Consider the following 115,343-nt stretch of genomic DNA (forward strand, 5'->3'; position numbering starts at 1 on the left):
TGCTTTTATGGCAGGTGCCATTATGCCTGAAAATGCAAAATTCCGTACGCTCTTTATTGACAAAGTAGAAGATGTGGCATTGGTACTTCTTCTTCCCCTGTTCTTTGTCTTTACAGGGCTTCGAACCCAGATCGGGCTGCTGAATGACAGCCATCTGTGGATGACAGCAGGGTTTATTATCCTGACTGCCGTTCTTGGAAAATTTGCTGGAAGTGCACTTACGGCCAAATTTGTTGGAATCAGCTGGAAAGAGAGCTTAACAATAGGAGCTCTGATGAATACGAGAGGCCTTATGGAGCTTATCGTCCTGAATATTGGATATGATCTCGGGGTCTTAAGTCCTGAAATTTTTGCCATGCTTGTGATTATGGCCCTTTTTACCACTTTTATGACCGGACCTGCCCTAGACTTTATTAATTTTATTTTTAAATCTAAAAAAAATCATGATGAAGCCGTTCAGGAAAACGATTCCAAATATCGTGTTCTTCTATCTTTCGATAAACCGGAATCAGGAAGCACTTTATTGAGACTTGCTCACAATTTTACCCATAAAATGAACGGCAATAAAAGCATCACTGCTATGAATATTGCTCCGGTGGATGAAATGCATGCCTATGATATCAATGAGTACGAAAATTCCCAGTTCCAGAATGTGATTGAAACGTCGCAAGATCTTAATCTGGAGGTGACCACCTTTTTCAAAGCATCAACGGATATTGAAAGTGATCTCACCAGCATTACCAATAAAGGGCATTATGACCTCCTGCTCATTATGCTTGGAAAATCAATGTATGAAGGCAGTCTGCTGGGCCGTTTGCTGGGTTTTACAACAAAAATTATCAATCCCGAAAAACTTCTGAATACAGTAAAAGGTAAAGGAAATATTTTCAACACTTCTCCTTTTGACGATTTTACTCTTCAGATTCTGGACAAAACCAATATTCCTGTAGGAATTTTGGTGGAAAAAGATTTCAGAACAGCAGATAAAGTGTTTGTTCCTATTTTTAATCTGAGTGATTTTTATCTTCTTGAATATGCGAAAAGACTCATTAATAACAATAATTCTCAGATTATCATTCTGGATGCTGCCGGGCAGATCAGAAATAATATTGAAGTGAAAGAACTGATCAGAAGTATTGAGCAGGTGGCTCCTAACCATATCACTTTATACAATGAGAAAAAGATTGAAAAAGAATTCCTGAATTCTCAGGATCTGATGCTGGTCAGCAGTAAAAGCTGGAAAAACCTGATTGACACAAAGAGTCTCTGGCTTTCTGACATTCCCTCTACCTTAATAATTTCAAACCCATAACCCAAATAACACACCGATATTTCTATTTCTATTGAAAGCTATAAATATTATTCGTTGTCTGTAAAGAAAAAACGGGTATATTTATGGCTTCAATTTTTGGGACATGCTGATTAACAGTGAAAATGGAGTTATCTTTCTGGAAGCCTTCAATACAAGGCTGTACCGGGGAATGACATTTGATCTGCTGAAGCACACTGATTTCTATAAAGAAAAATATCATCAGATGCGGGATGTGAAAACCGGATATTTTTGGTATTATTTTACCCATTTAGAAATAACAGGCTATCAGCTATCCTTCAGTTTGTGCTTTTTCAAAGATGAGCTGGAGATCATCCATATGAATACATGGCAGGAAACTGATGCAAAAGACTGGAATGAATGGACAGAGGAAAAAGAAATGAATATTTTCCACCGGAACAACACATTTCTCTCAAAAATTCTCGAAATGCCGCCCACCCAAAAAAAGAAAACGCCATACCCAAGCTGTACCTTCCTCTTTCCCTGGGGAAATGTGTGGTCAGTATATGATCCGCGAAGTGCCGGCAGCTTTATGGGAATCAGTTTTAATGAAGAGGATCCAACAAATAAAAATAACTTATAACCAAAGAACAAGAAAATATTATGTGCCGATATGCCATGATGGTTTACAAAGGTCATTATGCCTGTTTCAACTGCCAGAAAACATTCAAACGCCGCCACCTGAAAGATGTGGACAGGGATGCCCAGACTTCAGTAGAAGCCAAATGCCCCGAATGTGGAAATCTTATGGCCAATATGGGACTGGACTTTAAATCACCGGCTAAAAATGATGACAAACAATGGGCTCATATCCGTGATCTGTATACTGTAGGGATTACTTTTCATTCTTGTGGATGCTCTGGCCCCGGATACATCCCTCAGGACAGGAAAGCGATTATAGATTATCTGGAAAAAATCCGTTCAGAATATATGCATGCACTGGTGTTCTGGAGATACCGCACAGAACCCGAAAACAAAAAAGAGCGCGAGCTAGATTATCAAAAAAACAGAGGCCATCTGTGGACGGTCAACCGTAATGCTTTTAAGGAAACTGTGACGAATCAGGAAGGTATCAATTATTGGCTGAAAAGAATTAATGAAGTTGAAGAAAGACTTCATATTATTAAAGCTGATCAACAGAAATAATTACCAGTACGCCGCTATTCAAATTTTTTACCCTCTGCCTGAGACGAACGCTCATCTGATGGAAACGTATATTCCTTTGGAATGATATCCTTGCTGAAAATTTCAATTCTAAAACCGAAAATTCTCATCCTATGGAGCGATTTTATGCGCAGCACCGCTGATGTCGTAATTCTACTACAATTTTCAAAATTCAAGCCTAAAAATTAATTTCAAATAAAGTTTTTTAATAGCTTTATCCAATAATTCACATGGGATGGAAATTGATTTCTTACAATATCAGGTACGAAACGGAGACACGCTGACCTCTATAGCTTCCCGGCTGGGAATGACCGGTGAGGAGCTCAAGGTGTTTCACAATTCCCATTGTCAAAGAATGGATAAAATTTGGTTCGAAAACTTAAATGGGGTTAAAAACATTTTCGTTCCTACAGATTTCAAAACTCAGGCACAAAAAGAACAGGAGCGAAAAAAGAAGCTTCCCCACCAGCTCTCCGATTCGTTCTTCGCTAAAACATATATTGCCCATGAAACCTTTGAAAGTCGTTTTACGCCTCCGGTTACTATAAGTTATACTATTGAGCTTAACCTTGGAAAGGATAATAACACCAATCAGCACACAATAAATTACCGCCAGAAAGATTTTAAATCCAACGGAACTCCGCCGGATGATAAATTGAGCAGCCTTTCCATAGCCTGTATGCAAAGTATTATGCCTGTTGAATTTGTGATCAATGAAAAAGGTAAAATCATTGGATTTGCAGACCATAAGAAAATTGTCGGCACTTTTTCCGGACAACGCAAAGAACTTGAGGAGTTTTACGTAGGAGAAGTCTCTCAGCGTTATATGGATGTCTTTGAAACAAATATAATGAATGAGCCGTTTTTATTGCGGCAGTTTCAGAGTACGCTCCTTTTTCAGGCCTTATTCCCAAGGATGGAATGGTTTCAAAAGAAGACATACGGACAAGAATCTTTTTATTGGTTACAGAACTCATTTCCGGTACAGTGTGACATCAATATTGAACATGAAAATGAAGACGAAGACTCTATTTCGACCATTTTAAGTGGTAAAATTGTTGAATTATGCACTTCTCAGGAAATCATGCGGGGCATTAAGCATCCGGAGCCGGCTTCTGAACCAGCAACAGGAAATATCGTATTAGAATACACCACACACATCAAAAATAAAACGCTGCTTCAGGCAAAAGCATCTGTTTTGCTCAGTCATGAAGATGAATCTATTCACCAACATCACATCAATATAACACAAGGATAATATGAAAAATTATGTCATACAAAAAGGCGATACATTCAGTTCATTAGCCCGGCAGTTTAAGCTGAAAAATGAAGGCATTTTGAAAACGTATCATAATCTTCACTGCCCGCCGGAAGATAGTATGCAGGAGCCCGTTGCCGGAAAAACCATTCTAATTCCGGCAGATCCGCAGTTTATGACTGATGACACAGAACCCCAAACGATTGCCACATCGCAGGATGGAATTGTAGAGGAGGTCCATCCCACAGAATTTGAATCTGAAGATAAAAAACAATCTGATAAAGAGGAACCAGAAGATAACAATGAAGACAGTGATTCCAGTTCTCATGAGGGAAAATATTTCATTGTTCAGAAAGGAACATTGCAGTGTAATCAAGGCTTTCAATTTCCAAAATGTAAAGTAACCAGCCACCAGAAACAGTACTGGAATGACGAAGAGGGAAATGCTGATTATCTGGCCGTAACAGAGGATGATCTTCAACTTGATCCGGCTGCACAACCATTCGGACAGTGTAAACTTAAGCCCTCCTCCGGAGGATATCTTCCCTGTGCTTATGCTCCCGCCGGAAAATGGCAGAAAACGTATGAAAAAGTAAAAGTTATGGGAAAAAGCTGCCTTACGGAAATCTCAGAGCTGATGTGCAGTACCGGAGGAAAAATAACCATTCTGAAACATGGCCAGCAGAGCGAAGTAGGCAAAAGCCACGTTGAAAAGGCAAATACGCAGGAACAGCAGGTTTACAATCCGGTGGTGGATTTTGATGAATTCAAGGAAGATACAAGAGGTACAGATGAAATTTATTACAGCTAAGCCATGACAGGAACTATTATCGGGAATCAGAATCCTATGGTAGGAACCACTTACTCCTACGAAGTAAAGCCTTCTCTCCTATCATTCGGATTGAAAGGTGAATATGAATGGTATCTTTACAAGAAACAAAAAAACGGCAGTTGGAAAGACATCACCGGAAAGCCGAAAACCGGTGAGAAAGTAACCTACAAATTTGGAGAAATAGCACTGGGAATAGAATTTCAAATGAAAGTCTATGAAACTAAAAAAGGGATTTTACCCGGCCTTCCTGCTACCAAAGAACTGGTGGCCAATCTTATATTAATTCCTGCCAGTGACAAAGTTTCAAAAATAGATAAAGTAATTCTCTTCAACAGAGGAGCAAAAGATGTCAATAAAGCCAGTTACCGGGATACGCTAATTGCTCAGGCTCACTGTATTGCGATGTTTAATAAAGAGATTGAGTTTCACCTTTGGGAAGATGACGCTCCTGGAAAAGGGCACGATGCCAGTATTAACAAAAACAACCGTCACACCCGCAGCTATAAGGCTCGCGTCAATGAAAAAGGGATTGCAGAAGTGTCAATACCCCTGATGTCTGATGAAAAAATCCTTCGTCAGATGGCCAATCAGTTTCTGATGAAAGGTGACAGGAATGAAGGTGCGAATCATGAATACTATGTTACAGCCACTTATTCAGGGAAAATTCAGGGAGCCAGCCAGGTGAATGTAGATGTGGCCAATCCGGATTATAAAAGCCAGTCTCAAAATCAGCCAAAACCTAAACCTCAGCCCCAGAAAGACACGCCTAAATTCCCAGCCGGACAAGGAAGTGCACCCAAACAACCCGATCCTAAAGGAAATATCATAGAAGCGGTTTTCATTGATGATACCGGAAAAGAACTTTCCAAAGTTGCTGTAGGTGATAAAGTAAGGGTAAGAATCCACTCTAAAAATATGGTAGAGAAGCATATTCAGTATGTCATCTGGGAATATGACACGGCTTCCAATGATGAAGTATTCAGAAGTGGGAATATTAAAATTTCAGCTGATATACATGAAACTTCAGGATTTGTCATTTCCAAAGATATTTTTGAAAAAGGAATAGACTCCCCTATCGGCGATCCGGATTCCGATACACAAAATTATTTCATCGAAATTATCTCCAAGGACCTTTCTGCAGAATCTCAGAAATTTGGGGTAAATTCGGAAGGCCTGATGCAGGTGGAGAAGGTGAAGAGTGCGGCTGGGGTGCAGAAGCAACCGAAAACAGACAAAGGATGTGGAGGCAAATATTGTGTTGATAAAAGCACCCCTCCTAGCGAGCTAATTAGAGAAATTAATATTCGCTTAGCTGGTTTTGGAGGAAATGTACCCACAGGTAAATTTACAGACAGAACTGAAAAAATGGTTAAACAGTTTCAGAGAGATTACATGAAGGTGACAGAAACGGGAAAAGTTTGTGGTAATGTTTTGAGAGCTATTGATGAATTCTCTAAAAATTTTGAAATTAGTACAATATTATGGAATCAATTAAAATGTTCGTGTAGTACAAAAGGTAAAAAAGTAACAAGTACATTAAGAGGAATTCTAGAAATTAATAATTGCAAAGGTTTTGGAGATGGTACAGGAAAAAACACATATAAAGGTACTGCAAAAACTGAAGCCAATAACAAGTATGAGTATCCAGGTATTCATCGATCTTTATTATTTGGATTTAAGGCATTGCAATTCTATTTTAGCAAACAAACGACTTATAAAATTGATCAATTTACATCGGGATATAGATGCCGCTTCAAAAACTATACAACCACCAACCACCAAGGAAAAGCAATTGACATACAATTCAGTAAAGGTAATTGGCAAATAAGAGGTGAAAACAAAAAAAACCTTGTGGAATTAAGATCAATGAGAGATTCTATTTTTGTTAACTATTTAGGAGCTCAAAAAGAATGGCCTAACACAAATTTGTTCTCAATTGAACCAATTGATTTACTTTATAATAATAAGGGAAAGGTAAGATATGATCACACTTTTAGCTGGATTCATATGGATGTAAGGCAATTTGATTCGCAATATTTAGAAGATAAATACTTTTGCACAAGTTTAGCAACACTGAATGGGAAAAGTATTGTTCAACTAGCAATTGAGTTAGGCTATAATAATACTTGCAATTGTTATGAGACTTATCAGTCTCAACAAAACAAGCCAAGCAATTCTCGCCTTGACACTTGTGAAGATAAATTCAAAAAAATAGCTCCAATAATTTTGGAACACGAAGGAGGGTATAAAAATGAACCTTCTAAAGATAAAGGAGACCCAACTAATAAAGGGATATCATGGCCAGTTTGGCAAAAATATGCAAAAGAAGATGTAGGAGTTGAGCCAACTGAAGAAAATCAAAAAAAAATTACTGAAGAACAAGCTACCATTATTTATAGGAAAAGATATTGGGAACCTAAAGGTTATTGTGAAGTAAAGAATTTAAAAGTAGCACTTATGGTATATGATTGGAGTATTACTTCGGGAGGTGCAATTAAAGAAGTTCAGAAATTACTTGTTAGTGAATTCAATCAAACCATCACTATTGATGGAGGAATGGGCAAAGAAACTGCAAATGCCTTAAATCAACCCTCTGATCAAGAAAAATTGCTTACTAGAATAAGTGAAATTAGAAAAGCATATTATGATTATGGAGCTTCTCAAAATTGGTTCTCAGAAGATTATTTAAAAGGTCTTAAAATAAGAGTTGATAAATGCTTAAATTACACATTATAGATTTTAAATTATGATATATAGATTTTTAGTATTAGTTTCCCTTCTGGGCAGTATAATTTCGTGCAAAGGCCACGAGTCCAAAGAAAACAAAGTCGGTAGTAATGCTAATGTAAGTAACGAAAGAAAACTCCCTGAAGTGTGGCGCTGGAAGTCAGAAGACAAAAGTCAAGAGTTCACGTTGAAAATTCTGAAAATGACCCAAGACTCATTATTCGCGCAATATTGTGCTGTATACAACAATGGGCAAAAACTTGACTGTGATTTTGAAGAAAACATTAACATAAAAGCAGCTTTTAATAAGAGCCAAGAAGCATATATTGGTAATTTTCAGAGTTTTTTCAATTCGGGAAAGGGAACATGCTTTATAAAAATAAATGACAACGCTTTAATTTGGACTATTCTTAAAATACCAAATGGTGAATATTATGCCCCAAATAAGTGCATTCTAAAAAAAGAAGATAGTTTACCAATAAAAAAAGAGAAAGAATTAGTTGATAATAGGATTAATCTGCCATTTGATTATGAAAAATATAAACAAGTTTGCATACAATCAAATACTACTGATTGTCAAAAAAAATATCCTTCTTTGAACAAGACAGAATATAATAAAGTAATAAAAATTATAGATATTAAAGAGGGCGCTCCAGAATCTATATTTTCTATAAAGCCGATCTCTCAAGGCAATATTAGTATATATCTTTTAAATTTTGAAGGAGATTCCAGTTCACAAGAAATTGTTACAATTAATAATAATAAAATTATCAGTCGGCAATCAATAGGTTATGCAATGCCTGAAGAAGATACTTATGACTCTTTTGTCATTAACCCAGATATGACTATTGATATCTACAAAATTAGTTTTGACAACTTAAATAAGAAAAAAAGTGAAAAATATAAAATACTAGCCAATGGTACTATTTCGAAAATTTAAAATAAGAATAATGAATTTTAAGTAAACTAAAAACCAATGATGAAATGGTATTGAACATTCTTCAATAGAAAAGGCTATTGCTTATCTTTTACAACTTGGTTTTACAGGTAAGGGAAATGTTGATATCCAATCTGATAAATCATACTTATTATTAAATAATGTCTATGTTTCTCACCCAGAACTAAAGACGTCTTTTCAAAAAAACAAATATTATGGTTATCCATCTCTTGAAAAATATTCTAACGATTATGGACTTTTACAAGATGATAATCAAGAAAAAACATATTCAATAATAGTAGATCCAGACGGTTTTACTAATCTAAGAAAAGATAAAAATACAACAGCACAAATTCTTCAAAAGATTAAAACCGGAGAACAAGTTGAAGTGTTAGATCAAAACGGAGATTGGTGGTTAGTGGTTTCTAAGGAAGGTAAAAAGGGATATGTTCATAAAAGCAGGATAAAATCTGAATAAATAACTTAATCAAATGATGAAACTCTTTTCAATTCTATTGTTAACAATATTCTTTTCATGTAATCTTAAACAGGAGAATTCAAATAAACTTGGAAATTTTCCTATTGATTTTAAACAGGAACAATTAAACTGTACTGGTCAAAAATACAACTCAAATCAATGTTCTGATAGAGACAATAATTTATCAATTTCATTTAATAGAAATGCAATCTTATTTACCAGTAATAATAAAAATTACAATGATAAATCAAATAGTTCAAGTGATCTAGGATATGAAACTTTCTTATTTAAAAACAATGATGAAAAAGTAATTTTAATAGACAGTTTTTTAGAAAATGGTCACCTATTTCTTATTTATTATGTTAACAATAATAATATAAAATTCTTAGGAAAGAAAGAAATTACAAACACTACAGATCAAAATCCAAATTATAGTTTTAGAATTGAAAAAAGGGATAATATAATAGATATATTTTTAAATACAAAACTTAAAAATATATCGTTTGATATAAAAAAAGCAATTGATCTTAATATTAATGAAACTAAAAAAATTACAGATCCTAAAAAACATCATCAAAAAAACAATTCACCCCATCTCTATATAATTTAGAAAAGAAATTTCGTTTCATTTAAAAAATATTTTTACCTTTGCTACGTGAATTTTAACAACGGAACATATTATTATAGAATTTTTACCTCAGCTCTGGGATAGGGATTCTTATGAATATAATTTAAAACCTCGTCCTAGGGACGGGGTTTTTTCATTTAAAAAAATGTAAAAAAGATGAAAATAAGTATTATTGGAGTAGGATTAATCGGAGGGTCGATGGCTTTGAAATTAAGAGAAAAAAACATCGCCAGCTTCATCTACGGAATCGATAAAAATACACAGCATATCAGTGACGCATTAAACCTTAAAATCATTGATGCCGGAGTAGATCTTGAGCACGGAATTAAAAATTCGGATCTGATTATTCTTGCCATTCCTGTAGATGCTGCCAGAAAACTGCTGCCTTCTGTTCTTGACTTGGTAACTGATCAGCAGACGGTAATGGATGCTGGTTCTACAAAAGCAGGAATTGTAAATGCGGTAAAAGACCACCCGAAACGTTCTAGATTTGTGGCTTTCCACCCGATGTGGGGAACAGAAAATAACGGTCCAAAATCCGCTATTGCAGAAAGTTTCTCAGGAAAAGCAGGGGTAATCTGTAATAAAGAAGAATCTGCAGAAGATGCGCTGAATATTGTTGAACAGGTAGTCAATGCTCTTGATATGCACATGATTTACATGAATGCAAAAGATCACGATGTTCATACTGCATATATTTCTCATATTTCCCATATCACATCCTATGCACTTGCCAATACGGTATTGGAAAAAGAACGTGAGGAGGAAACTATCTTTCAGCTTGCCAGTTCCGGTTTCTCAAGTACAGTACGTCTTGCGAAATCGCATCCTGAAATGTGGGTTCCTATCTTTAAACAAAACAAAGAAAATGTGCTGGATGTTCTGAACGAACATATCTCTCAGCTCAGAAAATTCAAATCTGCCCTGGAAAAAGAGAATTATGAATACCTTGAAGAACTGATAACCAATGCCAACAGAATCAGAGGAATTTTAAGATAAATTCTTTGTACAATACTAAAAGCCCAACGGTTTTTACTTTTATTTTATTAAGAAACCCTTAGACATTACTGACTAAGGGTTTTATTTTTAAAACGATGTTATTTCTATTAACACTCCGGAACGTTAACCGCGATGGCCAGTCCGCCTTCGGAAGTTTCTTTAAAACGGTCACTCATTGACTGAGCGGTTTCCCACATCGTAAGAATCACCTCATCTAATGTTACTTTTGCTTTGGTAGGATCGCTTTCCAACGCAATGTTGGCTGCAGTAATTGCTTTCATAGCGCCCATTGTATTTCTTTCGATGCATGGGATCTGTACCAGCCCTTTGATTGGGTCGCACGTTAACCCGAGATGATGTTCCATTGCAATTTCAGCCGCCATCAAAACCTGTCCTACACTTCCTCCCAGAATTTCAGTAAGTCCGGCTGCTGCCATTGCAGAAGACACCCCGATCTCAGCCTGGCATCCTCCCATCGCTGCAGAGATAGTCGCATTTTTCTTAAATAAGGTTCCAATCTCTCCTGCTACGAGAAGAAACCGTATGATGTCATCCTCGCTTGTAAATGGCGTAAAAGCCTGCGAATACATCAATACCGCCGGAATTACCCCGCTTGCTCCATTAGTAGGTGCAGTAATAATTCTGCCGAAACTTGCATTCTCTTCATTTACTGCCAGCGCAAAGCAGGCAATCCATTTGTTGATATTGGTAAAGTTCTCTTCAGCATCTACAACCTGCTGGAACCACTCATCTTTATTCTTATAGATTTTGTCCCCTAAAAGCTTTCTGTTGATTCCTGCCGCTCTTCGTGACACATTGAGTCCACCCGGAAGAACTCCTTCCTTATTGACCCCTTTGTAAATACATTCTTTGATCTGCTGCCAGATATAGAGCGCCTCCTGCCTTGTTTCTTCCTGAGTTCTCCAGCTTTCTTCATTCATGAAAATAAGATCCGACATTTTATCAAGTCCCAACTTTTCGCAATATTTTGCAATATCCGAAGCCTTATGACAAGGGTATAATGTACGTACACACTGCTTTTGAATTGAGTTTTTTTCCTGGCTGGCAATGAAACCGCCTCCTACAGAATAAAAATCCTGAACAAGTTCAGTTCCGTCTTCGAAAACAGCTCTGAAGATCATTCCGTTCGGATGAAAATCAAGGCTTTTTTTCATATTTAAAATCAAATGATGTCCATAAACAAATGGAATAACTTTCTCTCCTCCAAGATTAATGGTTTGAGTACTTTTGATGTATTCTATTTTTTCATCAATTTTCGAAGTATTGATGGTCTTAAAATCTTCTCCGTTCAACCCCAGCATACCTGCAATATCAGTTCCGTGTCCGATCCCCGTTTTGGCGAGTGAGCCGAAGAATTCAAGAAAAACTTCTTTAACTTCTTCTATTGATCTTTCTCTTTTAATAATCCTGATAAATGCAGCAGCTGCATTCCAAGGTCCCATCGTATGCGAACTGGACGGGCCTATCCCTACTTTAATAATCTCAAAAACCGATATTGATTCCATAAATGATTCGTCATTTTCCTCAAAAACAAAGATACATGATAAATCCTAATTAAAGCATAGCAAAATCCCAGTTTTATTTGGTTTTGGCAGTCTATAAAACCAGTATCTTTGTGATGGGCTGATCCTATAAGCCCGTTCTTTTTAATTGTTTTAAATGGAAACACTCATCAAAAGTATTCTGCAGCATGTCCCGCTAAGTCCCGAAGAAATAGCAGCCTGTAAAAGTTTCTGGACAGAAAAAATACTGGAAAAAGGTGATTTTCTGCTGAGAAACGGGGAAGTATGCCGCTATGACAGTTATATTATATCAGGAGTTGTAAAAGCCTTTTGCATCAACGAAGAAAATGGAAATGAAGAAATTCTTTTTTTAGCCATTGATCATTGGTGGGCAACTGATATTGCCAGTTTTTCAAAACAAAAACCTTCCATTTACAATATACAGGCTGTAGAGAAAACAAAGCTCCTGCAGATCAGTCATCAGTCTTTTCAAAAAATGCTGCGGGAAAAATTGATCTGGTTCAATAGGATTTATTTTTTTTCCTGATCCGGCTGATGAATTCTGCTGAGACTCCCAGGTAAGAAGCAATCAGATATTGAGGTACTCTGGAAGAAATGTCGGGGTAAGTTTCCAGGAAGTCGTAATATTTCTGTTCCGCTTTGAGCATATGATTGAACACGACTCTTTTTTCAAGGGTTCCCAGATAGCCTTCCAGAATGATTCTGAAATATTTTTCTAAAGAGGGAATGCCCTGTTTGATCAGCTGAAACTTTCCTCGTGCTGAGAAAGATCAAGACCTTTATTTTCAGATTCCTCGGAAACTCTGAGGGTGATAACAGAATTGGTAATTTTATACAACAGCAGTGATCCGAAAAATGTAAAAACAGAAACCAGAACCAATGCAGCCATATGATGAAGGAAAACATCCATTCCTCCATGAAGCAGACTTGCATTTTCACCATGTGCAAAGATAGCGGTGAGAATCATTCCCATAATTCCCCCTACTCCATGGCAGGCAAAAACATCCAGGGTATCATCTATTTTCTTTAAAACTTTCCAGTTGACCATCAGATTAGACACAATAGCTGTAATAAATCCTATAAAAAGACTTTCCTGAATGCTTACGAAACCACATCCCGGAGTAATTGCCACCAGCCCCACTACAGCTCCTATGCAGGCGCCCAAAGCAGAAACGCTCCTCCCATTGATTCTGTCAAAAAAGATCCATGTCATCATCGCTGAAGCAGAGGCAATGGTGGTTGTTCCGAAAGCAGTAGCAGCAGATGCAGAAGCGCTCAGTGCAGATCCTGCGTTGAAACCAAACCATCCAAACCACAACATTCCCGTCCCCAGAAGCACATAAGGGATATTGGAAGGTTCATGATGAGGATTTTTTCTGTTTCCAACCACCATAGCTCCGGCCAATGCTGCAAACCCGGCACTCATATGCACTACCGTTCCCCCCGCGAAGTCTTTGACTCCAAAATATTTGTTCAAAAGACCGTCAGGATGCCACACCATATGACAAAGCGGCGTATAAATAACAATGCTGAAAAGCACAATGAATAATAAATAAGAAATAAAACGAACCCTTTCTGCAAATGACCCTGTAATGATAGCGGGAGTAATAACGGCAAATTTCATCTGAAAAAGGGCAAACAGAATAAAAGGAATCGTAGGGGCCATCATTTTATGAGGGAGATTTCCGACACCGCTAAAGAAAGGATAACTTAGCGGATTCCCAATAATACCATAATGCTTTCCACCAATGGTAATGCCTAAAGATTCACCGAAAGATAATGAAAAACCTATGACCACCCAGACCATAGAGATAACTCCTAAAGCGATAAAACTCTGCAGCATGGTAGAGATTACATTTTTTCTGCCAACCATTCCCCCGTAAAAAAAAGAAAGTCCCGGTGTCATGAGCAGAACAAGTCCTGCCGCAGCCAAAATCCAGGCTACGTCAGCACCTACAATTTTATCTTCACTTAAAAATTCTCCATTATTTGGAAGATCTCCAGCCGGATTCCAGAATAAACCACCGATTGCCACCAATGTAATAATAGAAAATGAAACGATCCATTTTAATCCTACTTTCATGAAATTTATATTTAACCCCTTCAAATTTAAACATAAATTTCATAAAAAATACATTTTAAAACACAACACCCCTATAAAAAAAGAACTATTTAAATAATTACACTATTTCTCAGGGAAAATTTCACTTAAAATTTTTGAGACTTCTTTATATTTCGTCGCCGGAAATAGGTGCGTTCCTCCCTTGATTACATAGTCAGGTTTTGAATTTCTGATGGGAAAGACAATGTCCTTATCGCCTAAAATCTGAATAACATCGGGATTTTCTTCAGATTTCCACTCTGAAACCTTTTCAACAGACCATTTTAGGTAATAGGGATCTCTCACTTTAAAATATTGCAGGATCTTTGGATTTTTAGGATCGAAAAGTTTTCTGATACCGGCATAAACATTGGTAGCCTTATCATTGAAAAGTCTTACCGGCAGCAGTCTTGGTATTTTTGTAAGCCCGCCGGTTTTTATAAAATTGGATTTCTCCCTGTCGGATTTTATGCTTCCCAGAATGACTACTTTTTCTGCAGGTTTCAATTTGTTGATCTCCTGTACCATAATTCCTCCAAAAGAATAGCCCAGGAGACAAAATGGTTCGGAATCATCTACTTTTTCCGCCATTCTTTTAACGTAGGCGTCAAAGGGCTCCTTTTTTTCAGGGATGAGCCAGTCTATAAAAATCAATTCACAATGTTTGGGAAACTCTATTCTTTCAAGAACTTTAAAGTCTGCTCCCAGACCGCTTACGATATAAATCTTCATCCCACTAATTTATAAAAAATACAGAGAAATAGGATGACTGTCCACCAATTTCCATGGAATAAATTCATAAAAAATGAGCCATTCTGAGGAACGGCTCATTTTATATTGATCTTACAGATTGTCTTATTTTTTCTTTTTAGGAACTCTGTTTTCGTTATCCAGCATTTCCGTAGAAACTTTGAACTGAATATCCATTTCGTTCTTAATGAAATAATCTTTCAGTGAAGATTGATAGAATACTTTAAAGTCTCTCCTGTTCAGAGAGAATTTCGCAGACTCAATAGAGGTAGTGAATTGGGTAACATATACATTCGCAGGGAAAGAAATCGTTTTTCTTACCCCTTTAAGGGTAAGGTCTCCGTACACTGTAGAATTGTATTCACTGTTTGCTAAAGGAATAATTTTAGTCAAATGGAATTTTGCAACAGGGAATTTCTTTACTTCAAAGAAATTTGTACTTTTCAGGTCATTGGTCAGCTTGATCTGATCTTCATCAGACACATCTCCTGCCATCAAACTTCTCATATCTATTACAAACTCTCCATCTACCAGAACCGTATGGTCAAAGTTGAATTTTCCGCTTTTCAGCTTTACTGTTCCTGAGTGGGAAGAAGCCTCGGTTTTCACCACTTTATACCCCCACCATCTGATCTCTGATGAAGTCACTTTTGCAACCTTATCAAATTTCTTTTGAGCAGAAACAAATGATATACTTGCGCACACCATAGCAAACAATAGTAATCTTTTCATTCTTTTTTATTTACAATTCAACAAAAATAAAAAAAAGTGTAGAACTTCTACACTTTTAATAATCTTTTTTTGATTAATTTATTGAGCAGTTACCTTTACAAGCATATCAATATCATCTTTCACAAAAACATCCTGCATAGTAGACTTGTATGCTACATCAAATTTTTGTCTGTCGAAAGAGAATTTGTTGGATACTAAGCTTACTACTCCTTTGCTGTAAGAAATTTTGGCAGGGAAAGAGATTGGGCTGGTTTTTCCTTTTACAGTAAGGTTTCCTGTTACAAGAGTATTGTAAATTTTGTCATTGTTTTTCTTTACTCCTGTAATTTTGAAGCTTGCAGTAGGATATTTTTCAACTTCGAAGAAGTCACCATTCTTAAGGTGCCCGTTCAGTTTTTGCTGATATTCTCCTGTAAGATCAGTAGAAGTAATGGAAGTCATATCCAACACAAAGCTTCCGCCTACCAATTGGTTTCCTTTCATTACCATATCTCCGGACTTTACTTTTACAGTACCGTCGTGAGAGCTGGCCTCAGATTTTGCTACTTTGTATCCCCACCAGTGCACATCAGACGCTACTACTTTTTTTGACTGCCCGAATGCTAATCCACCAGCTAAAACTGCTAATAAAAATATTTTTTTCATTGAATAGAGTTGTTTACTTATTTAACATTGCAAATGTAAGTATCTTGCTCAATAGATTTCATTGATGTATATCAATAAAATTTATTATTTTCATGAATAATATCATTTAAAATAAAAACTCCGGAAATTTCCGGAGTTTTATTTTATAGCTGGTAGTAAGCTGTGTAAAGGGCTATACCATTTAGTGCAGTGTGGTTTTGCTTGACCAGATAAATTGGAGTACTTCTCAGCAACTCCTCCATTTTATCACTGATTTTGAACTTCTCATAGAATTTATCCTTGTCAATATATTCTCTCACAATCTGTGGAATATCTCCGGCAATCAGCAGTCCTCCTGTAGCTTTAAGCTTTAGAGTAAGGTTATTGGCTTCTCTTGCCAGAAACTCAAGGAAAGTATCTAAAGCAATTCTGCAGATCAGAACATTTTCTTCAACAGCAGCTTTATATAACTCTTCTACGAAATTCCCCTGTGCAAGACGCTCACCCAGCCATTCCGGCTCCGGATGTCTTTTTACATCTCTCAAGAATCTGTAGATATTAAATAATCCGGACTTGGAAAGTACATTTTCCCAGCTTACAATACCATAGATATTATTTAAGAACTGGTAAAATTCAACCTCTACATTGGTTCTTGGTGAGAACTCAGAGTGTCCCCCTTCTGTAGCAAAAGGTCTCAGATATTTTCCGTCAAAGAAATATCCTGCTTCACCTAATCCGTTTCCTGGAGCAAGTACCGCTACATTTCCTTTTTCAAGATGTCCGCCTGTATAGATGGGTTCAAGATCGTTATCTTCAAGAAGGGCCATCCCGTATGCTGAAGCTTCAAGGTCATTCAGCATTTCTACTTTTTCAAACCCGAAATCCCGGGCATATTCAGCAACATCTAAATGCCAACCCAGTCTTGCAGGGCTGCTCTTCCCGTCCAATACAGGGCCTGGCACCGCCATCCCAAGACGTTTTACGTTTTGCAGCTGATTATCCTGAATAAACTTCTTCAGTATTTCTGAAAAAGAAGCATACTCTTTCGTTGCATATGTATTTTGTACTTGTATCTCAAGACCTCCGTTCCCGGAAACAAAATAGCCTAAGATGGTTGTATCTTCGCGAAGACTAGCTCCAATGATAGAAACATTATCATTATTACTGTTCTCTACTCCTGGTAAATAAAGTGGAAATTTTGGATTCAGAATCATAACCTCAAATTTTACCAAATATAATAATTGTTTTTGTAAAACATGCACAGAACGAAAAAACCTTTCCACTTTCGTGAAAAGGTTTTGGTTAATAATTGTTTATATATTAAATCTAACTACTTTCCTAATGGAATATTATAACCGAATCCTACACCGATATTCCCCACATTATAGTCCTGACCTGGTAAATCTCCTTTAGTTCCTACAAAAACCTTCTGGTACTGTACGAAGAAATTCCAGTCTCTGTTGTGGTATCCGATCTCCGGTTTAAGGTAAAAACCTCCGCTTGCTCTTTCAACATTCGTATTGGAAGCCACTGCTTTGTCTCCCACAAGGAAACCATATCCTAAATCAGTTCCGAAATAGAAACCGGTTTGTTTTGGATAAATTCTGATTAATGCAGCTACAGGAACTACTCCTACGTCATTATTTTTATATCCGTTGTTTTCTTTTCCAAAATAGTGAGTATATCCAGATGCGATACCCAGTCCAAATCCTGGTGTGATCAGGTTCTGGTAAGCAACATCCACTCCTACTGCAGCGGAAAGATTATCTGCGGGAACTGCTAAACCAACATTTGCGCCTACTTTGATCATATTGTTCATCTGAGCACTTTGAGCGCTTGCTATACCTGCTGTTAAAATACCAGCGAGTACTATTGCCTGTTTAAACATTTTCATAACTCTAATTTTTAAATTTTACTAAACAAGAGGATGTAAAAATCATGCCAAGCAAGGCTGATTCTCTGATTTTAACATTGAAACAATCCATAAAACAATGAATATCAACGTATTATTTTTAACAAAATTTAAATGTTTGTTTAACAAAAATTATCAAAAAATGATGCCGAATAGTGAATTAAAGGATGGAAGAAAGGATGCTGGAAGAAATATACTTTTATAAAATCAATTCTCTTTCTATGTTACAAGACTTTCTGCATCTTTCATTTAACCTCAAACTTCCCGCTTACAGCCTCTGGCCCTCTCAACAATATTAACAAACCTTAACCCGTTACTATTTTAACCTTTATCTTGGAAGTACATCAAAAAAATAAATCTCTCATAATGGCTGATTCATTATTAAAAAACAAGCATCTTCTTTGGCGGGCAGGTTTCGGTGTTGGAGTTAATCAAATTGATGATTTGAAAAATAAGAACATCAAAACGCTGATGAATGAATTATTTAAAGAAGACAGCTTCCGGGAAATTACTTATGACACACCGGATCCGGTTTTGGCAGCTGACTACATGAACAGTACAGCCCCTGCAGAAATGAAAAAAGAAATGCAGAGAATCAACAGGGAGCAAAATAACGAACTGAACCTTAATTTTTTGAATTCTATAGTAAACAGTAAGGAGCAGATGAGAGAAAAAATGGCATTCTTCTGGCATGGGCATTTTGCATCAAGAGTACAAAATCCAAGGTTCAACAAACAGCTTTTAAATACGATCAGGAAAAATGCGCTTGGAAATTTCAAAGATCTGCTTTTTGAGATCAGTCAGTCACCAGCGATGCTTAACTTTCTAAACAATCAGCAGAACAAAAAAGATCATCCTAATGAAAATTTCGCCCGTGAAGTCATGGAATTATTTACCATGGGCAGAGGAAATTACACGGAAAAAGATGTAAGAGAAGGGGCCAGAGCCTTTACCGGATGGAGCTATGATAAAGAAGGAAATTTTAAAGAGAGAAAAAACCTTCATGACGAAGGCAGCAAAACCTTTTTAGGAAAAACAGGCAGCTTCGACGGAAGTGATGTTCTCAATATAATTCTCGAACAGAAAGCAACGGCACAATTCATTACCACAAAGATTTATAAATTCTTCGTCAATGAAAAACCAGATCAGGAGATTATTAATCAACTCAGTACCAACTTCTACAATTCAGGATATGACATCAAGAAACTGATGACTGAGATATTCTCAAGTTCATGGTTTTACGATCAAAAGAATATAGGAAACCGTATAAAATCTCCCGTGGAGCTTATAGCAGGAATCATGAGAATTCTTCCTATGCAAATCCAGAATCCTGAAAACCTCATCGTCTACCAGAAATTGTTAGGACAAATGCTTCTTTATCCCCCCAATGTTTCAGGATGGCCTAATGGGAAGTCGTGGATTGACAGCTCCACTCTGATGTTGAGGCTCCAGGTACCGCAGATCTGGTCTGGACTTCGCCCTTTGGAATACAGTCCGCGACAGGATGATGATATAGATATGGGTATGAAATCCCGCGAAACAGCTTTAAATAAAAGTTTTAAAAATCCCAATATTACGATCGACTGGGGCCGTATTGAAAAGCTTTTTGAGAATAAAAACTGTGAAGACTATCTTTTGCAGAACCCACGTAGTCTGGACATGAATTCTGTGAAGAATTTTTCCGACAAAAGTATCAAAATGAATATCATCAATCTGATGTCAACGCCAGAATACCAGTTAATGTAGCCACCTTTCCTTAAAAACAAAATTATGTTAATCAAAAGAAGAGAATTTCTCAAAATAAGTTCACTGGCTACCGCTTCTATGCTGATGCCTAACTTTTTGAAAGCGATGACGCTGGATGAAGCTTTGAGCCCTGATCAGAATATTCTGGTAGTTCTTCAGTTTACTGGCGGAAATGATGGGTTGAATACGATTATTCCGGCAAGAAATGACATTTACTTCAGAGAAAGAAAAACACTGGCTATTCAGAATTCCATACCGCTTACAGATGAGGCCGGAATTAATCCGTCCCTCTCCTATTTTAAAGAGCTTTTTGATAACGGTGAGCTGTCTGTAATGAACAATGTTGGCTATCCCAATCCGGATAAATCCCATTTTAGAAGTATGGATATCTGGCAGTCGGCAAGCAGAAGTGATCAGTTTCTGGAAACAGGCTGGCTTGGGCGTTTCCTGGATGAAGAATGTTACCGGTGCGACCACCCTACCCAGGCACTGGAAGTAGACGATATGCTAAGTCTTGCCTTAAAAGGAGAAAATAATAAAGCTTTTGCCTTTAAAGATCCTAAAAGACTTTATCAAACCAGTCAGGAAAAGTATTTTAAATCACTGTACGACCACCATCACGATGATGAAACCGTATCTTACCTTTATCAGACTCTAGGCTCTACCATTAATAATGCTGATTATATCTTTGAAAAAAGCAAAGCTAAAAAGACGGAACAGGCTTATCCTAATTCCCAGTTAGGAAAAGATTTTAAAACGGTTGCTTCTTTGATAAAATCAGACATCAATACTCAGGTGTATTATCTTTCTGTAGGAAGTTTTGATACGCACGTCAATCAGAATGACAGGCAGAAAAAATTGTTTGATGATATCAATGAATCGGTAAAATCATTTGTAGCCGATATGAAAAGCAATGGACTCTTCAAAAATATCCTGTTGATGACATTTTCTGAGTTCGGCCGCCGCGTAGCACAGAATGCCAGTAACGGAACAGATCACGGAACCGCTAATCAAATGTTTTTTATCAGTGGAAATCTTAAGAAAAAAGGACTGCTGAATACACTTCCCGATCTTCAGAACCTGAATGAAGGCGACCTGATCTACCAAGAAGACTTCAGAAAAGTATATGCCACCATTTTAAAAAACTGGCTTAAAGCAAATTCCTCTAAGGTATTGGGATGGAAAGACGGGATTTATGATTTCGTATAGGGAAACCACAAAAGTCAAAAGATTTTTTTAGAAGTTTTTAATCTGGATAATGAATAGTAAAAAGCTTAGATTCCTGTGGAATGACAAACTGTGCAGATAGACTGTCATTGAAACTGTGTCATTCGGTAGGAGGCGAAAATTCAAAGAATTTTTGACGGGGTTGTAACAATGATCCTCTTCAACACTCATCAACAAAAAAAGAGACTGTACATACTAATGACAGTCTCTTTTTAAATAATTTTAAATTTTAACTACTTTTACGTTTAAGCCGTAATCTGCTTTGGTTCTTTTTCTTTCTGATCTTCTTTTTTGTCAAGTTTCTCAGATATTTTTTTAACAATATATTCTATTGCTATGGGTGCTAAGATGGCAATTAATGCTTTAAATATTCTTGATTTCATAATTAATTTGGTATTGTTACGTTATTAATACAATTTCTAAGCCAAGATAAAATTCATCCATACAATATCTGCTGTAATCGTTTATTGATGGGACTTCTCAAATAGATCAGATTTCATCAGGAACAATCAGATTTTCATAATTTTTATTTCCTGCTTTAAATTTCTCTTCCATTTTCAGCCTCAATTTCCGGGGCTTATGAACAATTAAACTGTCACCAAACCCAAGCAGCAATCTTTCTAACTCAAAATTGATCTGAACACAAATTTTAAAGAGCGTCCCTTCATAATCTTCCTTTATAATTTCCTGGCTTTTATGCAGCGGTTTGGTTTTTACATAAGGAGCATTGCCTGCATCTACCCAGAACACTACATTTCTCGGCTCCATAGATTCTGAAACCGTTACCCCTACAATATCTTTAAAATATTCATCTCCATCCAGCTCCCTGTCAATATACTGAAGACTTTCATCTGCTTCAATACTTTCCATCCTGTCCAGCGCCAGATTATACATTTTCTGCTTGTAGAGGCAGATCAGGAACCAACGGTTATTGAACTCCTTCAAAAGCTGGGGATGTACGGTAAAAATATTGGATTCTCTTGCAGTAAAGCTTTTGTAAAGAATCTTCAGTACTTTTTTATTGGCAATACTTTCATACAAAATATCAATATGCTCCAATCCTTTTAACTGTTCATTTTTATCCAAGTGAATAATCGACTTCTGACTGGTTGCATGAATGGAGTCCTCCAGCTTCTGAATAACTCCATTCATCTCCTTGAACATAGAAAAGTCTTTAAACTGCTTCAGAATCTGAACAGCATTGTTCATTGCCTTCAGATCACTTTCATTCACGGAGATATTGTGAATGCTGTATTCCGGATCACTGTAACGGTAGTATTTTCTTTCGTAAACTTCAATAGGAGCCTCATATCCGAATTTTTCACTCCGCATATTCTGAAGATCAAGCTGAACCGTACGCTTGCTGACAAAGGATTCTTTTCCTTCGAATTCAAATAATGCTTCCGAACATTCATCTATAAGATCATCCAGCGTATATTTTCTGTATTTGTTTTTAAGACATTTATCTAACGTTTTATACCTGATCAGGGCATTTTTATTGGATGACATTCTTTAATATTTAATGATTGGGTGTTTTTTATAAGTAAATCTGCTTTTTACAATTATTTATCTTTCAAAGCATTTTGATCAAAAGTAATCCCATCCCAGCCGGATTTCATAAAGTTTCGGATATTCTGATGATCAGTTCCTTCCGGGTTTTTCAAAACATCTTCTCTGTAGAATTCACCAAAAAGCCAAAGAGTTTCCTCTTTCGTCAGATCATGAATACTTGCAAAGCTGAAAACTTTGCACGAACCATTATTCTGCCCTGCCTGATTGGTAGTATCACCATTTTGAAAAGCAGTGGGTGTGAAATCATAATGTTCATCAATATAACTGATTACCTCATTAAACTGGATTGTTTCCGGAAAATGTTTTAATTGTTCTAATAATACCATGGACCTTGTTTTTTTAGATTATATATTGTTTTTACGAATCGGCCGACGGGCTTTATCGTTTCTTTTTTTAATTTTTTTGTAAAAATAATTAAATTTTCTTTATCTACGCAAAACTATTGCGCAATAAGCATATTACTTTGCATCATCAAAATGAAACAAAATGGAATTTAATGGAAATCATTTAATCGAATTAGGATATAGACCGGCAAAATGGTTTAAAGATGCCATTAGCTATATCAACGAGAATAACCTGGATGAACATCAGATTGCAGAATATCTGGTACAGTTCAAACAGCCGGATCTTATTCCACTCCACGAAACGGCTAAAGATTTTATGATCAACATTCGTGCAGAACACGAAAGTGAGAATGATAATGTGGAAAAAGTAATCAAAACCATGAACGTTCTGATGAAAACGCCTACTCTGATTGGCGGAGCTTTAATGCCGGATGCCTGTCCTACAGGTCCTGAAGGCCAGATTCCCGTAGGAGGTGTGGTCGTGGCAAAAAATGCTATTCACCCGGGATTCCATAGTGCTGATATCTGTTGTTCTGTAATGTTGACGGATTTTGGAAAAACCAATCCTAAGGATGTTTTGGATGCTGCGCATTCTGTCACTCATTTCGGATATGGTGGAAGACCAAGAGGGGAACAGATGCCGATGTCTCAGGAACTGATGGATGCTTTCAGAGAAAATGAATTCTTAAATGATGAAAAACTGATCAGCATTGCCCGTTCTCATATGGGAACTCAGGGAGACGGAAACCATTTCCTTTTCGTTGGTATTTCAAAAAACACAGGAAACACCATGATGGTTACGCACCACGGTTCCAGAGCTCCTGGAGCGGCTTTATATGATAAAGGAATGAAAGTAGCCAACCGTTTCAGACAGGAAATCTCTCCTGAAACACTGAGAGAAAATGCCTGGATCCCTTATGATACTGAAGAAGGTACATCTTATTGGGAAGCACTGCAGCTGATAAGACAATGGACAAAAGAAAACCATACTTCTCTTCACGATGCCGTGCTGAATAAGCTGGAAATGGAGAAAGAAAACAGATATTGGAACGAACATAATTTCGTTTTTAAAGATGGAGATTTGTTTTATCATGCAAAAGGGGCTACTCCGCTGGATGATAAATTCATGCCGGATATTACGGGACCAAGACTGATTCCGTTGAATATGGCAGAACCGGTACTGATTGTTCAGGGAAAAACCAATGAAAGAAACTTAGGTTTTGCACCGCATGGAGCAGGAAGAAATTTCAGCAGAAGCCAGCATAAAAGGTCTTTAGCACATAAGACAACTGAAGAAATTTTCAATGAGGAAACAGCAGGATTGGATATCCGTTTCTACTCCAATGAGATTGATATTTCTGAACTTCCGAGCGCCTATAAAAGTGCAAAGAACGTAAGAGCACAGATAGAAGAGTACGGACTTTGTGAAGTTCTGGATGAAGTGATGCCTTACGGATGTATTATGGCCGGGGACGTACAGAAAAATGCTCCATGGAAGAAAAAGAAGAAATTCAGAAAAGCATAATGGTATATCTGATATGATTATAGTTAAACCTTATAGTTTTTTGAAACCTATAAGGTTTATAAAAACTAATAACCAGCCTCACGGGTATAAAAGCCTGTAAGGTTCATGAAAACTAAATTATATAAAGGCAGGGGCAGTAGCTCAGATGGTTAGAGCAACAAAATTACTTTCCGCTGCAGGCAGATAAGGTTCCTATTAATCGCCAAGATTGTGGGTCACAGGTTCGAGTCCTGTCTGCTCCTCAACATAATGAAAATGCTTATTTTAACCTCATCATTTTAATTAGGTAAAAAATTTAAGGCAAAGAAAGTTCCTATAATTTAGAATTACTTTCCGCCTTTTTACAAATTATAAGGCAAAGGGAGTTCCTATATTTTTTTGGAAAAATACTCCCCGCTTTTTATAAACTATAGGTAAAAGGAGTTCCTATACCCTTCACTTTTAATGAATCTACTCCTCACTTATTTTTTAAACTTAAAACAATGAAAACACTACAATTATTCAATGCGGTACTGGCCAGAAAATCTGATGAAACGCCATTTATTTCTAAGGATGGTTTCATCATTGAACCGGATGCTTTATGGGCAAAAAAAGAGATCGTCTCTTATTATGCAAAGGAGAAACTGAATGGAAATGATTTGAATAAAACCTTTCATAAGTCCTGGGAGAAAATAAAGAGTACTTCGAGAATTGATTTATTTTTTGAACAGATCAGCCATTATATTTCAACCTATGGAAGTAATTTCCAAAGTGAAATTTATATTCCTGATGAAGTATTGAATGTTCCTGATATGAAAATGGTTTTTAAAGTCATCAAAGCCTACTCTGTGGAAGAAATGCAGGAAAAATGTCTTGCTCTTTTAAGATCAGGAATCGCTTTAAAAGAAGAAACCATTGATGATTTGCTTTCTATTTTACATACAGAGCTTGATTATGATTTTACGGGAAAAGAAAATATCAGAAACAAAGAAGCGATTATAAAAATAGCTGACCTGTACGAGATTTATCCTGAAAATCCTGTCGAATTTTTCCGTTATGTAATTTATAAAACAACCATTACAACGCTTTTAATTAAAAATGATGATCTGATTAATTTAATCAAACAAAGTAAATTTAATCCGACTTATCTGTTTGAAAGCTTTGGATTGGAAAAAATGGCGGAAATTTTTAACAGATTTAAGCCTTTATTTCTTGCTTATAAAAACAGAGCTCCGAAGGTCATCAATAAAATATCAAAATTATCCAAAGTTTATCATAAGCCGTTGATCTCAAATCCATTGAATAATGCTACCAATACATTGCTGGAAAGCAGTGACTGGCATTGGCTGGAAAATGCGACACCGTTTGCGTTATTCAAAGCATTGTCAGCATGTTACTCAAGAATGTATGGTCAGGATACTTTTGTCTACAGGGTAAGAAACGGGAAATCATGGACTAAAAAAGGTAAGGAAACTTATGTGAATCAAATCAACTATGATTTCATTCTGGATTTCTTAAAATTGAAATATGAAAATATTGCCGGAAAGAAATTCTATTTCCCGGAGAATGTAGAATTTGCATTGCCAACTTCTGAAAAAATGTTTGTGGGGAATATTCCTACCGGAACACGTTTTTATGGTGACAGACTGGCTGTAGGTATTTATTGGGAAGATCAGTGGGGTGCCCGAGACCTTGACCTTTCGGGATTGAATATCGCCGGAAAAATAGGTTGGAATGCTGCTTATAATCATGGTGACGGACAATTGATGTATTCAGGAGATATGACTTCTGCTCCCAACGGTGCTGTTGAATATCTTTACGCCAATAAAGGGCATTGCGCACCAACGCTTGTCATGAACAATGTTTTCAGTGGAGATGCCAATTGCGGATATAAAATCGTAATCGGAAAAGGAGATCATATTTCTTACGACTATATGATGAATCCTAACCACCTCTTTGCTGAAGCCAGATGTAATTCTGTACAAAAGCAGATGATCCTGGGAATGCTGGCAACCAAAAATGAAAAGCAATGTTTCGTACTGTTGAATTTCGGAGCCGGACATTCTCATGTTTCAGGAAATAATCAGGTTTCCGCGATGGCAACAAGTGCCCTGTATCAGCAATGGTACAATGCAATGCCTTTCAATGAGCTTGTAAAAGAGCTTGGAGCAGAGATTACCACAGAAAAAGCAGAAGCTGATTTTGATTTCTCGCTGGAAAACCTGGAAAAAGACAGTTTTATCAGGATTTTTAAATAAATTCTATGGCGTCATCTGATGATATCGGGTGGCGTTTTTTTGTGATAATTTGGTTAAGTAAACTATGAGAACCACCCCGTCAAAAATTCTTTGAATTTTCGCCACCCCTCCGGAGAATGGGAGTTTTGACGTCTTCAGTTGGGAGATTCGTCGGGATTGTACTATTTGTGTGTATGCTTTTTACAGGAATCCGGCTTAAAATCTCTAACAAATGGACTAAAGTCCGTTCCTATTGAATACAAGCCTTTATGGTAATTATACATTCACCTTTTTCACTGAAAACAGTCCTTTATTCTCATTAATGATCACTTTTTTCCCGTAATCAATCTGAACAGCAAACATATTCTCCAGCGGAAACTGAAGTACATCCTGAAGAATCAGACGAATGACTCCGGCATGGGTAATAATGAGAACCTTGTTTAGGTCTTTTTTCTGAATCAATTCTTGCCAGCAGTTAAGGACACGGCTTTGCATTTCAATGAGATTTTCTCCACCTGAAGTCTTAACATGAACAAAATCTTTGTACCACGGATTAATTTCTTCTTCGGGAATATCCGTCCATTTTTTCAGCTCCCACTTCCCGAAATTCATTTCGCGGAGCCTTTCATCTACCAGGTAATGATATTTAAAATGGTCAGCTAACAAACGGCATCGCTGCGAAGGACTTGCTATGACGGCATCATAATCACCGTCCATTTCCAACGCTTCAAAATCTCTTATGAAGCCTCTTCTTAAAGGCATTTCGGCAAAGCCATAACACAGGTTTTCAGGGTTCTCTACAGCGGTATGACGAATTAAATGAATTTCCATACGATGATTGTTCCCAAATAAAATAAAACTTCACAAACCTGCTGTACCGCGCCGAGGCAGTCGCCTGTATAGCCACCGATATGTTTTTTAAAATACCAGCCCAGATACACTTTACCTAAATAAGCCAGGGCAAATGCAAAAATCAGATGCCAGTCCGGGATCAGGGCGAACGCAATTAACACACTGATAAATCCTACCATCAAAGCCGTCCTGTCCAATGGCTTATTCGCCAGAGGCTTTGATTTGCTGACATCAATATCAGTTACATACTGATGGGTATAGATCATAGTTCCGGAAATAAAACGGCTTACAGTATGTCCCAAAATAACAATTAATAAAACTCCTGCAGGGTCATTCATTCCCAAAGTCTGAATACTGTAAAACTTCAGTGCGAACAGAAGAATAATCCCAATCGTTCCATACGCACCCACCCGGCTGTCTTTCATGATGGTCAGAATTTTATCTTTTCCATATCCTCCTCCGAAACTGTCGCACATATCGGTAAAACCATCTTCATGAAATGCACCCGTCAGCAAAACACTGGAGACCATCATTAAAACAATTCCGATTTCAAGATTAAAAAGCAGAGTAGAAAGATAAAGAACCAATGAATTGATCAATCCTATTATAAGCCCTACCCAGGCAAAGTATTTTTGAGATTTATTCATGATCTCACCGGAGTACGGAATAGTAAAAGGAAGCGGAATTCTGGTGAAAAACATCAGCGCAGTTGCCAAGTAGATCAGTTCATTTTTGAGGACTTTCATCTGTTCTTTTTATTATAAAAACTGGATTTATCATTTTCCGTAAAATTAGGAAAGCTTTTAACAATAGTAAAGAGATCATCTAAAAAAACAAAAAACATGAATCTTATCACCTTCAATATTTCCTTTTTATCTCTGAAGTATTTTTAGTTTTGCATCATAATAACCATGAAAAAAGAACAAATGAAAAAAGCGCATTTCGTTGGATTATGTCTTATATCTATAATAAGCTGTTCAACTCCAGGCGATGAACTGGAAAATACAAATGAAGCACAGGCACTGAATGTATCCGGCAATAACATATTAGCCAAAGGAGGTTTCAGAGATAATCCTGACACTCCTACCCCTCCTCCTGCAGGAATCTGGTCCAAATCCTTTTATTTAACCAATCCCATTTACGGGTTCTACAGTAATCTTACCAAAAAACACCTGTACAATACTTCCCCGTTACCATCGGAACTTCCTAAGTCCTATCCGGGATTAAGCTATTATTTTCAGGAGCGATTATTAGGTTCCGCAGATGGACCTGGCCCGACAATTACAAGGTGGTTTCACACGGGAACCAACGACCTGATATTAACCACTAATCCTAATGAGTTAGCCGGACAAAGCAACTGGGAGAGAAGAGATTTAGGTACCAGCTATAATGGTAATGAGCCGGGAAGCTTTCCTATTTACAGGTATTTTAATTCTGATAAAAAGACGCACTTTTACACCAGAGATAAGAATGAACTGGGAGATGGTAAAGACGGTTATGCTTATGAAGGAGTGGCCTTCTACTTAAAAGATTCTGAACCCAAAGAATACAGAGTTCGTGATGGACAGCTTTTTCAGGATAATGCCACCGGAGCTTTATACATTGTATTTGAGAGTACTCTGAGACGTATCGAGTCCTTTGCTGTGATCAATAACCTGTTTGCGGTTCAGGGAAAAGCGTATTTGCTCTTTAAAGTAAATATAGAAGATTACACAGGCGAAAGAGGACCTGATATCACTTCAGGAACCCAGCTGGTAAGAAATACCAATACCGGAAAGCTGTATTTGGTAGATGATGGTTTATACAGATATATTCCTACTATGCAGATCTTTAATATATATAAATTCAATGAAGATGCTATTCAAAATAAACCTGTGAGAATGATGTTTACAGGTAAAGATGTTGCCCATACGTACTAATAATATTTACTGCAAAAATAAAAGGGGCATTACAGCCCCTTTATTATTTGATAACATCACGATTTATTGGAAATATTTGCATCTTCAAAGCTTGACATTTCATTCAGGAAATTAACCGCACTTTGGATAACCGGATAAGCCAGCGCGCAGCCTGTTCCTTCACCAAGACGCAGATCCAGATTGAGAATCGCTTTCTCTCTCATCAGTCCCAACAATTGGGGATGCGCATTTTCATTGCTTACATGGCAGAAAATACAGTTGTTCAAAACTTCAGGATTCTTTTTCCAGACAGTGGCTACGGCTACAGTAGCAATAAACCCGTCCACCATGATCAGCAAATTGTGGTGATAAGCGGCTTCTATTGCTCCGATTATTTGGGCTATTTCTAATCCGCCAAAGGTTTGGGCAATTTCATCTTCTGTCATTTCAGAAGGGTATTTTTCAATAGCTTCTGTTAAAATACGGATCTTATTTTGCAGTTGATGATCGTTCAGGCCTGTTCCGCGGCCGATACAGTGGGTAACCGGAATATCAAACAGCTTGCTCATCATTAAAGAAGAAGCAGATGTATTCCCGATTCCCATTTCACCGAAACCGATTATATTACAGCCTTTTCCTGCAATATCAGTAACTACAGATCTTCCGTTTTTAAGTGCCTGCTGATATTCTTCCGGTGTCATCGCTGGCTCTTCCAGAATATTACGGCTGGATTTTCTGACTTTTTTATTGATCAGATTCAGCCCGTCCGGAAAATCAAAATTCACTCCGGCATCCACAATTTTGATTGTAATATCATTCTGCCTGCAAAAAACATTGATGGCTGCTCCTCCACCCAGGAAATTCATTACCATCTGATAGGTTACCTCCTGTGGATAGGCACTTACTCCCGCAGTGGCAATCCCATGATCGGCCGCAAAAACCACCATATGGGGATTCAATAACTTAGGCGAAGTGGTTTTCTGAACCATTCCGATTTTATGGGCAATATGCTCGAGATGCCCTAAAGCACCCAGCGGCTTCGTTTTAAAATCAATTTTATGCTGTAATTCTGATGATAACATGGATGTTTATAGTTATGTTAAATGGAAAAGTGCAATATTAGCAAAATAGGGAGAATTTTGCAGTGTTTGTTTGTAGTTTTTATGGACTGGAGGATAGATGCAGGAAGCAGGAAGCTAAAGACGACCCTCTTACAAACTCATTATCCTTCATATTTTCTGACTCTCAGCCTCAACAATCCCAAACTCTGCAACTCTCAAACGCTCCCACACTCAAACTCTAAAAACCCCTTCCCCGAATCCTGAAATTGAAAAAGGCTACGCAAGTACATTACGTACAACACCATTTACTTTGCGTCATAAATACAAAACAATGACACCAAAAATACTTGAAAAGATAAAAGAAGTTGAAGCTGCAAAAGGGGTAAAAGTCCTTCTGGCAGTAGAATCGGGAAGCAGAGCGTGGGGCTTTGCGTCTCCTGACAGTGATTATGATATCCGTTTTATATACCGTCACGACAAAGAATGGTATCTTTCCCCTTGGGATAAGGATGAAACGATAGAGTTTATGACAGAAGATGATCTGGACGGCTCGGGTTGGGATCTGCGAAAGACTTTTCATCTTTTGCTGAAATCAAACGCCGCTTTATTGAGCTTGTTTTACTCTCCTATCGTTTATAAAGCGGATAAAAGGTTTGTAGAGCTCTTTAAACCCTTGGCTGATGCCTGCTTTTCTCCGGTGGCGGTTTCTTATCATTATTTAAGCATGAGCAAGAAATATCTGGAAGCATGCCGAAGCGATGAAGTAAAATTAAAAAGTTATTTTTATTGTTTACGAACCACATTAACAGGGAAATGGATCATAGAAAAAGGAACGGTTCCACCCGTATTGTTCAGTGATCTGCTTGTGTTAACCGATGATACAACCAGACGAAAAATAGAAGATCTTGTTGCCCTAAAAGCAACCAAAGGAGAATCTTACTACCACCCGAATGATTGGGAAATGTTTGAATTTTTGGAGAAAACAATCGCAGAAAATGAAGAAAAATCGAAAGGTTTATCAGGAGGAAAAGCGGATAAAGGGGAGATGGAACGGGTTTTTAGGGAGATTTTAAAATAGGAAATACTATAAATGATAAAAAAGATGAAAAATATAATAGCTCTGTCTCCCATGTATACGGAAGACAGTAACAATTTGAAAAAAGCCTCGCTCAATTCTTCTTATACATTAAATCGATTCAATGCGAAATGGAATATTCCCGAAGAATTCCGTTCAGATGTCATTGGTGTATATGGTGAAGATATTTATGCTGAAATTGTTGCAGAGCAATGTAACCTAACATTAACAAAGCCAGATGACAGCTGGCTCTCAAAAATTTCGGAAGAATTTACAAAACGGAAAATTCTTTATGGCAAGCTAAAAGATTTTGAACATGAAGAGAATATTTTCATTAAATGCTCAGACTTCAAAAGCTTTAAAGCAGGAGTTTTCGATAAGGTAATTAATATCAAAGGTTTTGAGACGCTGGATCGGGAGTGCATGGTTTTCACCTCTGAAGTAGTGGAATGGGAGCTCGAGGTAAGATGTTTTGTTTTACACAATGAAATTAAGACATATTCTTCATATTGGAGAAACGATGTTTTTGATACCCACGGACTTTCAGAGAAAGAAAGCAAAGGTATGTTCGACTTCTTTAAATCCTTCATAAAAAAATACTCTTCTACTCTTCCTGCTGGTATTGTACTTGACTTTGGGGTGATAAAAGGGAAAGGCTGGGCTTTGATTGAAGCAAATCCTGCATGGTGCTCCGGATTATATGCATGTGATGCAGAGGCTGCTTTGGAGGTGATTGTGAAAAGCTGCATTAAAAATTGAGATGATGGAAATGATTATTTTCATCGGGATTCCTGCAAGCGGAAAAAGTTCTTTTTATAAGGATCTTTTTTTCAATTCACATATACGAATAAGCATGGACCTTTTAAACACTCGATACAAAGAAGGAAAGTTGCTGCAGTATTGCTTCGAAACCCAGTCAAAAATAGTGATAGATAATACGAACGTAAACAAGGAAAGCAGGAAAAAATATATCGAATTTGCCCAACGAAGTAAGTATAAAGTTATCGGGTATTATTTTGACAGCACGATTCAGGATTGTATGGAAAGAAATAAAAACAGAAAAGATTCCATTAACGAAATTGGAATAAAATCAAAATACAAAGAACTGGAAAAACCTTTATATGAAGAAGGCTTTGATAAAATATTCAGTGTGAAAATTATAGAACAAAAATTTGAAATCAGGGATTATGAAATTTGAAGAAATAGAAGCCTTAATGCGAAGAAATGAAAATCTCTCAGAACAGTATATTCTTCCGGAAAATTTTATAGTGGTAAGGCTGGACGGAAAGGGCTTTACTAAACTTACTAAAGAAAAACTTTCACTTGAAAAACCATTTGATCAAAAGTTCAGCCAGGCAATGATTGATACTGCAAAATATCTTTTTAACATAGGTTTCAAGGTAATATATGGTTATACTCAAAGTGATGAAATATCTCTTCTGATTCATAAAGATGATAATACTTTCAACAGAAAAGTGAGAAAGATCAATTCTGTTCTGGCAGGAGAAGCAAGTGCTTTTTTCAGTTTAAGATTTCAGGAAATCTGTGTTTTCGACTGCAGAACCATAGCGATTCCTAATCTGGAAATGCTTCTGGATTACTTTTGCTGGAGACAGGAAGATTCCCACAGAAATTCCCTTTCTGCTCATTGTTACTGGACATTAAGGAAAAATGGATTTACTGCTAAACAAACCACCGAAAGAATTGAAAAAATGCACCAATCTGATAAAAATGAACTTTTATTTCAGTACGGAATTAATTACAATAACCTTCCTTTGTGGCAAAAGCGAGGAATTGGAATTTTAAACCTCAAAGTGGAAAAGAAAGGCTCTAATCCTATGACTAAAGAACCTGTTGTTTATTTGAGAAATGAAGTGTTTGTTGAAAATGAATTGGCAACACGTGAAGGCTACAGAATATTTTTAAAAGAGGTTTTTAACAAATTTTAATTATAAACAACTTTGCACGCAATAGTTAGCATAAAAAAAACAATATTACAAAACCTGAAACATGATGACCATCCAAGACCTAAAAAATAAAAACCTCCTCCTCTTCGAAGCCATTTCCGGAAGCCGGGCTTTCGGGCTGGCAACGGAGAATTCTGATACGGATATCCGCGGGGTGTATTATCTGCCGAAGGAGGAGTTCTTTGGACTGAGTTATATTCCGCAGATTTCCAATGAAACGAATGACATTACGTATTATGAAATCGGGAGGTTTGTAGAGCTGCTGCAGAAAAATAATCCTAATATCCTTGAAATTCTGGCAAGTCCTGAGGATTGTATTCTTTATAAACATCCTTTGATGGATCTGCTCAATATTGAAGATTTTCTTTCAAAAGTATGCAAGGACACTTTTGCAGGTTACGCGGTTTCGCAGATTAAAAAAGCAAAAGGTGTCAACAAAAAGATTGTAAATCCGGTTGATAAAGAAAGAAAATCAATCCTGGATTTTTGCTTTATTTTGGATGGACAAGGCTCTGTACCGTTGAAAAAGTGGCTGGATAAATTCTCTGCATCCGCAGGACGTGGTAGACTATCACAGGAAAAATGTGGATTGATAAGTATTGATCATACCAAGGGAATGTATGCTTTATTTTATGATGAAACGGGAAAGTTAGGATATAAAGGAGTTGTTCAGAATGAAGAAGCGAATCAGGTTTCGTTATCTTCCATTCCTAAAGATGAAAAACCAGTGGCGTATCTGTTCTGCCATCTGGATGCTTATTCTATTTACTGCAAAGATTACAGGGAATACTGGAAATGGGTAGCTGAGCGCAATGAGGACCGCTACAATGTCAATCAGACCCACGGTCAGAATTTTGACAGCAAGAATATGATGCACACGATCCGGCTGCTTCAATCCTGCGAACAGATTTTTAAAACCGGTTCACTGGATATCCGTGTCGAAAACCGTGATGAGCTGTTAGATATCAAAGCAGGAAACCAGTCTTATGAAAATGTCATGCAAAAAGCAGAAAATCTGATACAGTCAATAGAACACAATTATTCCATCTCCACTCTACCCGACGCTCCGGATCTGGAAAAAACAACAAAAATACTGGTTGAAATAAGAAAAAAACTGTACGACAATAATGATGAATTATAAATGATAAGTTATGAATGGTGGGAATGTTGAACTCCAGCACTCCCACTCTCAAACGCTCTAACCCTGAAACCTAACAACTCACCTCTTCGCCGCCTTTGCCTTTGGATTATAATCGAGACAAATTTTAATCCAGTACTCAAAATCGTCCGCTTTTCTAAAGCCTGCGGGTTCTACATAGCAATAGCCACGGAGCTGCTTCCCTTTCATGATCATCGGGAGAAAGCCTTTCTTGCCGGAAACTTCTTCTTCCAGTTCCGGATCATAGCGGCACATCAGATTATCATGGCTGATGCTGATGCACATCTTTCCGTTCACCAGAAAAGACAGTCCGCTGAACATTTTCTTTTCCTCGATCTCAATCGTATTTTCAATGGAAAGCCGTTCACGTACGCGGTCGGCAAGTTCTGTACTGTATGCCATGATTTTATTTTTTTGTTCTATTCCTTTTTGTAACAATAGCTTCGACAGGCTCAGCCTGGCAATGTTTAAAAATTTCGGTGGGTATTCGAATTATCAGCCCGAGCCTGTCGAAGGGCTATCAATAAGAAAACCTTTGTTAAGCATTAAGTTCGGCTATTAATTAAAAAGGATCAATTGATTACCTTTTTTATCTCTAAAATTAATTAAAAACGGTGATTATCACACTATTTCTTTCAGCTTACGAATGGATTCTCATATTCCAAATAAAATTTTATTTAAATTAATTATTGTTTTACGATAATTAATTATACATTTGCAATATCAATTCATATCCGTACCATGAACCAGACCAAAATTATTTCAAAGATTTTATTTTATATCTGCTCCTTACTTTCGGCCGGATATTTAATCACTTTTGTGTATGCCTTATTCTGTTTGATCACCGGATTTTCGGTTACACCTTATAAAGAAGGACAATTCCTTCATATCAATTATCCACTTACAGAACAACCGTTTCTGAATATCGAAAACAATTATCCTTATATGATCTTTTCTTTTATGCTGGTACTTATCGCTTACGGAATCTTTTTTTGGTTATCTGCCAGGGTTTTCAAAGTGTTTTTCCAACAGAAACTGTTTACTCAGGAAAATATCATTCAGCTTAAGAGATTTTACCTGTACAATATTTTTATCCCGCTTCCGCTGGTGGTTACCGCAAGTTTCTTTGTGGAAGTAGAAAGTATAATATGGGGACTGGTGTTTATTCACTGTATGCTTGGAATTTTCTGTCTGTTTCTTGCGAATATCTTTAAGCAAGGACTACATTTGCAAAACGAACAAGACCTATTTATTTAACATGCCAATTATAGTCAACTTAGATGTGATGCTTGCCAAACGAAAAATGCAGAGTAAAGAATTGGCAGAAAAACTGGGTATCACGCCCGTTAACCTCTCGATCCTGAAAACCGGTAAAGCCAAAGGCGTCCGCTTCGATACCCTTGAAGCCATCTGTAAAATCCTGGAATGCCAGCCGGGAGATATTCTTGAATTTAAAGAGTAGTTATTGGGTTTGAGAGTTGGAGAGAGAGAGTGTTGTGTGAAACTTCCACTTCTAAATTCTAAATTCTAACCTCTACCATCCAGCTTCTAGCTTCCTGCCTCCAGCTTCAAGCCATTTCTAACTTCTAAATCAGCTGCCGAAAGGCCGCCTGTCCTCCTATTCCCCAAATACAACGTTATGAATACATTGACCATCAACAATCTTAGCCTCACGTACAAAAATGGTTTCCAGGCTATTAAAAACATTTCACTGGATATCAACAACGGAATGTTTGGACTTCTTGGTCCGAACGGAGCCGGAAAATCTTCTTTGATGAAAACTATTGTCGGACTTCAGAAGCCCACCTCCGGAACTTTGTTTTTCAATGAAGCAGACATTGTTAAAAATCCTGATTACATCAAACAGAATCTGGGTTTTCTTCCCCAGGATTTTGGTGTATATCCCAAAGTTTCCGCCTTTGATTTACTGGAGCATATAGCTGTATTAAAGGGTATTACTGATAAAAGTAAGCGTAAAAATCAGATACTGGACCTGCTGGAGAAAGTGAATCTTTCTGATTTTACAAAAAAAGAAGTCCATACTTTTTCAGGAGGAATGAAACAGCGCTTCGGTGTCGCCCAGGCCCTATTGGGAGATCCGAAAATCATCATTGTAGATGAGCCTACCGCAGGTCTGGATCCGGAGGAGCGCAACCGTTTCAATACTCTTCTTAACGACATCAGCAAGGATGTTATCGTTATCCTGTCTACACATCTCGTTGAAGATGTCCGAAATCTTTGTTCGGAAATGGCTGTAATGAACCACGGAAAAATCCTTCGGAAAGGAAATCCCGGACAACTTATCGCAGAGCTGGAAAACAGAATCTGGTCTAAACCCATTCACAAAAACGAGCTGGAAAGCTACGATTCCCGCTATGAAATCATCAGCAGACAGCTTTTGGAAAGAGAGCTTCATATCACTGTGTTTTCTGAAGAATCCCCGAAAGATTTCAGCCCCGTAACTCCTTTACTGGAGCACGTTTACTTCCACACACTCACCCAAAAACCTTAATCATGAACACTCTGTTTTTATTCGAAGCCAGACGCTCATCAAAGCACTGGCTCACCTATCTTGTGGCTTTACTTTTCATTGGTCTCGGTATTTTTTGTGGCAGCCAGTTTAATCTTTCTGCAGGAGAAGGAATTTATTTAAACTCGCCCTATACCATCGGTTTTATGACCGGAATGCTGAGTCTTGCTGTGATTTTTTTCGCTACCGCATACGCACTGCAGCTGCTTTTTAAAGATCAGGATTCAAAATTTGATCGCATTTTATTTTCATTCCCTTTTTCTGAATTCACTTATTTGAAGGGGAAATTTTGTACCTACTTTCTACAGACTTTTTTAAGTTTTTCGTTTTTAATGACAGGATTTATCATAGGCCAGATGATGCGCACCGGAAGCGAAATGCAGGAAGGTTTTACGATTTCGCATTACCTCTACCCTTTATTGATCTTTGGTTTTATCAACAGTCTGCTGGTCTGCAGTTTTCTGTTTCTCATTGCCGTTACAATAAAGAAAAAACTCCTTGTTGTAGCAGGGGGATTGTTACTGTATGTTTTTTATATGATTATCCTGCTGTTTTCCAATTCACCATTTATGGCGGGAAGCCTTCCCCAATCATTGGAAACACAGCAATTTTCGGCTTTACTAGATCCTTTTGGATTATCTGCTTATTTTATGGAGGCCCGTGATCTTACAGCGCTTCAAAAAAACACTCAAATGGTTCCTCTTAGGGGTTATCTTTTGTTCAACAGGATTCTATTCTGTACGATATCAATGATATTTTTGTTCCTATCCCTGAGATTATTTACTTTCTCCCAAACCTCCGGACCAAAAGTAAAAGCTATTGGAAATCTTCTGCTGATATCTGAAACCAATGCCTCAGAATACTCTGTAGTTACTCCCAGCTTTAATAGATGGAGTTTTCTCCGTTCCGTACTGTCTTTTGTAAAAAATGATCTTACTTACCTATTTAAAAGCACTGCTGTACCCGCTGTTTCTATTCTGGTATTATTTTATGTAGGTATGGAAATGTATGCCGAAATTGAGAAAGGAATCCGTCTTCCGCAAAAGTATGCCAGCTCGGGTCTTATGGCTGCAACCATTTCAGAAAACTTTCATCTGCTTGGACTTCTTATTTCCGCTTATTTTTTAAACGATATGTACTGGAGAAGCTCTTCTTCAGGATTCGCTCTTATTGAAAACAGCACTTATCTGTCTAAAAACCGATTAAAAGGACACTTTATTTCCATCAGTTTTCTGTTGTTTTTCTTTACCGGAATTTTAGTGATTCAGGGGATTATTTTTCAGGCTGCTTACCGGTATTTTCATATCAACTGGAATGCGTATCTCGGCGTTTTCCTTTTCAATACCTGCCCGCTAATGCTGTTTTCCGGGTTTATTCTTTTGATCAATGACCGTATTCACCATAAATTCACAGCCTTGGGCATTTCCATTCTGGCCGTTTTTATACTATCAGGTCCGGTTTCAGGGAAGCTGATCTCTTATCCTCTTTTCAGGATATTTTCTGATTTTAAAGGAGCTTACAGTGATTTCAACGGCTATGGAATCTATAAAAAAGCTTTTGCTGAAAAACTTTTATTTGGAACTGGTACCATCGGTCTTCTATGGATATTCAATAGTTTGATAAAGTTTAAAAAAATATCCGCTGCAGCTCTGGGATTCACCATAATTCTTCTGGTATCAGGAATTGTATCCGGAATATCTTTTATGAAGGGTTATATCCCCAAAGATGAAGATCAGGCGATCTTAAGTTCTGTAGAATATGAAAAGAAATACCGTAAGTACTCAACACTCCCTCAACCTGATATATCTGATATCAGTACGGAAGTCAAACTCTATCCTTCAGAAAACAGGTACCGTATTGTAGGAAGATATACGCTTAAAAACCAGACCGGCCAGCCACTCAGTAAGATCTTAATCAATTTTAAAAAGGATTTAAAAATGGAATCTGCAGTATTGAAAGCAGGTAATGAAACAGCAAAGATTCATAAAAATGTAACAGAAATTACCTTAGAGCAGCCGCTTGATCCGGGTAAAGCAGCTTTTCTGGATTTTACCCTGTCTTATCAATGGTTTGCGGTAAACGGGCATCAGTCTTTTAATGCCATTATCGAAAATGGTTCATTTATGAGAATCAGCAGATATTATCCTTTCATTGGGTATCAAAAAGATGATGAAATTCAGGATGAAAAACAACGAAGCCATTTCAAACTGGGAAAACGCACCGAAATGAAAAGACCGGAAGCTCCTGAAGTATCAAAAAAAGATTTTATCAATCTGAATATGATCATCTCCACTGAAAAGAGCCAGACAGCAGTAGGGACAGGAGATCTTATCAGGAAATGGTCAGCATCCGGCCGCAATTATTTTGAGTATAAAGCAGATCAGATCCCTTTCCGGTTTGCTGTTTCATCAGCAGCATATGAGATGAAAAGGGTGAATTACAAAGGAATCGGCATCACTATCTTTTATCATCCCAAACACTTTGAAAACGTTACTCATCTTCTTGAAAATGCTAAGCTTACTTTAGATTACTGTCAGCAGCATTTTGGACCATATCCCTTTAAGACCATCAATTTTGCGGAAATTTCTTCTTTCACGAAAGGTTTTGCCGCTACAGCGTACCCTTCTGCGGTTTTTATGCCGGAAGACATGGTTTTTCACGCCAATATTCACGCAGATCAGAAACAGGATGTCATTAATGAACTGGCTGGCCATGAGCTTTCACATCTCTGGTGGGGCAACAGCCAGATTGATCCGGACGACAGAGAAGGTTCGGTAATGCTTACTGAGACTCTGGCAATGTATACCGAAATGATGCTGTACAAAAAAATGCACGGCAAAGAAAAAATGATGGAAAGAATCCGTGTGCACCAGCAAATCTATGACAATGAAAAAGGATTATCTGAAAATGTACCTATCTATAAATCTACCGGAGATGTTCCTCATATTTCCTATTCCAAAGGAGCTGCAGCGATGGTACAGCTGACCCATTTAATGGGTGAAGACAAGGTGAATACGGCTTTAAAAAATTTCCTCAACAATAATCAATACCCAAAGAAGCCAGGGTCATTGGATCTGATCCGGGAGTTTTACAAAGTTGCCCCTGACGCTTCCACCAGAAAACAGATTGACAGATTATTCAAGACCATTTAAAATTTGAGTGATATTTATGGTATTCCAGGTGAAAAATCGGAATCGATGAACACCTTTTGTACATCCCGCAGTAAAAAAGCAAAAATCCCTCAAGATTGAGGGATTTTTTATGGGTAAGAATAAATCTTATTATACTTCGTTAGAAGGGGTCTGGTTTTCCACTGGTTTTTCGCTTTGTGGCTTTTCACCTTGTGGTTTCTGCCCTTCAGGTCTTCTTTGTCCTTCGGGTCTTCCTTGTCCTTCTGGTCTTCTCTGACCTTCCGGTCTCCCTTGTCCTTCCGGTCTTGGAGGTCTTGGTAAAAGAACTTTACGGGAAAGCTTCATTTTCTTACGGTCATCGTACCCCATGAACTTCACTTCTACCTCATCACCTTCTGCATAAGGAACTTTGTCCAGGCGAGCCCACTCAATTTCCGAGATGTGAAGAAGTCCTTCTGTTCCTTTAGCAATCGCCACAAATGCACCGAAGTCCATTACTTTCACTACTTTACCTTTGTAAACTTCGCCTACAACCGGTACGAAAGTAATTTCGTTGATTCTTGCAATAGCTGCGTTGATCTTCTCTCTGTCTGTACCTGAAATCTCGATACGTCCGATTTCTCCCATCTCTTCGATAGCAATAACCGTATCCGTATCTTTCTGTAACTGCTGAATAATTTTTCCACCAGGCCCGATTACTGCACCAATAAAGTCTTTAGGAATTTCCATTACCACCATTTTCGGAGCATGTGGCTTCACATCGGCTCTAGGCTGAGCAATAGTTTCCGTGATTTTGTTCAGGATGTGTAATCTTCCGTCTTTAGCCTGCATCAAAGCTTTCTCCATGATATCCATAGAAAGTCCCTGGATTTTGATATCCATCTGACAAGCTGTGATCCCATCTGCAGTACCGGTTACTTTAAAGTCCATATCTCCAAGGTGATCTTCATCTCCTAAGATATCAGAAAGTACGGTAAATTTACCGGATTTTGTATCTGTGATCAGCCCCATTGCAATTCCTGAAACAGGTTTTGTAATCTGAACCCCAGCATCCATCAATGCCAGCGTACCTGCACAAACTGTTGCCATTGAAGAAGAACCGTTAGATTCCAGGATATCGGAAACAATTCTGATGGTATATGGATTTTCTGCCGGAATTACTGCTGTTAAAGCTCTTTGAGCTAAGTTTCCGTGTCCTACTTCTCTTCTTGAAGTACCTCTTAAAGGTCTTGCCTCACCTGTTGAGAATGGAGGGAAATTGTAATGCAGGAAGAATCTTTCGTCGTGCTGCGTAATTACGCTGTCGATCATGTTGGCATCTTTTACAGAACCTAAAGTTACTGCTGTTAAAGACTGCGTTTCTCCTCTTGTAAAGATTGCAGAACCGTGAGCTCCCGGAAGATAATCAATTTCTGACCAGATGGGACGGATCGTCTGAGGATCACGGCCATCAAGACGGATGTTGTCTTCAAGGATCATCTGACGCATTGCCTCCTTCTCTACATCATGATAATATACTTTAACGAAAGGGGTTACTCTTGCCAATTCTTCCTCATCTTCTGCATATTGTGCCAAGAATTCCTCAAGAACGGCTTTGAATTTTTCTCCTCTTTCTTCTTTATTTGATGGTGTTTTTGCTACTTCATATACTTTATCATAGCACTCTTTCCATACTTTTTCACGAATTTCTTCATCGTGATCTTCGTGGCTGTATTCTCTTTTAGGGAAAGATTTTCCTACTTTTTCAGCTAATCTCTCCTGAGCTTCGATCTGTTTTTTGATCTCAGCATGAGCGAAGTTGATGGCTTCAAGCATTTCCTGCTCAGAGATCTCCTTCATTTCTCCTTCTACCATTACGATTGAGTCTTTCGTAGCTCCAACCATAATGTCGATATCTGATTGTAATAAATTTTCATAGCTAGGGTTTACGGCCAGCTGACCGTCAATTCTTACGACTCTTGCTTCAGACATTGGCCCGTTGAAAGGGATATCTGTGATCGCAATTGCTGCGGAAGCTGCCAAACCTGCCAATGCTTCCGGCATTACTTCTTTATCATAAGAAATCAATGAAATCATTACCTGTACTTCCGCGTGGAAATCTTCAGGGAAAAGTGGACGCAGTACTCTGTCTACCAATCTCATTGTAAGCACTTCATCATCTGATGGTTTTGCTTCTCTGCGGAAGAAATTCCCAGGAATTCTTCCACCTGCATAAAATTTTTCTCTGTAATCTACCGTTAATGGTAAAAAGTCTACGCCAGGATTGGCTTCTTTGTTGGCTACAACGGTTGCTAAAAGCATCGTTCCACCACATTTCACCACTACAGATCCGTCAGCCTGCTTTGCCAGCTTTCCCGTTTCAATAGTGATCTCCCTGCCGTCTGCAAGGATAATCGTTTCTGTAAACGCTTGAGGTATACTCATAAATTTGCTTCTTTATACTCCGTATTGAGTATGATTAATATTTAAACTCTTTAAATTTTCGTTTGCAAAGGTACTATATAATAATGATATATTAAATTTTTCGATTGCTTAAATAGGCGCGTAAAATACAAAAAATTGGCTATCAATTGATGAAAGCTTGAAAATTTATATTCTATTTTGAACATATTCACCATTTATGAAAACAAAAAAGTGTTTTTTTGAGGATAATGTATTGAAAAATCCTGTTGTTTTTGTATTATTGTCTCAAAAAATGAAAATAATGCTTTAATGTGAAAAGAAGTATCTTTTTCATTCTAAAAATTAACAAAAATATTGCAAACCAATAGGCTGATCCCTATATTTGCCCTACTTCACCAATTACAATGCTGTAGGCTAAAAAAAGTTAAGGACCTATCCTTATACAGATAAATAAATGTTTATGATTAATAAAGAAGTACAATCTCAAAGCAGGAATTATACGGTACCGTTGATTACCATCACCCTGCTGTTTTTTATGTGGGGATTCATTACCTGTATGAATGACATCCTGATTCCCTATCTGAAACAACTTTTCAATCTTACCTTTTTCGAATCCATGCTGGTACAGTTCTGTTTCTTCGGAGCTTACTTTATCGGATCCCTGATTTATTTCCTGATCTCTATTACAAAAGGAGATCCTATTAATAAATTAGGCTATAAAAAAGGAATTCTTTTCGGGATTTTTCTGGCAGCGCTTGGCTGTGTCCTGTTCTATCCCGCTGCCACATTTTCCTATTATCCGCTGTTTCTGGGCGCCTTATTTATTTTAGGATTAGGCTTTACAGTGCTGCAAATTACGGCCAATGCTTATGTTTCACTGCTGGGAAGTGAAGAGTCTGCTTCCAGCCGTCTGAATATGACCCAGGCATTCAACGCATTCGGAACAACGATTGCTCCGGTACTTGGAGGGCACCTTATTTTTGAATTTTTCTCATCCCCGGACGGATCATTCAGCGCGGTGGCAACAAGAATTCCGTATCTTATTTTTGCGGGTATCCTTTTATTGGTCGCTTTATTAATTTCCAGAGTCAAGCTTCCTTCGTTCCAGATGGGTGAAGAAGAAGTGGTAAAAGGCTGGGGAGCGCTGGAATTCAGCCACCTGAAATTTGGAGTATTTGCGATGTTCTGCTATGTAGGCGGAGAAGTTGCCGTGGGAAGTTTTATCATCAGCTTTCTTGAGCAGCCGCAGATTATGGGCTTTAACGAAATCATCAGTAAAAATTACCTTTCCCTGTATTGGGGAGGAGCAATGATCGGGCGTTTTCTCGGAGCTATTTCTTTAAACCAATCTTTAAGCCAGAGTAAGAAGGCAGTGTATATGCTGGGAGCTGCAGGAGCGGTATTCCTTGTTATTTTCAGCATTGTGAACCTTACCTTTTCTCAAATCAGCTTTTTCCTTGTGTTTATTGCCCTTAATTTCGTTGCATTTTTTGTGGGTAAAGCAGCTCCTGCAAGAACGTTATCCATCTTTGCAGCCATTAATGTTCTGTTACTGATTTCTGCTATGGTGAATCATGGTGAATTGGCCATGTACAGTATCTTAGGAATCGGTATATTCAACTCTATCATGTTCTCGAATATTTACACACTGGCTATCTCAGGACTCGGAAAATATACCAGCCAGGGATCTTCCTTAGTAGTAATGGCCATTTTAGGAGGGGCTATTGTTCCTATTTTCCAGGGTTATCTTGCTGATCAGTTTGGAGTACAGCACTCATTTATTATTCCTGTATTCTGCTACGTTGTAATTCTGATCTTCGGAGCTTACTGTACCAGATATTTGGGCCATGTGGAAAGCACTGATGCCAAATCCGGCCATTAAAATTTATTCTATCAAAATGTATAAAGCGGAATATCCTGGGATATTCCGCTTCTTTTTTACGATCTTAACCTGTAACTTTTCATTCGCAGAATGAACTTATTTTACAGATTAACATCAGTATTATGAAAATACAATTAAAGCTCGAATATGCAGCATTTATATTGCTGGGAGCCTGTGGTTTTGCACAAACAGGATATGCATGGTGGTGGTTTGCAGGTCTTTTCTTTGCACCGGACATTTCCATGCTAGGATATCTGGTTAATACCAGGGTAGGCGCTTTTTTTTATAATCTTTTCCATCACTTAGGAGTAGCCATTATCGTTTATTTTGCCGGAACAGCCTTGTCTCTGCCCTATTTACAAATGATAGGAGCTATTTTGTTTTCTCACTCTGCATTTGACAGAATTCTGGGTTATGGATTGAAATATCCCGATAGTTTTCAGAATACACATTTGGGGAAGATTGGAAAAAAGGCTGAGTAGTGAGGTTGTAAACCACCCCGTCAAAAATTCTTTTGAATTTTCGCCACCCCTCCGAGGGAGGGGAATTATAACGTCTTTAGTTGTGACGTTGGTCAGGATTGGAGTTTTTGTTGATGCCTTTCTTGTTGGTTTAATGCAGCTGGATCCCTACGGAATGACACAATTAGTGTATTGGTCTATCCATGCAGTTTGTCATTCCGCAGGAATCCAGATACTACTTTAGTATAAAGTGAAAATTAAAAACTTTAAGATACTTACATGTTCTTCTTCATCATTTGGTAATTTCTTAAAGAACTTTTTATGGCTTTTGTCTTAGAATATCTGTCATTCAAAACAAAAAAGCAACCTCTTTCGAAGTTGCTTTTTTATTTTGAAAATCTTTATAGATTATTTTCTTAAACCTAGTTCAGCAATAATTGCTCTATATCTTGCGATATCTTTGTTTTTAAGGTAATCTAGTAAACTTTTTCTCTTACCTACCAATTTCACTAGAGATCTCTCTGTGTTGAAATCATGACGGTTAGCCTTTAAGTGCTGAGATAAGTGATTGATTCTGAAAGTGAAAAGAGCGATTTGTCCTTCAGCACTTCCTGTGTCCTGTGCAGATTTTCCGTGCTTTGCGAAAATTTCCTGCTTTTTGTCTGTTGTTAAGTACATTCCAATATTGTTTAATGATTATTATGTAACGGGTGCAAAATTACGACTATTTTTTGATTCTGCAAACATTATTGATTTCATATATCAAATTTGATAGAAAAAAATGTTAAAAATTTCTTAATAAATTATATGCATTCCAACGAAAAGGCAGTAATTTTGCATACGAATTACAAATGAAAAAAATTATATTCTTTACAGCGGTCACTACTTTTTTATTCATCGGATTTACTTCAGTAAAAGCCCAGAAAAATGCTGACGATAAAATAAAAAAAGTTCTTTACTTCAATCCTGAGGTAGAGCCTGATATTGACGAAATAAAAGACCCTACCAACAACGCTTTTTTTGATGCCGTTACTGATAATTTCAGTGGAAGAAGGAATAAAATGCTCCGTGCGGAAGTTCAGGTTTCTTTTGACAGCATAGACAAACAGACTATTGTAGATTACTGTCTCAACAATGATGCGGATTTTGCGATTGTTTCCAAAGTACGATATTTTAAAGTTGGATTCGGGAAATATGTGTTCTCCAATCAGGTGGTGGTAAGCATGAAGCTTTTTGGTGCGGACGGAAATCTTGTTACGGAAACCGATCATGATACCTACCGGAAGAATATGAGGCTGCTTGGCTCCACAACCAATTCTGTTAAAATAGGAACTGAAGGCGCCATCAAAGGAATTATAAAAAAACTGAGAAAACTGAAGCCAACGGAAGCGGAACTTTAAGATTGAGGTTGAAGTGTACCGCCATTATTAACTATCCCTGAATTAAATATTTTCACTTTACATAAAGCACCTGTTCGCATTGTCGGACGGGTGCTTTTAATTTTAAAAAACACTATAAAACACTGATTAACAATTAAATATTTTCACTAAATAAGGAATTATTAAATATTTTTTACTATTTTAGTCAGACCTTAAAACTAAATCTTATGAAAAATTTAAAGAAACTCAGCAGGGAAAAAGCAAAGCAGATTAATGGCGGATCTATGGAAAGATGCAGTGAAAGCAATCCATGTACAGTTGGATGGTGCTGTTTTGGAATCTGTTCCCCCTTTATTTGTATTGAATAAAGACTCAAAATTCAACTAACCCAATAAAAATCAAATCTCATGAAAAATCTAAAAAAACTAAGCAGACAGGTACAAAAGGAAATTAAAGGCAGCGGGCCTTTCAAAAGATGTACAGAACATTACCAATGTCCGGGCGGATCATGTTGTCATAACACTTGTGTGATCAACCCATGTCCTCTGGAATAATATATGATCATTACAAAACACCTGCAATGCAGGTGTTTTCGTTTTAAACGTAAATCAAAAATGTATTATTGATAAAATATTTACATTAATAATTAAATAAAATAGAAATATTTGCTATTTTAGTAGGACATTAAATCTAAACTATATGAAAAACCTGAAAAAACTCAGCAGAGAAGCTGCGAAACAGATCAATGGTGGTATCGGACCATTCAGATGCAGCATTACAAGACCTTGTTCCGTTGGATATTGCTGTAACGGAGAGTGCCTGGATCATGACTGTATGATAGAGCCTTAATCTTATTATATTGGATGATCATGAAAAATTCAAATCTTAAGAAACTCAACAGGCTTGAGCAAAAAAATATCAAAGGAAGCGGAATAAAAAAGTGTGGTGACAACTCAGATTGCGGGCCATACCAATGCTGTACCAATGCTGTCTGTACACACATTCCTACTTCAGAATGCGAACCAATATAAGAATATTGGAATTTAAAATTTAATTTTTTGAACATCCGTTTCGGCGGGTGTTTTTTTGTGCTTATACTGAAGCACTAAACTTTAATTAATCCTTAATTTTCCCAGTTTATTACTCAGTCTTAAAAATTTGAATTATTTTTGCATATCCAAAAGAAAATTTCACGTTTTGAATTCCAGAGACGAACTTATCTTCAATCCTGCCGATATTGCCGAAACTCTCAGCGAACTTCCTGCTGATGAGAGGCTGCTCGCGTTCCTGAAGGTTCCGAAGGAATATAAAGCTGAAGTTTTTTCGCACCTTGACCCTGATTTCCAGGAAGATACCATCAGAAGTATTGGAAGCGATGAAGTTTCCGAAATTCTGAATGCGATGACTCCGGATGACAGAACTGCTTTGTTCGAGGATTTTCCGGATGAGCTTATCAAGTATTCCATCAACCATTTAAATCCGCAGGAAAGAAGAATTGCTTTAAAACTGCTTGGATATAATTCGGATTCTATTGCCCGTCTGATGACTCCTTACTATATCCAGATCCGTAAGGAATGGACAGTAAAGAGATGTCTGCAGCAGATCAAAAAAGTAGGAAAAAGAGTGGAAACCATGAACTATCTGTATGTGGTGGATGAAAGAAACAGGCTGATTGATGACCTTGCTATCGGAACGTTGTTGCTGGAAGAAGAAGATACGCTGGTTTCCGATATTACGGACAATCATTTCGTAGCCATTACTACAACCACTTCCAAGGAGGATGCGGTAACGTACTTTGAAAAGTATGACCGTGGCGCTCTTCCTATTATTACGGAAGCTGGTGTTTTGGTGGGAATTGTAACGATAGATGATATCCTGGATCAGATTGAACAGCAGAACACGGAAGATATCCAGAAATTCGGGGGATTGGAAGCGTTAGACCTTCCCTACATCCAGACTTCGTGGACAGAAATGATCAAGAAAAGAGCAACCTGGCTGATTATTCTGTTTGTTTCTGAAATGCTGACGGCTTCAGCAATGGGATATTTTGATAAAGAAATTGAAAAAGCTGTTGTTCTGGCCTTATTTGTTCCGCTGATTATTTCCAGTGGAGGAAATTCCGGATCGCAGGCAGCCACATTGATTATCCGTGCGATGGCTCTTCAGGAAATCAGTCTGAAGGACTGGTGGTATGTCATGAAAAAAGAGATTATTTCCGGATTGTGTCTTGGAGCTATTTTGGGCGTTATCGGATTTATCAGAATCATGCTTTGGCAGCAGATCGGTCTTTTTGATTATGGCCAGTATTGGGTGTACGTAGGACTGAGCGTTTCTGTTTCCCTCATAGCCATTGTATTATGGGGAACGCTATCAGGCTCTATGATTCCGTTTGTATTAAAGAAACTAAATCTGGACCCCGCTACTTCTTCTGCTCCGTTTGTAGCCACATTGGTGGATGTGACGGGACTTATTATCTATTTTACCGTAGCCGGGCTTTTCTTAACCGGAAAACTTTTGTAATTTTAGGCATCATCTAACATGCCAATATGAAAATCGTTTCACTTGTACCCTCTATCACTGAGGCACTATTTGACCTTGGCCTTACCGAGAATGAAGTTGTAGGCAGAACAAAATTTTGTATCCACCCCCGGGATAAAATAAAAAACGTTGCGGTAATCGGGGGCACTAAGAATATCAATATCGAGAAAATTAAAGCCTTGCAGCCGGATCTTATTCTTGCGAATAAGGAAGAAAACGTAAAAGACCAGGTAGAAGCTTTGATGAATGATTTTAAAGTAACAGTAACCAATGTTGAAACCATCGAAGACAATTATTATCTGCTCAAGAATCTTGGGAAGCTCTTAGGAAAAGAAGATAAGGCACAGCTTTTTAATCTTAAAATATACGAGGTGCTCAATCAGGCAAAGCTTGATACGCCTGTAAAGGCAGCTTATCTTATCTGGAATAATCCTTATATGACTATTGGTTCGGACACATTTATTCATAAAATTTTATCGGAAATTGGTTTTGAAAATGTTTTCAGAGATAAGACCCGTTATCCCCAAATCAGCACTGAAGATCTGGCTGCTGCCGATGTGATCATGCTTTCTTCCGAACCCTTTCCATTTAAGGAAAAGCACGTTGAAGAGCTGCGGGCTTTCTATCCCGATAAAAAGATTATGATTGTGGATGGGGAGGCATTTTCCTGGTACGGAACCCATATTGCTAAATGTGAGAATTATTTTAAGGAACTTATTGCAGAAATTCATGCTATACAGCAAAGCTAGTTTTTGTTCATCTTACATTTAGCCCTAAACAATCAATTTGAAAATTTAAATATTTGATTCACATGGCAGACACAGTTATATTATCTGAAGGAGGAGAATTCAACCACGTTATAAAGGAGGTTTCTAAGTACATCAATCTTTATGTGATGGCTTTTGAAAAGGAAGAAAGAACCATCGCACGAATAGATAAACGCGAAAATATGTACGGTGGAAACGGAACGGTATACCTGATCCAGATGTTTGATCAGGAAGAGCTGGCTAACAACCGTCTGGCAGCCTATATGGTTTTATTGAATAAAGGTGATGAGTCCGGATTTCACACGCACAATCTAAGAAACGAACAGGAACTGTATGTTGTTGTGCACGGAACCGGAGAATACAGGGAAAGAACCGGAACAGACGGAGCAATACGGAGGAAAATGCTTCAAAAAGGCGATATTACGGCCATCAGTTCTATAGGATATCATTCTGTTGAAAATACAGGAAGTGAGCCTTTAATCATGTTTGTGATTACGACCAATAATCCATAAAAAACTCCGGCTGAAACAGCCGGAGTTTATATTTTACTTATCATAAATCCGAATTATAAAACTTTAGAAACTTCATTACAAAGCCATTCCAGCAATTCGCGGTCTTCTTTGGTGAAAGGATCAATGGTGTGAGAATCAATATCAATCTGACCAATGTTTTTTCCGTCCTTAAAAATCGGAACCACGATCTCTGCTTTTGTATCTATGGAACAGCTTAGATAATTGCTTTCTTCATGCACATCAGGAACTACAAATGTTTCATTGGAAACAGCAACCTGACCACAAATACCTTTACCGTAAGGAATAATGGTGTGATCTGTAGGTGCTCCTACATAAGGGCCTAGAATCAGCTCATCCTTATCTCCGTTTTTGAAATAGAAACCGGTCCAGTTGAAGTAAGGAATTTCCTGATCCAGCAGGTGACATACTTTTTCCAGTTTTTCTTCTGTATTATGTTTGGGACTTTCAAGAATTGAGGAAAGTCTTTTCTTTAATTCTGACATTGTATTTATATTTTAAGAGAATTGTTTTAGGGATAGTTCTTCTTTATATCCGAACATTCCACGCTCTTTGATCATTTCTGCTACGCCTTCAGGCACCTGTGTTTCCCATCCTTTTACACAGCATGCAATCTTTCTCAAAATTTCTCTTGAGTAGATTTCCAGGAACTCCGGGTTATAGTTGGTAATATCTACAATACGGTTGTTGTGCTTGAAGTACTTATAAAGTTCTTTAAGATTTTCTTCTACTTTAAGGTTCGAAGAATCCAGCAGCTGATGCGTTTCAGGGTCTTTGTAAGGATACAGATATACTCTCATTCCGTTTCTGAAGAACTTACCGAATGCTTCAAGAATTCCTCCTGACAGATTTTTATAGTATTTTTCGTCAAATACCATCAGCATATTATTTACGCCCATTGCCACACCAATGTCTCCACTTGTATAAGACGCGAAATAATCAATCAGTCTGTAATATTCTGAGAAATTCGAAATAATAACGGTGTATCCCAGTTTGCCCAGAATATCTACTCTATCCAGGAAGTCTCTTTCATCAATATCCCCGTCTGCTCTCAGATTGGAAATGGTGATTTCGATAAGAACTTCTGTTTCTTCATGGGTGCAGGTAGCGTCTTTAAAGAACATATCCATACCGTTTTTAAGCATATCAATGTTTACTTTCGTTACCGGTCTGAAACTTCCTCTTACCGCAAAAATATTTTTCTTGTACAATACATCTGCCGGAAGCATATTGTTCCCTTCAGAATTGAAGATCACAGCATCTGTCATTCCGTTCTTTACCAACTGAAGGGACATCAGTCTGTTATCAACGTACGCAAAAGCCGGCCCGCTGAAGTCGATCATATCAATTTCAAGATTATCTTTTGCAATATCATCATAAAGAGATTCTACTAAAGTTCTTGGATTGTCAAAATAATGGAATGCTCCGAAAATAAGATTCACTCCCAGATTCCCTAAGGTTTCCTGCTGAAGGGTGGCATCATTTTCTTTGAATTTTACGTGGATTACGATCTCATTATAGTCTTCATTTTCTTTGGTTTGAAAACGGATCCCTACCCAGCCGTGGCCTCTTACTGTCTTGTCAAAATTGATGGTAGTTACTGTGTTGGCATAAGAAAAGAACTTTCTGTCCGGATTGTTATCTCTTGAAATTCTCTCCTCAATCAGTGCTACTTCATACCGAAGCATTTTGCGAAGCCTGTTTTGGGTAACGTACCTGTTTTTCACTTCTTTTCCGTAGATGGCATCACTAAAATCTTTGTCATAAGCAGACATTGCCTTAGCAATCGTACCGGAAGCTCCCCCTGCTCTAAAAAAGTGGCGAACAGTCTCCTGCCCGGCTCCAATTTCTGCGAAAGTACCATAAATAGTAGGATCTAGATTAATTGTTAATGCTTTTTGTTTAGGAGTTAGTTTCTGATACATTAGGACATGAAATTTTTTGTAAATTTACCAAAATTAAACCAACCTCAAAACAAAATGAAGTTGAAATTTTTAGGAACCGGTACTTCCCAGGGTGTGCCCGTTATAGGCTGTACATGTGAAGTGTGTACTTCCGAAAATCCAAAAGACAAACGTTTACGCTCTTCCGTGATGGTGACTACGGAGGAAAATAAAAAGATACTGATTGACTGCGGTCCGGATTTCAGGCAGCAAATGCTTACCAACCATGAACACAACGTAGACATTGCGCTGATTACTCATGAACACAATGATCACGTGATCGGGCTGGATGATATGCGCCCACTGATTTTTAAAAGCGGAAAAGATGTTCCTTTGTACTGTTATTCAAGGGTAGCCCACGAAATAAAAAACAGATTTCCTTACGCTTTTGCCGATGTGAGATATCCCGGGGCACCTGCTTTTGAACTTCACGAAATTGAAAACAGGCCTTTTCAGGTACTGAATACAGAAATCACGCCTGTAGAAGTGATTCATTATAAAATTACGGTTTTCGGATATAAATTTAAAAAGCTGGCCTACATTACGGATGCCGGATTTATTTCAGAGACTGAAAAAGAAAAATTAAAGGATTTAGATATTCTGATCTTAAACTGCATCAGGAAATTTGATCCCCATCCTGCCCATTTTATCCTTCCGGATGTTATTAAGCTCTTTGAAGAATTAAAACCTAAACAATTATTTCTAACGCATATCAGTCATCATTTAGGGCTGCATGATATTGAAGACAAGCAGCTTCCGGCCGGAATACACCTTGCCTACGATGGTTTGGAACTTAATTTTTAAAATATTTTCTTTAAAAAGCTTTTGAACATTGAAAAAAGTTCCTATATTTGCACACCAATTTGAAACAAACATCCCGTTTGGATTCAACATCAAGCCCAGGTGGCGGAATTGGTAGACGCGCTGGTCTCAAACACCAGTTCTTAGGAGTACCGGTTCGATCCCGGTCCTGGGTACAAAAAACCTCTGAAAAATTTTCAGAGGTTTTTGCTTTATTAAGATCAGGGTGTCATCTTCAGAATATTCAATACAAATTATCTAGTCTTTTATCAATCGTTTTTTGTATTGTAGTGCAATAAATTTCTCAACGTCTTTCCACCTAAAAGAAACTGAATATTCAGGATAACCGCTATTAGTTCTATTTTTTTCATCATTAAAAATGAAATCTATCCCTGTTATCTTTCCTTCGCTATTGGTGTTTATTTTATATTGGCTGAGATTCTTTATAGGAAAGGATATACTTTTATCTGTTTTTAATTTTTTACGACATAGCTGCAAAAGCATTTTTTTGTTGATGAATAAGTTATCTCCAACTTCTGTATCATTCATTTCATCAAAGAAATAATAGACTGTAGCTTCCCATGGGGAACCATAAGATTGAATATGTACCGATATATTAAGCAACCCATTTTTATTCAGAAAAATTTTATATTTTTCAAATCCATATTGGTTATCACGCAGAGAATTTGTTGAAATTAAGTTTTTTAAAGTATCTTTTTTAGCATTCAATCTTTTCTCGGGACTGTCGAAAAAAATACCATTAAAAAGATCATAGCTTTTTTGAATTCTCTTGTAAATTGCAGTACTCTTAGTTCCAATTTTTAACTCCTGCAACTCAAAACATTCTTTAGAAATACAGATCGAATCTTTTAAAATAGAGACTTGCTGAGCATATGAAGATAGGCTAAAGAAAAAAATAAATACGATATTGAAAAGGTATTTTATCATTTTATTCTTTCTTCCACGTATTTTGGCACTTTATTAAGATCTTTTTTTTGGGATTTCATTAAAGAAAGGTATGTTTTATAATTTTCTGCAGCTTTCTCTTTTTTTCCTATGTTCCAGTAACTGTTTGCAATATTAAGATAAGCTCCAACCCGATCTGGATATTTTTGAATGATCTTTTGCAATACATTAACCGATACTGCGGGATTTATACTTTCAAGGTTCAAAGCAAAATCATTTATTTTAGTGATGTTTCGGGATGAAATAATAACATAATCTAACCAGCTTTTGTTTGCAACCCAATCATAATAGCTAAATTTTGTCTTAGAAAAATCAGCCTCCTCTAATTGTATTATAGCATCATCATCTGCTTCCACCGAAAAATAACTTTCTTTGTATTTATAAAGATTAAAACTATTGTTTGAAAATTTTAATGTAAAATCAATAATAGAATATTTATCCGAAGCAACAGGAGCAATGCAAGTTGTATAAGAAAGTAAATTATTTTCAAACTTTAAATTGTCAATATTCATATCGGATTTACCACTGCATTCTTTACATGGAAAAATCATATCATTTTCATAAGTAGATAATTCTGTATTATTTTTATTCTTAAAAACAATAATTAGCTTTCTTTGAGTGAGTTCCTCAGGTTCTTTTGCATTTTTTAATGTTAGAACGTATAAATCGTCACGAATTCCATCATTATTAAAGTCATTATGGAGCTGAGCTATAATTTCATTTGATTTTAATAAAGACTCTACTTTAGACGATTGGGAATGACAACTGATCCCCGAAAGCAGAAGTAATAAATAAATTTTATTTATCATCTTTAAATATTTTAACATTTCTATCAAAAGCATCTCCTTTCTCGCCATTGAATACAAATAGAATCTTATCAAAATATTACTTTTCCATCATTAACCCATCTATTTTTTTTATTCCATTTCCCTCCACAGTCTGTTTGTAACTCCATTACTACTTTTCTATTCAGAACATCGACAATAACACATAAATAATTCTCGTATAATGTTTTGCTGGTTCCGTCTTCCACATATCCCTTAGAAATATAATCCATTACTATAAATCTTTTATTTGGGGAAATACTTAAAATTTGTCCTCCGGAATAATTTGCATTATCATAACCTTTTATTTTATACTTTTTACCACTTTTCAGAATAAAAGGTTCTTGGTACATATTAAATTCTTTATTATACTCATTAAACCCTAATTCGCAATCTTTTGCAATAGAAATAAGTGGAAAATCCTTTTTCGTCTGCGAATAGGCTATATAATTAATTAGTAATAAAAATATGAGGAGGAATTTTTTCAATATTTCGTTTTTAATTCAGTATACTTAAATAAATATATTTTATGTTATAAATAATTAATCAAGAACTTGTGGTAGATTAATCTGTCTTTTGTTCAAATTCCTTAAGAATCTTGAAATAATATTTATCTTTATTTCTTTTAAAATAAAGTCTATCTCCAACAATATTATTTCCTAGAAAAGTTCTCTTGATAATTAAAAAATTCTTTTTACAACAATCAGCGGTAACTTCTATCGGGGCATTGTTCCAATAATTAACTGTTTTTATATTTAAATTTTTACCCAACCATTTATTATCTTTCTTGTCGATTGATAAATAGACACTATCTTCTCGTACTTGCTGATGAATTATAATATTGGTATTTAAAGCTTTATTCCAAATTTTTATTTCTTGAGCATTAGTAAAAATTCCAATTAATATAAAAATTAATAAATGGATAGTTTTATTTCTTTTTATTGATACAATTTTCATATTTCATAATTTTTTTAAGATCAGCAACATATTTAATTCTCTCTTCCAAACCGTTAGGATGTTTTACCTTACCATTAATACCTTGTGATACATAAAGTGTATTATCCTGATCTGCAGCTACATTCATATTTACTCCAATCGCATTAACTTTATCATCATTTTTCCAATACCAACCAGCTGAATCAAATGCATATTCAACATTTGTTGCTAGTAATTGGGCAAACGGGATTAATTTGTCTTTATAAAACTTTTTATCCTTTAAATCTTCTTTTGTTTTAAACACTTTATTATAATATTTTATATAATTATAATCGTGGGTAATTTGCATAAAACCTCTTCCTTGAAAATTGTAACCACCACTGTAATTTGATGGTGTATTTTTTTCTGTCCGCCCTTCAAATGTAGCACGGAATCTGTGAGATTCGTGATGAGCTTGTGCTATAAAATGAATTTTTCTAATACAAGTATTGATATCATAATTCTTAAGTGCTTTATTAATAGCATCTGTCACTTTATCGTAACTTGAATCCTCTACAGATAAATGTTCAGTTCGCTTGATATCAGATTGATTTGCAAATAATAAATCTTTAGTATGGGGCATATCATATACAGTTAAAGCAACCTTTTTGGAAACTTTTTTCTTCACGCCATTCACAACTTCAATAGTTTTTTGTGTTGTATATCCTGTAATTTCACCTTTTCTTAATGCAATTACAATTTCTTTTATTTCATCAGGTGTGAAATCTCTATTACAAAAACATTTTTTATCATTCTTCTCTTCCGGCACCGGCGCTCCCTTCGGATCAATTTTTTCCGGCACATTTACCTGTCCGGAGGTTACAAATTCTATTTTTCCTGACTCTGGTGGTATATTCCCCGGCATTTTTCCTGTTCCCGGTAAAGTAGATTTTTTAAGCAGCACAAAGTTTTCCTGTACTTTTGCAGTTCCAAAATCCTGCCAATCTGTGAGGGAAATCATCTGAAAACCATCATCAAAGATAAAATTAGGAATTTGTTTTTCTACGATAGTTCCTGTAAGTTTATCTTGTGTGGTCGGAACATTATTCAACACTTTAAATGTTCCCAAATGGGCATTGAATTTTATTTTGGCTCCGTCTATGGCCAATAATAAACCTTCCTCTGTTTTATCTTTCTCCTCATTTTCGGCACGTTTATCATCCATCTTCTTCTTATTGTCAGCCTTCATTTTGTCATCATCCTGTGCTGTATTCTGAGTCTGTGTTTCCGGAGTATTTCCTTCTCCATCGTTCTTTAACCGATCCATAATAATGAATGTTTTAAGTGAGAATTCTGTTTTTTAATGGCGACAAAACCTTCTTCATACGTGTTTCCTTTGCAGATAAATATTCCTCTGAAATCATCAGTTCCTGTGTGTTCCAGGTTTTGGGCAGAGATTTTCAAAATCATTTTATCACCTTTTTTTTCGGGAATCATGATTTCTGTAAATCCTTCCGGAGAAATTCTTTTTCTTTTGCTATCGAATGACTCCAGCAGACCGTTGAAAAGCAGCCCAAACATGTTATACCCTGACAAAAAATCAATCAGTTTTGTTTCATTCTCCAACAGGCTGCTGATCTGGCTGAAATAGTTATCTATAGCATCCCCTTTATGGGTTTCCGATAATTCAGACTGAATTTTACTCCATCTTAAGCGCAGAAAAAGCAGATTATCTACGGCAGTTATATTCCCTTCGTTATCTGCTCTGCATTCCAGTTCATCAAACAGATAACTGAGTTTTCTAATCAATTTTCCCATAGCGTTATCGTTATCCGAAAAATCGAACTCCACCACCAGAATCTGAAATTGATGTTCATCCTTAGTTTTTCCGAGATAATATACTTCAACCTCCCGTGCATAGCTTTTTGTAATGGCATAAACCGGGTTTCTTTGCTCTGTAACAATGGTTTCAAGCCTATATGTTTTCCGGTGAAGATTTTCCAGTAACGTCAACATTATTCTAAGGATATATTACTCTTTCATAATTACTATTGGGATCCATTCCCATCCAGTCTCTGTTTGCTGACCAGTGAAGATACTTATTACGCATAATTCTCAATAATGTCTGAGGATGATAGGCGGTAACCACAACTTCCTGCAGCGTCTTTGTTTTAATGATATTGCCATCTTTGTCAACTACTTCGTCAGGTATCGGCTCTTGTACCGGCTCAGGATTTTCTAATCTTTCTCTTGCTCTTTCCTCTTTTTCTTTTTTAACTTCTTCATCTGTTTTAAAATTCCATTTCTCCCCGTCCTCAAAGACATAATGGTGCAAAAGGTCCTTTGCTGAAGGCAGATACTTATCGTGTTCTATGGAATAGCTTGTTTCTGTTTTTATGATCAATTGATTATCATAATACCCCTTCCCATGTTCTTCCATAAAATGAAGCGGAATATAGCTGTATTCTTTTCTAAGGAAACGAATTCCCGTAATCTTACGGTATACGGCCCCCATTGTTAGAACATTCAGAAAGCTGTTATTAATTGTTATCTGATCATCATCAAACCAGTGTTCATCAATCAATTGCTGTCTGCGCTTGTTTAAGAACCACACCGGTTTATGATTAGATGTTTCAATCTCATCTACAGTTTCTTTTCCATTTTCATAGGCTCCGCCAATATCACAATGAACACCTGGGAATTCTTTTTCTACACTGCCCGGAAACCTGGTTAATGAGAAGTTTTCCCGATGTTCATTTCCTGCTGTAAAATGAACTGCTTTGAAATATGACCCGGGATTCAGCAGCTGTAACTGTTCTACATCATCTCCGAAATTATAACTGGATCCTAATGTAGAATGCTTCATCCCTTCCCAGCCTACACGTTTCAATGTTCCCATATCACCATATTCTTCATAAGATGATACGGTGTCATATACTCCGATAAAGCGAACATCGAGTTCCAGGTCTTCTAATTCTTCTTTGGTAAGCACATCTTTACTTAAAAGATAATATCCCAGAAAACCAAATTTCGGAAGCTTTCCATCCACAAGGTAATTAGGATCTACCTCCGTTTTATCTTTATCTATCCAGATATCTCCATATTCCGGAACTGTAATGGGTCCTTCAGGAGAATCCATTTGGGTATAGCCTGTTATTTTTCTGGATTTTTTTATTTCCACATCAACGGGTCTTTTCTTCCCATTGATTTCGTAGGCAAAATTTCTTGCGGCGGCGGCTCCACGGCTGAACCCGAAAGTATCAATGGTGATTTTAGTTAATGCTTTTTTCTTCATTAATTTCTTTTTTAAGCCATCAATCCTATCAGCAACCATTTCACATCCCTTTCTTACTTTTCCCCGCACTCCTGTTTTACCTGAACCATATTGAAACCCATCATCCACATCTCTGGTATTATCCAATGTACCAATCCCTTCTACATAAACTCCGTACGTTACCTGTTTACAGCATTTATACATCCTTGCCACATTGGTATAATCGTTACTAAAACTGTTATCTACCCCTTGTTTGTCCAGCCATTCCCTATGGCTGGCTTTGAGATATCTTTCATACTCAGAATCATTATCTGTTATATTTTTATTTTTAAGCTGTTTATATTCCTTTTCCTGTAATGCTCTTGTATCTTCAATTGCTTTTTCTTTTTTCGATATTTCTTCATCATTGTCTGTGCTCTCCATTTTATTTTTTCCATCTCTGTACTTTAATCTTAATTCAGTATTTTTTAGATTATTCAAAGTACCATCAAAGAACACTCCTATTTCCAAATGCAATTCATCTACAGGAGGTTTAGCATTGCCTGTGTTGTATACTAATGTTTTTCCCATAACTAATCATTTTTATAATCAATTAGTATTTATACTTAACTTTAGATTTGAACATTTCTAAATTATCAGTTTTAATAAAAGCTTCTTTTCCATTTTCTCCCTTCAATAAAACAGTAAAGAAGCTATATGCCTCATTCACTTTAATAAAAATAGCTGCCTTAGTTGATTTAGGATCATTACCAAAGACCTTAGTAAAAGCGTCAAAAGCAGACTTTTCATCAAGATCACATCCTGCTTCATATTTGATTTGATCTGCCCCCACCAAAGAAAATGAAATAGTAGCTGGTATTGCTCTCCATTCACTCTCAGTTAAAGGATTTTTTTCTGCTCCCAGCTGTTCCCATTCGCCATTAACAGTTGATATTCCAACATCTGTCAACGGATTGAGCTTTGCATTTTCCGGTAACTCAAAAACCGGTTTCCAGCTATATCGTATTCTGTAGGTATCCCACAATCCAAATGGAATAGCTTTTCCTTTATTTTTTTCTTTTATTTCAGTGGGGATAACCTTACCGTTATTTAAAACCTCATCAAGATAATCTTTCCGCCAAAACCGGTTTTCATGGCTATCAAGCTTAGCAATTTCTGATTCAGGAATTGTTACCTTTTTTCCCTGATACCTGCCTACTTCTTTCTGAACTCCAACACCAGCGACCCAAACTACTACCACTCCTCCCGGAGCCATTCCCACACCAATATCTTTATAATTTAAATGTTTAACATTACCACTTCCACTGGTTGCTTTTACCTGATAGCCCTTGCTGAAATATTCTTTAATTTTAGCGGTATCAATGTCGGTATCAATCATATAAAACTGGTTTTCCATATATGACATCCAGACAAAATCCAATCGGGCCGGAAGACTCTTAAAACCATTTCCCATACCATGATTGATCAAGCCCCAAGAACCATCCCCAGGTACAATTCCAAAACTCAACCCTACCCATTCTCCTCCTTCACATTCTATTCCCCCTTTGTATACTTCCATAGGATATCCTAAAGCTGCAGAAGTTCCTTCTGTCCATTCATATTTTGTCATAGTTTTAGTTTTTGGGTCTTCTTTTTTTTCCTGACACGAGATCTGGATAAAAAATAAAAAGCTTAACAGGTATTTTATTATTCTATTCATTATAAACATCTTGCAATCTTAAAAATTGTTTGTGACAATTATTCTTATGCCATCAAAGGAAGAATAATTATTAAAATTAATGATATCACGATAAAGCATATGCCAAAAGAATAAAAACAGTACAAAACAAAATCTCTTATTTCATTTTTCTTTTTGATGGAAGTCAGGAAAAATGGCAGTGCAAACAGCACCGGAAAAAAAGCCAGAATCAGCCACATGGCAACCCATGCATAATCTCCACTTCGAAACTGTGTCATATCTATGAAACTTAATTCAATAATGACAAGTAACACTACTGCCAGCAAAGATGAAAAGAAAGAGATTAACGATTTTTTTAACATATTATCCTTTATTCACTTTAGCATCTATTTTACCTAACATCTTGGCTACGCCTGAACTCTGCAGTAAAATATCTCCGTTTTTTGCTTTATGAGTAGTGGTTGAAGTAGTTTCTTTAAGATCGCCTGTTACATTAATCGTTTTATTTTCATTGACCGTCTGCTTATAATTTTTTGAGGTAAATTGATGATCATTGATGATACTAACGGCATTATCATTTCCTACACTGGTCTTCATATCTTTTCCTACGTTGATTGCCAGGTCTTCTCCTACATTAAAGGTCATATTTTTAGGAGCTGTTACAATGATATTTCCTTTACCATCCATCAAATAGTTATTCCCGCTTGGGTCTATGATATTTACGCTTCCTTCAGCATCATTCATTAAAATCCGGATTCCGCTTCTGGTCTGTATTGATTTTAAATGATTATTAACCCCGCCTCCAAGCGCTGTTCCTCCATGAAACATTCCTCCCATGACAAAAGGACGGTCCGGATGATTGTGAACAAAGCCTACCATCACCTGATCTCCAACTTCCGGTATGGCTACGTATCCTCTGTTTTGCGTAATCTGGTCTGTTCCTCCGGCATCGGGAGACATCATTCTGATAAAATTGGTGGTGTCATGCAGCTGCCAATCAAATCTGACTGTAACTCTTCCCTGACCCAAAGGGTCTGTATTGGAGATTACGGTGGCAATCTGCGGCTGCGCAATAGGCATGATAAACTCCGGTGTCGGAATATAGCCTGTATCTGAGGCAATGGCTTCGAATCTTCCCTTGTAGCGTCCGAGTGTATCTACTTCGTGAATAACTTCTGTCATCATCAGTTTGGTGAAATAGGCTGTTTTACTGGTATCAGTCTTCCTCATATTGATATCGGCTACACATCCCGGATAGAGAAACGGAATAGTGGTTCCTCCGGAAACGGTAAAAACCTCCACAGCTTTGCTTCCGGCCGTACTCGTTTGTGAAATAACAACGTCCATATCGGTTGCAGCTTTTATAGGAGCTACCTGCAGGGATGGTGTTTTGAATATTCCTTCATTATTTTTATAGGCTGTCTGAGCCAGATTGCCCACGTGTTTTATAGGGGTTTCTCCGGAAATAAGTTTAGCATTGGAACTGCTGTTATAGCCATAAAAATTAGGTCTGATATGAACTGCTTTTAATTCCACATTCACGTCAGAAACATTGCTTCCGTAGATTAATTCAAGCGATTTGTTCTGAGGAGGCATATTTCCGAAATGCAGTACTTCGCCATCATAATAAAACTGTTCACCGTAGGCTTCTGCCATTCTGCACAGATAATTGTAATGGGTTTCATTGTACTGGGCACTGTAAAGAATCTGTGAGGAGGCCTTTGCATTGACTTTCACATCAAATTTACTGCTTTCTATGCCCTGTCTGATGACTTCTTCAGCAATGATTCCCATATTCACAGGTTTATCTCCTCCAAAACTCTGGATGTGCGGAGCGCCGTCCAGCAAAATAGTCGGACTGTAACCTTTCAATACAATATTTCCTAAACTATGGTGTTCCTGGCTGAACCCTACTTTTGTAATTACGCCTACAAAAGTTCTTTCCGGGCTGCCTTCAACATCTTTGTATTTAAAAACGACTGTTAATCGTTTTCCTAAAAATTGCTGGGCTTCTTCCAGATCATGGTTCTGCACTCCGTCTAATGTATCGTGGGCTAATGTCAGTTCAAAATAGTGGTGTTTTTTTACGCTTTGATGTAAGCGGAAATGCTTGAAGTGCTTAATCATTTTGCCTTCAATCACGATATCCAGTTTTACCACACGGTTGATTCCAGGAATATGATTCTCTGAAATCTTTTCGGAATTCGAGATATTTTTATTCATATTATGTAGATTGTTTGGTGAGCTTTTTATTTTTGAAGAAACTAAAATAATCGGCTTTTATAAAGTTATTAATTTTTCATAATATAAAGTTCACATTATCAGCTTAATTTTCTAAATCTTAGTGAAAAAATGATCCTTTTCAAGATGAAAAGATTACTGACAAAAAAACAGAACAGGATCCCTGATAACGGATCTACTATTCTGTTTTTTATGTTTTTAATAATAAAGGATTTTATCCCTGAGATCCAGGCCAGGCTCCGTCATAAGAAGAATTACCAAGCTCTATCTGCTCTGCACTTATTACAAAACTGATATACATACTGTTGTCATCTACTGCATCAAAATCTACTTCGTGCTGGATGACATAACCGTTTGACCATTTCAACGTTGTCAAAGTTCCTTCTTCGTGAGATTTATTGAAGGTTACCTCTCCTACGGTAGGTTTGTATTTTCCGTTTAACAAGCTTTCAAGGATGTCTGACTTTTCAGTAGCTTCTACCGTAATTTTGATCAATGCATTGGAAGGATCTGATGCTACACGCCCTGAAACGTCTGTAGCTCTTGATACGCTGTAATTCAGTTTTAACAGCTTCTGTCCTTCACCGTTATTGAATTTTAAGATTCCTCTTGAGTTTCTTTCTGCCATGATGGTAAATTTTAATCGTTAATATTTTATGATCTGATGTTTGTTATATCACCAAATTTAGAAGTATTGACCTTAACAAAATAAAAATTACCTATAAATCTGAAAAAGTGTAGTACTTTTACGACTAACAGTTGTTAGGTAAAATACAGGCTAGAAATCAGATCATTACCATCATTACAGCAGTACCCGTTTTGATTAAAGTCCTTTTGTTCATCAATACAATTCAAAGGAAACAGTGAAATTTTCAGGTTACATTTACCCCGAAAAGATGGCCTACCAATGCTGTGATTCCCATAGCAACGGTTCCCCAGAAACAGATCCTGAGCACAGCAATTCTAATGCTGGAACCTCCGGCTCTGGCAGAGACAGCTCCCAAAAGCATCAAAAATATAATGGAGAAACCATATTGAAAATAGACCATCTGTTTAAGCGGAGCTAAAAGAGAAACGGTAAAAGGTAATAATGCTCCAAGCGCAAAGGAACCGAATGAAGCCATTGCCGCCTGCAGAGGTTTTGCCTGTGTAATTTCATTAATTCCCAGTTCATCACGGGCGTGGGCTCCAAGTGCATCGTGCTTTGTAAGTTCAATGGCTACCTGCATGGCAGTTTCTTTAGTACAGCCTCTGCTTTCGTATACTTTCGCCAGTTCTCTGAGTTCTATCTCGGGCATTTGCTCCAGTTCCTGTTTTTCCCGAATCAGATCTGCCTTTTCCGTATCTTCCTGTGAGCTTACGGAAACATACTCTCCTGCCGCCATAGACATTGCACCGGCAATCATCCCTGCCAGAGCGGCAAGGATAATAATATGGCGTTCCGGAGCCGCTGCAGCAACACCAATAACAATGCTTGTGGTGGATAATAATCCGTCATTCGCGCCTAAAACAGCTGCCCGAAGCCAGCCTACTCTGTTCACATAATGTTTCTCCAGCTGATGATGCATAACTTTTAGTTTGGTAGCAGTATAAAGTTACCAAATGTTTCGTCAAGAATCATTTTAAATTACGATGACAGGGCAGCGTTTCATTTTAAAGCAGATACCGGATATTTATTTTTAAATGTGATAAAATCTTGCAGTGAATATTCCGGGCATGCTCCTTCCTGCGAGGTAATAAAAGCTCCCAAAGAAACAGCCTGAGCCATAATTTCGTGAACTGAATTTCCTTTTTCTAATCTTTTGGAAAGAAATCCTGCCAGGAATGAATCTCCGCTTCCTACCGTATCCTGCACTGTAACCGGTATGGTGGGATAGAGATAAAATTTATTTCCGGAGGCATACAAAGCGCCTTTGCTTCCTTTGGATATTATAATTTCTTCAAGATCAAACTTGTCCTGCAGGTATTTTATTCCATCTTCTTCAGTGGTGTATTCTTTTCCTAAAAAATCAAGCATCATACGCATTTCTGCTTTGTTGAACTTGGCAAGATGTGTTTTATGGAGCAGGTCTTTAATCATTCTGACCTCGTAGTAAGGTTCTCTGAGATTGATATCAAAGACATTATAATCACTGAGCTCAAGCAATTGGAACAATGTATTTCTGGATTTTTCATTTCGTGCGGCCAGTGTTCCGAATACCAAAGCATCTGTGTTCTTAATGATATCCTGATTTTCCGGAGTTGCTTCAATAAAATCCCAGGCGACTCCTTCCACAATATCATAATGAGCGTCATTATTTTCATCTACTGTAGCAATTACAGTACTTGTGGGATGATCTGCAGTAATCTGAACGTGGTTGGCAGGAATGTTCCAGCTTTTCATTTTATCCAAAAGATCATGTCCCAGCTGATCATCTCCAATACTGCTTATCATATCAACTTCTATCCCCATCCTGGAAAGATGATAGGCTACATTAAATGGTGCGCCTCCTATTCTTTTCTGCTCTCCCGGAAAAATATCCCAAAGGACCTCACCAAAACAGACTGCTTTATTTTTTTTGTGTTCCATTATATAAAAGTAATTAAATGTATTGATTCTGTAAAAATGTACTTCGCTGTCTCAGAATGAATAAACCTGCACAGAAAACTGAAGAAAAGCATTATTGTTGACCGGATTCCACATTCCCCATATTCCTACAGGAATTTTATAGCCTTCAATGGTAAAGCTTTTTGAAACGATGAGACTGATCTCATTGAAACCCGAATCTTTTGCAAAGAAATTATTCATCTCTCCATGACTGTCTAAGGCAAAGGCATAGCCTACTCTTCCTCTTACTTCAAGATGATCTTTTTTATATACAGGATATTCCCCCGAAACAAATGATGAATATTTATTTTGTGTGTTTTCCCTGTTCCTGTCCCTGCCGAAAACCACTGTATTCCAGCTGAGCACCAAAGGAAACTGCTCACTTATGGTATAATAAGATCTGAAATCCCAAAAACGTCCGGTTTCTCTTGCAGAATAATTGAAAAATTCCTTATTGTTATAAGTGGCTCCGGGTGAAAAGTTGTAAATATCCCATAATTCCAATGTAAGATGCTTATTCTTATAACCAATATAGTTATTGAATTCTTTATAAGAACCATCAACATTACCACCAGCCCAGAAGCCCACATAAAAATTCTTATAATCAAGATGCAGGTCTCCGGTATAAATAAGTCCTGCAGAGACTTCAATTCCGCGCCATAAATGACTGTTTCGAAGTTGTAATGCTGAATGCAGTTCCTGCGCACCTAAGCAGGTTCCGACAACAGAGGAAAAAAGCAGTAAGTAGTTTTTTAACATGATTCAAGTGTTTTTTAAGGCAGTAGTTATCCTGTATCCAATAGCAGTCTACAGGATAATTACTTTAGTTAAAAGAAAAATATAATTAGTGAATAAAGTCTTTTTCTCTAATACGCGATCCGAACAAGGCGTAAGTAAGCATGAGCAGTTCGCAGATTACGGTAAGCCACCATGTCCATCTCCATGATCCTAAAATATCGGCTAGACCTCCCTGAATCAGGGTAAATACAGCTCCACCGAATACGGCAGAGATAAAAATGCCGGATGCTTTTGAAGTATATTTGTTCAAACCTTTAATGGAAAGGCTGTAAATACAGCTCCACATGGATGAATGCAGCAACCCGATGGCGACAAGAAACCAAAGGTTTTGGGTGATCATCGACACTAATGCCAGTATTGTAGCCAACACTGTAGTTGTTATCAATTGTGTTCTTGCAGAAATTTTACTTAAAAAGCTGGACACTGCTCTTCCTACCAGAAAACCACCCCAGTATAATGTGGATAATAAGGCGTGAATTCCTAAATCCATTCCTCCGATAATAATATCTGTTTTTCCGAAGAATGTAATAGGATGGCCTGAATCCATCAGCTCAAAAGCATACAGATTGATATTTGCACCAATAGCCACTTCTGTTCCTACATAAAAAAAGATGGCTAACACTCCCAATACAAAGTGCCTGAATGACCAGATGCTTCTCTCCAGCTTTTCTTCTCCAACTACTCTTGTGTGAGCAAGATCAGGAAGATGAAGCCTTTTCGTGATGATCATAACTGTAAGTATGCAGATGATAAGAACAGAAAGCGGAAGCAGAAGCTGTCTTATTTCTATATTTTCAATGGAAATTCCGCTGAACATAACTACTGTTACGAAAAAAGGAGCAGAAGTAGTTCCGATAGAATTGATCGCTGTCAGAATATTCAGGCGTTGAACGGGTTGAGTCCCTTTAAGTTCATATGAAGCGGCGTAAGGATTTACCACTACCTGAATAATGGCTGCCGATGTTCCCATTAAATAAGATCCTACAACAAAAACGATAAATCCATAAGGGATAACCGCATCTTTTATGCTAAACTTAAGATCAGGATAATGACCGCCAATCCATGATGAGCAGAGGTACATAAAGAGGCCGGAAATCATAAAGAATAACCCGCGCAAGATCGTATTTTTATATCCGAAGGCATTTACCCATTTGCTACCCAGCGTTCCGTTCAGAAGATATCCTAAAAAGAAGAAAAAGGAAATCAAAGTCGTAAATGTATTTTTCAGGCTGCCTGCATGACTCAGAAAGGTAAATTTCAGCGGTGCCTGCAGCTGTTCATTTACTGTGGTGAGAAAACCTACGATAAAGTAAATAAATGTAATGATGGCAAACGGCAGTATTGCATTATTTGTCTTGTTGTCTGAAGAGTTGATACCTGGATTTATCTGCATGGCTTAGTTATTTTATGATGGATTGTAGAACTGAAGAGGTTCCTGAGTTTTTTATATCTTCTACGAAACTGTTGTACTGATTTATGAATTGTTCAGAAGTTTTCAGCTGAACTCCCTTGAAAGCTGACAAATCCAGGAAGTCATGTGCATTTTCACTGTCAATAAGCTGCCGATCGTTCTCCGTAATCCAGGGTTCTGCTGTTTCGAATGCATTGCCGCGCTCATCAGTTTTATATTTAAGATAATGTCTGTAGGAGGCAATAAGAAATGCGGGTCTTGTGAGGTCTTTCACTCCTTTTATCATCTTATCAAGATTAGGGATGATATACACCGGAAACTTTGAAATTCCATCAAAGCAAAGACGGCTCACCTGATCACTTACACTGTGATTGGCAAATCTTTCGATTAATGTCTGCTTGTATTTCTCCAAATCTGTATTTTCCGGAGCGGGAACAAAAGGCGTAATGTCTTTATCCATAAAATCCCTGATGAATTTTACCAGGTTTTTATCTTCCATTGCCTGATCTACTTTTCGATATCCCATTAAGAAAGCCGGATAAGATAAGAGTGTGTGAGAAGCATTCAGTAAGCTTAGCTTCATATTTTCAAATGTGGTTACATCATTTGTAAATTCTACGCCCACCCTTTCCCATGCCGGTCTTCCTGCAATAAACTGATCTTCTATGACCCATTGCGCAAAGTCTTCACAGTAGACAGGGGCACGATCGTCTGTACCGTTTCTTTTGTTTAATCTTTCCACATCTTCCTGAGTGGTGGCCGGAGTAATACGGTCTACCATACTATTCGGGAAGGTTACGTTTTCCTTTACCCAGGCAGCCAGCTCCGGATCCTGTGCTTCTATAAATGACAAAAAAGCTCTTTTTGCCGTAGTTCCGTTATGCTGGAGGTTATCGCATGAAAGAATGGTAATGGCTCCTGCACTCTGCCTTTGTCTCTGACGCAATCCTTCTGCCATAAAACCAAAGACCGTAATAGGATTGGAAGAATCTTTCAGATCATGCTGTATTTTCTCATCCTCCAATATAAACTCTCCGGTTTCTTTATCAAGATTGTAGCCTCCTTCTGTGATGGTCAAAGTGATGATCTTAACACCTTTGTCGGCAATTTTTTTCACCACAGCTTCAGGATCTTCCACACCCCAGATCAACTCTTTTAAAGAACCTATCTTATATACCTCATCTTTTCCGCTTCTTCCGCAAACGGTAAGGGAATACTGTAGGTTCTGAGCTCTCAGGTTATTTACAATCTTTTCATCTGACGGCAGCAGACATACCCCGCAGATTCCCCAGTTTTTCTGATCTTCATCATTAAGCAGGATATTGGTATAAAACTGCTGGTGTGCTCTGTGAAAGTTTCCTACACCAATATGTAAAATTCCTGTTCGGATTTCCGATACATCATAATTGTAATAAATCATATTCATAAGCATAAAATTGTTATCATATTAACCAATTCGTTAAAACTATATTAACAAATGATTCACAAGACACTTTTTTTACAAAATTCAAACTGGGAACGTTCCCAAAAATCAGGGAACGTTCCCAATTGCCTATTTTTTTATTATTTTTAGCCTCAAAACAAGACTGATGAGGCGCATTACGATTAAAGATCTGTCCAAATTTTTGTCATTATCTACCTCTACCATCTCCAGAGCGCTGCTTCATGATAAAAATGTGAATGAAGAAACAAGAAAAAAAGTGCTGGATGCGGCAGAGAAATTGGGCTATAAACCGAACCTTACCGCTTTAAATTTGCAATCCGGGCAATCCAGGACCATCGGTTTTGTAGTACCGGAGATGATTACTCCTTTTTCTTCCACTATTTTGAAAGGAATTCAGAACGTCCTTTATCCTCTGGGTTACCGTATTATTATTACCCAGTCTGATGAAGATCCTCTTATTGAGAGAAAAAACCTGCAGCTTATGGAAGAGTTTAATGTGGATGCTGTTATTATTAACCTCTGCCATGAAACTTATAACAATGACATTTACCAAAGCATTATGGATAAAGGAATTCCTTTAGTATTCTTTGACAGAATTCCACACAAATCTCTGGATGTCTCAAAGGTGATTATTGATGATTCGATTAAAGCGGCCTTAATGGTGGAATACCTAATCAAGACCGGAAGAAAAAGGATTGTACATATTATGGGACCTTCTACGATCCGAAATGCGGTAGAAAGAGTGAATGGCTACAAACGCATTCTGATGAAATACAATATTTTTGATGAAAATCTGATCATTCAAACAGATGGAATGACTTTCGAGCATGGAAAAAAAGCAGTGAAGCAGCTATTAAGTAAGAAAATAGATTTTGACAGTATTTTTGCTTTCAGCGATACCTTAGCGATGGGAGCGATGAATTTTCTGCTTGAACAGAAAATGAGAATTCCTGACGAAGTGGCTATTGCAAGCTTTTCCGGAACGGAACTGTCATCTATGGTATTTCCCCAGCTGACCAGTGTACAGCAGCCTTTGGAAAAAATGGGCGAAGCGGCTGCAGAACTTGCATTGGAAAAAATCAAAAACAGCAACGCTCCAAGCCAGTCTGTTTTGATGGATGCTGAGCTGGTTTACAGAGCTTCTACCTGAATACTATAATTGTTTATTTATATCTGTAGTATGTAATGTCTTTTTCCGGGGTCTCAGGTTTTCTTATATTCTCTGTACGCTGAGCTTCGAGATTTTTATAAAAACGCTGCAGCTGATCCAGTTCATCTTCAGTTAAGTTCTGAAGCCGGGAATCGGTATTATTCTTATTTGATGCAATCAACTCGTCAAGCTTAATCTGAAGTGCTTTCAGATCTTTATTCTGCGTATTCTTTACGAATATGACGGCAAGCCCGGCAATCCCCAATAAAGTGCTGCCCATAAAATAACCGGGCCAAGCGGTCAGTCTGCCAAAAATATCTTTTATCATAATATTATCTTTTAAGTGATCTGATTGAAAAAGCCATGCAAATCTTTTGCTACGCTCAATTTTCTAAGCTTAACCTAAATAAGCGGAAAAAATTCAGATTTTTTAATGTTACAATGGCGTACTGTCAAATCTAAGCAATCATCTCCTAAAACTTTATGATTCAGGTCATAGAATGCGGAAAAAGGGCATTTCTGTTCGGGAATTTAGGTTTTCCTATCTTTGCAGTTCTGAAATTCGATAACAATATCAATGAGTTTATTATATATCAACTGGGATGTAAATCCCGAAATCGTCAATATTTTGGGGCTGCCCATAAAATACTACGGACTTTTATTTCTAGCAGGACTTGTTTTATCTTTAAATATTTTAAAGCGTATTTATAAAAAAGAAGGGCTCAGCGCACAGGCACATGAAGCGTTATTTTCCTATGCATTGATTGGGATTTTAGTGGGAGCCAGACTGGGGCACTGTCTTTTTTATGATTTTGATTATTATTCGCAACACCCGGTTGAGGTATTTTTACCTATCCAGAAAGGAGTGGACGGCTCCTACCATTTTACGGGATTTGCAGGTCTTGCCAGTCATGGTGGCGGTATAGGCCTGGTGATCATGCTTCTTATCTATGCAAGAAAGTATGCTATACCGTTTATGACCGTTTTGGATGCAATAGCGATTGTACTTCCTTTGGGCGGTACTTTCATAAGGCTTGCGAATCTTATGAATTCTGAGATTATAGGAACACCTACCACTGTTCCGTGGGCTTTTATTTTCCGTCAGGTGGATGATCTTCCGAGACATCCGGCCCAGCTTTATGAATCGGTCTCCTACTTTATAATTTTCCTTATTGTGTATGTGATGTACAGGAAAAATATTTGTAACATCGGAAAAGGCTTTTATTTTGGAATCAGTATACTGCTGATTTTCGTTATGAGAATCCTGATTGAGTTCATCAAGGTAGACCAGGTAGAATTTGAGCACGGAATGAGCCTTAATATGGGACAGCTTCTGAGTATTCCGTTTGTTCTTCTTGGCTTATTCTTTATCATTAAAAGTATAGTGGAAAAAGGAAAGGCAAAAACGGCTTAGTTCCTGATTCATTTTCATAAAAAACTCACTGAAAATTATTTCAGTGAGTTTTTTTATAGATGTGCCAAAGATTACCTTGTTGTGTATCCACCGTTGGCAAAAATAGTCTGCCCAGTAATCCACCAGCCTTCTGTTACCAGAAATTCTACCAGCGGAGCGATATCTTTAATATCTGTAAGCCCTCCCAGTGCTGATGCTGATTTATGGTAAGCGACAGCGTCATCGGTTTCCTGTCCGTAGAAGAAAGGAGTATCCATTGGGCCTGGAGCAACTGCCGTTACAGAAATTCCCCTTTCCCCGAATTCTTTAGATGCAGCTCTTGTAAAGTGCTCTACCGGTGCTTTGGCACCTGCATAGGTGGAATACAATCCGGTGTATGCCGCAAGCAGTGAAGTTACAATCGTACAGATTTTCCCGTGGTCATTTAGTTTTTTACCTGCTTCCTGAAGGAAGAAATAAGCAGATTTGGAATTGACATTAAACATGGTATCGTATTCTTGTTCAGTAGTCTCTGCAAATGGTTTTTTAAGCACCATTCCTACCGTATTAATTGCAATATCCACCCCTCCGAAGCGGGAAATGGTTTCATCAAAAAACTTTGTAATATGATCTACTTTGGTAAGATCTCCCTGAAATAAGAATGCTTCCGCTCCCAATGCCTGTACCTCAGCAAGTGTTTTTTCACTTTCTGCTTTTGAGCTTTCACTGTTATAATGTATCGCCAGCTTTGCACCTTTTGCAGCAAAATCTCTGCTTAATAATCCTCCCAGATTTTTACCCCCTCCGGCAATTAAAACAACTTTTCCTTTTACATTTTGTGTTGACATATTTTTTATATTTAAATGTTAATGAGGCAAAGATGGCCCATAAAAATCGTCTTAACATGGTGAAATTTTCGGGAATTTTGTAAAATTTCAATAATATTTTCAAGTTCATGTTGAAATAAAAAAATAAATTAGAAATTTTTTATGTAAACAATACATTTTAATAGACTGCTATTTACCAGTCAGATACGGTCCCAAAGCCCCTTCATTTATTAAACAAGCTCACATAATTCCCTAATACGCCTTTATTTTAGGCATAACATTTGATACTTTCCCACCCGTATTATACACCACTTCATTTTATAATATATTTTTTTATAATCCTCAGTTTTCTGAGGATTTTTTATTAACCTTTTAAGGCATTTATGTACATATTACGCTAAGACAGTAAAACCATTTCTGATAATCAATCATTTAAAACAGAATTATTCATTTTATTGTTGTATATTTGTACATTATTAACTAAGTCACCACTTTGTTTTCTGTAACGACCCGAATATTTTTATTCAGTCTTTGCTTTTTGAGCAGCCATCTTTTTAACTTTTATTCTTCTATTAAGAACAATACTTGTCGGAATTTTTAAGCTCTGTATGATTGGGATTATCCATGACAGAAAACACAGCCAGGCTTTATAGGGGTCTTATACGGACCAGATTGAACTAACTCATTTATAGAAACTAAATACTAAAAATAATTTATGGCAGATTCTTTTTCTAAAAAGGAAAATTTCAAGAAAAAAATTCAAAAGCAAAAAGAAAAGGCGCTAAGACGCGAAGAACGTAAAACGAACAACAACAAAGGAGCGGAGGATGTCTTCATGTATGTAGATGAATTCGGAAGATTAACTTCTACTCCCCCTGAGCAGAGACAGGAAGTAAACCTTGATGATATTCAGCTTGGTGCAGCTCCTATTATTGAAGAAGATCCAAGAAAAACAGGAATTGTTACTTTCCTGAGTGAGAAAGGATATGGTTTCATCACAGAAGATAACAGCAAAGAAAATATCTTCTTCCACAACAACAACTGTGCGGAACCTGTGAAAAAAGGAAACAAAGTATCTTTCGAAAAGGAAAAATCTCCAAAAGGATTTTCTGCTGTTGAGATTCAGCTTGTTAAATAATACGCATACCATCTGCTGCCATGGCGCAGATACATTGTAAACAATACAGAAAGAGACTGCCCGAACGGCAGTCTCTTTTTTGAATCATATAAAAAACTATCTCAACTTGTAATAAGTTAGATTTCGAAACAAACTCAGAAATACCTGTTCGTAAGCCTGGGATCGCAATATTCTATACTGCTTTTCCTTAAGAGCTCCCTGAACATGTTTTCAGAGTTTTCATGGTTACTTTTTTACTGGGGTAAAGATCCTGGAATTATTTCAATTATCATTACGGGAAACCGTAAAAACCATTAAAACTGATGATATAAAAGAAGCTGCCTTACAAAGACAGCCCCTTTCATCGTAAAAAAAGTAAAAATTAATCCAGCTTTCCGCCCAGTGCTTTAAACAGAAGGACGTTATTTCTGGTATTCTGATGCTGAAACTGTAATAAATCCAGCTCAGCGGTCAGTTTGCTTTTCTGAGAATTAATCAGTTCAAAATAATTAGCATATCCTGTAAGATACAGATCATTGGAAACCTCTACTCCACGGTCGAGAAAGCCAACCTCTTCCGATTTCAGCTTCAAAACGCGCTCGTAGATTTTGGTTTGTTTCAGAATAGACTGAAGTTCGTTAAAGGCAGTGGTAACACTTTTCTGATAATTTAAAAAAGCAATTTCCTGCTCTTTGTCCGCCACTTTAAATTCATATTTCAGCTGACCTTTATTAAAAACAGGAACCATCAGCCCTCCCAGCAATTGACCGGCTAATGAGCCTGGTTTGAAAAAAGTTTCTACGGAAAAAGAATTCAGTCCAAATCCGGCACCTAAATCAATCTTGGGATAAAAAGCAGCTCTTGCCGCCTTGGCATCGGCCTGAGACGCTTCCAAAACATAATAATTTGCGGCTACATCCGGCCTGGAATGAATTACATTTTCTACATTAATGGTTTTATTCAGGATTTCCATATTGGTAGGCATCAGTACTTTCCCGCGCTTTACATCTCCACCGTAACTTCCTGTTAAGGTAGTAATGGCCTGTTCTACGGTAACAATTTCCACTCTTATGTGTTCAATTTCTGCCAGCCAGTTGTTATTCTGAGCCTTAAACTGCTGAACTGCCAGTTCGGTAGCTTTACCTACTTCACGCTGTGCAAGAACAATTTCAAAAGCTCTCTGCTGAAGTTTATAGTTTTTCTGATAAATGGCAAGGCGGTTATCCAAAGCCACTAACTGATAATAGAGATTGGCAATATCTGTAAAAAGCTCTACCTGCAGCAATCTCAGACCTTCAGCAGATGCCAGGAATTTCTTCTGGGCAGCCATCTTTTTATTTTTAAGCTTTCCCCATGCATCAATTTCCCAGCTGCTTCTTGCTCCCAACCAGTAATTAGGCGTAAATTCTCTGTTGATTTTCTGATTTTCCGTTATATTGGGAGAAAGATTAGTATCATAGTTTCCCACTCCTTCCATGGTATATTTCCCGTAACGGTTACCGGAGGCTTCCACTCCTACTTCAAGGGAAGGCAGCAGATCCATTTTTGATCTTTGAAGGAAACTGTTGGCAATTTCCACTCTCTGCTGAGCAATCTGGAAATCCGGATTGGCCTGAACTACTTTATCAAAAAGCTCAAGCAGGTTAGGATCTGTAAAGTAAGCTTTCAGATTGATCTGCTGGAATTCATCCGGAGATCTGTTTTTATCAGCTTTGAGAAGTTCCTCCGGAAGTTCCTGAGCTTTTTTCAGCTCCATTACCTTGGGAACAGCACACGAGACGAGGCTCAAAGATGCTATTCCATACAATATATTTTTATGATTTAATCTTTTCATCTTTCTTCTTATTTTCAAGTTTTGCAAAGAATATGTACAGCCCAGGAATTACCACCAGTCCGAAAACGGTGCCTATCAGCATTCCTCCCGCTGCTGCTGTACCAATGGAACGGTTACCGACCGCTCCGGCTCCTGATGCAATACACAATGGGATAAGTCCCGCTACAAATGCAAAAGAGGTCATCAGAATAGGTCTCAGACGTTGTCTTGCTCCTTCAATAGCTGCCGGAATGATATCAAATCCCTGCTTATTCCTTGCTACGGCAAATTCTACAATCAGAATTGCATTTTTGGCCAAAAGCCCGATCAGCATAACGAGTGCTACCTGTGCGTAAATATTATTATCCAGCCCCATCATAACCAAAGCGATGTAGGAACCGAAAATTCCTGTCGGAAGACTCAATAATACAGGCATTGGAAGAAGGAAGCTTTCATATTGCGCTGCCAACAAAAGATACACGAATAAAAGACAGACCGCGAAGATATAAACAGTCTGGTTTCCTGATAAGATCTCTTCTCTTGTCATCCCTGACCATTCAATATCGAATCCTCTTGGCAGTGTTTCTTTGGCTACACGTTCTACCGCTTCTATGGCATCCCCTGAGCTGTAACCGTCTGCCGGCTCTCCATTAATCATGGCAGACATGTACATATTATATCTCGTTAAAACTTCGGGTCCGTACACCCTCTCAATAGTAATGAAGGTGGAAAACGGAACCATTTCGCCTTTGTCATTTTTTAAATATAAATTCAGGATACTTTCCGGTGTGTCTCTGTGCTCCGGACTTGCCTGGACCATTACTTTATACATCTGGCTGAAGCGGATAAAGTTCGTTGCGTAGTAAGATCCCAGCATGGTTTGCAGGGTCGACATCGCATTATCTACCGAAACACCTTTCTTCGCAGCCATATCATAATCCACATTGATCATGTATTGCGGGAATGTAGCATCAAAACTGGTAAAATTGTTCTGCAGTTCCGGAGCTTCGTTGAGTTTTTTAACAAAATCCTTAGTGACTTTATCTGTATTTTCGATAGTTCCTCCGGTTCTGTCCAGCAGACGCAATTCAAAACCACTGGTATTCCCGAAACCCGGAACTGTGGGTGGTGCAAAAATCTCAATCTGAGCATCTGCAATGCTTTTTGTTTGGTCTGAAAGTTCTGCAATAAGATCATTTACTGAAATGTTTCTTTCTTTCCAGTCTTTAAGGTTGATCATTGCCATTCCGTAAGATGAACCTGCAATTTCTGTTACGATACTGTATCCTGCCAGTGTGGTTACGTTTTCGACTCCTTTAATCTTCTTGGCAATAACCGTAACTTCATCCAGTACTTTTTCAGTTCTTTCTACCGTTGCTCCCTGTGGTGTGGTTACACTTACGTAAACCATTCCCTGATCTTCCATTGGGATAAATCCGGTTGGCAGGAATCTGCTGGTTACAAAGGTTAGTCCGACAAATAAAAACAGCAGTCCAAAAGTAACCGTGGTTCTTGTCGTAAATTTTGATAAAATGCTTACATAGCCATTGGTTAATCGCTCAAAGCCTGTATTAAAACTCTGAAAAGCCCTGTCGATAAAGGTTTTCTTCTTATGATGATCATGAGGTTTTAAAATAATGGCACAAAGCGCAGGGGTAAGCGTCAATGCATTCACTCCGGAAATCACAATACTGATGGCGAGCGTTAATGAAAACTGACGGTAGAATACGCCTACCGGACCATCCAGAAACGCTACCGGAATAAAAACAGCAGACATCACAATGGTAATTGCTACTACGGCGCCTGCAATTTCTTTGGCAGCACTGATGGTGGCATCCATGGCATTCATTCCTTCTTCCATTTTCACGTGAACGGCTTCGACGACGACAATGGCATTATCAACCACAATTCCGATAGCGAGAACCAACGCGAACAATGTTAAAAGATTCACAGAGAAGTCCAGCATATTCATGAAGGCAAAAGTTCCTACCAATGCTACCGGTACAGCGAGTACAGGAATCAATGTAGACCGCCAGTCCTGAAGGAAAATAAATACTACAATTCCTACGAGAATAAAGGCTTCAATAAGGGTTGTAAGTACTGCACTGATAGAAGCATCAAGGAAACGGGAAACGTCATACGCCATGTTATATTCCATTCCGGGTGGAAATGAAGTCCCTTTTAATTCTTCCATTTTTGCTTTAACACTTTCAATCACTTCAGAAGCATTGGAGCCCGGACGCTGCTTCATCATGATCGACGCTGATGGTCTTCCGTCTGTTTTGGAAACCATTCCGTAATTCATTGCTCCGAATTCTACCTTAGCAATATCTTTAAGCTTTAAAATAGTTCCGTCAACATCTGACCTGATGGGAACTTCTTCATACTGTTTAGGCTCGAAAAACTTTCCTTTATATTTAATGACATACTGAAGCTGGCTTGAGGTTTTACCAGAAGCTTCTCCCACTTTTCCGGGTGCTGCTGAAATATTCTGTTTTTGCAGGGAAGTAATGACTTCGTCTGCTGAAATACGGTAAGCGGCCATTTTCTGGGGATCCAGCCATACTCTCATGGAGTACTCTTTCTGACCCATGATTTCTGCACGCCCTACACCATCAATACGCTTCAGCTCCTGAAGGACGTTAATATCTGTAAAGTTATAGATGAACTGCTCATCCTGACTCGGATCTGTACTGGTGATATTGAGATACATCAGCATACTGTTCACCTCTTTTTCGGTAGTAACACCGGCTCTTATCACTTCTTCGGGAAGCTCATCCAGAATAGTGGTTACCCTGTTCTGAACATTTACCGCTGCTACATCGGGATCTGTCCCTACTTCAAAGAACACCTGAATAAGCGTAAGACCGTCATTGGAGGTTACCGTGGACATATACGTCATCCCCGGCACTCCATTGATGGCACGTTCCAGAGGCAGCGCTACCGCATTGGCAGACACTTCGGCATTCGCTCCTGTATATTTTGCCGTTACCGTTACTGAGGGGGGTACAATATCCGGAAACTGGGTAATGGGCATCTTAAGCAAAGCCATAATCCCCAGCAATACAAATAATATGGAAATAACCAACGAAAGAACCTTTCGTCTAATAAACATTTCTACCATAGTCGATTGATTTAAAGATTATGAAAGCTTAATACTTCTTTTTGATTTTGATAACATCACCATCTTTCAAAGACTGAGTCCCTTCATAAATGATTAAATCTCCTTTTTTAAGACCGCTTTCTACCATATAAGAATCTCTTAAGGTATTTCCGATCTTAATGTTGGTCATTTTCACTTTATGCTGTTTGTCCACCACGAAAACATAGGTTTTATCCTGAATGGAAAAGGTAGATTTCTGTGGAATAAGAATTGCGTTATTCTGCTGCTCGGAAATAATAAGCTTCCCTGAAGTACCGTGTTTGATGAGACGGTCCGGATTTGGGAAAAGCACTTTATATTGGATAGAACCTGTAGTTCTGTCGATTTCTCCGTCTGCTGTTTTCAAGGCTCCGTTGAACTGATAATTGACCCCATTGGGAAGGGTCAGCTCAATTTTTTGGTGATTTCCGATCTTGTCATGGGCTAAAAGTTCAAAATATAAGTTTTCAGGAATGGAAAAATAGGCATAGACTTCGTTCAGCTGCGAAAGTGTGGTTAAAAGAGTTCCGTTTTCCACCAGACTTCCGTCTTTATGCGGAATCACGTCAATCACCCCATCAAAAGGCGCTGTAATTCTTGTAAAGCTTATTTTCTGAAGAACGGTTCTCTTTTCTGCATCAGCAAATGCATGTTTTGCTTTGGCGGAAGACAATTTTGCCTTTACCATTTCCAGCTCGTTATTGGCCACAAATTTCTTAGCATGCAGACTTTCAATCTGCTTCAGCTCCACTTCTGCAATACGGACATCTGCCTCAGTCTGTTTTAAAGCAGCATTGGCTTTCAGCAGTTCCATCTGCAATTCAGCATCATTGATTTTGAATAAAGCCTGTCCCTGATGTACAAACTGTCCCTCATTGACATAAATATGCTGTATAATGCCTCCGATTCTGGACCGCATTTCAACATTTTTTTTAGCCTGAATATCTGTGACAAACTGGTTGCTCACCAAGGTATCTTTTTCTTTGATTTCCAGTACGGGAACTTCTTTATCTTTTTTATTGTTTTTCTCCTTGTCTTTACTGCATGACACAGCGAATAATGTTGCAAGAATGCAAATTATTACAGTTTTATAATACATTTTTAAATGTTTAAGTTATAAGATTTTCGTTAAAGTAAATTGATTATCAAAAACGTAAACTTAGTACAGCTGGAGGAGATGGAGGAATGACTTCACTCCACAAATAGTAGAGACTGCAATCTCCGGAAGAGTAATTTTCGGAATACCTTTTAATATTCCTGAAAAATCTGCAATGGCAGCATCATTTTTTCTGACAGAATGTTTTACAATTTTTGAAGCAGCAGGCAATGCATGCGTATTCATATCTGCTTCTTCGTAAACATCCAGAACATGAATATTGGTTACCGGAGGAACATGAGGAATATTCCGCAATGATTTTTCCGCCCAATTCGAATTGAAAAGGGTAAAAACCAGCAGGATATAAAATAAGAAAAACGACCTCAGACCTGTCATGTCAATCAGAACATATTAGTTTTTCAGTAAAAAACGATAGTGCTGCAAAAATAGGGATTTATCCTGTAAAATCCGGCCATTGAATTGTTAAAAAAACTTAAACAATGGGGAAATAATGCTATTTATTTGGAATTTGGATTCCTGCGGAATGACAAACAGGCTGCTAGGTTTATTCATACACTCATTCATTCCGAAGGAGTCCAAATTCTAAAAATCTGATTGAAAAATGGCATTAGGTTTTGGCTGAAGCCAATTGAAATTTGATTTATTAATAATGGGCTCCCTTCGACTACGCTCAGGATAATGGTCCGTTCCTATTGAATATCTAGAACAGTTTACTGAGAACTCTGAAACGGTAATCAAAAATGTGTTCCAGTTTCTTTCTGACGAAGAGACGATGGGCGATTTCACCTAAAAATCCCATGGGAAGCTCATAACTTATGGTATCTCTCATTAGAACGCCCTCTTTATTGGGAATAAATTCATGGTGATGATTCCATAGTCTGTAGGGACCTTTTTTCTGAAAATCAGTGAAACTTTTCCGGAAATCAACCTGGGTGATCTCCGTCTGCCATTTCATTTTAATTCCGAATAATGGGGAAACATAATAATCAATGATCATTCCTTCATAGATTTCGTCATCTTCCATTTCCGTTAATACAACGAAACCCATATCCTTCGGGGTAATTTCTGAAAGATTATTGGCTGAGGAAAAGAATTTCCACGCAGTTTCTATATCGCAATTGAGCTGTTGTTCACGGAAAAGAGTATGTTTCATAGGGCAGAAGATGCTTACAAAACAAAGGTATAACAAAGATTTAATTAAAAATCCACATCAGTACAGGTTTTCCAGATTTCTGAATCATCGGATCTATTTCCTTCATTGCATTGTTGGAAACGGTGGGGCAGCCCCATCCTTCGGGAGATCCGTTCGGGAAAACTTCGGAATCACTCATCATGTTCCAGGAATGAAAGACAATAAATCTTTTCAACGCATTGCTGTTGGTGTCTTCAAGGCCGTGCATCAGGTATTTTATATTAATTCCCCAATCACTGTACCCTCTTCCTTCCAATTTATATTTTCCTAATGAAGAGAGATGACTTCCGTCTTCATTACTGAATCCCGGGTTTGCTTTAGAATCATCTTTACTCCAGGCATTGGAACCGCAGCCGTGCCCTACAAGGTATTTCTTTGAAATTTTATTGTTTTTAAAATCCCAGACAAAAAAACGTTTAACGCCAGAATGAAGACTCATATCAATCAGGATACAAAAATCTTTGTTTAGGTTCTTTGAAGCACAGAATTTCAACGCTTCTTCTGCTTTTGCTTCAAGTTTAGAAAGATCGGCTTCCGGTCGCTTTTCTACAACAACTGGTGTTTCTGCTGCATTTATTGTATTGTTTTTTCTTTCCTGAGAACATGAACATATCCAAAAAACAATGAAAAAAAGATAAATCCTCTTCATATATTATTTATAGTGTTGAAAAATTCCGAAATCTGAAGGTGTCCAAAGTGCGGCTTTCTGTCCCGCAGCTTTTAAAGCATTATTGGACCATGTGTTGCAGGTATAAAGAAAGCTGTACGTGCCCTTTGCATCATAAAAAGCATCATTATCGCCGTACACCGCATTGGTAGGAATCAATATAAAGTTACCATTCTGATCTCTGTCAAATTTATCTTCTACATACTTTACCAGGTTCTGATATTGATTTCTGCTGATCATGATCATTTTACAGTCATCGCCTTCTTTCATCGTATTATAATAAGTACAGTGCATCGCAGAGTCGCTTAACCAGAATGCAGCCTTCACAGCTGTTGAAAACTTCAGGTCTGCCCAGGTAGGCGTATCCAGGTAGAATCCTTTATCGCCCCATCCTATTCCGATGTACCGGTAATCTGTATTTTTTGATTTTGTATTGGTGAAAGGAATTTTCTGACTCCAGTCCTGAAGGTCATTTTTTACCGGCATTACGATATCGGTATGTACTCCATTGGTATAAATATAGATAGGAATTTCTTTTTTCTGACCATCATCTTTAGCCGAAACAGGAATATAAGGAATCAGCAGTCCGAGGATGACGTAAATAATTACAATTCCTACAATAATTCCTGTCACTTTAAGGAGATACATTAATACAGTTTTCACAGTCATGTTTTTTTAATACAATTTAATCTTTAATTTTTAGTAAAAGTATTTGTTTTAATCGAAAAATTGGCTATATTTAGTTACGAAATATTCACAAATATGCGTAAAAATACTAAATCCCAAAAAAGATTTAAAATAAGAGTAAAAACTGCTCCTAAAAGAATACAAAAAAAACGTTGATTTTCTGTGAGATTTAATCTCCTGAAAATCTTTTTTTCTTTATAGGAAAGGCTTTTCAAGAAACTTATTGATACAAATCTTCACCTCCTTAAAGCTAAAAATTTAAGGAATGGCCGACTATCCGCTATGGTTTGGAACTATAAAAATTCCAAAAGAGGAATCGTCACCAAAAGTTCAGCGAAAAAATCAGTCAGAAGACTGCTGCAGAAACTCAATATTTCTTTTGAGCCCTGCAAATTTGGTTCTTTTCACGGGTGATTTTCTGAAGATTTCCGAAAAAATTTCCTGGGTAAGTTCTTTCCATTCTCCTTTTTTGAAGTTTTTCAAAGCTTCATTAGGCTGAAAACGGCTCTGTTTGTTGGGAGCTGAAAAACGGTTCCAAGGGCATACATCCTGGCAGATATCACAACCAAACATCCAATCCTCCATTTTATTTTTAAAATAGGCCGGAATTTCGTCTTTCAATTCTATGGTGGCATAGGAAATGCAGCGGCTTCCGTCTATAATTTTTTCTGAAACAATGGCATCTGTAGGGCATGCATCAATACATTTGCGGCAGCTTCCGCAATGATCCGTTGTGGCATGATCCGGAATAAGCTCCAGATCGCAGATAATTTCGGCCAGAAAATAAAATGAACCGCTTTGTTTGGTTATAAGATTGGCATTTTTCCCCACCCAGCCTATTCCTGATTTTTTAGCCCAGGCTCTTTCCAAAACCGGTGCAGAATCTACAAAAACACGAAATCCGAACTCTCCTATCTCTTCCTGCAGCTCAGCAACCATTTCACGGAGTATTTCTTTAATGACTTCATGATAATCTTCCGCATAGGCATATTTTGAGATCTTATAATTCTCTAATATTGAGATTTTTTCTTCAGGAAAATAGTTGTAGGAAAGTGAAATAACAGATTTGGAACCTTCTACCAAAAGCCGCGGATCAAGTCTTTTGTCGAAATGATTTTCCATGTATTTCATTTCGCCGTTATAATTATTCTTCAACCATTTTTCAAGGCGGGGCGCTTCTTCTTCCAGAAAGTCAGCTTTGGAAATACCGCAGTTTTGAAACCCAAAACTTTTTGCTTTGGATTTTATCAATTGGGAATATTTTTCAGCGTCTGACCTCATAATTTCACACTGCAAAATTAAGATTATTTTATCAATCTTCTGATTTCTCCCAAAGTTCGTGCTACAACAGATTTCTTTTCTGAAAAAATTATGTTTTAATTGGGAATTTTTTCAAAAAAAAATTACGTAATTTCGTTTCTAATTTAATGTTTAAACCTAACAACTATGTCTTTAATAGAAGTAATACAATCCGGAAACTATGAATTAATAGACGTTCGCGAGCCTATGGAGCTTGAAATGGACGGTAATATAGATGGAGCCAAGAATATTCCTCTAGGTGAAGTAGAAGATAGACAGGATGAGATTCTATCTATTGAAAAGCCGGTGATCTTATTCTGCAGAAGTGGAAACAGAAGCGGAAAAGCATTGGATTATCTTAATGCTCAAGGATTAAAGGACGGCTATAACGGCGGAGGCTGGGCTGAGCTAAAAGCTGTTCTGGAAGCAAATCAGGGAACTTTTTAAAAGTTCCTTTTTTTATCCCCCTATTTCTATGAATCTTAAAAATCAATTTGAAAACCTTTGTTTTTCTTTTACAGAGGATGCACAGCTGATCAGCAGACTGTGGAAAGAAATTGAAACCCAGTATTCCGAGAGAGGAAGACATTATCACAATCTTCTTCATCTGGACAATATGTTTATGGAACTTGAAGCAGTGAAAATGAATATTTCAGATTTCATGGCTGTTTCTTTCTCTGTATTCTATCACGATGTGATTTATGATGCAACGTCCAAGTCCAATGAGGAAAAGAGTGCTGCAAAGGCAGAAAAAAGGCTTGCTGAGCTTCATATTAATCAGGATATAATTTCAATAATTTCTGAACAGATTCTTGCGACAAAGTCTCATCAGCGTTCTGATCAGGAAGATACCAATTATCTTTTGGATGCTGATCTTTCTGTATTGGGGAAAGATTTTGAAACTTATCTGAAATACACTCAAAATATCAGAAAAGAATATTCTATTTATCCGGACTTTCTTTATAAACCGGGAAGAAAAAAAGTGCTTAAACATTTTCTGGAACTTGAAAGTATTTTTAAAACAGAATATTTTAAGGAAAAGTATGAAGCTCGGGCAAAGGAAAATATTGCTAAGGAACTTCAGTTACTTTAATTCAACAGTATATCTTTAAGTTTTCCCATTGAAAAAGACATCCTGATTACAAGATGTCTTATCAATATTGTTACCGCTCGTTATGTATTAAAAAAATTTACCGATAAATTCTGCGGCTTTCTTCAATATAAGCTCTGGAGCTTCTTTATGAGGAGTATGTCCTATTCCGGGAATAATGTATTTTTCAGCATAACCACTTACCTGAGATACCGTTTTTTCTACCTGGTCTAATGTTCCATATTCATCAGCTTCTCCCTGGATGAACAACAATGGAACTGTGATATGTTTCAAAAGGTGTTCAATATTCCAGCTTCTGTAGTCGTCTCGCGTCCAGGTTTCTGTCCAGGCTTTGAATAACGTATCTACTTTATCTCCGTGGTACTTTTGTAAACGCTCCGCGAGATTAGTCGTCTTGTAGGCTTCCCATGCCTCACAGACTCCTTTTAACGTTACCTCTTCCACAAAAATATGTCCTGCTTCACAGATAACTGCTTTTACTCTTTCAGGATACTTTGCGGCGGTAATCAAAGCTATTGTACCTCCATCACTGTGCCCGAAAAGAATTACTTTATCCAGATCCATTTCGGTCAAGAGATCATTCAGCAGATCTGCTTCCAACTCCATATAATGTACCGGCCTCTCATGAGTAAGCATGGGAAATGATTTTCCATATCCTAAACGATCATAGGCCAGGATATTGCACTGTGCGGTTTCGGATAATCTGGCCGGAAAGTCTCTATAAAGCTGTACCGAACCTAATGAATCATGAAGAAATACAATGGTGGGTCTGTCTTCAAACAGATTATCGTGTTCTGTATATAAATTTTTACCTTTTACCTCAATTATTCTTCCCTTCATTTAAAAAAATTATATTTAAAAAGCGGGCATTTTCGTTTCCTCAAATTCTTTGAGCAGATGACTGAAAACAGTTTCTACCGGAAGGACTTCATCTATAAGCGCAGAAACCTGGCCTATTTCCAGTTCTCCGTCTTCCATATCCCCTTCAAACATTCCGCGTTTTGCTCTGGCCCTGCCTAATGAAGCAATCAAAGCTTCTTTATTTCTTCCGTTCATATAAATATCTTCAAGCTCATTGAAGAATTTATTTTTAACCATTCTTACCGGAGCGAGCTCTTTTAATGTAAGGTGGGTGTCTCCTTCCTGTAATTCCGTAATTTTCTTTTTCCAGTTTTCGTGGGCACTTGCTTCCGTAGTGGCCGCAAAACGGGAACCTATCTGTACTCCGTCCGCTCCAAGTATCATTGCTGCTTTAATCTGCGAGCCCAAAGCAATTCCTCCAGCGGCAATTAGTGGTTTGGAAATATGTTTCTTTACATTCGGGATAAGGCAGAATGTTGTAGTTTCGTCTCTTCCGTTATGCCCTCCTGCTTCAAAACCTTCTGCAACAATGGCGTCTACTCCTGCATCTTCACATTTTACAGCAAATTTGGTAGAGGAAACAACGTGAGCTACTTTTATTCCTTCTTTCTGAAGAGTTTCCGTATAGGTTTTCGGGTTTCCTGCGGATGTAAATACTATTTTCACTCCTTCTTCAAGGATAATCTGAATAATTTCATCAATATTTGGATACAGCATCGGTACATTGACTCCGAATGGTTTATCCGTTGCCAGTTTACATTTCTGAATATTTTCTCTTAAGATATCAGGATACATGCTTCCTGCTCCTATGATGCCCAGCCCGCCGCAGTTAGAAACAGCAGAAGCCAGCCTCCATCCCGAGTGCCAGATCATGCCGGCCTGGATAATGGGATATTTAATATTAAAAAGGTGTGAAATTCTATTTTGGATAGCCTCCATATCATGAAGTTTTTTTGCAGCGTTAAAATCTATAAAATTGCTCATGCGTAAAAATACTAAAAACAACGGTTTTACGTGAAATATACTGCGATATTTTCAATAATAATTGGAGAGGCTGAAAGGGCTGCACTAGAATATAATGCAAAAAAAACCTCCAGAAGTTCTGAAGGTTTTATTTTTATTTTGATAAGGACTGTTTCTTCCAGTTAGATTTGAAGTTACAGGTATCATAACGCTTGTCTATTGAAATAAAAGTTGTCGGTAACTTGGAATTGACAAACTTTTCTACCATTTCACTTTTCTTTTTATTCAGCGCCATCTGCTTGATTCTGCTGAAGTCTGTTTCCAGGGTGATCTGGTGGGTAGGAATTACATCTTCAATTTTAATGATTTTGATCTGCTTTCTTTTGTTTTCTTCATCTTCGAAAGCGGTAGTAATATCTCCTTTGTTTAATCCTGCTAATTCGTAGCTGATTGTTCCCGGAATACTTTCTCGCTCAATTTTATCAGAACCGTCTGCTCCCGGAATTATCCCTGCATTGAATTTTGTTCTTTTATCATCTGAAAATTTAAAAGCAGCGTCCTTAAATGTCATTTTTCCGTCAATAATAAGACCTCTGATGCTGTCTAATTTTGCTTTTGCCGTTTTAATCTCATCATCAGTAGGAGTAGCTTTCAACAGGATGTGTCTTGCATCATATACTTTACCTGATCTTTTCAATAACTGGATAATATGAAATCCGAACTCAGATTCAATAGGATCTGAAATTTCGTTTTCCTGCAGGTTCAGTGCTGCCGCCTCGAATGGCTTCACCATCTGTCCTTTGTTAATATTTTTATATAATCCTCCGTTAGCTGCAGATCCTTCATCTTCAGAATAAATCCTGGCCTGGCTTTCAAAAGTTTCACCTCCTAAAATATCCTGCTTAATCTTCTTTAATCTGTTGATCAGTTCCTGCTTATGTGCTTCCGTCAATGTAGGATAGATCATGATCTGCGCCAGTGTAACCTCATCTTTTACCTGTGGAAGCTGTGTTTTATACATATTATAAAAATCAGTTACCTCATTGGGGGTTACGTCTGCTTTATCCGTTACTCTCTGGTATTTTGCCTGCCCGTAATACTGGTCTGTATCTATTTTTTCAATCGCATTTTTCAGTTCATAAGCATTTCTGAACTTATAGGCTGCAAGCATTGTTTTTTCATCCGGAAACTGAGAAAGCATCTGGCGGTATTTTGCATTAGCCTGTTCTTTAATAGCTGCAGAACGGTTTTCAATTAAGGTATCTTTTTTTGCTTCGTATACAAGAAGCTTGTTGCTGATAAGGTTTTCCAGGAACTCGCATTTGTCTGTATTGGCAGCTCCTTGCTGTTTACCATAATTCATCTGCTCCAGTACATCAGATTCCAAAACGATCTCATCCCCGATAACAGCTGAAATACCATCCACCAAATCTCCTTGTTTTAGCTGGGCATTCATCATATTTGACGAAAAAATCATGATGAAAATCCCAAGAAGAAAAGTGATTTTTAGTTTATTTGTCATTTTACTATTTTAACAAGTTGCAAATTTAGAATTCTTAACGAATTTCACTCAATTTTTTATTATAAATATTTCTTAAAAAGACTTATTTACTGCAGTTCAACATCAAAAGTAGTCAATTCTTTAAATTGTCTCAATCTGCTGAACATGTCTGCTTCGCTTACTTCTTCTATTCTCTCTGTTCCGAATTTCTCTACAGTGAATGATGCCATTGCGGATCCTACGATAAGCGCCGATTTCATGGTTTCGAAATCAATTTTTCCTTTTTTGGCAAGATAAGCCGCGAATCCTCCTGCAAATGTATCCCCCGCTCCTGTAGGGTCAAAGACATCTTCTAACGGAAGTGCCGGAATAGCAAATACTTTATTATCATGGAAAAGTAAAGCTCCGTGCTCACCTTTTTTGATGATTACGTATTCCGGACCCATTGTGTGGATCTTTTTCGCAGCTTTTACTAAAGAATATTCTCCTGAAAGCTGTCTTGCTTCCTCGTCATTGATGGTAATAACGTCAGTCTTCGCAATCATATCCATTAAGATATCCCATGCAGAATCCATCCAGAAATTCATGGTATCAAGGATAACCAGTTTAGGACGGTTGTTCATTTTTTCAAGCACTGACAGCTGAACTCCGGGGTGTAGGTTTCCAAGTAACAAGATTTCGGCATCCTGCATTGAATCCGGAATTTTCGGATCAAAGTTTTCCAGAACGTTGACTTCTGTAGCCAAAGTATCTCTTGTGTTAAGGTCATTATGGTATTTTCCGGACCAGAAGAATGTTTTTCCTTCTTTTACAATTTCAATTCCTTCGATGTTTACATCTCTGTTGGTGAACATATCAAGATGTTCTTGTGGAAAGTCTCCTCCTACTACAGAAACAATTCCGGATTTAACGCCTAAAATTGATGAGGTAATTCCGATATAAGTGGCTGCACCTCCTAAAATTTTGTCCGTTTTACCAAATGGTGTTTCAATTGCATCAAATGCAACACTTCCTACAACTAAAAGTTTCATATATTTTTCAATGTATATTAAAAGTAATTATTTTTTCCATTCAAAGGTGTCCAGCAGATGTTTCATATCATTTTTGATATAGTTTACTGCAGGGGCAAGAGAGTCCGGTTTCGGCCTCGTATTAAAGTATAAATAAGCAGTAACGAAGTGTTTCGTACTGTCTGTCACGTAAAACTGAAGGTTGGAAGCACTTTGTCCTTTCAGCTCATAGAAATTTCCGTATACTTTCTTTTCAGGGTATTCAAAGGATTTTGTATCTATGGAACTGGCTTTAATGGTATGTTCGTATACCATTTTTTCAGCTTCCTTGATGTGATCTGCAAAGTCGTTTTGTATAGGGTAATAGGTAACGAAAAGCTTGGCCTTCATTTTGGGATAATTGAGATAGAACCAGCAAGGTTTTTTTGCAGGGGCAATCGAAGCAAAGTCCGAATATTCAAAGGTATAGGCACAGCTGTTTTCAAACTTTTGGTATTTCGGTGCGGGATATTCAAGACGCAGCTCTCCATAAGGTTTTGGTGAAGGGTCTTTTCCACATGAAATTAAAAGCAGAGATACAAAAATAAAAATGACTTTTTTAATCATTTTGCAAAAGTACAAATTAGATTTCAGATTTCGGAAGACAAATTTCAGTCTTTCAGAGCGTTTTGAATGTAATTTTCCAGGGGCTTCGGAAACGATTTTTCATGAGAGCCTTCAACATCTGTTATCTCGTATTGATTTTCAGCGATAAAATCTTTCCATATCTTTTCAGAAGTAACTTTTACATTCCATATTTCAAGGGTTACATTCTTGTGCGTCAGTTTGTGACTAACTGTTTTTGAACCTGTAATGAATTCTTCCATATCCGGCGAAATGGCTTCGGGAAACTCAAATAATTTTTTCCAGATAAAGTCATCTTTTCTCTGGCGGATGAGAAACTGTCCGTTTCTGTGAACAAAATAATAAGTCAGAGAAAGGTCTTCTGCTTTTACTTTTTTAGTTTTTACGGGATAAGCAGAAATATTCTGCATGGAAAATGCAAGACAGTCTTCATTTACAGGACATTCTCCACAAAGCGGATTTTTGGGTTTGCAGATTTCTGAGCCAATATCCATCATGGCCTGATTAAAATCTCCTACGTTCTCCGGCATTACCAGTGCGGCCAATTCAGAGAAATAGGTAAATGCTTTTGAATTTGAAATATCAAAATCATCGGCAAAAAGACGGCTCAGGACACGGTAAAAATTTCCGTCAACAGCAGGCATTCTTCCGCCAAAGCATATGCTTGAAACTGCAGCTGCGGTATACTTCCCCACTCCTTTCAGTTTTAAAATTTCGCCGTACTGCTCCGGAAAGACACCCTGATAATCATGCATAATCTGTTGGGCAGCCTTATGAATATTGATGGCTCTTGAATAATAGCCCAATCCTTTCCAATAGAGTAACACTTCATTTTCTTCGGCTTCTGCAAGCGTTTTTACGTCGGGGAATCTTTTAATAAAGTTATTGTAGTGATTCAGTCCCTGATTGATCCTTGTCTGCTGAAATACGATTTCACAGATCCAGATTTTATAGGGATCTTTTGTCTGCCTGAAAGGCAGATCTCTTGCATTAATTTTATACCATTCAAGGATTTTGCTGCCAATATGCAGAAAGTCTGAACTGTGTTTATCCTTCTCCAAAAAATTTTGTTTTGCTTTTATGAGATACTTCAACTTCGCTCAGTATGACATTGCTAATACCAACCGTTTTCAATAAACGAATGTTATTTACTGTCTTATACATTGCGGAATCAAAGCATTTTGTATCTGCAAAGATAAAACTTATTTATCACCTTTCACAGAATATACCGGAGCGGCTTTTAACCACTGATAATTAAGATTTCTGTCTTTCCTTATAAAACGGTAGCCTTCCAGATTTTTCAGATACACATATATAGAATCACTATTCCTGAGCTTCAGTTTGTATTGGGATAAGAACATCATGGGCATTTTCACTGTGGAATCTCTTACGGTTTTCAATACTTTTCCGGATCCTACTTTATACAGAAAGAATGATTTTCCACGGCCTTTTGAACTGTCTGCCAGCTTTACATCTGCACTTGCGATAACGAGCTCACTGCCGTCAAAGCATTCCTCTTTATTCATGATGTAGGCTTTTCCTTCCTGGCGTTCCTGCGCGAAAAGATCATTTTCATAACTTCCGGGACTCTGGTATTTTTTTTCACAGCTTACTAAAACGATCATCAATACTACAGGCAGACCAATGATAAGCTTTTTATTCATATTCAGTTTCATAGGTGTTGGTTGAAAAAAAACCGATGTAAAATTGCATCGGTTTTTGTTATATAAAGTATGTTTATGTTACTCCTGAGTGTATTCTGCATCCCATTCATTACCATCATCTCCTTTGTGCCCGTCTAATTTAATAACGAAACTTTTTGTAGGGAAATAAGGGGTCATACGGATATCCAGCCATACTCTGTCTTTGTTTACTCTATCCTGCTCGAAACGGACAATTTTGAATTTCTCGATCAGTTTGTCCGGTCCTTTGATATTGTCCAGGAAGGTTACGATCTGTCTTCTCAAATCGTCTTCGTTTTTGGCATTCCAGTTTTCGAAGGCTCTTCTGTTCAGGAAGTCCAGCAATACTTTGGTTACATAGTCGAACACACGAACTACGGAATACGTCTGAAGACCGATGTTATCTCCTGTAAACAATGTCTTCGCAGAGAAGGCCATAATTTTTCCGTATTCGTTAACCATAGGTACAAGACCCATTTTTTCCAACTGAGAAATTTCACTTTTCTTCAATTCGAATTTTACGGCGTCTACTTCATTGATATTACCGTGTTTTTTACCTGCTGCTACCTGAGACATCAGGGTTTTGTGGATTTTTCCTGCTAATGAAGTGGAAGGTGGAAGCTCTACATTTTCCTCTTCTCCTACTTCTTCTGCTTTACCTCGTCCCACCAGCCAGTTACACGTCATAATCACGTTACTTCTGTGAAGCTCACCTCCGGTAAGGTTTGCAGAATGGAATAAGTCTACTACGTCATCCGGTTTATCAAGGTTGGCGAAGTCTGTAACCATCATTACTTTGTTTTCGTTACAGATTTTTGCCCATTTCTCAATTACTTTGTTGGATCCTAAATATCCTGGTATGGCAAGGATTGAGTAGTTGTCTCTGAGGTCAAGACGGTCATAATAGTTTTTGAACTCTTCTGCAATAGCATCAATGAATAAAGGATTATCCAGATCTGAAACCTGCTCAAGGCTTGCATTGACGATGCTTACGTTATCCACTTTGTCCAATTCTGTATTTTTATAGAATTGAGCTACTGTTCTGTAGTTCGTTTCCAACAGGCGAACGGCATCCAGTGTATTTTTTAAGTTTGTTTTTAAGTTGTGATCGGCCTGTTGTGCTTTACTTTTGCACGTATCAGCCATTTTATCTGCAGATTCATTCCCTTCTAAAAGGTTTACCCAAAGATTGATCTTCTGAAGAAGCTCTTTTCTTTCGTCTGCTTTATTGCTGTCATTTAGGAAGATTTCTTTTCTTGCCTTTCTTGTTGGGTTCATATTGGCGATACCGTCTACAACGGATTCAACAAAGCCAAAACCACCTATTTTATTGAGCTCGGCAAGCGGGTTGCCTTTCGGCTGCCCGGAGTGCTGCTGCTGCCCTTGCTGCTGGCTTTCTTGTGCCTGTAATTTGCTATCCATGATTTAATGTAGTCTTTAATTATTTTTCAAGTTCCTGTGCCACTTCTTTCAATACTTCTACGAATGCCGCTCTTGTCTGATCGTTCTCAAGCATATTGCGTAGAATTTTGTTGGTTTTCAGCTGACGTACTATTTTGTTGTACTGCTCCTGTTCCATGCTCAGCTGCTGAAGATAATCTGATTTCTGAGTAAGGCTTTTAGGGGTAAAGTCTCCAAGGTTCTGAAAACGGAATTCCTCTTCTATCACTCCACCGTCTTCTGTTTCGTGCTGTACAGATATTGCAGGCTGAAAATGTTTGAAAACGTCTTCCACTGTTTTTAATCCTGTTACGATTTCAGGAGTATAAGACTCTTCTGTTGTAAGTTGGCTTACTATCAGTGATTTATTTTCCTGTATTTCCTGAATAGCTTCATTAGCGTCTACTTTTACCTCGTTTCCGCCAACACCATAATTAAACATTGCCATATTATTGTTATTTTGAGATTTATTAATTGGGTTTGAATCTGTCTTTGAGTAATTTACTGATGAATCAAATAAATTACCAATCCAGTGTTTAAATTTAAAAAAAAACTGTAACATAAAAAATTTTACTAAGATTTTTCTTGGATCATCTAAATTTATCTGCATTTATTCAACATAAAATCACCATATTACGATATCACTAAGCTATGAAAAAATAAATAAAATAATTCAAGAAAAAATAAATAATTTTTTGTATACTTTTTCTCTGGTCCCAAATTTCCCGATGAGTGTTAACATAAGAGTTTTCTAAACATTCCAAAAAATATTCTTTATATTTAATGAAAGTGAACAATGTAATGAAAGATGTAAAAATAGCGTTCAGAAAACCGATATTTCCTGTTTCGGAAGCATTACAGCATTATCTGGAAAAATATAACAGAACCACTAAGATTAAGTTTCTGTATGAAGATCTGCTGAGGTTCAGTGACAGTGTGAGCATTCTGGACAAAGACGGCAAAGATACTTTATGGCTCGGCGTTTTATATCCTGAGTTTGAATTTAAGGAAATAGAGGCTAATTTAAATAAGATCTACACCCTTCTTCATTCTGATGGTGATATTGCGACTCTACCTTATCTGAAAGTAGACACCATTGACTTTTGTACATTTGGAAACTCTAAACCTTTTCGGGTTCGGGTAAGAAATATCCTTAATGATAATTACACCTATTTTTACATCAAGCAGGCGGATGCATCCCGAATATTCGGATTGGAGCTGGAAGACCTGCTTTCTCCCAACCGGATTAACTTTCTGGTTTACAAAAATACTTTAATTGAAGAGCATATTTTGGGGATTCCCGGTGATGTTTTTATTCAGAAACATATGCACAACTGTACGGAGCTGGAAAAGGCCCAGATTTCCAAGGAATTTGTAAAATTCAATGAGCGATGTCTCATTGGTCTTCTTGGTGACATGCGTTCTTATAATTATGTGGTGATTCCCATACACGATTTTGATCAGGTTATTTACAGAATTCGTCCTATTGATTTCGACCAGCAGTCTTACGAGGGAAATTTAAAGGTGTACCTTCCACAGTATTTTAAAGAGAATAATCAAATGGTGAATATGGTGCTCGAAAAACTTAAGCCCAGTTCTATAGAGCAATACCGCAAGGAAGTACGATCACAAATCGTAAAACGAGTAACCAGCAGCCAAAACAGATTTGATGAGCTCCTCTCTATTATGAAAAAGGATGATATTGCTCCGGAAGCTCATGTTACAGAACTCAAGACAGCTTTACGCAAGCTCACCTATGATGTGAATTTCCGGTATTGTAAAACGATGGGAGATATTATAGAAACCGGAATCAAATTTGTGCTCCGGAATTATAAGAAAGAATATTAAAAGAGAATCCGCTTCGTAGGGAAGCGGATTCTTTCTTTTCTAACAATTTTCGGTAAAAATTACCAGATTTTTATTCTGTCCTGAGGAGCTTTATACATCTTGTCTCCTGGTTTGATATCAAATGCTTTGATGAATGAATCCTGATTAACGAGGGGTCCGAAAGCTCTGAACATACCCGGAGAGTGCGGATCTGTCTTCACCTGATTGATCATATACTGATCGGTAGCTTTAGTTCTCCAAACGGTAGCCCAGCTCATGAAGAATCTCTGATCCTGAGTAAATCCGCTGATTTTTTCCGGATTTCCTTTATCTTTTAAATACATCTGAAGGGCATCGTAGGCCACAGCTACTCCACCTAAGTCACCGATATTTTCACCGCTTGTGAACTTACCGTTGACGAAACTTCCTTTTACCGGCTCATAGGCACTATATTGGGCTGCTAACTGGCCAACTTTTGCATCAAAGTTTTTACGGTCTGCATCGGTCCACCAGTTGTTCAGGTTACCGTCACCATCGAAACGTGATCCGCTGTCGTCAAATCCGTGAGAAATTTCGTGACCGATAACGGCACCAATTCCCCCGAAGTTTACAGCTGCATCAGCTTTTGGATTGTAGAAAGGCGGCTGAAGGATGGCTGCAGGGAATACAATTTCGTTGTTTGATCCGCTGTAGTAAGCATTTACGGTTTGCGGAGACATTCCCCATTCTGTTTTGTCAACAGGTTTTCCAACTTTGTCTAAGCTTCTCTGGTACTGCCATGCTGCTACATTCTGAAGGTTAGAATATAAGGTAGCGCCTTCTTTCGGAGACTCTACTTTTAATTGGGAATAGTCTTTCCACTTATCCGGATAGGCGATTTTTACAGTAAACTTGGATAGTTTTTCCTGAGCTTTCACTTTGGTTTCAGGAGACATCCAGTCTATATTTGCGATGTGTGTTTTGAATGATTTTAAAAGGTAGTCAATATAGGTTTCCATCTGCTTTTTAGCTTCAGGAGTGAAGTATTTGTCTACATACAGTTTTCCGAAGGCTTCTCCAAGAACTCCATTCACAAGAGAAAGTCCTCTTTTGTTCATCGGGCGCTGCTCTTTCTGTCCCTGTAAATATTTAGCATAGAAATCGAATCTTATCTGCTCTAAACTGTCGTTCAGGTTGCTTGCGTTTCCGTTAATGATGTGGTATTTCAGATAATCTTTCAGTAAAGGCAGGTTTTTCTGTGTAATAAACTGATCCATATTCTGATAATATTTCAGTTCTCCAATGATTACTCTGTCCGTATTTACGCCTGCGTCTTTCAGGTATTTGGCAAGGTCTACATTTTTCACGAGCCCTGGCAATTCTGATACGTTTTTTGGGTTGTATCTTAAATTGGCATCTCTGTTCTGCTCAAGGGTTAATAAATAATTGGCAAGCTGTTTTTCAAAGTCTACAACGTTCTGCGCAGCCTGAGCATTATTTTTATATCCTAAAACTCCAAATAGCTTCCCAACGTAAGCCTGATATTCCGCAAGTGTTTTCGTATTGGCATCATTTACTTTTTGGTAATAATCTCTTCCCAGTCCCAGATCCGGACCGCCAAGATATACCGCATTCATATTGGAATTTTTCATATCGGCACCCACTCTCCATCCGTAGAAAGAATTGTCTCCTAATTTTGTAGCTTCCAATAGGTACTTTTGAAGATCATTAACGTTTTTAATAGCGTCTATTTTAGCAAGATCAGCCTTGATAGGAGCCAGACCTTCTGCATTTCTCTTATCGGTATCCATAAAAGAAGCATACAGATTCTGGATTTTCTGGCCTTCTGATCCGGCAGGATAAGATTCAGTAAGAATCTTGTTGAGTATATCTAATGAGGCATCATCCACATTTTCTCTCAACGCATTGAAAGAACCCCAGTTTGCTTTATCTGAAGGAATCTGAGTGGTTTTCACCCAATTCCCGTTCACATAGCTAAAAAAGTCATCCTGTGGACGGACGCTGGTATCCATATACGATAAATTGATTCCTTCTTCTTTTGCTTCTTCTTTTACCGGTTCAGCCACTTTTGCTGTAGCTTCAGTTTTATTGTCTGTCCCTGCAGTCTTTGCTGCACCACAAGAGTTAAGAAATACAATACCCGCAAGGGCAAGTATTCCGATATTTAGCTTTTTCATTAAAGATAATTTTTGATTTTACACAAACTTATCAAATATACAAACTTTACTGATATAATTCTGGTTTGAGATTTGAGATTTGAAGTTATTGGGTAGACCACCCCGTCAAAAATTCTTTGAATTTTCGCCACCCCTCCGAAAGAGGGGAATGATGGCTGCCGTTATCGTAACGTTTGGCCCTTCGTTTATGCCTCGCAATCTTTAATTTTCCGTGATCCCTAAACTTTTTATGACCTATCATCGGCTCTAAAAAAACAAAACCGCCCATTGCTGAGCGGTTGTTATTGTTACCAGATTTTGATTCTTTCTTCCGGAGCTTTGTAAAGCTTGTCTCCTTTCTTCACATCGAATGCTTTATAGAAAGCGTCAACGTTGATAAGCGGACCAAAACTTCTGAAATATCCCGGAGAGTGCGGATCAGTTTTCACCTGATTCACCATATATTTCTCACTTGATAAGGTTCTCCAAACGGTTGCCCAGCTTAGGAAGAATCTCTGATCCTGAGTGAATCCGCTGATTTTTCCTGGGTTTCCTTTGTCTTTCAGATACATTTGAAGCGCATCGTAAGCGATGTTTACGCCTCCTAAGTCAGCGATATTTTCACCGTTGGTGAATGTACCGTTTACAAAAGTTCCTTTTACAGGCTCGTATTTGTCATACTGAGAAGCCAGAGCTTTTGTTGCTTTTTCGAAGTTCGCTTTATCTTCCGGCGTCCACCAGTCTACCAGGTTACCGTCTGCATCGAACTGGGCTCCTGAATCATCAAATCCGTGGCTCATTTCGTGGCCGATAACCGCACCGATACCACCGAAGTTTACTGCAGCATCAGCTTTAGGGTTAAAGAATGGCGGCTGAAGGATCGCTGCAGGGAATACAATCTCGTTATTTACCGGGTTGTAATAGGCATTTACAGTTTGTGGAGTCATTCCCCATTCTGTTTTATCTACCGGCTTCCCGATTTTAGCAAGATCTTTATTATACTGCCATTCTCCGATGTTCTGAAGGTTTTTGTAAAGGTTTCCTCCATTTGCTTCAGAAACGATATTCAATTTTGAATAGTCTTTCCATTTATCCGGATAAGCTACTTTTACAGTGAACTTGTTCAGCTTCTGCATTGCTTTTTCCTTCGTGGTAGAAGACATCCACGCTAAGTTGTTGATATGAACGGCAAAACTCTTCTTTAAATAGTCGATTAATTCAACCATCTGAGCTTTGGCTTCAGCGGGGAAATATTTCTCAACATATAATTTTCCGAAAGCTTCTCCCAGAGAACCGTTGATCAGCTCAAATCCTCTTTTGTTAAGAGCTCTCTGTTCCTGTTGTCCTCTAAGGTATTTACCGTAGAAAGCGAACTTCATGTTTCCTAGGTTTTCGCTTAAATAAGAAGCGCTTCCGTGGATCATGTGGAATTTCAGATAATCTTTGATGACCGGAAGGTTTTCAGCATTTACCAGTTTATCAAAATTCTTGTAGAACCCTAATTCGCTGATGATTACTTTATCTGTATTTACGCCTACTTTTTTCAGGTAACCCGGAAGGTCAACATTTTTTACCAAAGCAGAAAGCTCAGCCATCGTTTTAGGATTGTACTGCAATGTATTATCACGGCTCTGCTCGTTGGTAAGGTAAGTGTTTGCGATGCTTTTTTCATAATTAACGATACCTTTCGCGGCTTCGTCAGCATTTTTGTATCCCAATTCTTTCAGCATGGAAGCTACATATTTCTGATATTCAGCAATAGCTTCTGTATTTTTTTCGTTTACTTTCTGATAGTAATCTCTTCCTAACCCTAGAGAAGCATTTCCTAAGTAAACGGCATTCATTTTAGAATCTTTAAGGTCTGCATCCACTCCCCATCCGTAGAACACGTTTTCTCCTTCTTTCGTTACAGAAGCAAGATAGTTCTGAAGATCTGCCATATTTTTAATCGCATCAATCTTGTTCAGATTTTCCTGGATTGGTTTGATTCCGTCTGCATTTCTCTTCTGCATGTTCATGTAAGTAGCATACAGATCCTGAATTTTTTTCCCTTCGCTTCCATCAGCAAATTTATCTTTCAGAAGAGAGTTCAGGATCGTCATGGAATTGTTATCCGTATCCTCAGCCAGTTTATTGAAGCTGCCCCAAGTTGGTTTGTCAGATGGAATTTTGGCAGTTTTCATCCAGGTTCCACTCACATAGTTATAAAAATCATCCTGAGGGCGCACCGAAGTGTCCATCAGGCTAAGGTCTAGGCCTTTGTCTGTGTTATTCACTGCTACTTTAGCAGCTTTAGCTTGTGCGCTCATAGTCGTCTGAGTGCAGATCCCTGCTATTAAAAACAAAGAAAGCGTTATTTTTTTCATTATGATAACAATTTTTAGAATATGTATGATTTATTTCGTATTTGTTACTTTTCAAGAAAACAAATTTAAACAAATAACATCATTGCATAGTAAGAATTTATAAAAGAAGGAAGCTGGGAAGAGGAAGCCGGAAGTTATGATAATCGTAAAAAAAATGATAACATAACTGTAAATCTATTTTTAAAAGTAATTTTATTATAGTTCTCAGTAATGATAAAATAAAAGTTACCTCCAGCCTCACTCTTCCATCCTCCAGATTTATCTAAGAAGTTGCGATCTCTTTTACATTTCCCGTTCTTTTCAGAAATCCCCAGGACTGCATTTCGCCTTTCAGTGCTTTTCTTAAACTTTTAAACAGTACAATATACATCAGCCATCTATACCCGAATCTCTGCGGAATAATATACAGTAGATTCATCAGTTTTTCCCGCTGCACGATAAATGCTACTAAAGCCAATGAAGCATCTACCAAAAGAAAAATAAGGTAATAGGTCAATATTTTATCTCCGTTTCCGGACAGAATTCCAAAGAACATAATCACATCTGCCAGTGGTGAGAAAAATGGTATAATGTACTGGAATAATAAAATATTCGGCATAGCCCAGAGTCCCAATCCTTTATATTTGGGATTAAGGAAGGTCTGTTTCTGTTTCCAGAACATCTGCATGATTCCGTAGGTCCAGCGGAAACGCTGTTTTAGAAACTGTTTCACCGTTTCCGGAGCTTCAGTTACTGCAATGGCTCTGTTTTCATTGGCAACGGTATATCCGGCTTTCAGTATTTTTACAGTAATATCACAATCTTCAGCTAAAGTATCGGATGAATAGCCTCCTGCTTCAATAATTACAGATCTCCTGAACGCTCCTATCGCACCCGGAATTACGGTAACAGCATTAATATGAGCATACGCCAGCCTGTCAAAGTTCTGGCTTGTTGTATATTCTATAGCCTGCCATCTGGTAAGCCAGTTGACTCTGTTCCCTACTTTCACATTTCCTGCAACGGCTGCAATTTTTTCTTCCGGATCTGCATTTAAAAACCTTGCGATCATATATTTCACCGCATCCTGCTGCAGCTTGGTATCAGCATCAATGCATACTACGTATTCTGCGTCCGTCTGTGATACCCCAAAATTCAGGGCAGTGGCTTTTCCTCCGTTTCCTTTAGTGAAAATTTTAAGTTTCGGATGATCCGGAAATGCTTTCAATGCTTTTTCATAGGTGGAATCTTTGCTTCCGTCATCTACCATAATAATATTAAAATTAGGATAGGTCTGTTTCAGTAAATTCTGGAGAGAAGATACAATATTTACTTCTTCATTATAAGCTGGAACAATGATAGAAACCTTAGGATAGGATTCCAAAACCGGAAATTCACCCAATTTTTTTTCTCTTTTTCTTTCCTTAAAAGCCCAGTACGCCATCAGTAATAATCTGATCAATCCCAACACAATGAAAATAGTAAACAAGGCAACCAGGAAGTGGCTTACTCCATAAATAAAAGTTGCCAGCACCAGGTTTAACTGCATGATATAATAAGACCTTGTTTTAGGGACTTCGGGCATCAGCTGGCTTCTGCTTTTGTGCAGAAGATTCGTAAGGTTCGTAAAATGATATCCTTGTTTCTGAAGAGTAGGAATCAGGATCTTCAGAGCTTTTACTGTTTCTTCGCGGGTATCTCCGCCTGCATCGTGAAGAAGGATGATATTTCCTCTTTCCTGTTTTATTCCTGCCATGACACGTTTTACTATTTCATCTGCCTTTACTCCCGGCTGCCAGTCTTCAGGGTCTATATTTTCCCCTATATCAAGATAATTTTGCTGTCTTGCTAAGGCTACCGGAATAATCTCTTCCGAAGTGGTAGGCTCAGAGTCTGCGTTATACGGCGCTCTGAACAGAATCGTACTGTGTCCTGTGATACATTCTATCAGCAGCCTTGTCAGCTTCATTTCAAGCAGAGCTCTTTCCGGACTTACTTTGGCTACATTCTCATGGGTAAAGGTGTGATTGCCTATTTCATGCCCTTCACGGTAAATTCTTTTAACCAGCGGAAGATTCTTTTCGGCATTGAGTCCTATCAGGAAGAATGCTGCCGGAACATGATATTGGGAAAGAATATCCAATACCTGCGGCGTATACGTCTCATCCGGGCCGTCATCAAAAGTAAGAACAAGCTCTTTCTGAGGTGCGCTTCCGTATTTTTTTACTTCGTAAGAACTTGGGTAGGTGATATAATTTTCATCTGTGATAATTTTCTCTTTCGGGTCAATTTCCAGTGCAATTTTTCCGTCATGAGGGGTATTCAGAACATCCAGCACTTCTCCGTCTCCGATGTAATCTACCATCGTCTGCCCTTTTACATTTTCCAGAGTTTTTAGATTCAGTCTGGAAAGCCCGGCAAACGTAAGGTCCTTATCATAGAAATTCCATACTCTGCTGTCTTCGCTTCCCAGTCTCCATAAAGCTGTTCCTGCCAAAGGATATTCTGAGGAGAAACGCATGGTATTGAAAATAGAAGCCGCATCGTTGAAAAATACAGTATGGGTTAGATTTTTAGAATCCGTATAAGAATAGTTTAGATTAAATGTATTATCATTAAAATCAATAACGGCTTTACTTGCACTGGCTTTGGTAATTGCCTGCATATAAGTAACAGAGGTATTGTCGTCCTTATTGGAACTCCAGTCATATCCATAGGCCCCTAAACCCAGAATGATTTTTTGAGGCGAAGTCTGTTTCACAATTTTACCTGTCTGCTCTTCGATCCATTTTTGAGAAGAAACCGGACCGGCATCACTTCCCGCTGAATATTCGTCATAAGCCATCAAAACAAAGTAATCTACGTAAGGATTCAGTCTTGGAATGTTATAATCATCATTATCCGTCATGATATCCATGGTTACCAGCAGCTGGTTTTTTTTGAAGGTTTCTGAAAGCTCTTTCATAAAAGCGATAAGGTTGTCATCAGAATTCAGGTTCATATCTTCAAAGTCAATGTTGATTCCTTTGAAGTGATATTTCTGACACTGCTGGGTAATTTTTTGGATCAGATGAGTTCTTTTCTGAGGATCATTAAGAACTTTCACCAGTCCTTCTGAGCGGAATTCCCTGTCTGAGTTGTTGCTCAGCATTGGCATAGCAGCTACGCCTGTTCTTTTGATCACTTTGTATCCTTCCGGGTCTACGTTGGTTTTGAGATCTCCTGTTTTGGGATCAAGAAAAAACCATTCAGGGAAAACAAGATTAACGTGTCTGATATTTCTTTTCAGAGACATCAGAGACTGTGGATCCCACGCTACATAAAATGCAGAGCGTATTCCCCCCGGAAACTGAGCCCAGTTTCTGTTCTGATTTTTGTATCTTTCCGCTCTTGCCTTCTGAATCTTGTCGAGGTTGGTATGGATCGTTTTTTCAGAAATAAAACTTCTGAAACCTTTGTATTCTTTGGAAATTTTATTTTCCTGAAGATAGGGTTTATTGGCCGTAATAACAGCTTTATAATCTTCCTTAAAAGGAATTTTAGGACTTCTGTCCAGGGTCATCATCAGACCTAAAGCAAGAAGAAGCAGTATTCCTATAAAAATAAAAACACGGCTTCCCCATTTTACACTTTTCCAGCGCTTTTTGCTGCTGGTCTGAAAAATCTGTTTGGAATTTTCCACAATTTTTGAAATTTATTGAAGGGCTTTCAAAAAGTGTGAAAAACTATACTAAAATTAATTAAAAAAAAATTAAAAAGATATGTTCGTATTTACTGGTTTACAAGAAGGCTTACCAAATCCTGAATAACCTTTTGGGAAACAAAATTCATAAAGTCTACTCTTTCCAGATGCGGCATGTACAATGTTGAGGTTACTTCCTGATCATTGATCCTGATGGTGTAGTAAACAGTTCCAACATCTTTGCCGTCCTCTCCTTTTCCGGGCCCGGCAACGCCTGTTGTAGAAAGGGAAATATGGGTTCCGAACAATTCCTGGCATCCTTTTGCCATTTCCTGTGCCACCTGCCCGCTTACTACGGTAAACTCGTCTACGGTTTTTTCGGAAACATTTAGTATTTTAATTTTTTTCTCTGTGGCATAGGCTACCATTCCTCCCAGAAAGTACTTTGAACTGCCGGCAACCGAAGTAATCATTTTGGCCAGTTCACCTCCGGTACAGCTTTCTGCAGTAGAAATTGTCAGGCTTCTTGCGGTAAGCATCTCCGCGAGAATATTTTCAATTTTATCTTCGGTTACCGCAATCACATGACCTTCTACCAGAGGAAGCAGCTTTTGGATTTCTTCTTCTGTTCTTTGTTTTAACTGTTCTTCAATCTCTCCGGAAGCTGTCAGACGAAGCTTTACACGTGTACCCACCGGAAGATAAGATAACGCAATATTTTCAGGAAGCGCCAGTTCCCAGTCTTCAATTTTATCTGCAAGTATACTCTCAGGAATTCCGACCACAGAAACAATTCGGGTATGGATATAATGAAGTTTAAATCTCTTCTGCAGATAGGGAATAATCTGATCTTTAACCAGAGGTTTCACTTCGTAAGGAACACCCGGTAGGCTGTAGCACAGTTTTCCATCCTTTTCCATCATCATGCAGGGCGCGGTTCCGTAATGGTTCTGAAAGACAATGGATTTGGTGGGTACAAAAGCCTGCTCCCTGTTTCTTTCAAGAATATCTGCTCTCCCTCTTCTTTCCATATACCCTTTCAGATGGGCAAAGGTTACCTCATCCAAAGCAATTTCATCATCAAAATATTCTGCGAGGGCTTTTTTGGTTTTATCATCTCTTGTAGGGCCTAATCCGCCTGTGGTAATGACAAGATCACCTTTTTCGAAGGCTGTTTTTAAAGCTTCTTTAATGGTTTCAATTTCGTCCGAGATGGTAAGAATCTGAATGACTTTTATCCCTATATTTTTAAGTTCCGTGGCAATAAAATTAGAATTGGTATCTACCGTGTTTCCGGAAAGTATTTCATCACCGATAGTAATCAGAACAGCTTTTTCCATAGATCTATTTGTTGAAAAAAATTCTATGCAAATGACGGAAAAATCTGCGGCAGCGGCAATATAAATTGATTTTTTCTATTTTTGACGAAATTATCTAAAACTACTATATAAATTATGTCTAAATATGATGATGCTTCGTGGCATTATGGCGGCGATTTTCCTGAAGGACTTCCACAGAAAAATGGGGCTACACACACTGGAATGTTCCTGAACTGGTGTATTCACAACGATTTGATCTCGGAGGAACTGAAAGAAGATGCTGCTGAAGAAATAGAAAAATTAAAACGAAGAGAAATTACGGGTGCAGAATTTATTCTGGATTCCTGTGACGGAAAATTCTCATCGTATGATCTGAATGAACTTGGAAATCTTTTTGCAAAAGACTATTATGCAGACGATACTGATTTCGGGAACAAATACAGTTCATTTGCTGATGATTACGTGAATATTTTTGACGCCAAAGCAGAGGAAAGCAACTATGAATATGAGACATTCTATCACATAGAAGATACCTATGATAACTATGATCTGATGAAACAGGTCATTGATCATCGCTATGAGGAATGGAAAGAATACATTAATAGCTAATTGTATACGATAAAATAGCAAAAAGGGAGGACATGCAAACCCTTTTTGCTAGCTTATTTTATTGATTATGCTTCACCCAGATGAGTTCATCGGTATTATAACCGATTTTCCGGGCTTTCTGAATAAAACGCTGACGGATGCTTTCCGGAATGCTAGTCGTGCGGGAAAGAATCCATAAATACTTCAGACTGCTTCCTGCTACCAGCGCATACTGATAGTCTTCATCAATATCTATAACGTTATAGCCGGCCCAGATCGGTTTAAAAAAAGAAACTTTCAGACGGGCTTCAGTGGGATCTTTTACAAATTTAGCTTCCCCGATTGATTCATTCCACACTTTTTTATTGTAATCATAGCCTTTATTTCTTACCTGAACCGTTCCGTCAGGATTTTCCGTATACTCTGCGGTAACATGATCCATATTTTTTTCGAACCTGTAATCAAAGCGGGCAATCTCGTACCATCTTCCCAGGTATTTTTTCAGATCAAAATTCTTTACGGCAGATGCACCTCTGGGAATCCTTACGGAATAGGAATTGAAAACAATCAGTCCCAATGCTCCCAACGACACGGGAAGTATAATTTTATGAATGGTTTTCATGACAGGAATATTTTGGTGGTTGTTATAAAAACGTCAAAAATAATGCCTTACGCCTGTTAAAGATACAATAAATTCTAAGAAAAAACCTTTAGGAAATTATCTTTAAAGCTTCCGGAGACCTCTATTTCAGTATCATCAGACAGCATTACGGTTCCGCTTTTATGATAGGACTTCACAAATCCTGTATTGATTATATGGGAACGGTGAACCCTCACAAAGGGATTTTCCAGAAGATCGTCAAAATGCTTCAGAAAACGACAGACCATCTTCTTCGAGCCGTCGGTAAGATAAACCTGGGTAAAGTTTCCATCAGCCTGGAGTCTTAGAATGTCTTCTGTTTTTACCACATCAAATCCCTGTAAAGTCGGCAGAATTAACTGTTGTTTTTCAGGTTTCAGCTTAAGATTTTCGAGAAGAATCTTATTTCTGTTAAGTTCTTCCTTTTTCTCCAGACTTTCCGTCACTTTATTGACTGCAAGAATCAGTTCCTGGATGTCAATAGGTTTTAAAATATAATAACTTGCCGATTTATTCAGCGCCTGCAAAGAATACTGAGAAAATGCAGTGATGAAAATGGTTTCATAAGAAAAATCTTTAGTAGCTTCCAGCACATCAAAAGCATTTCCAAAAGGCATTTCAACGTCCAGAAAGACCAGCTGCGGATGCTTTTCGGCAATTAACGGAACGGCTTCCCTTATATTTTCAGCTTCACCAAGGATTTCCACCTGCGGACAGTATTTGTTAAGATAGTTTCGTAAAACTTCCCTTGCTATAAGTTCATCGTCAACAATAACAGCTTGTATTTTCATCAGATCAGAATTTAGGGCAGGTAACAGACTGCAAGTGCAAATTAGGAATATTTCATTAACCTTACAATGTGCATGCCCAATTTCTGAAGCCCTATCTTTCGTCACTACTACTTAAAGAAAGGAGTAAATATTTGATTTGCATGGTAAAATACAGATTGATTTTCCATCAGAGATAAGATGAATCTAGCTCATATTGATCTGCAGGGTAACCAAAACACCGCTGCTCTTCTCTTTATCCTTTACAGAACAGGTAATCTGCCTGTTGTAGAGATCATTCAGAAGCTTAATTCTTTCCAGCGTGTTTTTCATTCCCCTGCCTTCTCTTGTTTTTTGATGCTGGGTTTTCTGCTTTTTACTTTCTTCTATTCCTATTCCGTTGTCTTCAATAAGGATTTTCAGATAAGATTCATTTTTCTCAAAGCTTACTTTTAAAAATCCTTTATCTGTTCTGTAGCGGAGGCCATGCCACACGGCATTTTCCAGAAATGGCTGGATAAGCATTCCCGGAACCTGAAGATTTTGCATCTTCAGATTTTCATCCACTTCAATTTCATAATCAAATTTATCTGCAAAACGTGTTTTTTCCAGAGCAAGATAATTCTGAAGAAGATCCAGTTCCTGCTGAAAGGGAATAAAATCTTCAGTAGAGTTTTCCATCACACCACGCATCAGTTTGGAGAATTTTGTAAGATACTGATTGGCTTCCAGCTCATTATTGGTGGCTATAAAATGGTTTACACTATTTAAGCTGTTAAAAATAAAATGCGGATTCATCTCGCGGCGCAAAGATTGAAGGGCAATTTTCTTATTTTTTGTCTGAACTTTTTTCAGGGTTCTGAAAATAAAAATCATTAATCCTGTAAGCACAATCAAAACACCGATCAGGCTGTAATTAAAGACATTTTTCTTTCTTATAAGCTCGTCTTTAAGCTCTTTTTCTTTTTCCAGCTGTGAAATTCTCTGCTCTGTATCTTCCAGAATTTTATTATCAACAAGACTTCTGTCTTTGGATACAAGATCCGGAAGTTTTCCCAAAAAGTCTCTGTAAAGCTGAACGGAAGCATCCACATTTCCTGAAATGGCATAGAGGCTGTCCAGTTTTTTTACACTTCTCTGTGCTTCCAGCGTATGGCCTTTGTCTAATGCAATTTCATATGCATTTCTCAAGAGATCAGCAGCTTCTTTCGGATCGTTCTTTTTAATATAGATATCTGCCAGCTCCTGAATCTGGTTGACTTTCTCCTGCGAGTTTTCTTTCACAAAATCTTCTTTAAGAACCTTCTTTTTGGCTTCGATCGCTTTCTCAAAGTTCTTATTTTCCACATAGAGATCAGCCAGTTTCTGATTGATCGCAAGTGCTTGCTGCGGAGCTTCTTTTTTAGAAATTTTATAGGCGGTATTCAGGTTTTCTTCAGCACTGGAAACATCCTTCTGCTTTACATTGACATCTGCCAGCTGGCTGTAACTTTCTGCCAGATCGCCCTGTTCGTTTTCTTTTTTGGTCAGATTGATATTGTTCTGAATGGCTTCTGCTTTAAGTTCGGGTGTGGGAGAAGAAAGTCTTGCAACGTCATTCGAGTTCACTGCCTTACTTTTTTCGCTGTAGCCCATTTGTGCTGCCATGCTGTAATTGCTGATGGCAGGCGTTATTTTATTCTGCTTTTCCTGGGACTGGGCAAGTCTTCGGGTAGCTTTTTCAATATTAGGCTTGTCATTGAGTTTTTCATACAGCTTTTTCGCTTTTGCATAATACTCTTCACTCTTTGGAAAATTTCCGCCGTTGAAAAATGTTTCCCCAATATTATAATAAGAATCTGCCTGTGCAGGTTCATTTTTGGTATCCATTGCTTTTTTAAGCTTTTTCGTTTCCACCTGCACTTCTTCCACAGCAGCACTGCTGTTAGTAGTGGTCTGGGAATGCATTGTATGGCCCCAAAGCACCAGTAAAAAGAGCGTAAAGAGTTTAAGCATTTTCATAAAACAAAGATATACATATATATAGTCTGCTCAAAAACTATTCACCAAGTGAAGTTTCCCTTTCACCAAGTTGAGTCTTTGATACTGTGATCCTAAGGCTAAGTTTGAGGCAAAATAATTCAAATTTAAAAATCATGAAAAAACTAACATTTACATTTTGTCTCGTCGCTGTATCTTTCTTAAATCTTTCAAAAGCACAGGTTGGAGGAAACCAAATCTACAGAGAAAGAAATAGTGCCGATTATTCCGTTCCCAGAAATCTCACTGAATTTAACAATACCAATAGTTATTTCACCAACGATTCCACACTGATTGTAAGTGTAAAAATATTGATGAACAAGCCTGCAGACCGTTATAAAATTACCCTCGGACTGAATGAAGAAGCTGACACTCCAAAAATTGCACTGGAGAATATCAACAAGAGAATCAATAGTTTTATCAAAAGAATATCTTCAATGGGAATTAAAAATGATGCTATTTTTGTGGATTTTATTTCACAAACGAAAGTCTATGATTACAATATCAATAAAGACTCACAGGTAAGCACCCAGAAAATGGATGAATTTGAAACCAAGAAAAATATCATTATTACAGTAGACAAGCACTCAATGATTGAAAAGCTGGTCTCAGAAGCTTCCGATTTTCAGATTTATGATGTGATCAAAGTAGATTATATCAGCAATGATATTGATACCATTCAGGAAGATCTACTCAAGGAAGCATATGCTGTTTTTGACAAAAAGAAGGAAAACTATTTTAAACTGTTTAAAAAGGAAATTATCGGAACCCCTACAGCTACATCAGGCTTTACATACGTTTTCCCTAAAAGCCAATATCAGAATTATACAGCTTTTGAAAGTGCGAATGTTACCTATGGATATGACACCAGATATGTAAGAAAGGAAGAAAGAAAATCAAAAACCTTTTATTATGACGGTACAGATTATACCGGTTTTGATAAGGTTATCAATAATGCTGATCCTGAAGTGGGCATACAATATATTATGAACTTCAGTGTAAAATATGATCTGAAAAAGAATAAAGAGAAATAAATTGAAACTCCTCTTCATCATCTTAGCAGCTTAAAGAATTTTAATGATTCAAGATTTTTTTTAAGTCATTCTTCCTTTTACAAATGCTCACCAAGTGAAAACTCCATTTCACCAAGTCTCCCGAAATACGGTTTCTGAACGGCGTAATTTTACATCAGAATTAAAAATTTAAAAACAGGAAATTATGAAATTGAAACATTTTTTATTAATCGGAATTTTAACCGTTGGAAGCTTTGTGAATGCTCAGACTCCGGAAGTAAAGAAAAACGCCATTGAAGTAACAGGCGTTGCCGAAATGGAAGTGGAACCAGATGAAATTATCTTCAGCATCGGGATAAAAGCTGATAATAAAAATGATCTGGCAGACAATGAAAAGAAATTATTTGATATCTTAAAGAATGCGGGCGTAAAGAACGAGGATATTAAGTTTAAATCCATGTACCAGAATATTTATTCCAAAACGGCAAAGTTTTCTAAAAACTATCAGTTTAAGGCCGGAGCAAAATCAAACTTAAGTAAAATCTTTGAAGATCTGAATCAGAAATGGGTAAGCAGCCTGAACATTGCAGAAGTAAAAAACACTAAAATAGCGGATTTTAGAAAAGCAGTTAAGATCAATGCCCTGAAGGCGGCTAAAGAAAAAGCAGATTATCTGTTGGAAAGCATGGGCAAAAAAACAGGTAATGCGATTGAAATTGTTGAAATAGAAGACTACACCAGTGATATGATTATGCCTGCAGCGTATAAAAGAGCAAGCAATATTCAGCTGGAAATGGCTGATGCTCCGGTAGATTATTCTTTTGATAATATTGAAAATATCAAACTGAAATACAGCATCAAAACAAAGTACGAAATCCTTTAAAATAACATATTGAATAAAGCTGTCTTTTGGGCAGCTTTTTTATTTTGTACTATTCGGTTATTGGGTTTCTGACTGAAAAAATACCTGCCAATATATTAAAATCTGATCAATGTTAGGGGCTTCGGCTCCGCTCAGCCTGACAATTCTGACAGGAGTGAAATTACACATTAGGTTAGCAATATCGCACCGAACATATACCCAGATTTACCCTTGTTTTATCATCCACCAAGTGAAACCTTCTGTTCACCAAGTTTCCCGGTTTCCAGCCTTAAATAGGGATAATTTCACTTTAGAAATTCAAAATAATAAACAATGAAACGCTATTTTTTAATATTAATAACCTTTTCGGTTTCCTTTCTCAAAGCGCAGGAAATCAGAAGAGAAATCGAAGTAAAGCAGGCTACCGTATTTTTACAGGGTGCAAAGGTTTTTGGAACTACCAGTGTGAATCTTCAGAAAGGAAGAAATAGGGTAAAAATTGTCAACCTTCCCAATAATCTGGATGAGAATACCTATAAAATCAATCTTGAAAAAAATACAACACTTCTTTCCATTACCCCTCAAAGCAATTTTTTGAAAAATGATGAACTGTCAGACCATCAAAAGCAGCTTGAAACAGAAACCAAAAAGCTGCAAAGACAGGTCAGCCTCCTGAATATTCAAATTAAAAACCTGACGGGTGAACAGCAAATCATTAATGATAATTTAAAAATTTCTGTCAATGACAAATCTACCCCACAGGAACAATTGATTAAGCTTACTGATTTTTACAGAAAAAGAATGCTGGAAATTGACAATCAAATATTTCTTCTGGAGGAACAGAAAACTGCTCTGGATGAAAGCATTGCAAAACTAAACAGCCAATCCGCAGAAGAACAAATACACAAAGATACCACCCGTAAAGAGCTCTTGCTTGAAATTCTTGCTGATTATGACACCAGCCTTAATCTCGGGGTGAGTTATATTGTTTCAGATGCCGGTTGGGTTCCTTCTTATGATTTGCGCGCCGAGTCTGTGAAAAAACCTCTGGAAATGGTTTATAAAGGTAAAATTTATCAGAAAACCGGACAGGACTGGAAAAATGTGAAACTGTTTGTTTCTACTTACAGACCTTCTTACCATCAGGACAGACCGATTTTGTCTCCGCTTTATGTAGCTGAATATACACCATACCATTCTCAGATGGAAATAGCCGGATATAAATCTAAAAAGGAAATTTCAGCAGCCAATGCCTATCAGATGAGAGAAGATGCGGCAGCAAAACCAAGCCAGATTCCGGTGGCAGCTGTTTCTGACAATCAAATGAATATCATGTACGAATTGAATTACAATCAGACCATTCTAAGCCAGGAAAAAGAACAGTACGTGATTCTGGATAAAAAACAGGTTGACGCCGACTACAAATATCATACGGTTCCTAAGCTTAACAATCAGGTATTTTTGATGGCATTCGTGAAAAACTGGCAGAATCTGAACCTCATCAATGGTGAAGCCAATATTTATTTTGAGGATAACTATATCGGAAAAACCCATTTAACAAGTAATTACGTGAAGGACGAATTCCCAATCTCTCTTGGAGCAGACGAAAGAATTACGGTAAAAAGAGTCAAGCTTGCAGATAAAACGTCTCAAAAAGCGATGAACTCCAGTACATGGGAAACAGAATCTTATCAGATCAGTATCCGAAATAATACCAAACAAAATATTGAGCTTGAAGTTCTGGATCAACTTCCAATAAGCGAAAATTCTAAAATTTTGGTAAAAGTGATTGATCTCGGCGGTGGAAATCTTGATGAAAAAACGGGGAGCATTCTCTGGAATAAAAATATCAGTTCAGGAGGCTCAGAAAAAATGGTATTCTCTTATGAAGTAAAATACCCGAAAGATCTACACATTCAATACTACAGCAGATAATTAAAAATATTTTTATTAGGAAATCCGGCCCTCTGCCGGATTTTTCCTGTTTAAATAGTTTTCAAAAAATAGGAAAGCTTCGTAAAAACCGCTTCTTACGAAGCGGCCAAAACACATTTATTAATCTGGCAATCATGAAATACCAGAAAACCAATGAAAAAAAAATTTGATTTTAATAATTTATCAATTATTTTTTTATCAAATACACTAACAAATATAGAGATGCGCACAAAAAAAAGCAATAATAAAACAGGATACTGAATATTTATTAACAAAAGATAATTAATTTTTAACATACGCTAATAAATAAAAAGCATTTCAATATGTTAGTAAAAATTTATCATAATTTATTGTTTTTTTGTGATGAATTAAGAGATAATACATCGAATAATACTCATACATTAGCTCTATAAAAAACAACAAATGATACAATCTAATGAATTTACTGCAGCGTACTTTGAACAGCATAATTTTCTCAGTGAAAAAGACCGGGAAAAGCTGCTCGAGATGGCTCAGATCGTAACTTATCCCATGAATAAAATCGTATTACACCGGGGAGAACAGATAAGCCAGGTGGGTATCATCCTGAAGGGATTAATAAGAGTTTATGATAAAAATAACAAAACCGTATGGCTTGCTTACGAAAATCAGCCTTACGGTTCTATGGAAATTTTAGGGCTTCACAGGCCTTCCACTGTCACTTATGAAACACTGGAGGAAACCACAATGTTTTTACTCAATTATACTGAGCTGGAAAATGCGATTATAAAGTACCCCAATATCGGAAGGCTGCTTTTAATGTACTGGAAAAACACGGCAATGTCAATATACGGTCACTTCTACTCTTTTCTGACCTTAACTCCGGAAGAGCGGTATTTACAATTGCTGCAGCAAAATTCCAGGTTAATATTACGGGTGAAATCCAAAGATCTGGCTACGTATCTGGGCATGCATCCTGTATCATTAAGCAGATTAAAAAAAAGATACTTTATCCATAATAAATAGCCAAAAAGAAAAAGAGATTCCGGCCCTACCGGCCAAATTTAAAATATCTTGACAACGGGTGCTTTTTATTCTTCATAAACAGAGAAGCCATTGCCATGCCGGTTACTGAAAAGGTAATACCATTGCCTCCGAATCCCAGAACAAAATAAGAATTTTTAAATTTCTGATGTTCCCCAATATAAGGTAATCCATCCTGAGTCTCACCGAAAGTTCCTGCCCAGACAAAATCTGTATAAAAGTGGTAGTCTGGTTTTATGCTGTTCAGGTTCTTCAGAATCTCTTTTTCTTTTTTATGCAAAATAGCATCCCGCTTTTCCGCATCATAAAAATCTTCATCTCCTCCACCTATAAGGAGTCTTCCGTCATCGGTAGTTCTCATGTAGATATAAGGATCATCAGTATTCCAGACTAATGTGCTGCTGATATTTTTAAACTTGTCCTTATCAATTTCAGAAACAACCGCATAAGTGCTTTTGAGATTGACAAAGTTTTCTTTCAGTAAATTTTTACTTTCGTATCCTATACAGTAAATGATTTTTTTTGCTTTGATTTCAAATCCACTGTCTACAGTAATCAGATTAAAGCCTTTATGTTCTTTTACCTTTATCATTTCGGTCTTATCAAATATCTTCAGTCCCTTTTTTACATTATGCAAAAAAAGCTCATGAGCAAACTGAAAGGCATCAACACTGGCTCCCTGCCTGGATAAAATCCCACCATAAGTATTTTCAAATTCAAATTTTTCTACAATCTGCTCTGGTTCCAACCATTTTACTTCGAATCCATTACTCTTTCTTGCTTCATATTCTTTTCTCAGCCATTCCACATCTTTCTTTTTTGCGGCAAAGTATAATGATTTCTTTCTTTTAAAGCCGGCATTGGATTTAAGGAGTTTTGTAAGTTTTTCCAGGTTATCAATAGCATCACTACAGGCTTTATAGCTCATTACAGCTCCTTTTTCGCCTATTTTTTCTATCAGCTCATAGAGAGGAACATCTATTTCGTACTGCAGCATTGAGGTTGTGGCTGACGTGCTTCCGTTACAAAGCTCTCTTTTATCAATAAGAACCGTTTTGTAGCCATCTTCTATCATCTGATGGGCAATAAGGCTTCCTGTAATACCTCCGCCTACAATGAGAACGTCACATTCTTCATTTGATTTTAAGGATGGATAAGATGCTAATAGTCCGTTTTTTAAAAGCCAAAAAGGTTCATTCGATTTCAGATTCATATTAATATTTTACACTGAAAGTAACAATATTTATACCTTTTTTAACAAATTTTCATCAATTTATGGTGTAATTATTGTTATGCTTTTAAAATCAAACCACCAAAAATATTTATTATGATAACAATTATTCCAGAAGCTCCGGAGAATGTTGCAGCATTTAATGCAACGGGAGAAGTAACGAAAGAGGATTTTGAAAGATTGGTAATTCCGCGCGTAAAAGAGAAGGTAGAGCAATTCGGTGAACTCAACTATTTATTGTATCTGGATACCGAACTGGATAATTTTACGGTAGGAGCATGGCTTGAAGATTTATTACTAGGCCTGAAAAACCTTGCCAACTGGAATCGGGCTGCCATCGTAACAGATAAGGAAGGCATACAGAATTTCACAAGTATTTTCAGTGTTCTGATGCCGGGAGAGTTTAAATCTTTCCCAAAGGAAAATTTATACAATGCCCTGTACTGGTGTAAAAATGGAGATGAAGTAGAGGCATAAAATTTATGTATAAAAATCGCCTGTTTCCGTTAGAAACAGGCGATTCTTTATTAAATTCAATACTACATATATCCAATTACTTATCACATGAGACACATTCTGCTGGTGCCTCTTCATTTGGAGCTTTTGAACCATACAGATACATATATCTTACACTTATAGCCAACCCAATAAAGGTCATTGCCACTCCTACCAACGATGGATAATTGAATGAATAGCCATATTCTAAAGGAATTCCTCCCAGGAAAGCTCCCATTGCATTGGCAATATTAAATCCAGCCTGCATAAAAGCAGCGGCCATCATTTCACTTTTCGGGGCTGCTTTCATCATCATAATATTGATGGGTGAAGCGATAGACATGGATAAAGCTCCGCACATAAATGTAAGAACCAGTGCAATATTCTTATACTCTGCAAGGAAGAAAACACCTCCAAGAGCGATCATCATCAGGAAAATGAGAAGTGCACAGGTTTTTTCGGGACCCAATTTATCCGAAACAATACCTCCAACCAGATTTCCGACTACCATTCCTGCTCCGGCAAGAACCATTACATAAGCCATTTGGCTGCTTTTGATTCCTGCAACAACAGTCATTAAAGGTGTGATGTAACTTAACCACGTGAAAAGTCCGCCAAATCCAATCGCTGTAATAGCCAACACCAGCCAGGACTGTTTATTTTTAAGAAACTTCAGTTCTTCCA

Annotated in this window: 110 protein-coding genes and 2 tRNA genes (2 of these 112 running past the window's edge); 50 read left to right on the top strand and 62 right to left on the bottom strand. The window is 37.6% G+C overall.

What is annotated here, in order from left to right; translation table 11 throughout:
* The 10 genes from BLW74_RS15560 to BLW74_RS15605 form a co-directional block, all read left to right on the top strand.
* On the top strand, positions 1-1,312 hold the 3' portion of the coding sequence (locus BLW74_RS15560; RefSeq protein WP_394331232.1) for a cation:proton antiporter. It extends 968 nt beyond the left edge of the window; 1,312 of the gene's 2,280 nt are visible here — the last part of the coding sequence; the start codon falls outside the window, past its left edge; the stop codon is at positions 1,310-1,312.
* A 103-nt stretch (positions 1,313-1,415) separates the two neighbouring features.
* Positions 1,416-1,913, top strand: coding sequence for a hypothetical protein (locus BLW74_RS15565; RefSeq protein ID WP_089693771.1), 498 nt, complete (start codon positions 1,416-1,418; stop codon positions 1,911-1,913).
* A 20-nt stretch (positions 1,914-1,933) separates the two neighbouring features.
* Entirely contained in the window at positions 1,934-2,476 is a 543-nt protein-coding gene (locus tag BLW74_RS15570) for a hypothetical protein (protein ID WP_089693773.1), read from the top strand.
* Between the two features lie 253 nt (positions 2,477-2,729).
* A complete protein-coding gene (locus tag BLW74_RS15575; RefSeq protein WP_089693775.1) occupies positions 2,730-3,752 on the top strand; it encodes a LysM peptidoglycan-binding domain-containing protein in 1,023 nt (340 codons plus the stop codon).
* A gap of 1 nt (position 3,753) precedes the next feature.
* A complete protein-coding gene (locus tag BLW74_RS22630) occupies positions 3,754-4,563 on the top strand; it encodes a DUF4280 and LysM peptidoglycan-binding domain-containing protein (protein WP_185116365.1) in 810 nt (269 codons plus the stop codon).
* Positions 4,564-4,566: 3 nt separating this feature from the next.
* Positions 4,567-7,320: a glycosyl hydrolase 108 family protein gene (locus BLW74_RS15585; protein ID WP_089693777.1), complete on the top strand. Its 2,754-nt coding sequence runs from the start codon at positions 4,567-4,569 to the stop codon at positions 7,318-7,320.
* Positions 7,321-7,513: 193 nt separating this feature from the next.
* Positions 7,514-8,251, top strand: a complete 738-nt coding sequence (locus BLW74_RS15590; protein WP_167358445.1) for a hypothetical protein — start codon at positions 7,514-7,516, stop codon at positions 8,249-8,251.
* Between the two features lie 292 nt (positions 8,252-8,543).
* Positions 8,544-8,726, top strand: coding sequence for an SH3 domain-containing protein (locus BLW74_RS22875; RefSeq protein WP_374464533.1), 183 nt, complete (start codon positions 8,544-8,546; stop codon positions 8,724-8,726).
* 13 nt (positions 8,727-8,739) lie between these two features.
* Positions 8,740-9,336, top strand: coding sequence for a hypothetical protein (locus BLW74_RS15600; protein ID WP_139265750.1), 597 nt, complete (start codon positions 8,740-8,742; stop codon positions 9,334-9,336).
* Between the two features lie 174 nt (positions 9,337-9,510).
* On the top strand, positions 9,511-10,353 hold the full coding sequence (locus tag BLW74_RS15605; RefSeq protein WP_089693786.1) for a prephenate dehydrogenase: 843 nt from the start codon (positions 9,511-9,513) through the stop codon (positions 10,351-10,353).
* Positions 10,354-10,460: 107 nt separating this feature from the next.
* On the opposite strand, the gene BLW74_RS15610 is transcribed toward BLW74_RS15605, so the two are convergent.
* The gene (locus tag BLW74_RS15610; protein ID WP_089693788.1) at positions 10,461-11,879 is read right to left on the bottom strand and encodes an L-serine ammonia-lyase; all 1,419 of its coding nucleotides are present in this window, start codon (positions 11,877-11,879) and stop codon (positions 10,461-10,463) included.
* A 154-nt stretch (positions 11,880-12,033) separates the two neighbouring features.
* Between BLW74_RS15610 and BLW74_RS15615 the strand changes: the two genes are divergently transcribed.
* Entirely contained in the window at positions 12,034-12,423 is a 390-nt protein-coding gene (locus tag BLW74_RS15615) for a Crp/Fnr family transcriptional regulator (RefSeq protein ID WP_089693790.1), read from the top strand.
* Between the two features lie 213 nt (positions 12,424-12,636).
* On the opposite strand, the gene BLW74_RS15620 is transcribed toward BLW74_RS15615, so the two are convergent.
* The 6 genes from BLW74_RS15620 to BLW74_RS15645 all read right to left on the bottom strand — a co-directional run bounded on the left by BLW74_RS15620 (position 12,637) and on the right by BLW74_RS15645 (position 17,998).
* Complete coding sequence (locus BLW74_RS15620) at positions 12,637-13,980, bottom strand: ammonium transporter (protein ID WP_089693792.1); 1,344 nt, start codon at positions 13,978-13,980, stop codon at positions 12,637-12,639.
* A gap of 102 nt (positions 13,981-14,082) precedes the next feature.
* On the bottom strand, positions 14,083-14,730 hold the full coding sequence (locus BLW74_RS15625; protein ID WP_089693794.1) for an alpha/beta hydrolase: 648 nt from the start codon (positions 14,728-14,730) through the stop codon (positions 14,083-14,085).
* Positions 14,731-14,853: 123 nt separating this feature from the next.
* On the bottom strand, positions 14,854-15,480 hold the full coding sequence (locus tag BLW74_RS15630; RefSeq protein WP_047097816.1) for a YceI family protein: 627 nt from the start codon (positions 15,478-15,480) through the stop codon (positions 14,854-14,856).
* A 78-nt stretch (positions 15,481-15,558) separates the two neighbouring features.
* Positions 15,559-16,125: a YceI family protein gene (locus BLW74_RS15635; RefSeq protein ID WP_089693796.1), complete on the bottom strand. Its 567-nt coding sequence runs from the start codon at positions 16,123-16,125 to the stop codon at positions 15,559-15,561.
* Positions 16,126-16,268: 143 nt separating this feature from the next.
* Positions 16,269-17,318: a glucokinase gene (locus BLW74_RS15640; RefSeq protein ID WP_089693797.1), complete on the bottom strand. Its 1,050-nt coding sequence runs from the start codon at positions 17,316-17,318 to the stop codon at positions 16,269-16,271.
* 116 nt (positions 17,319-17,434) lie between these two features.
* Positions 17,435-17,998, bottom strand: coding sequence for a hypothetical protein (locus BLW74_RS15645; protein WP_089693799.1), 564 nt, complete (start codon positions 17,996-17,998; stop codon positions 17,435-17,437).
* A gap of 384 nt (positions 17,999-18,382) precedes the next feature.
* On the opposite strand from BLW74_RS15645, the gene BLW74_RS15650 reads away from it, so the two are divergent.
* Together BLW74_RS15650 and BLW74_RS15655 are read left to right on the top strand one after the other, a co-directional pair.
* On the top strand, positions 18,383-19,762 hold the full coding sequence (locus tag BLW74_RS15650; protein ID WP_167358446.1) for a DUF1800 domain-containing protein: 1,380 nt from the start codon (positions 18,383-18,385) through the stop codon (positions 19,760-19,762).
* A gap of 24 nt (positions 19,763-19,786) precedes the next feature.
* The gene (locus tag BLW74_RS15655; protein ID WP_089693801.1) at positions 19,787-20,971 is read left to right on the top strand and encodes a DUF1501 domain-containing protein; all 1,185 of its coding nucleotides are present in this window, start codon (positions 19,787-19,789) and stop codon (positions 20,969-20,971) included.
* A 263-nt stretch (positions 20,972-21,234) separates the two neighbouring features.
* Here BLW74_RS15655 and BLW74_RS22485 read toward each other — a convergent pair whose 3' ends face one another.
* From BLW74_RS22485 to BLW74_RS15665, 3 genes are all read right to left on the bottom strand, one after another.
* Positions 21,235-21,372 (bottom strand): hypothetical protein, encoded by a 138-nt coding sequence (locus tag BLW74_RS22485; protein WP_164723343.1) that lies wholly within the window; start codon positions 21,370-21,372, stop codon positions 21,235-21,237.
* A gap of 106 nt (positions 21,373-21,478) precedes the next feature.
* Positions 21,479-22,498 (bottom strand): helix-turn-helix transcriptional regulator, encoded by a 1,020-nt coding sequence (locus BLW74_RS15660; RefSeq protein WP_089693803.1) that lies wholly within the window; start codon positions 22,496-22,498, stop codon positions 21,479-21,481.
* 53 nt (positions 22,499-22,551) lie between these two features.
* A complete protein-coding gene (locus BLW74_RS15665) occupies positions 22,552-22,887 on the bottom strand; it encodes a HopJ type III effector protein (RefSeq protein ID WP_089693805.1) in 336 nt (111 codons plus the stop codon).
* A gap of 742 nt (positions 22,888-23,629) precedes the next feature.
* Here BLW74_RS15665 and BLW74_RS22880 point away from each other — a divergent pair.
* The 3 genes from BLW74_RS22880 to BLW74_RS15675 all read left to right on the top strand — a co-directional run bounded on the left by BLW74_RS22880 (position 23,630) and on the right by BLW74_RS15675 (position 26,667).
* The gene (locus BLW74_RS22880; RefSeq protein ID WP_376749811.1) at positions 23,630-24,430 is read left to right on the top strand and encodes an RtcB family protein; all 801 of its coding nucleotides are present in this window, start codon (positions 23,630-23,632) and stop codon (positions 24,428-24,430) included.
* A 130-nt stretch (positions 24,431-24,560) separates the two neighbouring features.
* Positions 24,561-24,672: transfer RNA gene (locus tag BLW74_RS22490), tRNA-OTHER, on the top strand.
* A gap of 240 nt (positions 24,673-24,912) precedes the next feature.
* On the top strand, positions 24,913-26,667 hold the full coding sequence (locus BLW74_RS15675) for a hypothetical protein (protein ID WP_089693809.1): 1,755 nt from the start codon (positions 24,913-24,915) through the stop codon (positions 26,665-26,667).
* A gap of 255 nt (positions 26,668-26,922) precedes the next feature.
* Here the strand turns inward: BLW74_RS15675 and cobC are convergent, their stop codons facing one another.
* On the bottom strand, positions 26,923-27,477 hold the full coding sequence (gene cobC, locus BLW74_RS15680; RefSeq protein ID WP_089693811.1) for an alpha-ribazole phosphatase family protein: 555 nt from the start codon (positions 27,475-27,477) through the stop codon (positions 26,923-26,925).
* Positions 27,462-28,244 (bottom strand): adenosylcobinamide-GDP ribazoletransferase, encoded by a 783-nt coding sequence (gene cobS, locus BLW74_RS15685; protein WP_089693813.1) that lies wholly within the window; start codon positions 28,242-28,244, stop codon positions 27,462-27,464. The genes cobC and cobS overlap by 16 nt, the downstream gene beginning before the upstream one ends.
* A 180-nt stretch (positions 28,245-28,424) precedes the next feature.
* Here cobS and BLW74_RS15690 point away from each other — a divergent pair, with 180 nt between their 5' ends.
* Positions 28,425-29,417, top strand: a complete 993-nt coding sequence (locus BLW74_RS15690; protein WP_139265751.1) for a hypothetical protein — start codon at positions 28,425-28,427, stop codon at positions 29,415-29,417.
* Positions 29,418-29,473: 56 nt separating this feature from the next.
* Here the strand turns inward: BLW74_RS15690 and cobT are convergent, their stop codons facing one another.
* The gene (gene cobT, locus BLW74_RS15695; protein WP_089693823.1) at positions 29,474-30,478 is read right to left on the bottom strand and encodes a nicotinate-nucleotide--dimethylbenzimidazole phosphoribosyltransferase; all 1,005 of its coding nucleotides are present in this window, start codon (positions 30,476-30,478) and stop codon (positions 29,474-29,476) included.
* A gap of 310 nt (positions 30,479-30,788) precedes the next feature.
* On the opposite strand from cobT, the gene BLW74_RS15700 reads away from it, so the two are divergent.
* From BLW74_RS15700 to BLW74_RS15720, 5 genes are all read left to right on the top strand, one after another.
* Positions 30,789-31,535 carry a nucleotidyltransferase domain-containing protein gene (locus tag BLW74_RS15700; protein ID WP_089693825.1) on the top strand — a complete coding sequence of 249 codons (747 nt, stop codon included), beginning with the start codon at positions 30,789-30,791 and terminating at the stop codon, positions 31,533-31,535.
* 24 nt (positions 31,536-31,559) lie between these two features.
* The gene (locus BLW74_RS15705) at positions 31,560-32,291 is read left to right on the top strand and encodes an ATP-grasp domain-containing protein (RefSeq protein WP_167358447.1); all 732 of its coding nucleotides are present in this window, start codon (positions 31,560-31,562) and stop codon (positions 32,289-32,291) included.
* Between the two features lie 10 nt (positions 32,292-32,301).
* The gene (locus tag BLW74_RS15710) at positions 32,302-32,730 is read left to right on the top strand and encodes an AAA family ATPase (protein WP_227413255.1); all 429 of its coding nucleotides are present in this window, start codon (positions 32,302-32,304) and stop codon (positions 32,728-32,730) included.
* Positions 32,720-33,481 (top strand): tRNA(His) guanylyltransferase Thg1 family protein, encoded by a 762-nt coding sequence (locus BLW74_RS15715; RefSeq protein WP_089693829.1) that lies wholly within the window; start codon positions 32,720-32,722, stop codon positions 33,479-33,481. Before BLW74_RS15710 ends, BLW74_RS15715 begins: the two co-directional genes overlap by 11 nt.
* Before the next feature lie 64 nt (positions 33,482-33,545).
* Positions 33,546-34,640, top strand: coding sequence for a nucleotidyltransferase domain-containing protein (locus tag BLW74_RS15720; protein ID WP_089693831.1), 1,095 nt, complete (start codon positions 33,546-33,548; stop codon positions 34,638-34,640).
* A gap of 78 nt (positions 34,641-34,718) precedes the next feature.
* Here BLW74_RS15720 and BLW74_RS15725 read toward each other — a convergent pair whose 3' ends face one another.
* Positions 34,719-35,060 carry a TfoX/Sxy family protein gene (locus BLW74_RS15725; protein WP_089694167.1) on the bottom strand — a complete coding sequence of 114 codons (342 nt, stop codon included), beginning with the start codon at positions 35,058-35,060 and terminating at the stop codon, positions 34,719-34,721.
* A 339-nt stretch (positions 35,061-35,399) separates the two neighbouring features.
* Here BLW74_RS15725 and BLW74_RS15730 point away from each other — a divergent pair, with 339 nt between their 5' ends.
* The 4 genes from BLW74_RS15730 to BLW74_RS15745 all read left to right on the top strand — a co-directional run bounded on the left by BLW74_RS15730 (position 35,400) and on the right by BLW74_RS15745 (position 40,340).
* On the top strand, positions 35,400-35,915 hold the full coding sequence (locus BLW74_RS15730; RefSeq protein ID WP_089693833.1) for a DUF2975 domain-containing protein: 516 nt from the start codon (positions 35,400-35,402) through the stop codon (positions 35,913-35,915).
* A 1-nt stretch (position 35,916) separates the two neighbouring features.
* Complete coding sequence (locus tag BLW74_RS15735; protein ID WP_002980904.1) at positions 35,917-36,120, top strand: helix-turn-helix domain-containing protein; 204 nt, start codon at positions 35,917-35,919, stop codon at positions 36,118-36,120.
* A 177-nt stretch (positions 36,121-36,297) separates the two neighbouring features.
* On the top strand, positions 36,298-37,170 hold the full coding sequence (locus BLW74_RS15740; RefSeq protein ID WP_089693835.1) for an ABC transporter ATP-binding protein: 873 nt from the start codon (positions 36,298-36,300) through the stop codon (positions 37,168-37,170).
* A 2-nt stretch (positions 37,171-37,172) separates the two neighbouring features.
* Complete coding sequence (locus BLW74_RS15745; RefSeq protein ID WP_089693837.1) at positions 37,173-40,340, top strand: ABC transporter permease/M1 family aminopeptidase; 3,168 nt, start codon at positions 37,173-37,175, stop codon at positions 40,338-40,340.
* A gap of 129 nt (positions 40,341-40,469) precedes the next feature.
* On the opposite strand, the gene BLW74_RS15750 is transcribed toward BLW74_RS15745, so the two are convergent.
* Positions 40,470-42,743, bottom strand: coding sequence for a polyribonucleotide nucleotidyltransferase (locus tag BLW74_RS15750; protein ID WP_089693838.1), 2,274 nt, complete (start codon positions 42,741-42,743; stop codon positions 40,470-40,472).
* Between the two features lie 439 nt (positions 42,744-43,182).
* Between BLW74_RS15750 and BLW74_RS15755 the strand changes: the two genes are divergently transcribed.
* Complete coding sequence (locus tag BLW74_RS15755; protein WP_089693840.1) at positions 43,183-44,604, top strand: sugar MFS transporter; 1,422 nt, start codon at positions 43,183-43,185, stop codon at positions 44,602-44,604.
* A gap of 122 nt (positions 44,605-44,726) precedes the next feature.
* Positions 44,727-45,086, top strand: a complete 360-nt coding sequence (locus BLW74_RS15760; RefSeq protein WP_089693842.1) for a DUF4260 domain-containing protein — start codon at positions 44,727-44,729, stop codon at positions 45,084-45,086.
* A 387-nt stretch (positions 45,087-45,473) separates the two neighbouring features.
* On the opposite strand, the gene rpsO is transcribed toward BLW74_RS15760, so the two are convergent.
* Entirely contained in the window at positions 45,474-45,743 is a 270-nt protein-coding gene (gene rpsO, locus BLW74_RS15765; protein WP_034692246.1) for a 30S ribosomal protein S15, read from the bottom strand.
* Between the two features lie 173 nt (positions 45,744-45,916).
* Between rpsO and BLW74_RS15770 the strand changes: the two genes are divergently transcribed.
* The 8 genes from BLW74_RS15770 (at position 45,917) to BLW74_RS15785 (ending at position 50,261) form a co-directional block, all read left to right on the top strand.
* On the top strand, positions 45,917-46,465 hold the full coding sequence (locus BLW74_RS15770) for a pyruvate decarboxylase (RefSeq protein WP_089693844.1): 549 nt from the start codon (positions 45,917-45,919) through the stop codon (positions 46,463-46,465).
* Between the two features lie 206 nt (positions 46,466-46,671).
* A complete protein-coding gene (locus BLW74_RS22495; protein WP_164723342.1) occupies positions 46,672-46,812 on the top strand; it encodes a bacteriocin-like protein in 141 nt (46 codons plus the stop codon).
* Positions 46,813-46,851: 39 nt separating this feature from the next.
* Positions 46,852-46,998 carry a bacteriocin-like protein gene (locus tag BLW74_RS22500; RefSeq protein ID WP_167358448.1) on the top strand — a complete coding sequence of 49 codons (147 nt, stop codon included), beginning with the start codon at positions 46,852-46,854 and terminating at the stop codon, positions 46,996-46,998.
* 145 nt (positions 46,999-47,143) lie between these two features.
* Positions 47,144-47,293: a bacteriocin-like protein gene (locus BLW74_RS22505; protein WP_156106369.1), complete on the top strand. Its 150-nt coding sequence runs from the start codon at positions 47,144-47,146 to the stop codon at positions 47,291-47,293.
* A 20-nt stretch (positions 47,294-47,313) separates the two neighbouring features.
* Positions 47,314-47,475, top strand: coding sequence for a hypothetical protein (locus BLW74_RS22510; protein WP_167358449.1), 162 nt, complete (start codon positions 47,314-47,316; stop codon positions 47,473-47,475).
* Between the two features lie 166 nt (positions 47,476-47,641).
* Positions 47,642-48,964: a magnesium transporter gene (mgtE, locus tag BLW74_RS15775; RefSeq protein ID WP_034692244.1), complete on the top strand. Its 1,323-nt coding sequence runs from the start codon at positions 47,642-47,644 to the stop codon at positions 48,962-48,964.
* 26 nt (positions 48,965-48,990) lie between these two features.
* Positions 48,991-49,731: a helical backbone metal receptor gene (locus BLW74_RS15780; RefSeq protein ID WP_089693846.1), complete on the top strand. Its 741-nt coding sequence runs from the start codon at positions 48,991-48,993 to the stop codon at positions 49,729-49,731.
* 62 nt (positions 49,732-49,793) lie between these two features.
* The gene (locus BLW74_RS15785) at positions 49,794-50,261 is read left to right on the top strand and encodes a cupin domain-containing protein (protein ID WP_089693847.1); all 468 of its coding nucleotides are present in this window, start codon (positions 49,794-49,796) and stop codon (positions 50,259-50,261) included.
* Between the two features lie 53 nt (positions 50,262-50,314).
* Here the strand turns inward: BLW74_RS15785 and BLW74_RS15790 are convergent, their stop codons facing one another.
* Together BLW74_RS15790 and BLW74_RS15795 are read right to left on the bottom strand one after the other, a co-directional pair.
* Positions 50,315-50,764: a GAF domain-containing protein gene (locus BLW74_RS15790; RefSeq protein WP_089693849.1), complete on the bottom strand. Its 450-nt coding sequence runs from the start codon at positions 50,762-50,764 to the stop codon at positions 50,315-50,317.
* A 12-nt stretch (positions 50,765-50,776) separates the two neighbouring features.
* Complete coding sequence (locus BLW74_RS15795) at positions 50,777-52,204, bottom strand: nicotinate-nucleotide adenylyltransferase (RefSeq protein WP_089693851.1); 1,428 nt, start codon at positions 52,202-52,204, stop codon at positions 50,777-50,779.
* A gap of 54 nt (positions 52,205-52,258) precedes the next feature.
* Here BLW74_RS15795 and BLW74_RS15800 point away from each other — a divergent pair, with 54 nt between their 5' ends.
* Together BLW74_RS15800 and BLW74_RS15805 are read left to right on the top strand one after the other, a co-directional pair.
* On the top strand, positions 52,259-53,026 hold the full coding sequence (locus BLW74_RS15800) for an MBL fold metallo-hydrolase (RefSeq protein ID WP_089693853.1): 768 nt from the start codon (positions 52,259-52,261) through the stop codon (positions 53,024-53,026).
* Between the two features lie 93 nt (positions 53,027-53,119).
* Positions 53,120-53,199, top strand: a tRNA-Leu gene (locus BLW74_RS15805).
* A gap of 82 nt (positions 53,200-53,281) precedes the next feature.
* On the opposite strand, the gene BLW74_RS15810 is transcribed toward BLW74_RS15805, so the two are convergent.
* The 16 genes from BLW74_RS15810 to BLW74_RS15885 all read right to left on the bottom strand — a co-directional run bounded on the left by BLW74_RS15810 (position 53,282) and on the right by BLW74_RS15885 (position 69,143).
* Positions 53,282-53,971, bottom strand: a complete 690-nt coding sequence (locus BLW74_RS15810) for a hypothetical protein (RefSeq protein WP_089693855.1) — start codon at positions 53,969-53,971, stop codon at positions 53,282-53,284.
* Positions 53,968-54,798: a tetratricopeptide repeat protein gene (locus tag BLW74_RS15815; RefSeq protein WP_139265752.1), complete on the bottom strand. Its 831-nt coding sequence runs from the start codon at positions 54,796-54,798 to the stop codon at positions 53,968-53,970. Before BLW74_RS15815 ends, BLW74_RS15810 begins: the two co-directional genes overlap by 4 nt.
* A gap of 68 nt (positions 54,799-54,866) precedes the next feature.
* Positions 54,867-55,301: a hypothetical protein gene (locus BLW74_RS15820; protein WP_089693860.1), complete on the bottom strand. Its 435-nt coding sequence runs from the start codon at positions 55,299-55,301 to the stop codon at positions 54,867-54,869.
* Between the two features lie 76 nt (positions 55,302-55,377).
* Positions 55,378-55,770 (bottom strand): hypothetical protein, encoded by a 393-nt coding sequence (locus BLW74_RS15825; RefSeq protein ID WP_089693862.1) that lies wholly within the window; start codon positions 55,768-55,770, stop codon positions 55,378-55,380.
* Entirely contained in the window at positions 55,742-56,953 is a 1,212-nt protein-coding gene (locus BLW74_RS15830) for a hypothetical protein (protein WP_139265753.1), read from the bottom strand. Before BLW74_RS15830 ends, BLW74_RS15825 begins: the two co-directional genes overlap by 29 nt.
* A gap of 89 nt (positions 56,954-57,042) precedes the next feature.
* Positions 57,043-57,744: a hypothetical protein gene (locus BLW74_RS15835; RefSeq protein WP_089693866.1), complete on the bottom strand. Its 702-nt coding sequence runs from the start codon at positions 57,742-57,744 to the stop codon at positions 57,043-57,045.
* 4 nt (positions 57,745-57,748) lie between these two features.
* A complete protein-coding gene (locus BLW74_RS15840; RefSeq protein ID WP_089693868.1) occupies positions 57,749-59,572 on the bottom strand; it encodes a phospholipase effector Tle1 domain-containing protein in 1,824 nt (607 codons plus the stop codon).
* Between the two features lie 22 nt (positions 59,573-59,594).
* On the bottom strand, positions 59,595-60,710 hold the full coding sequence (locus BLW74_RS15845) for a DUF2931 family protein (RefSeq protein ID WP_089693870.1): 1,116 nt from the start codon (positions 60,708-60,710) through the stop codon (positions 59,595-59,597).
* Positions 60,711-60,745: 35 nt separating this feature from the next.
* Positions 60,746-61,042: a hypothetical protein gene (locus BLW74_RS15850; RefSeq protein ID WP_139265754.1), complete on the bottom strand. Its 297-nt coding sequence runs from the start codon at positions 61,040-61,042 to the stop codon at positions 60,746-60,748.
* A gap of 1 nt (position 61,043) precedes the next feature.
* On the bottom strand, positions 61,044-62,903 hold the full coding sequence (locus BLW74_RS15855) for a type VI secretion system Vgr family protein (RefSeq protein WP_139265755.1): 1,860 nt from the start codon (positions 62,901-62,903) through the stop codon (positions 61,044-61,046).
* Between the two features lie 232 nt (positions 62,904-63,135).
* Positions 63,136-63,549 carry a type VI secretion system tube protein TssD gene (gene tssD, locus BLW74_RS15860; RefSeq protein WP_089693874.1) on the bottom strand — a complete coding sequence of 138 codons (414 nt, stop codon included), beginning with the start codon at positions 63,547-63,549 and terminating at the stop codon, positions 63,136-63,138.
* A 244-nt stretch (positions 63,550-63,793) separates the two neighbouring features.
* Positions 63,794-64,489 carry a VIT1/CCC1 transporter family protein gene (locus tag BLW74_RS15865; protein ID WP_089693876.1) on the bottom strand — a complete coding sequence of 232 codons (696 nt, stop codon included), beginning with the start codon at positions 64,487-64,489 and terminating at the stop codon, positions 63,794-63,796.
* An 80-nt stretch (positions 64,490-64,569) separates the two neighbouring features.
* Positions 64,570-65,490, bottom strand: a complete 921-nt coding sequence (locus BLW74_RS15870; RefSeq protein ID WP_089693878.1) for a carbohydrate kinase family protein — start codon at positions 65,488-65,490, stop codon at positions 64,570-64,572.
* 51 nt (positions 65,491-65,541) lie between these two features.
* The gene (locus tag BLW74_RS15875) at positions 65,542-66,267 is read right to left on the bottom strand and encodes a hypothetical protein (RefSeq protein WP_089693880.1); all 726 of its coding nucleotides are present in this window, start codon (positions 66,265-66,267) and stop codon (positions 65,542-65,544) included.
* Positions 66,268-66,352: 85 nt separating this feature from the next.
* Complete coding sequence (locus BLW74_RS15880; RefSeq protein ID WP_089693882.1) at positions 66,353-67,699, bottom strand: MFS transporter; 1,347 nt, start codon at positions 67,697-67,699, stop codon at positions 66,353-66,355.
* A gap of 7 nt (positions 67,700-67,706) precedes the next feature.
* Positions 67,707-69,143, bottom strand: coding sequence for a mannitol dehydrogenase family protein (locus BLW74_RS15885; RefSeq protein ID WP_089694169.1), 1,437 nt, complete (start codon positions 69,141-69,143; stop codon positions 67,707-67,709).
* 163 nt (positions 69,144-69,306) lie between these two features.
* Between BLW74_RS15885 and BLW74_RS15890 the strand changes: the two genes are divergently transcribed.
* Positions 69,307-70,311 carry a LacI family DNA-binding transcriptional regulator gene (locus BLW74_RS15890; RefSeq protein WP_089693883.1) on the top strand — a complete coding sequence of 335 codons (1,005 nt, stop codon included), beginning with the start codon at positions 69,307-69,309 and terminating at the stop codon, positions 70,309-70,311.
* 13 nt (positions 70,312-70,324) lie between these two features.
* Here BLW74_RS15890 and BLW74_RS15895 read toward each other — a convergent pair whose 3' ends face one another.
* Entirely contained in the window at positions 70,325-70,639 is a 315-nt protein-coding gene (locus BLW74_RS15895; RefSeq protein WP_089693886.1) for a low affinity iron permease family protein, read from the bottom strand.
* 249 nt (positions 70,640-70,888) lie between these two features.
* On the opposite strand from BLW74_RS15895, the gene lgt reads away from it, so the two are divergent.
* On the top strand, positions 70,889-71,725 hold the full coding sequence (lgt, locus tag BLW74_RS15900) for a prolipoprotein diacylglyceryl transferase (RefSeq protein ID WP_089693888.1): 837 nt from the start codon (positions 70,889-70,891) through the stop codon (positions 71,723-71,725).
* Positions 71,726-71,796: 71 nt separating this feature from the next.
* Here the strand turns inward: lgt and BLW74_RS15905 are convergent, their stop codons facing one another.
* Entirely contained in the window at positions 71,797-72,552 is a 756-nt protein-coding gene (locus tag BLW74_RS15905) for an SDR family oxidoreductase (protein ID WP_089693890.1), read from the bottom strand.
* 694 nt (positions 72,553-73,246) lie between these two features.
* Between BLW74_RS15905 and BLW74_RS15910 the strand changes: the two genes are divergently transcribed.
* Positions 73,247-73,669 (top strand): cold shock domain-containing protein, encoded by a 423-nt coding sequence (locus BLW74_RS15910; protein ID WP_047432903.1) that lies wholly within the window; start codon positions 73,247-73,249, stop codon positions 73,667-73,669.
* A gap of 361 nt (positions 73,670-74,030) precedes the next feature.
* On the opposite strand, the gene BLW74_RS15915 is transcribed toward BLW74_RS15910, so the two are convergent.
* The 8 genes from BLW74_RS15915 to queG form a co-directional block, all read right to left on the bottom strand.
* The gene (locus BLW74_RS15915) at positions 74,031-75,482 is read right to left on the bottom strand and encodes a TolC family protein (protein ID WP_089693892.1); all 1,452 of its coding nucleotides are present in this window, start codon (positions 75,480-75,482) and stop codon (positions 74,031-74,033) included.
* The gene (locus BLW74_RS15920) at positions 75,463-78,585 is read right to left on the bottom strand and encodes an efflux RND transporter permease subunit (RefSeq protein WP_089693893.1); all 3,123 of its coding nucleotides are present in this window, start codon (positions 78,583-78,585) and stop codon (positions 75,463-75,465) included. Before BLW74_RS15920 ends, BLW74_RS15915 begins: the two co-directional genes overlap by 20 nt.
* Before the next feature lie 28 nt (positions 78,586-78,613).
* A complete protein-coding gene (locus BLW74_RS15925; RefSeq protein ID WP_089693896.1) occupies positions 78,614-79,702 on the bottom strand; it encodes an efflux RND transporter periplasmic adaptor subunit in 1,089 nt (362 codons plus the stop codon).
* A 60-nt stretch (positions 79,703-79,762) separates the two neighbouring features.
* Entirely contained in the window at positions 79,763-80,095 is a 333-nt protein-coding gene (locus tag BLW74_RS15930) for a hypothetical protein (protein ID WP_089693897.1), read from the bottom strand.
* Between the two features lie 325 nt (positions 80,096-80,420).
* Positions 80,421-80,873: an SRPBCC family protein gene (locus tag BLW74_RS15935; protein ID WP_089693899.1), complete on the bottom strand. Its 453-nt coding sequence runs from the start codon at positions 80,871-80,873 to the stop codon at positions 80,421-80,423.
* 40 nt (positions 80,874-80,913) lie between these two features.
* Positions 80,914-81,561 (bottom strand): murein L,D-transpeptidase catalytic domain-containing protein, encoded by a 648-nt coding sequence (locus tag BLW74_RS15940; RefSeq protein ID WP_089693901.1) that lies wholly within the window; start codon positions 81,559-81,561, stop codon positions 80,914-80,916.
* A gap of 3 nt (positions 81,562-81,564) precedes the next feature.
* On the bottom strand, positions 81,565-82,242 hold the full coding sequence (locus BLW74_RS15945) for a TIGR02117 family protein (protein WP_394331233.1): 678 nt from the start codon (positions 82,240-82,242) through the stop codon (positions 81,565-81,567).
* Positions 82,243-82,608: 366 nt separating this feature from the next.
* On the bottom strand, positions 82,609-83,547 hold the full coding sequence (gene queG, locus BLW74_RS15950; RefSeq protein ID WP_089693905.1) for a tRNA epoxyqueuosine(34) reductase QueG: 939 nt from the start codon (positions 83,545-83,547) through the stop codon (positions 82,609-82,611).
* Between the two features lie 165 nt (positions 83,548-83,712).
* On the opposite strand from queG, the gene BLW74_RS15955 reads away from it, so the two are divergent.
* The gene (locus BLW74_RS15955) at positions 83,713-84,012 is read left to right on the top strand and encodes a rhodanese-like domain-containing protein (protein WP_047377132.1); all 300 of its coding nucleotides are present in this window, start codon (positions 83,713-83,715) and stop codon (positions 84,010-84,012) included.
* 28 nt (positions 84,013-84,040) lie between these two features.
* Positions 84,041-84,658 (top strand): HD domain-containing protein, encoded by a 618-nt coding sequence (locus BLW74_RS15960; protein WP_089693907.1) that lies wholly within the window; start codon positions 84,041-84,043, stop codon positions 84,656-84,658.
* 87 nt (positions 84,659-84,745) lie between these two features.
* Here the strand turns inward: BLW74_RS15960 and BLW74_RS15965 are convergent, their stop codons facing one another.
* From BLW74_RS15965 to BLW74_RS16005, 9 genes are all read right to left on the bottom strand, one after another.
* Positions 84,746-85,516: an alpha/beta fold hydrolase gene (locus BLW74_RS15965; RefSeq protein WP_089693908.1), complete on the bottom strand. Its 771-nt coding sequence runs from the start codon at positions 85,514-85,516 to the stop codon at positions 84,746-84,748.
* A gap of 15 nt (positions 85,517-85,531) precedes the next feature.
* Complete coding sequence (locus tag BLW74_RS15970) at positions 85,532-86,467, bottom strand: NAD(P)H-dependent flavin oxidoreductase (protein WP_089694172.1); 936 nt, start codon at positions 86,465-86,467, stop codon at positions 85,532-85,534.
* Positions 86,468-86,654: 187 nt separating this feature from the next.
* Complete coding sequence (locus BLW74_RS15975; RefSeq protein ID WP_089693910.1) at positions 86,655-88,022, bottom strand: peptidylprolyl isomerase; 1,368 nt, start codon at positions 88,020-88,022, stop codon at positions 86,655-86,657.
* Between the two features lie 86 nt (positions 88,023-88,108).
* Entirely contained in the window at positions 88,109-89,032 is a 924-nt protein-coding gene (locus BLW74_RS15980) for a PfkB family carbohydrate kinase (protein WP_089693912.1), read from the bottom strand.
* A 27-nt stretch (positions 89,033-89,059) separates the two neighbouring features.
* A complete protein-coding gene (gene gldD, locus BLW74_RS15985) occupies positions 89,060-89,617 on the bottom strand; it encodes a gliding motility lipoprotein GldD (protein ID WP_089693914.1) in 558 nt (185 codons plus the stop codon).
* Positions 89,618-89,661: 44 nt separating this feature from the next.
* Positions 89,662-90,696, bottom strand: coding sequence for an A/G-specific adenine glycosylase (locus tag BLW74_RS15990; protein WP_089694174.1), 1,035 nt, complete (start codon positions 90,694-90,696; stop codon positions 89,662-89,664).
* Positions 90,697-90,837: 141 nt separating this feature from the next.
* Complete coding sequence (locus tag BLW74_RS15995) at positions 90,838-91,311, bottom strand: hypothetical protein (RefSeq protein ID WP_089693916.1); 474 nt, start codon at positions 91,309-91,311, stop codon at positions 90,838-90,840.
* Positions 91,312-91,377: 66 nt separating this feature from the next.
* Entirely contained in the window at positions 91,378-92,739 is a 1,362-nt protein-coding gene (locus BLW74_RS16000; protein WP_089693918.1) for a DUF5458 family protein, read from the bottom strand.
* Positions 92,740-92,758: 19 nt separating this feature from the next.
* Positions 92,759-93,205, bottom strand: a complete 447-nt coding sequence (locus BLW74_RS16005) for a type VI secretion system contractile sheath small subunit (RefSeq protein WP_227413257.1) — start codon at positions 93,203-93,205, stop codon at positions 92,759-92,761.
* Positions 93,206-93,558: 353 nt separating this feature from the next.
* Between BLW74_RS16005 and BLW74_RS16010 the strand changes: the two genes are divergently transcribed.
* Entirely contained in the window at positions 93,559-94,605 is a 1,047-nt protein-coding gene (locus BLW74_RS16010) for a hypothetical protein (protein WP_089694178.1), read from the top strand.
* A gap of 59 nt (positions 94,606-94,664) precedes the next feature.
* Here the strand turns inward: BLW74_RS16010 and BLW74_RS16015 are convergent, their stop codons facing one another.
* From BLW74_RS16015 to BLW74_RS16030, 4 genes are all read right to left on the bottom strand, one after another.
* Positions 94,665-96,761: a M13 family metallopeptidase gene (locus tag BLW74_RS16015; protein WP_089693920.1), complete on the bottom strand. Its 2,097-nt coding sequence runs from the start codon at positions 96,759-96,761 to the stop codon at positions 94,665-94,667.
* Between the two features lie 287 nt (positions 96,762-97,048).
* Positions 97,049-99,106 (bottom strand): M13 family metallopeptidase, encoded by a 2,058-nt coding sequence (locus BLW74_RS16020; RefSeq protein WP_089693922.1) that lies wholly within the window; start codon positions 99,104-99,106, stop codon positions 97,049-97,051.
* 262 nt (positions 99,107-99,368) lie between these two features.
* Complete coding sequence (locus BLW74_RS16025) at positions 99,369-102,767, bottom strand: trifunctional glycoside hydrolase family 18/polysaccharide deacetylase/glycosyltransferase family 2 protein (RefSeq protein ID WP_089693924.1); 3,399 nt, start codon at positions 102,765-102,767, stop codon at positions 99,369-99,371.
* Positions 102,768-102,856: 89 nt separating this feature from the next.
* The gene (locus BLW74_RS16030; protein WP_089693926.1) at positions 102,857-104,107 is read right to left on the bottom strand and encodes a CinA family nicotinamide mononucleotide deamidase-related protein; all 1,251 of its coding nucleotides are present in this window, start codon (positions 104,105-104,107) and stop codon (positions 102,857-102,859) included.
* A 114-nt stretch (positions 104,108-104,221) separates the two neighbouring features.
* Here BLW74_RS16030 and BLW74_RS16035 point away from each other — a divergent pair, with 114 nt between their 5' ends.
* Positions 104,222-104,695, top strand: coding sequence for a DUF7832 domain-containing protein (locus tag BLW74_RS16035; RefSeq protein WP_089693928.1), 474 nt, complete (start codon positions 104,222-104,224; stop codon positions 104,693-104,695).
* 58 nt (positions 104,696-104,753) lie between these two features.
* On the opposite strand, the gene BLW74_RS16040 is transcribed toward BLW74_RS16035, so the two are convergent.
* From BLW74_RS16040 to BLW74_RS16050, 3 genes are all read right to left on the bottom strand, one after another.
* Positions 104,754-105,296, bottom strand: coding sequence for a lipocalin family protein (locus BLW74_RS16040; protein WP_089693931.1), 543 nt, complete (start codon positions 105,294-105,296; stop codon positions 104,754-104,756).
* 74 nt (positions 105,297-105,370) lie between these two features.
* Entirely contained in the window at positions 105,371-106,105 is a 735-nt protein-coding gene (locus BLW74_RS16045; RefSeq protein WP_089693933.1) for a LytR/AlgR family response regulator transcription factor, read from the bottom strand.
* 183 nt (positions 106,106-106,288) lie between these two features.
* Positions 106,289-108,082, bottom strand: coding sequence for a tetratricopeptide repeat-containing sensor histidine kinase (locus tag BLW74_RS16050; RefSeq protein WP_089693935.1), 1,794 nt, complete (start codon positions 108,080-108,082; stop codon positions 106,289-106,291).
* 134 nt (positions 108,083-108,216) lie between these two features.
* Between BLW74_RS16050 and BLW74_RS16055 the strand changes: the two genes are divergently transcribed.
* From BLW74_RS16055 to BLW74_RS16070, 4 genes are all read left to right on the top strand, one after another.
* Positions 108,217-109,134, top strand: coding sequence for an SIMPL domain-containing protein (locus tag BLW74_RS16055; protein ID WP_089693937.1), 918 nt, complete (start codon positions 108,217-108,219; stop codon positions 109,132-109,134).
* Between the two features lie 184 nt (positions 109,135-109,318).
* Complete coding sequence (locus tag BLW74_RS16060) at positions 109,319-109,996, top strand: SIMPL domain-containing protein (RefSeq protein WP_089693938.1); 678 nt, start codon at positions 109,319-109,321, stop codon at positions 109,994-109,996.
* 312 nt (positions 109,997-110,308) lie between these two features.
* Positions 110,309-111,910 (top strand): DUF4139 domain-containing protein, encoded by a 1,602-nt coding sequence (locus BLW74_RS16065; RefSeq protein ID WP_089693940.1) that lies wholly within the window; start codon positions 110,309-110,311, stop codon positions 111,908-111,910.
* Between the two features lie 423 nt (positions 111,911-112,333).
* Positions 112,334-112,915: a Crp/Fnr family transcriptional regulator gene (locus tag BLW74_RS16070; protein ID WP_089693942.1), complete on the top strand. Its 582-nt coding sequence runs from the start codon at positions 112,334-112,336 to the stop codon at positions 112,913-112,915.
* Between the two features lie 25 nt (positions 112,916-112,940).
* Here the strand turns inward: BLW74_RS16070 and BLW74_RS16075 are convergent, their stop codons facing one another.
* Positions 112,941-114,146 (bottom strand): NAD(P)/FAD-dependent oxidoreductase, encoded by a 1,206-nt coding sequence (locus BLW74_RS16075; protein ID WP_089693944.1) that lies wholly within the window; start codon positions 114,144-114,146, stop codon positions 112,941-112,943.
* 114 nt (positions 114,147-114,260) lie between these two features.
* On the opposite strand from BLW74_RS16075, the gene BLW74_RS16080 reads away from it, so the two are divergent.
* The gene (locus BLW74_RS16080) at positions 114,261-114,641 is read left to right on the top strand and encodes a SpoIIAA family protein (RefSeq protein ID WP_089693946.1); all 381 of its coding nucleotides are present in this window, start codon (positions 114,261-114,263) and stop codon (positions 114,639-114,641) included.
* Between the two features lie 76 nt (positions 114,642-114,717).
* Here the strand turns inward: BLW74_RS16080 and BLW74_RS16085 are convergent, their stop codons facing one another.
* Positions 114,718-115,343, bottom strand: partial view of an MFS transporter gene (locus tag BLW74_RS16085; RefSeq protein ID WP_185116366.1) — the 3' portion only. It continues 574 nt past the right edge of the window; 626 of the gene's 1,200 nt are visible here — the last part of the coding sequence; its start codon lies off the right edge, out of view; the stop codon is at positions 114,718-114,720.

Origin of the sequence: Chryseobacterium culicis, from assembly GCF_900108365.1 — a bacterium.
GTDB lineage: Bacteria > Bacteroidota > Bacteroidia > Flavobacteriales > Weeksellaceae > Chryseobacterium > Chryseobacterium culicis.

What these genes read in the sequence shown, in the direction of transcription:
- BLW74_RS15935 (WP_089693899.1), bottom strand. Translation starts at nt 80,873, where the DNA reads ATGAAACATACTCTTTTCCGTGAACAACAGCTCAATTGCGATATAGAA.
- BLW74_RS16010 (WP_089694178.1), top strand. Translation starts at nt 93,559, where the DNA reads ATGAAAGATGTAAAAATAGCGTTCAGAAAACCGATATTTCCTGTTTCG.
- BLW74_RS15700 (WP_089693825.1), top strand. Translation starts at nt 30,789, where the DNA reads ATGACACCAAAAATACTTGAAAAGATAAAAGAAGTTGAAGCTGCAAAA.
- BLW74_RS15975 (WP_089693910.1), bottom strand. Translation starts at nt 88,022, where the DNA reads ATGACAAATAAACTAAAAATCACTTTTCTTCTTGGGATTTTCATCATG.
- BLW74_RS16080 (WP_089693946.1), top strand. Translation starts at nt 114,261, where the DNA reads ATGATAACAATTATTCCAGAAGCTCCGGAGAATGTTGCAGCATTTAAT.
- BLW74_RS15865 (WP_089693876.1), bottom strand. Translation starts at nt 64,489, where the DNA reads ATGCATCATCAGCTGGAGAAACATTATGTGAACAGAGTAGGCTGGCTT.
- BLW74_RS15825 (WP_089693862.1), bottom strand. Translation starts at nt 55,770, where the DNA reads ATGAAAATTGTATCAATAAAAAGAAATAAAACTATCCATTTATTAATT.
- BLW74_RS15625 (WP_089693794.1), bottom strand. Translation starts at nt 14,730, where the DNA reads ATGAAGATTTATATCGTAAGCGGTCTGGGAGCAGACTTTAAAGTTCTT.
- BLW74_RS16055 (WP_089693937.1), top strand. Translation starts at nt 108,217, where the DNA reads ATGAAAAAACTAACATTTACATTTTGTCTCGTCGCTGTATCTTTCTTA.
- BLW74_RS15910 (WP_047432903.1), top strand. Translation starts at nt 73,247, where the DNA reads ATGGCAGATTCTTTTTCTAAAAAGGAAAATTTCAAGAAAAAAATTCAA.
- BLW74_RS16060 (WP_089693938.1), top strand. Translation starts at nt 109,319, where the DNA reads ATGAAATTGAAACATTTTTTATTAATCGGAATTTTAACCGTTGGAAGC.
- BLW74_RS15870 (WP_089693878.1), bottom strand. Translation starts at nt 65,490, where the DNA reads ATGGAACACAAAAAAAATAAAGCAGTCTGTTTTGGTGAGGTCCTTTGG.
- BLW74_RS15885 (WP_089694169.1), bottom strand. Translation starts at nt 69,143, where the DNA reads ATGAATATGATTTATTACAATTATGATGTATCGGAAATCCGAACAGGA.
- BLW74_RS15830 (WP_139265753.1), bottom strand. Translation starts at nt 56,953, where the DNA reads ATGGATGATAAACGTGCCGAAAATGAGGAGAAAGATAAAACAGAGGAA.
- BLW74_RS15845 (WP_089693870.1), bottom strand. Translation starts at nt 60,710, where the DNA reads ATGTTTATAATGAATAGAATAATAAAATACCTGTTAAGCTTTTTATTT.
- BLW74_RS16040 (WP_089693931.1), bottom strand. Translation starts at nt 105,296, where the DNA reads ATGAAAACCATTCATAAAATTATACTTCCCGTGTCGTTGGGAGCATTG.
- BLW74_RS15750 (WP_089693838.1), bottom strand. Translation starts at nt 42,743, where the DNA reads ATGAGTATACCTCAAGCGTTTACAGAAACGATTATCCTTGCAGACGGC.
- BLW74_RS22495 (WP_164723342.1), top strand. Translation starts at nt 46,672, where the DNA reads ATGAAAAATTTAAAGAAACTCAGCAGGGAAAAAGCAAAGCAGATTAAT.
- BLW74_RS15920 (WP_089693893.1), bottom strand. Translation starts at nt 78,585, where the DNA reads ATGGTAGAAATGTTTATTAGACGAAAGGTTCTTTCGTTGGTTATTTCC.
- cobS (WP_089693813.1), bottom strand. Translation starts at nt 28,244, where the DNA reads ATGAAAGTCCTCAAAAATGAACTGATCTACTTGGCAACTGCGCTGATG.
- BLW74_RS15590 (WP_167358445.1), top strand. Translation starts at nt 7,514, where the DNA reads ATGACCCAAGACTCATTATTCGCGCAATATTGTGCTGTATACAACAAT.
- cobT (WP_089693823.1), bottom strand. Translation starts at nt 30,478, where the DNA reads ATGTTATCATCAGAATTACAGCATAAAATTGATTTTAAAACGAAGCCG.
- BLW74_RS15650 (WP_167358446.1), top strand. Translation starts at nt 18,383, where the DNA reads ATGGCTGATTCATTATTAAAAAACAAGCATCTTCTTTGGCGGGCAGGT.
- BLW74_RS15585 (WP_089693777.1), top strand. Translation starts at nt 4,567, where the DNA reads ATGACAGGAACTATTATCGGGAATCAGAATCCTATGGTAGGAACCACT.
- BLW74_RS15905 (WP_089693890.1), bottom strand. Translation starts at nt 72,552, where the DNA reads ATGTCAACACAAAATGTAAAAGGAAAAGTTGTTTTAATTGCCGGAGGG.
- BLW74_RS15720 (WP_089693831.1), top strand. Translation starts at nt 33,546, where the DNA reads ATGACCATCCAAGACCTAAAAAATAAAAACCTCCTCCTCTTCGAAGCC.
- BLW74_RS15640 (WP_089693797.1), bottom strand. Translation starts at nt 17,318, where the DNA reads ATGATTCTGAATCCAAAATTTCCACTTTATTTACCAGGAGTAGAGAAC.
- BLW74_RS15760 (WP_089693842.1), top strand. Translation starts at nt 44,727, where the DNA reads ATGAAAATACAATTAAAGCTCGAATATGCAGCATTTATATTGCTGGGA.
- BLW74_RS15785 (WP_089693847.1), top strand. Translation starts at nt 49,794, where the DNA reads ATGGCAGACACAGTTATATTATCTGAAGGAGGAGAATTCAACCACGTT.
- BLW74_RS15615 (WP_089693790.1), top strand. Translation starts at nt 12,034, where the DNA reads ATGGAAACACTCATCAAAAGTATTCTGCAGCATGTCCCGCTAAGTCCC.
- BLW74_RS15850 (WP_139265754.1), bottom strand. Translation starts at nt 61,042, where the DNA reads ATGTTAAAAAAATCGTTAATCTCTTTCTTTTCATCTTTGCTGGCAGTA.
- BLW74_RS16030 (WP_089693926.1), bottom strand. Translation starts at nt 104,107, where the DNA reads ATGGAAAAAGCTGTTCTGATTACTATCGGTGATGAAATACTTTCCGGA.
- BLW74_RS15930 (WP_089693897.1), bottom strand. Translation starts at nt 80,095, where the DNA reads ATGACAGGTCTGAGGTCGTTTTTCTTATTTTATATCCTGCTGGTTTTT.
- lgt (WP_089693888.1), top strand. Translation starts at nt 70,889, where the DNA reads ATGAGTTTATTATATATCAACTGGGATGTAAATCCCGAAATCGTCAAT.
- BLW74_RS15815 (WP_139265752.1), bottom strand. Translation starts at nt 54,798, where the DNA reads ATGATAAATAAAATTTATTTATTACTTCTGCTTTCGGGGATCAGTTGT.
- BLW74_RS15745 (WP_089693837.1), top strand. Translation starts at nt 37,173, where the DNA reads ATGAACACTCTGTTTTTATTCGAAGCCAGACGCTCATCAAAGCACTGG.
- cobC (WP_089693811.1), bottom strand. Translation starts at nt 27,477, where the DNA reads ATGGAAATTCATTTAATTCGTCATACCGCTGTAGAGAACCCTGAAAAC.
- BLW74_RS15755 (WP_089693840.1), top strand. Translation starts at nt 43,183, where the DNA reads ATGATTAATAAAGAAGTACAATCTCAAAGCAGGAATTATACGGTACCG.
- BLW74_RS15665 (WP_089693805.1), bottom strand. Translation starts at nt 22,887, where the DNA reads ATGGTATTATTAGAACAATTAAAACATTTTCCGGAAACAATCCAGTTT.
- BLW74_RS16000 (WP_089693918.1), bottom strand. Translation starts at nt 92,739, where the DNA reads ATGGATAGCAAATTACAGGCACAAGAAAGCCAGCAGCAAGGGCAGCAG.
- BLW74_RS15705 (WP_167358447.1), top strand. Translation starts at nt 31,560, where the DNA reads ATGAAAAATATAATAGCTCTGTCTCCCATGTATACGGAAGACAGTAAC.
- BLW74_RS15925 (WP_089693896.1), bottom strand. Translation starts at nt 79,702, where the DNA reads ATGTATTATAAAACTGTAATAATTTGCATTCTTGCAACATTATTCGCT.
- BLW74_RS15645 (WP_089693799.1), bottom strand. Translation starts at nt 17,998, where the DNA reads ATGAAAATGTTTAAACAGGCAATAGTACTCGCTGGTATTTTAACAGCA.
- BLW74_RS15740 (WP_089693835.1), top strand. Translation starts at nt 36,298, where the DNA reads ATGAATACATTGACCATCAACAATCTTAGCCTCACGTACAAAAATGGT.
- BLW74_RS22505 (WP_156106369.1), top strand. Translation starts at nt 47,144, where the DNA reads ATGAAAAACCTGAAAAAACTCAGCAGAGAAGCTGCGAAACAGATCAAT.
- BLW74_RS15715 (WP_089693829.1), top strand. Translation starts at nt 32,720, where the DNA reads ATGAAATTTGAAGAAATAGAAGCCTTAATGCGAAGAAATGAAAATCTC.
- BLW74_RS16020 (WP_089693922.1), bottom strand. Translation starts at nt 99,106, where the DNA reads ATGAAAAAAATAACGCTTTCTTTGTTTTTAATAGCAGGGATCTGCACT.
- queG (WP_089693905.1), bottom strand. Translation starts at nt 83,547, where the DNA reads ATGAGGTCAGACGCTGAAAAATATTCCCAATTGATAAAATCCAAAGCA.
- BLW74_RS15955 (WP_047377132.1), top strand. Translation starts at nt 83,713, where the DNA reads ATGTCTTTAATAGAAGTAATACAATCCGGAAACTATGAATTAATAGAC.
- BLW74_RS15855 (WP_139265755.1), bottom strand. Translation starts at nt 62,903, where the DNA reads ATGAATAAAAATATCTCGAATTCCGAAAAGATTTCAGAGAATCATATT.
- BLW74_RS16050 (WP_089693935.1), bottom strand. Translation starts at nt 108,082, where the DNA reads ATGAAAATGCTTAAACTCTTTACGCTCTTTTTACTGGTGCTTTGGGGC.
- BLW74_RS16070 (WP_089693942.1), top strand. Translation starts at nt 112,334, where the DNA reads ATGATACAATCTAATGAATTTACTGCAGCGTACTTTGAACAGCATAAT.
- BLW74_RS15800 (WP_089693853.1), top strand. Translation starts at nt 52,259, where the DNA reads ATGAAGTTGAAATTTTTAGGAACCGGTACTTCCCAGGGTGTGCCCGTT.
- BLW74_RS22880 (WP_376749811.1), top strand. Translation starts at nt 23,630, where the DNA reads ATGGGAACTCAGGGAGACGGAAACCATTTCCTTTTCGTTGGTATTTCA.
- BLW74_RS15875 (WP_089693880.1), bottom strand. Translation starts at nt 66,267, where the DNA reads ATGTTAAAAAACTACTTACTGCTTTTTTCCTCTGTTGTCGGAACCTGC.
- BLW74_RS15655 (WP_089693801.1), top strand. Translation starts at nt 19,787, where the DNA reads ATGTTAATCAAAAGAAGAGAATTTCTCAAAATAAGTTCACTGGCTACC.
- BLW74_RS15710 (WP_227413255.1), top strand. Translation starts at nt 32,302, where the DNA reads ATGATTATTTTCATCGGGATTCCTGCAAGCGGAAAAAGTTCTTTTTAT.
- BLW74_RS15735 (WP_002980904.1), top strand. Translation starts at nt 35,917, where the DNA reads ATGCCAATTATAGTCAACTTAGATGTGATGCTTGCCAAACGAAAAATG.
- BLW74_RS16045 (WP_089693933.1), bottom strand. Translation starts at nt 106,105, where the DNA reads ATGAAAATACAAGCTGTTATTGTTGACGATGAACTTATAGCAAGGGAA.
- BLW74_RS15730 (WP_089693833.1), top strand. Translation starts at nt 35,400, where the DNA reads ATGAACCAGACCAAAATTATTTCAAAGATTTTATTTTATATCTGCTCC.
- tssD (WP_089693874.1), bottom strand. Translation starts at nt 63,549, where the DNA reads ATGGCAGAAAGAAACTCAAGAGGAATCTTAAAATTCAATAACGGTGAA.
- BLW74_RS15600 (WP_139265750.1), top strand. Translation starts at nt 8,740, where the DNA reads ATGATGAAACTCTTTTCAATTCTATTGTTAACAATATTCTTTTCATGT.
- BLW74_RS15605 (WP_089693786.1), top strand. Translation starts at nt 9,511, where the DNA reads ATGAAAATAAGTATTATTGGAGTAGGATTAATCGGAGGGTCGATGGCT.
- BLW74_RS15965 (WP_089693908.1), bottom strand. Translation starts at nt 85,516, where the DNA reads ATGAAGGGAAGAATAATTGAGGTAAAAGGTAAAAATTTATATACAGAA.
- BLW74_RS16015 (WP_089693920.1), bottom strand. Translation starts at nt 96,761, where the DNA reads ATGAAAAAGCTAAATATCGGAATACTTGCCCTTGCGGGTATTGTATTT.
- BLW74_RS22630 (WP_185116365.1), top strand. Translation starts at nt 3,754, where the DNA reads ATGAAAAATTATGTCATACAAAAAGGCGATACATTCAGTTCATTAGCC.
- BLW74_RS15890 (WP_089693883.1), top strand. Translation starts at nt 69,307, where the DNA reads ATGAGGCGCATTACGATTAAAGATCTGTCCAAATTTTTGTCATTATCT.
- gldD (WP_089693914.1), bottom strand. Translation starts at nt 89,617, where the DNA reads ATGATTAAAAAAGTCATTTTTATTTTTGTATCTCTGCTTTTAATTTCA.
- BLW74_RS22500 (WP_167358448.1), top strand. Translation starts at nt 46,852, where the DNA reads ATGAAAAATCTAAAAAAACTAAGCAGACAGGTACAAAAGGAAATTAAA.
- BLW74_RS15960 (WP_089693907.1), top strand. Translation starts at nt 84,041, where the DNA reads ATGAATCTTAAAAATCAATTTGAAAACCTTTGTTTTTCTTTTACAGAG.
- BLW74_RS16035 (WP_089693928.1), top strand. Translation starts at nt 104,222, where the DNA reads ATGTCTAAATATGATGATGCTTCGTGGCATTATGGCGGCGATTTTCCT.
- BLW74_RS15880 (WP_089693882.1), bottom strand. Translation starts at nt 67,699, where the DNA reads ATGCAGATAAATCCAGGTATCAACTCTTCAGACAACAAGACAAATAAT.
- BLW74_RS16075 (WP_089693944.1), bottom strand. Translation starts at nt 114,146, where the DNA reads ATGAATCTGAAATCGAATGAACCTTTTTGGCTTTTAAAAAACGGACTA.
- BLW74_RS15940 (WP_089693901.1), bottom strand. Translation starts at nt 81,561, where the DNA reads ATGAAGAGGATTTATCTTTTTTTCATTGTTTTTTGGATATGTTCATGT.
- BLW74_RS15620 (WP_089693792.1), bottom strand. Translation starts at nt 13,980, where the DNA reads ATGAAAGTAGGATTAAAATGGATCGTTTCATTTTCTATTATTACATTG.
- BLW74_RS15690 (WP_139265751.1), top strand. Translation starts at nt 28,425, where the DNA reads ATGAAAAAAGCGCATTTCGTTGGATTATGTCTTATATCTATAATAAGC.
- BLW74_RS15995 (WP_089693916.1), bottom strand. Translation starts at nt 91,311, where the DNA reads ATGAAACTGAATATGAATAAAAAGCTTATCATTGGTCTGCCTGTAGTA.
- BLW74_RS16065 (WP_089693940.1), top strand. Translation starts at nt 110,309, where the DNA reads ATGAAACGCTATTTTTTAATATTAATAACCTTTTCGGTTTCCTTTCTC.
- BLW74_RS15790 (WP_089693849.1), bottom strand. Translation starts at nt 50,764, where the DNA reads ATGTCAGAATTAAAGAAAAGACTTTCCTCAATTCTTGAAAGTCCCAAA.
- BLW74_RS15725 (WP_089694167.1), bottom strand. Translation starts at nt 35,060, where the DNA reads ATGGCATACAGTACAGAACTTGCCGACCGCGTACGTGAACGGCTTTCC.
- BLW74_RS15630 (WP_047097816.1), bottom strand. Translation starts at nt 15,480, where the DNA reads ATGAAAAGATTACTATTGTTTGCTATGGTGTGCGCAAGTATATCATTT.
- BLW74_RS16005 (WP_227413257.1), bottom strand. Translation starts at nt 93,205, where the DNA reads ATGGCAATGTTTAATTATGGTGTTGGCGGAAACGAGGTAAAAGTAGAC.
- BLW74_RS22510 (WP_167358449.1), top strand. Translation starts at nt 47,314, where the DNA reads ATGAAAAATTCAAATCTTAAGAAACTCAACAGGCTTGAGCAAAAAAAT.
- BLW74_RS15570 (WP_089693773.1), top strand. Translation starts at nt 1,934, where the DNA reads ATGTGCCGATATGCCATGATGGTTTACAAAGGTCATTATGCCTGTTTC.
- BLW74_RS15610 (WP_089693788.1), bottom strand. Translation starts at nt 11,879, where the DNA reads ATGGAATCAATATCGGTTTTTGAGATTATTAAAGTAGGGATAGGCCCG.
- BLW74_RS15660 (WP_089693803.1), bottom strand. Translation starts at nt 22,498, where the DNA reads ATGTCATCCAATAAAAATGCCCTGATCAGGTATAAAACGTTAGATAAA.
- BLW74_RS22485 (WP_164723343.1), bottom strand. Translation starts at nt 21,372, where the DNA reads ATGAAATCAAGAATATTTAAAGCATTAATTGCCATCTTAGCACCCATA.
- BLW74_RS15915 (WP_089693892.1), bottom strand. Translation starts at nt 75,482, where the DNA reads ATGAAAAGATTAAATCATAAAAATATATTGTATGGAATAGCATCTTTG.
- BLW74_RS15810 (WP_089693855.1), bottom strand. Translation starts at nt 53,971, where the DNA reads ATGATAAAATACCTTTTCAATATCGTATTTATTTTTTTCTTTAGCCTA.
- BLW74_RS15780 (WP_089693846.1), top strand. Translation starts at nt 48,991, where the DNA reads ATGAAAATCGTTTCACTTGTACCCTCTATCACTGAGGCACTATTTGAC.
- BLW74_RS15675 (WP_089693809.1), top strand. Translation starts at nt 24,913, where the DNA reads ATGAAAACACTACAATTATTCAATGCGGTACTGGCCAGAAAATCTGAT.
- rpsO (WP_034692246.1), bottom strand. Translation starts at nt 45,743, where the DNA reads ATGTACTTAACAACAGACAAAAAGCAGGAAATTTTCGCAAAGCACGGA.
- BLW74_RS15895 (WP_089693886.1), bottom strand. Translation starts at nt 70,639, where the DNA reads ATGATAAAAGATATTTTTGGCAGACTGACCGCTTGGCCCGGTTATTTT.
- BLW74_RS15795 (WP_089693851.1), bottom strand. Translation starts at nt 52,204, where the DNA reads ATGTATCAGAAACTAACTCCTAAACAAAAAGCATTAACAATTAATCTA.
- BLW74_RS15565 (WP_089693771.1), top strand. Translation starts at nt 1,416, where the DNA reads ATGCTGATTAACAGTGAAAATGGAGTTATCTTTCTGGAAGCCTTCAAT.
- BLW74_RS15635 (WP_089693796.1), bottom strand. Translation starts at nt 16,125, where the DNA reads ATGAAAAAAATATTTTTATTAGCAGTTTTAGCTGGTGGATTAGCATTC.
- BLW74_RS15575 (WP_089693775.1), top strand. Translation starts at nt 2,730, where the DNA reads ATGGAAATTGATTTCTTACAATATCAGGTACGAAACGGAGACACGCTG.
- BLW74_RS15770 (WP_089693844.1), top strand. Translation starts at nt 45,917, where the DNA reads ATGAAAAAAATTATATTCTTTACAGCGGTCACTACTTTTTTATTCATC.
- BLW74_RS15980 (WP_089693912.1), bottom strand. Translation starts at nt 89,032, where the DNA reads ATGAAACTTTTAGTTGTAGGAAGTGTTGCATTTGATGCAATTGAAACA.
- BLW74_RS15840 (WP_089693868.1), bottom strand. Translation starts at nt 59,572, where the DNA reads ATGGGAAAAACATTAGTATACAACACAGGCAATGCTAAACCTCCTGTA.
- BLW74_RS15835 (WP_089693866.1), bottom strand. Translation starts at nt 57,744, where the DNA reads ATGTTGACGTTACTGGAAAATCTTCACCGGAAAACATATAGGCTTGAA.